This window comes from Alteromonas sp. G5_S2_22_S1 (assembly GCF_054968525.1).
On record NZ_JBQKUJ010000003.1, the window covers coordinates 1 to 115,343 of the forward strand.

The window sequence follows — 115,343 nt, forward strand, 5'->3', positions numbered from 1 at the left end:
GGGCGGTGTCCTAGGCCTCTAGACGAAGGGGACAGAAATTTTGTTCAATGAAGCAAAGCTTCACTAAATTTCTGTAAGTGAGAGGTAAGCTCTGCGAACCGAGCGGCCTTATTCTTACTGAAATTTCTATCCGAAGTTTACTAAACTTCAGCCTATTTAAATCACAACTTAATGTGACTTGGTGGAGCCAGGCGGGATCGAACCGCCGACCTCCTGCATGCCATGCAGGCGCTCTCCCAGCTGAGCTATGGCCCCATCATGGTACCAGTCATTTTGTGTGACTGTTCCGTGACAGCGGGGCGCATTCTAGGCATCCCCCCCTGTCATGTCAACGCTTTTTTTATGAATTTTCTCTGTTTGCTATAAAAGTGAGCGCTTTGTCGATTCTCTCGCCAACTTTCTCTTTTGAAAGAAGGTTCAGCGTAACATCCAAAGACGGAGAATTACCGCCCCCGGTAACTGCTACACGTAGCGGCATACCTACCTTGCCCATACCTACTCCTAATTCTTCAGCGGTACTATTAATAGCGGCCTGAATATTTTCAGGGCTCCTCTCTTCTATCGACATAAGTTTATCTTTAACAAGCTCTAATGGGCCTCGAGCGACCGGACGAAGGTGTTTTTTCGCCGCGTTCGCGTCAAACTCATCATAGTCTTGATAAAAGTACGTAGAAATCTCTGCCAGCTCTTTAAGAGTCTTTACACGATCTGCTTGAATAGCAATTACAGACTCAAGCGCCGGGCCTGCAGTTAAATCAACATTTAATGCATCAAAATGCCATTTTGCATGTGTTGCCACTTCGCTTGCTGGTAAACTTTTAATGTAATGTTGGTTCAACCAGATTAATTTTTCGGTATTAAATGCCGACGCAGATTGACCAATTGCATCTAAGCTAAACTTTTCAATCATCTCATCTACTGAGAAAACTTCCTGGTCACCATGTGACCACCCCAACCTAACAAGGTAATTCAATACCGCTTGTGGCAAGAAGCCGTCGTCTCGGTATTGCATTACGCTTACCGCACCATGGCGTTTAGACAATTTTTTTCCATCGTCGCCTAAAATCATAGATACGTGAGCATAGTCGGGAATAGGCGCACCTAATGCTTCAAGAATATTAATCTGACGTGGCGTATTATTAATGTGATCTTCACCACGAACAACATGGGTTATGCCCATATCCCAATCGTCAACAACAACACAGAAGTTATAAGTAGGCGTGCCGTCAGTACGTTGAATGATCAGATCATCAAGCTCGGTATTACTTATCTCAATTTTCCCGCGTACATGGTCGTTAATAACCACCTTGCCTTCTAACGGGTTTTTGAAGCGAATAACGAAAGGCTGACCTTCTGGGTGATCTGTTCTATCTCTCCATGTCCCAGGGTAACGCGGTTTTTCTCCACGCTCTTTTTGAGCCTCGCGTATTGCATCAAGCTCTTCCGAACTCATAAAGCACTTATATGCTTTCCCTTCGTCCAATAGCTTTTGAATTAACTCTTTGTATCTGTCAAAGCGCTCTGTTTGATAAATAGGACCTGTATCCCACGTTAAACCTAACCACAGCATTCCGTCCAGAATGGCTTGCTTTGCTTCTTCAGTTGAACGCTCGATATCTGTGTCTTCTATACGAAGAACAAATTCACCGCCTTTACTTTTTGCAAGAAGCCAAGAATAAAGCGCAGTTCGTGCGCCACCAACGTGAAGATAGCCTGTTGGGCTGGGTGCAAATCGTGTAACAACCGACATGGTCACTCTCTATAGTTAATGTGTTTCTAAAGTTGAGCGCATTCTACCAGTGTCCGCGCGACTTCAAAAGTAAGTTGAGAATAAGTAGAACAAGAAAACTTATAGAAATGAAAAATGGACAGACACTCACTGCTATTTGTTTGTCGCTAAAAACTCTTGTCGAAGGCGGGCAGAGTATGAGTGTCTGTATTGGACAGTCACTTTTAGTCTCATACTGTTATGCGCCGATTAAGTGTCTATCCGTTTTGACTACATTTTGAATTTGGGGTGAAATGAGTGTCTGTCCCTTTCGATTACTTTTGACTAAATATGTGTCTGTCCCTTTTCGATCTCCCTATTCGATCATAAGTGTCTGTCCTTTTTTAATTTGCTTTTTTAATTCGGGGTTAGTAAAACGCTGTTCTTTTCATCAATTTAGTCAAGATACCGTCAGAGTGACTAAAATTCGGGCACACAGTCATTTTTCTTTAATTTTCTTGTTGACACTAACGGAACCGACTCTATAATACCGCCCCACTTGCTTAGGCAAGGTTTTAAAAATATGGACGCTTAGCTCAGTTGGGAGAGCATCGCCCTTACAAGGCGAGGGTCACTGGTTCAAGCCCAGTAGCGTCCACCACTTCTTCACAGTGGTTAAACAGTGATATCAAAATGCGGACGCTTAGCTCAGTTGGGAGAGCATCGCCCTTACAAGGCGAGGGTCACTGGTTCAAGCCCAGTAGCGTCCACCACTTCCTCACAGTGGTTAAACAGTGATATCAAAATACGGACGCTTAGCTCAGTTGGGAGAGCATCGCCCTTACAAGGCGAGGGTCACTGGTTCAAGCCCAGTAGCGTCCACCATCTCTTTAGAAATATCGGCACCTCTGCTATACAATCAATCGAACAGTTATTCTTTTACTTCTGGCTACCGTATGCTAACTGCTTAGCTGATGTATTCACCGCGCGGTTGTAGCCCCTGCGAAGCCCGCAATATACCGACCTAATACTGGGCCAGATCCACCAGCCACCTAATTATGCGATAGTCTTCATAAAGAACTATACTTAGAAAGCACACGCCGTGATAAGGTAATTAAACTGCTCTTCTAAAGGCTATAACTCAATGAAACTACACTTAGCGAAAAATACTAAGCTGTTAATTGCTGAAGACCAAGTGCTGGCAAAAAGTCATATGCACTATGCGCTTGAGCAGTTGGGTTTTAAGAACATGGACTATGTGGACAGGCCTTCGCAAGCGTTATCAGCTCTAAAAGAGTACGATTACGACGCCATCATTTGCTCGTATAACCTTCGCTCAGAGCAAGGTGGATATTATTTATTAGAGCAATTAAACGATGCCCACTCGTTACCGCTTACCAGCGCATTTATTTTCACCAGCGCAGATACGTCGGCAGAAGTCGTACACGCCATTATTGAATTACAGCCAGACGAATTTATCGCCAAACCTTTTTCAGTCAACGAGTTAGATAGAAGGCTTTCGCGGGTTTTATCCAGAAAGAAAGCACTGAAAAACGTGTATGCATTTATGGACAAAAAGGACTACGAAAAAGCCCTGACTGAAGTTGAGTTCTTTTTGTTACAGCCTGAACATGCTGAACACTTTCCTCTAGCGATGAAAATAAAGGGTGATTTATTTTTGTTAACGCAGAGATACCAAGAAGCGGTCGCTTTTTTTGAATCCATCATTAACGTACAAGATTTCAACTGGGCGAAAATGGGAATTGCAAAAAGCCTTCTTGCGCTCAACGAACTTGATGACGCAGAAAGAGAAATTATTCAACTTGCCACCCGACCTGATTCTGCAATAGAGGCCTTCGACCTTCTCGCTACTCTCCAAATTAAACAAGCTGCTTTTGACGATGCTTTAGAATGCACATCGCTGGCTTGCACTATGTCTCCGCGCAATATTCCTCGCTATCAACAAGCGGTAAGCTTGGCGAGAATAACCCATGATTATGAGACCCAGTTTAACAGCGCAAAGAAAGCGGTACGTTACGCCCAAGGATCAATTCATGACAAGCCCGATATTTACTTAACCGCTGCCCGAGCCGGCGTTGATTTTGCCATGACATCTGAACCAGAACACGTAAATAACATTGTGAAACAAACCAATGAATATCTGCGCCAAATGAAAAAAGCGCATCCAAGAGCTGCGTTAAACGATGAGCTAGCCGTCATCGATGCGAGACTACACTACTTAAAAGATGACACAGCAAGAGCCCAGACGTTACTGTCAGAGTTTCACACCGACCACGCTCAGCTCCATTCAACTGAAGCATTGCTAGATAGGGCAAAAGCCCTGCATGAAGTGGGAATGAAAAAAGAGTCTATTGCTATTTTAGACGCGATTTCGTCGAGAGAAAAAGACTCCCCAGGTGAAGTGAATTTAATGGCCGCGTATTTAAAGCAGGAAAAGGCAGAAAAAGAAGCCATCTCACTAAGCCCAAAAACATTAAACAATACTGCGGTTGCACAATACAAACGCGGCAATTTAGAGCAATCCTATAGCACTTTCGCGCAAGCATTTCGGGTAATGCCGAAAAACCCATCGATTGCCCTTAACTACCTTCAAGCCATTGTAAGAGCAAGGAAATCGAATACACCTATGCCCGCTGACACCCTATCTGAAATAAAGAAATGTCGAGAAACATTAGAAAGTGCAACCCTGTCAGACGAAAAACAATCTCGCTATGACAATGTAAAAAGTATTTTAAAAGGCGAGTAAATACTTAATAAAAATTACGCCACTTCGTCTCTTGTTAGGTAAAAACTAGCTTGAATACACAACTACCGTTTCGTGGAATAGTTTATCTTTGTACTCTTGTTCATGACTAAAGGTCATACCGAGCTTTTTCATTATATTGATAGACGCGTTGTTTTGGGGGTTGGCAATGGCAGAAAACTTCTCTATCCCAATATCGTAAAGCGCTTCTTTTACCGCTTTAGCCGCTTCAGTGGCGTAACCTTTTCCCCATGTATGACGCTTAAAACGCCACCCTAACTCCATGTTGTCACTTTCGGGGTGTTGAGTAAAAAAACCAAAAGGACGAACTAGAATCCACCCAATACTTTCTTTTTCGGCTAACGTTTCAACACGCCATAGTCCCCACCCTAAGGCAGGATTAGAATAGGCTTGAAAACGGGGAACGAAAATATCTCGTATTTCTTCTTTTGAAGACTTTTTGCCACCGTTGATATATTTCATGACGAGCTCGTCTTGATCCAGCTCCCATAAAAAATCAGCGTCTTTTTCGGTGACGTAGTGATAGGAAAGACGCGCACTGTCCATGATATGCATAAACTTCCTTTATAGTTATTATTTTAATTATACTAACACCGCTGAATATAGCTTATTTTTACAACAAACCAAACAAATTCCCCATTTTTTTGTTCGTCTTCATTACCCACTATCGAACAGCGCACTTGGCCTAACCACCTAGCATTGCAAGGTGTTTAGTGGCACCGGTTTTCCCTTCGTGCAAGTAATGTGTTTCGTGTTTTTGCCCCAGTACATTCTGCAGAAAAGTAACAACGTCATCTACATTGCCCTTTGCCAACAAATGTCTCATATCTATGCCGTTTTCGCTAAACAGGCACAGGTGTAATTTGCCCGGTGCTGAAACGCGAAGGCGATTACACGTTTTACAGAAATCCTTGCTGTAAGGCATGATCAAACCAATTTTACCGGCGTAGTCAGGGTGATAAAACTCCTGTGCCGGGCCTGCATCTTTTCTACGCAACAACGGCTGCCACCCCATTTCTAGCAAGGTACTTTTTAATGGAGATCCACTTTGGTGCTGTTGATTGAAAAATTGATTTAAATCACCGGTCTCCATTAATTCGATAAAGCGAAGGGTCACAGGCATATCTTTTAGCCAAGCGAGAAACCGATGTAGACGACTGTCAGAAAAGTCGTTTAGCAATACTGAATTCACCTTTACATCAAGACCTGCATCAATGGCTGAATCTAAACCGCGAAGTACAGCTTTAAGTTTATCTTGCCCAGTTATTGCAGCGAACTGGCGTGGATCTAAACTATCAATACTGACATTCACCTGGTGGAGTCCTGCGTCTTTCCATTGATGAGCAAATTTTTCCATTCGTGCGCCATGAGTGGTCATAGCAACACGTTTTATGCCAGGGGTGTTACTTGTTAAGTGCAGAATATCGAGGAAGTCTCTTCGCAGCGTAGGCTCACCGCCGGTTAAACGCACTTTAGACGTGCCTAATTTGGCAAAAGCGTTAAGCAGAGTATCTATTTCATTGAGCGACATAAACTGGTCGCTTGATGGGCCTTCATACCCATCAGGCAAACAATACTGGCACCGAAAGTTGCACGCTTCGGTCACTGACAAACGCAAATAGTGAAACTGTCTACCGAAACTATCTTCTAACAAACTAACTCCTTAACTTTTATGCGCGCAGCTTTTACCTTGTGCACGTCGTTGCCATCGCTTGAAGGCCGATAAATTATACGGTTCTTACAAGGTAACTAAATTAAACTACCTGTTAGTGTACGCGCCGTAAAACGAAAATTAAACACATTCATCGCTATAAATAAGACCATTTTAATCTCTAGCCTATTTCAAAACGTACACTAAAGACGAGAAATCAAGCTACTATAACTAACTGCACTATATTTAAAGGCTCGATAATTAAGTACCCTAAATTATTGCCGTAGGGTCAAACATTCTACACAGCGTTCTAATCCAATACGCTATCTATGTAACGACTACTCATTGAATTACTATGAATCTAACAATAAAGCACACTTTAAAATGAGAAAAAACCGTTTTCCCACTAATCTCGACGAACCTGTTAAATGGCACGTCCTCTCACAACTTTGGCCCTACTTACTTGAATTTAAACAACGGGTTTTTCTAGCGCTCTTGTGCTTGGTTGCAGCTAAGCTAGCCAGTATCGGCCTGCCCTATGTACTTAAATACACGGTGGATAGTTTAAATGGCGACGTTACCACATTAGCCCTTGCCGTCCCCGTTAGCCTTATCGTTGCCTACGGCACCTTACGGTTACTCAACGTTTTATTAGGCGAAGTACGCGACACCCTATTTGGCCGGGTTACGGAGCGTGCCATGCGCCGGCTCGGCTTGAAAGTATTCAAGCACTTACACAACTTAGATTTGGGCTTTCACTTAAACCGGCGAACTGGAGGTCTCTCTCGTGATATAGAAAGGGGAACTAATGGGGTTAGCTTCCTTATGCGGTTTATGGTGTTCAATATCGTGCCTACCCTTCTAGAAATTGCACTGGTTGTAGGGCTACTTCTATTCCAATTCGGTGTGTCATTTGCGCTCATTATCGTATGCAGTGTCATTGCTTACATTGGCTTTTCAATGAAAGCCACCGACTGGCGAACCCGGTTTGTTACTCAAATGAATGAAGCCGACTCAACCACCAACTCACGGGCAGTCGACAGCCTGCTTAACTTTGAAACCGTTAAGTATTTTAACAACGAGCATTTTGAAGCTAACCGCTACGACACCGACCTCGCTAAATGGGAAAAGACGCGAAGAAAAAACCGTTTATCGTTGTTTGCGCTTAACGGCGGCCAAGCGGCGATCATAGCAATAGCCATGACGTCTATGATGGCAAACGCCGCCTTTGGCGTAATGGACGGCGAAATGACGATAGGCGATTTCGTGCTAATAAACGCATTTACTATGCAAATATTTATGCCGCTGAATTTCTTAGGGTTTGTGTATCGAGAAATTCGCGGAAGCCTTGCTAATATCGATAAGTTATTTGACCTACTCGCTCAAACACCTGCAATTCACGACGATGAAAATGCTATCGAGTTAAAGTGCGCCAACCCCGCACTGCGTTTTAACGATGTACATTTTGCTTACACCGAAAACCGCCCAATACTGAAAGGATTGAGTTTTGATGTGCCGCCAGGTGCCAAAGTAGCCGTGGTAGGAGAAAGCGGCGCAGGCAAATCAACGTTGATGAAACTTCTGTTCCGATTTTATGAGCCTAATAAAGGTAAGATAACTATCGACGGCAAAGATATCACATCGCTAACCCAACAAAGCCTGCGCGGCCACATAGGTATAGTGCCCCAAGACACGGTGCTGTTTAACACCACCTTGCTTGAAAATATTCGTTATGGGAACCCAGACGCTACCGATGATGATATAAACAGTGTGCTAAAACTCGCCCACCTGCAGGCCTTCGTAGAAAGTTTACCTGAAAAGTTAGACACAACCGTTGGTGAGCGCGGGCTAAAATTATCGGGAGGTGAAAAACAGCGGGTAGCGATTGCTCGCGCATTGCTTAAAGGCGCACCTATTATGATTTTTGATGAAGCCACAAGCTCACTCGATAGTACCTCAGAACAAGCCATCCTTTCTGCGCTGCGTGACGCTGCGAAGGGCCACACAAGCTTAGTCATAGCTCATAGACTATCAACCATTGTGGATGCCGATAAAATATTAGTACTAAAAAACGGTACAATAGTAGAGGAAGGGACACACACTTCCTTACTGGAACGACAAGGTGAATACGCGACGCTATGGCAAACTCAACAGCGCGATAGTGAAGACAAAGTCAATGAAAGAACAACGTAGTAGAGGCCAACAGTAGATGGACCCAGCGCTTATAAAAGCAGCCGTTAACCAAGTTATGCCTTTCGGAAAATATGCAGGCAGACGTTTATTCCACTTACCTGAGCCATACTTGGTGTGGTTTCACAAACAAGGTTTTCCAAACAATAAACTTGGCGAGCAGCTCGCTTTAATGTACGAAATAAAGCTGAACGGATTAGAATCGGTTGTAGCGCCACTGTTAGATGATGATTAAAAACCGTCCTGATAACGAAAAAGCATCAAACACTCTATGTACAAACACCGTTAACTTAAAGAAGAGTTATGTTTGCAAGACCAAGAAAACAGCGTCGAAGTGAAGTAAACGAACGTATCAAGAACATTCACAGCGCCATTGCTGACAAGCTGTTGTCACACCCTGAGCTTTTTGACCTGGCTAAACAAACCTTGGAGCAGCGCTATCAAAGTAAAATGATGCGTTACGGCAGCTACCTATTGTGGAAAGGGATTCTTGAAGCTCGCGATGAGCCTGCAGTATTTAAAACGCTATTATTGGCTGACGACGAACGAACCGCCAATTTAAGAAGGGAAACTATCTTCACCGGTATTTTAAGTGAAGAAGAAAGAAGTCACGTAATGAAGAAATAGTTCAGTATATTACTGGTGCTCCGCTATATGTACGCTTAAACGCCACACAGCTTTGCTATTCTTTAACGAAGCGGCACCGCATTGATGCCGCTTTTTTACCATGTCTTATATACTGATATTCGTGCTATGCGTTGCGCAAATGATCAGCAACCAAGAATGCCATTTCAAGCACCTGATCAGCATTTAAGCGCGGGTCACATTGTGTTTTGTACGCTTGCGCTAAATCGTCGTCACTGATTTGATATGCGCCACCGGTACATTCTGTAACGTGTTGACCGGTCATTTCAAGGTGAATACCACCGGCATGCGTGCCTTCCGCTTCATGAGCTTGGAAGAACTGTTTTATTTCGCGCAGAATCGAATCGAAGTTACGCGTTTTATAGCCGCTAGAAGCCGAGAAGGTATTACCGTGCATTGGATCAGAGCTCCATACCACATGGCGTCCTTCCGCTTTCACTTTGCGCAATAAGCGCGGCAGGTTGTCTGCCAAGTTATCAGCCCCCATACGCGTGATAAGCGTTAAGCGACCTGGGTCGTTTAATGGGTTTAGCGCATCAATCAAACGAATCAGTTCGTCTTCTTGCATGCTAGGACCCACTTTCACGCCAATAGGGTTATGGATCCCACGGAAAAATTCAACGTGTGCATGGTCTAGTTGACGGGTACGTTCACCAATCCACACCATGTGAGCCGAGCAGTCGTAAGGCTTACCCGTTAGCGTGTCTACACGCGTTAACGCTTGCTCGTAGTTAAGCAGCAAAGCTTCATGCGATGTAAATAGCGATGTTTCATGTAGCGTCGAGCTTGTCTGCGCATTAATGCCAATCACATCCATAAACTCAAGGGTATCTTGAATGCGGTTAGCCATATCTGAATAGCGATCTTTAAGCGGATTGTTTTCTACAAACGCCATGTTCCAGCGATTCACTTCGTGAAGGTCTGCCAAACCGCCCTGCGCAAACGCACGCAGCAAGTTCAAGGTAGATGCGCTGCGGTGGTACGCTTCTAACAAACGCTCGGGGTCTGGACGGCGAGCCGCTTCGGTGAACTCAAAGTTATTAATGATATCGCCCCGGTAGCTTGGCAACTTAACACCATCACGGGTTTCAAAATCCGATGAGCGAGGTTTGGCATATTGACCCGCCATACGCGCAACTTTAGTAACCGGACAGCGGCCTGCAAACGTAAGCACAATCGCCATTTGCAGAATTACTTTGAAGGTATCGCGAATTTTTGGTGCGTTAAACTCGTCAAACGACTCGGCGCAATCACCGCCTTGCAAAAGAAACCCTTTACCTAAGCTGACTTCACCAAGCTGACGTCTAAGCTCACGGGCTTCGGCAGCGAATACCAGCGGAGGATATGAACTGAGTGTTTGCTCTACTTCTTTTAAACGTACTTTGTCTTCGTACTCTGGTTGTTGAAGAATAGGTTTATTTCTCCAACTGTCTACTTGCCAATTACTCAACGGTGTTCTCCTGATTAAAATAACGTAGGGCAAACGTTTTACTAAAAAAGGTTTATCTATAATAAAAATAGACTGTAACGCACTGAACTAAAAGTTCTACAGCGCGCTTTATTCTTCAGCCTAATGAAAAAATGGAGCTAAATAAATGCTGACAGCACTTTATCACATTTACTAAAGGGAAATAGGTGCGCAAACTTGAATTTCTAGAAAGTTATCGTGCTTGCTTATAGCAAAATGACATTCAAAGACTTTTTCCAGATTGTTTTGTGTGGCTACCGCTCGGGGCTCACCTGCAGCGAACACCTCACCTTTGCGCATAATCCATAAGCTATCGCTATAATTAGCACTCAATGCGATATCATGGGATGTCATTAATATTGTGTTTCCTTTAACGCACAGTGCTTTTACAAGGCTAGCAAGTGCGTACTGGTGTCGAATATCAAGCCCTTGTAAGGGCTCATCTAGCAGTACTATTCCCTCACCGCGCTCTAGCTGCGGCCAAATTTGTAGTAATGCACGACAAATCTCTACGCGCTGACGCTCGCCCCCAGATAGCTGGGTGAGTATCTTATCGAGAAACCCTGATACCTCTAGCGCTTTCTCTAAAAGCGTAGGAACGAATGGGCGTTGCTGAATAACAGTATAAAAGCTCAAATACTCTTTTACCGTTAAATGAAAGCTGCTTTCACTGTGCTGTGCCAATACCGTGCGCACACTAGAAAGGCTCGCTAGCGTCCAATGGCTCATTGGCTTGTTGTAAAGGGAAACCTCACCAGCATCGGGGTTGATTAAACCTGCCAGTGTAAGCAGAAGCGTAGACTTACCCGCCCCGTTTGGACCAATAATATGAATGCATTCGCCTTTACGGGCTTCAAGTTTCTTGACGAAAAGACGTGCAGCCACATTTACATTGGTAACACTTAACACGTGTTCACATCGTTCTTCGGTGCTATTTTTCAACCCATTTTCTGAAAGGTAACTAAAGCCACTAGAATTAGGGCCACTAGCATTAGGGCCACCAGCTTCACTAGCGTTATCGTCGTAAGCGCTGACTTGCGCGCTGTTTCGATCATGTTGGCCTTTGGGCAGCAGGTTTTTTGATGGCGTATTTCGTGTAGTCATCCTCTCACCCTTTAATTTGACCTTTTGCCAACGCCCAAATGAGTAAAGGGCCGCCCAGTGACGCAGTTACCATCGACACTGGTAAGGTTATCGCCCGTGTCATTTCAGAGCTAAATGCAACCAGCATAAGAAGACTTGCGCCACTTAGTGCACTAAGTGGAAGGAGGTAACGATTATTGTGCCCTATAACTAAGCGCAGAATATGAGGTATTAGTAAGCCAACAAACGCTATCGAACCTGCCATTGAAACAGCACTGCCCACTGCAATAGCGCACGCTATTAGGGCGCGCTCGGTAAGCTTTGCTACATCTACGCCACTGCTTTTCGCCGCAAGCTCACCTGCGTAGAGTTTATTAAGGTCGCCCGCGAAATAAAGCTGTAGCCCAACGGAAACAACAATTAACGGGCCGCCTACGCAGAGTATTAGCCAATTGGTTTGATACAAACTGCCCATCAGCCAAAAGGTCAAATTGCGCAGCGCATTCGCATCGCTAAACATGTAGAGCCAGGCAATAATAGCGCCGCTTAAGGTAGATATAGCGATACCAGCCAGAATAACTGCTGTGGAAGACCCTAGTAGTTTTCTGGCTAACCGATAGATGATAAAGGTAGTGAACAGCGCACCAACAAAACACCCCAAAGGTAAAAGGTAGTGTAGGTAGGATGCTGCCCACGCGGGTGTTAACAACAGCAAAAGTGCCGCGACTAAACTGGCACCGCTTGTGATACCAATGATGCCTGGATCGGCAAGAGGGTTTCGAAGCACGACTTGTAGCGTGGCGCCACTTACTGAAAGCGCCGCCCCAACTAAGCCCGCAGTTAAGATAAGCGGTATTTGCAGCTGTATGATGATATGACGTTTAAGTTCAACAGTAGTATCAGACAAGCCCGGCACGCCAATAATACCCGCTACACTAATCACGAGGGCAATAAGTACCGTGCTCAGTACTAATGTGACGGCGGTGCGTCTATTCAACGTATTTCCCGCCCGTTAAGATTGCGTTTGTTTTAAATGGGCAATTAACCCGTCCGACGCTTCTTCAATAAGATCTAGCACCAATTCAAAGCCCCTTTTCCCGCCGTAATAAGGGTCAGGCACTTCTTGCTCTTCTACATCGGCAAAGTCTAGAAAGAGTTTTATTTTATGGTGATACTGGCTTGGCGACATACCGTGTAAATTGGAAAGATTGCTGTTGTCCATCGCTAAAATATAGTCGAACCGTTCGAAATCGATTTCGTCCACGCGGCGGCATTTTAAACCTTTAAAGCTGTAGCCCCGCTCAACACCCGCAGCTTGAGAGCGTTTATCTGCTGGCTTACCGATATGATATCCGTGGGTCCCCGCTGAGTCGATGTGAATATTTAAACCCGACTCGGCAGCTTTTTTTCTAAACACCGCTTCAGCTGAGGGTGAACGGCATATATTCCCTAAGCATACGAATAACACCGATGTAGTTTGTTTCATTCAATGTCCTATTTTAACGCAGTGACGGGGCGCGACTAAACTTTATGGTTAGTTTCACGTATGATACGCCGTCAGAAAAATTGTGGAGTTAGTATGACCGCACATGTACTTATGTTAAGTAGTTCTCGTCAAGGTGACGAGGCCTATCTAGAACACGCTAGAGCGCTTATTTTGGCACACTTAGGCGACGTACGCGACCTTCTATTTGTTCCTTATGCCGCTGTAACACAATCTTACGATGAATATGTAGATGCTGTGTCAAAAGCGCTGCCAGAATGCAATGTTACTGGGTTGCACACAGTAGAAGACCCTGCCACGGCTGTTAATAATGCGAAGAAAAACGGCCAGGCCATTGTTGTGGGTGGGGGCAATACCTTTCATCTGTTGTCGACGCTTTACGCCAACGCCCTGATAGTGCCGTTAAAGCACGCCATAGCAGACTGCACGCCTTATATTGGTTGGAGCGCAGGCTCTAATATTTGTGGCCAATCAATTAGAACCACCAACGATATGCCGATTATCGAACCACCGAGTTTTGATGCACTGGATATTGTGCCGTTTCAATTAAACCCTCACTACACTGATTATCAACCTCCGGGCCACAACGGTGAAACTCGCGATCAGCGCTTAGCTGAATATACCACGCTAAACCCAACGACCCCGGTTGTTGCCATTCGCGAAGGGACAGCGTTACGTCTTACCGACAACCAACTTACCTTAGTTGGCGAAAAAGACGGCTTTGTCTTTGTTGGCAAAGAGAAAAAGCCTATTCACGCGGGCGATGACTTAACCAAGCTGCTCAATAGCGCTGAGTAAAGTACCGGCTTCAATGCCAGTTTGATAGGGAATTTCCGCCAATAGCGGTTCAGGTAACATGGCTTTAAGTGAACGCAAGTTTTCTTGGTATCGTGTCATGTTGCCTGTGATATCGTTTGCTACCCAGCCTTTAATGATTAAGCCGTCGGCACGAATGGCCTCGGCAGTCAAAAGCGCGTGGTTCAAACACCCTAAACGCATACCTACCACCATTATCACGTTCATTTTTAGGGCTTTTACTACATCAGAAAGGTAATGCGTTGGCGTGTTATCGCTTCCTATTGTAAGTGGCAATCGCCAGCCTCCTGCGCCTTCCATCAGAAGAATGTCAGGCCGGTATGCTGCCAATGCATTAAGCCCTTCAGCTATCTTTTCATGGGTTAAAGCAACCCCTTCTTCATGAGCTGTGATATGCGGTGCAATAGGCAGTTTTAATGCAATAGGGTTTATTTCATTAATTGGAAGTGTCTGTCCATTAGCGCATGCACTCGCCTGTTGAATATTGAGCGCGTCTTCATTTACCCACTCGCCATTCACCAACTCGCAGCCTGCGGCAATGGGCTTGTACCCTATGGCGGTAAGCGACGCGTTATTTGCAGCGCGTAGTAATTGACAGGTAACGTAGGTTTTTCCCACTTCAGTGTCTGTCCCGGTAACGAAATATTGCTTCATCGTTTTTCCAACCTGAAATGACTAACGCGGTAGGTAAGCGGTAACTTACTGCCTACCCCAGTAATATTGCTATAGGCCATGGCCAGCTTCTTAATGTCTCGGCGAGTTAACGGGGGCTGCTTTTGCCCGGTTTCACCCGCGCCTACGCCTTTTACCGAATGCAGTAAAGCCATTATGTCGCTATGACTATCGATATAATCCTTGGTAATTACCCGCTGCAAATTCAGGCCTGACTGCTTGAACCCGGTTAACCAATGGGATGTTGTTGGCATAAAGGTGTCCGCTTGCGGGAGTTGCCCCACTTTACGCGCGGTTCTCAGTTCATTAAACGAGCCAGCCACCATAATGGCAAGCTCGGCAACACCGCCTCTTTTAAGCACCCGCGCGATCTCGTTGCCTACAAGACGTGTATCGCTCACCCACTGAAGCGCCATAGACGAAAACACCGTTGAGAACGCACTATCAACAAACGGTAAATCAACGGCACTCCCCTGAACAAAAATGGGGTCAGAGTACATTTTTCGAGCCTGCGCCAACATGCCTTTGGCGATGTCTACGCCGGTTGCCGTTGCACCTTTTTTCACCAACGCCTGTGTATGAATACCCGTCCCACAGCCTATATCGAGGGCCTCGCCCTGCAAGGCCTTTGGCAAGTTTGCCAACGCCTGCTCGGCAATAACACGCTGAATAGATGCAATACTGTTGTACTTGGCTGCTGCTTTTGAGAAGCGATGTGCAACATTCTGCTCATTAATTGCGGGAGTAGTACTAGCCTCTTCGGCTTTGAAAGTGCCTTTAGCGTTAACAGAACCCTCAGCTTGAACTGCAACGCCAGCGTCGGAAGTCCTGTCAGCTACAAAAGCGCCTTCATTATTTAAATGTACTCCTGCTGTAGTACTTAATGCTTTACTTTCAGGTGCTTTGAATGGCTCTGCCAACACAGGCGATTTTTCAGCGGGAATTGCTGGCATCATTACATCTCGCTCTTGTTGACGGAATCTGGGTCGCTTACGGCACTCACTGCGCTTTCCTCTGTTCTCTTTGCAGCTAGCCCACTTAACGCCAGACTATTCAGTGAAAGTTCAAAGGCATCAAGCAATACATTAATATCTTGGGTCGTGTGATTGGCCGTTAAGGTAATCCGCAGTCTGTCTTGGTTTTTCGGTACGGTAGGCTGCCTGATAGCCGTCGCCCAAATACCCCGTTGTTTTAACCCTTCACTTAGCGCAACTGCGCGTTGTGAGCTGCCTACCATGATTGGCTGAATTGCGCTTTGCGACGAGCCCAAAGCAATTTCACTTGATGAGGCGTTTTTCGCGCCTACTTTAAGTGTCTGTCCAAAACGTTTGTGGAACGATTCTCTGAAGTAGGCAATATTATTATTTAGCGTCTGGCGACGAGCGGTATCGCTGGCAATATGAGTGAGTGAATATAAGGTTGCCACAGCTTGTGCTGGCGGCATTGCAGTGGAATACACATAGTGCTTGGAAAAGTTTACCAGATAATCAATCAAGGTTTGGCTTCCCGCAATAAATGCACCAGCCGTACCCACCGCTTTACCGAATGTTCCCATAACGACAGGAACCTGTTGTTGGCTTAAGTTAAGTGCTTCCACAGTACCAAAACCGTTATCGCCCAATACACCCATACCGTGTGCATCATCTAGCATAAACCACGCGTTATATTTAGCGGCGATTTCAGCCATGTCTTTGCAAGGCGCAACGTCACCGTCCATGCTAAACACACCTTCGCTAGCGATAAGAATATCTTGCTGAGTTGATAAGATATTGGCACTCGCAGCAGAATCAGCCCCTTCGTTCTTACTCTCAATGGGGCCTGGTTTATGGCAAACTGTCGATAGCACACTCTCTAAATGACTAAGATCATTATGCTTAAAACGGCGAAGCTTAGCCCTTTCAGATACACACTGCGCCCCTTCTAAAAACGACGCATGCATTAGCTTATCAGCAACGATATGCCCATTTATTACGGCCTTAGGTGAAGGTGAGAGGTGTGGAAAAAGTGCCATACACAAAGCTTGGTTTGCTGCAAATCCAGAGTTGAACAACAACGCCGCTTCCCGCTTCAAACCATCGGCAATATAAGCTTCGAGCGCTAAATGGGCCTGCGTGTGCCCCGTAACTAGAGGCGAGGCACCGCTTCCGCCGCCAAACTGCGCCAAACCCTCAACCCAACTTTGCAATACGCCTTCGTGCTGGCGCATGCCCAAGTAGTCGTTGCTGGAAAAATTCAGATAGTGCTCATTGTTAATACAAATGATGCTGTCTTTTTCGTATTGCTGGCAATGGCGCTGGCGCAGCAAGCCTTGTTGGGCCCGCGCGCTCAGTGAATCTTCTAACCAATTAAAGGCCATTAAGCCTCCGTAGCGTGTTGTTGCTTTGCCGCTACCTTAGGCTTGGTTGCATCAATAAACAAGTCGTTACTGCCTTCGGCCTGCTCTTGTTGTTGAGCAATTTCTTCCTCAAGTACTTGCTGGTGCGCTTCATCAGAGTAATCGCGGGTGCGCTCTGTGTTGATACCAAGTTTTTTAAACAACATTACATCTTCATGGGTGTCGGGGTTAGAGGTGGTTAACAGCTTACAACCATAGAAAATCGAGTTTGCCCCCGCCATAAAACACATTGCCTGCATTTGCTCATTCATCGCCTCGCGCCCTGCTGATAATCGAACATGGGACTTAGGCATCATTATGCGGGCAACCGCAATCGTGCGAATAAACTCAAAATAATCGAGGTCTTCAACGCTGTCTAACGGTGTCCCTTTTACCTTCACCAGCATATTAATGGGTACGCTTTGTGGCTGCTCGGGAAGGTTTCCTAGCTGTACTAACATACTGGCGCGATCGCTGACCGTTTCCCCCATACCCACAATGCCCCCTGAACATACATTCATGCCAGCGGCGCGCACGTTTTCTAAGGTATTTAAGCGGTCTTCGTAGGTGCGGGTTGTGATAATGTCGCCATAGTATTCAGGCGAGGTATCAAGGTTATGATTATAATAATCAAGCCCTGCCTGCTTTAGTGCCACGGCTTGATCTCGGGTTAACATACCTAGCGTCATACAGGTTTCTAGGCCTAAGCTTTTCACCTCTTCCACCATTTTTAAAATATAAGGCATGTCTCTATCGCGAGGGTTTCGCCACGCCGCGCCCATGCAAAAGCGGGTTGAGCCAACTTGCTTTGCTTCTTTTGCGCGCTGAATAACTTTTTCAATTTCCAGCAAGCGCTCTTTTTCAAGGCCCGTATCGTACCGCGCACTTTGCGGGCAATATTTACAGTCTTCTGGGCATGCGCCTGTCTTAATCGATAAAAGCGTGCTTACCTGAACTTCATTCGGGTTAAAATGTTGTCTATGTACCACTTGGGCATTAAACAGCAAGTCATTAAATGGCATAGCAAACAAAGCCTCTACTTCGGCTTTGGTCCAATCGTTTCGAATAGTTGTCGTTTGCGCTGTAGGCGCATAAGCCAGTGTCATTGACTGTCCTTTACTAATGATTATTGCTGGCTTAGTCTATGCCCCAATATCGAGTTGTCAACTCTGACCAACTGTAAACCTTTACCAATGGTTATTTTGTGAACAATATAGAATTTGATAAACAACACATTTGGCACCCTTACACCAGTGCAGTTAACCCCCTTCCCTGCTATGAAGTGGTTGGTGCAGAAGGCGTTGAACTTACTTTAGCGAGCTCTGAAGTACTGATTGACGGCATGTCTAGCTGGTGGGCGGCTATTCACGGTTACAATCACCCCGTATTAAACGACGCGGCGCATAAACAAATAGAGGCATTTTCTCACGTTATGTTCGGCGGCATTACCCACCAGCCGGCGGTAGATCTCTGTAAAACCTTACTTAACATGGTGCCAGCTGGCCTAGAGCGCGTGTTCTTAGCCGACTCGGGCTCAGTGTCGGTAGAAGTTGCCATTAAAATGGCTATTCAGTATTGGGCATGCCAAGGGCGACCTGAAAAATCGCGCATTGTATCGCCGCGCAATGGCTATCACGGCGATACCTTTGCCGCCATGAGCGTTTGCGACCCCGTGAATGGCATGCACAGCTTGTTTGAAGGCGTGCTGAATAAACAAATATTTGCGCCTGCCCCACAAACGCGTTTCGGGCAAACCTTTAGCGAAGATGACATTTTGCCTTTAGAGGATATTTTTGAAAAGCATCATCACACCATGGCAGCCTTGATACTAGAACCTGTTGTGCAAGGTGCAGGCGGCATGCGTATTTACCACCCTGAGTATTTAAAGCGCTGTAGGCAGCTTTGCGATACGTATGATGTACTGTTAATTTGTGATGAAATTGCTACCGGCTTCGGCCGTACCGGCAAGCTCTTCGCTTGTGAGCATGCCGGTATCTCGCCGGATATTTTGTGTTTAGGTAAAGCAATTACCGGCGGGTATATGACGTTAGCCGCGACCTTGTGCACAGAAGATGTTGCGTTAGGCGTTTGCCAAGGCGAGCCTGGCGTATTTATGCACGGTCCTACATATATGGGTAACCCACTAGCCTGTGCAGTAGCCAATGCTAGTCTTTCACTTATTAATGAAAACCATTGGCAGCAACAAATTCCCGCTATTGAGAAACAATTACAAACCGAGTTGGAAAAATGTGCAGACTTGCCGCGAGTTGCTGATGTAAGAGTATTGGGTGCCATTGGCGTTGTTGAAACGGTAAATCCCGTTAACGTTGCCGAAATTCAACGTCACTTCGTGAAGCAGGGTGTTTGGATTAGGCCGTTTGGTAAATTGGTATACATTATGCCTCCCTATGTTATATCCGCGGAGCAGTTAAGCAAGTTAACGCATGCTATCTACACTGCCTTGAAATAGTGAAACAGTTTGCTAGGCTAGGCACGTGCTTATCGTAGCTAAGAGGCGGCTCTGGTAGCACTTGTTTTTATATTAGGCGAAACGAGTGGGTTAATTTAGATAACATAGCGAGTTTTTAATGGTAGTACGTGTTCTTGATAAGGTAGTTTTTGCAGTTTTATTTATTATTACGCTGCAAGTGCCCATATTAGCAGACCACTACCGCCAGTACTTAAACGGTTATTACGACGCATTGAGAGACGAAGTTGCAAGCTCTTCTGAGCTTGCAAAGCAGCATGGCTTCTCTTCAGTAGAAGCTATGCTTGATAGCCTTCAGAAAAACAGCGAACCCGTAGTGCGTGAAAACGCCTCAATGAAAGCCTCGCGCTTTGCGCAAATCACCACCCTTGAACAGGGCATGAGAAAGTTAGAACACGGTCACTACTTTGAACAGCTTGTGTTTATGGCCTCGCCTTCTCAGTATGGCACTCTTAACCGCGTTTTAGATAACTTTAGACCCTCGGTACCGTTAACCCCTTCATCTATTGTGTTTAGCTTGGTCACTGCTATTTTTTTAAATTTATTGATTTGGACACCGCACTTTTGCTATTGCCAAGTTAAGAAAGTTAAAAACAAGCCAAAACGTTACGCTTATAAATAAGCCTATAACACTTACTCTAGATACGTTTAACTATCTCCCCCCAAGCGCTTAAAAACCTGCGTTCTAGTATCACTTTTTTACCTACTGGCTTGATATCGCACCTTTACTTTATATAAGCCAATGAGTGAGCGTTGCTACAACTCTGCGCTTGCGGCCTTCCCTCTTTTTTAAAGTCCAATTTCAACGTCACAGCTAACTTCTTATACCCTACGAATAAGCGAAATACCTAAGAGTTGGCACTGTTGCTGCAACACTAAACACAAGAGAAAGATTTGTAAGTGGTTAAGTTTAATTTCTTATATAGCGAATTACTAATTACTTAAACTATAACAGATACTTACAGAAAAACTGTTATTTAGGAGAAGTTATCATGCCAACAGATGCTCAATTATTAATCGGGAAAGTGTTGCAAATAAAAGACAAAATTACCGCAAAACGCCACTGTATACCGAGTGACCTGAAAGCTGAATGGAATGAACTAGACGCACAGACAGCCTGTTTTGAAAGCGAGGCACTGTATCAAAGCGCAATTAAAGGAAAGGAAATGAATAAGCGCATTGATTATTCAGGCTCTGTAAAAGAATTGTCGCAGCTGGTCACTAAGCTAAAGACGCTTAACAAAAAAGTCAATGTCACACAAATTCAACACTAAGGCTAGCTAGTGACAACCACCTAGCAGCCTTACTGGAAACAAATTATTTTTTATTATTAAGGAGTACTAATGTTCTTACTTTACGCGTGCCATAGCTGGAAAGCCTTAGAAAATCTTCGCGAGCAACCGGAATGTGCTGATACTCAATTGGCTGGCCCTCACTTGCATCAGGGTCGTGCAGATAATAGCAGTGCACATCACAACTCGTGATCGCGACCCAGTGAGGGACCTTCTTTTTATCAAATGCATAGGTACTGATTAAACACAACACTGCGCCGCCAGCTTGCAGTGCTTGGTCAACAATATCTGTATGCCAGTCTGATATCTCAACAGGGATACCCTTTTCCTGCGCTTGCGTTAGGAATTGAGACTCCACTTTTTCGACAATGGCTTTTTTATTTGTATCGCGAACACCGTCAACGAATAACGGTATATTTTGATTAATGATTACTTGAGCAGTGAACCCCTCGCTAACAGCGGCTAACGCCAAACCAATGGGGTGGCAACCGCCATGACCTGCCATCATAAAAATGGTAGTCGCAGTGCGCCACAGCGACAGTTCTTTCTCCTGCGTCATGTTGAAGCGATTATCTAACGCACACATTGCCATCATTAGCGCCGACGGGCCGCAAGTAAAATCAGTGGTTTGCTGATACCAAGGGTAAATATCCGTTTGTGTTGATTTACTCGACGCCAATAGTTTTTGCATACGTATCGCATCGCTGTGATCTTGGTAGTAATCGGTATACATGCCGAACTGGCTAAACCCTAATTTGTTATAAAGAGCAATAGCGCCAGTATTACTCACTGCCACTTCCAGACGCATAAATCGCTTTCCCCGCTGTAGCGCCCGCTCCCCCAAGCCATTTATTAACTTTTCAGCAATGCCCAATCCTCTTGCTTGTGGAAGCACTGCTACAGAGTACAAACGCGTAAGCTGTGTTCCTCTGCGTAGCAGCAATAACCCGTACCCTAAGATGCTGGAAGTAGACAAACTGCTTCCCCGTTCACCTTCGTTTCGCTTATTATTGGCCTTTTCTTCAGTTGACCGCTGCGCCACGATAAGCTCAGCATGCGGTGCATTAATATAAAATTTAAAGCGACTTTTGCTTAACCTATCGGTCGTGAAGCACGTTTTCTCAATATATTGTAAGCAGTCGATATCCTGTACCGTGGCTATTCGCAGCGTTATGTCGGCCTGCAAATCCGGCAAGTTTGTATTTTCGTGCCCCGATATAAGCTCATTAGCTGATTGTGTTACCAACACTCCACCCTCACGACTAAACGCATTGTCCTTTTTCGTCTCATTCACCCGCTCAGCCGGTGTACTCATCGCCCTCTTTGCTCCAACCTGTTTGCAAATTCCTGCATAATAAGTTCATACAGCGCTTTGCCTAAATATTTATCTTCAACGCCTGCGTCAATGCTGGGGTTATCATTCACTTCAATAACGTAAACGGCATTACCTACCTGTTTTATGTCTACGCCATACAAGCCGTCACCTGCTGCTTTCGCTGCTTTTATCGCGGCTTGCAATACAGGTTTAGGCACTTCGAAAGTAGGCATAGTGGTAAAACCGCCAGAAGAAAATCTATCCCCGTGGTGGTTATAAATTTGCCAATGATTGCGTACCATAAAATACTGGCAGGCATAAATAGGCTTTCCACCCAACACGCCTATTCGCCAATCAAACTCTGTAAAAATGTATTCCTGAACCAAAACCAATGCAGACTCAGCCAACATTTGCTTAAGCCGTGTTTTTAACGCGTCTTTAGTTTCTGCCTTATGAACGCCTCGTGAAAACGAGCTTTCCGGTAGCTTTAATACCAAAGGCAAACCAAAGTCAGCAATGAGCTCGTCACATACGTCATCGTTGGCGCTTGCTACAAAGGTTGCTTTTGGTGCCGGTACCTTTTGGTACGCAAAGGCATCTTGTAAATACACTTTGTTACAGCAGCGCAAAATAGATTGCGTGTCATCCATTACTACAATGCCTTCGCGTTCAGCGGCCCGCGCTAGACGATATGTGTGATGATCAATCGCTGTCGTTTCGCGGATAAAAAGTGCATCGTAGTGGCCTAACTCTTCTTGCGATAACCGACTTACCACATCAGCGTGAAACCCTGCTTTTTCAGCGGCTTTTACGAAGTTTTTTATGGCACGTTCATCACTAGGAGGTGTGGTTTCTTCAGGGTTGACAAGAATGGCCATGTCCCAACGGGTTCGTTTACTTGTTTTACCCGTTCTCCACTGAATTTGGGTGTGCGCTTTTAATTGCGTAATAAAACGGGTCTGTTGCGTTATGCTTAAGTCTTTAAACGCTTTAGCTTGGACGCTAGCAAAACCTTCAATTTGCACTTTCCCCGTCGCTTTAGGCGATACTTTGATATCAGTAACCGTCGGAGTTAAAACCAAAGCTGGGTACGGATACTTTTCAAACGCTTGACGAGCTAAACGTTTAAAACGCTGATCCTCCACTTCACCAAATAGTACAAACAAGGGGTCGTGGGTAATTTCAGCCGCATCTTGCTGTACCGACAGTGAAAAAACGATCCTATCAATGCTGTTCTCTTCGGCCATGCGCAAATCGTTAATGGTATTTACCGACGGCAGCACAGAGTGATTACGAGCCTGTGCTAAAAGTGAGCAGTAGTAGCCCTCGCTTAAATAGCGAGTGGTGTCGCAAATATTGATGACACGGATTTTCGGTTCGTTTAGCTTTGGAAACTCAGCAAGGTAATCTTGGAAAGTCAGCACGGTTAAAGCGGTGTTACCAAAAGGCGTAACATCATCGGTAACAATCAATGTATTGTGCATTTATATCGCTTCTAAATAGAGTAGGGTTAGTTACAATTAGATGTGTGTTTGTTCAATTAACATACACCGTTTACGTGGCGCTGAGTTTACGCTTAACTTCTGTTTTGCATAGCATATTCAGCACGGCTTTTTTTCGTCGTTAAGACAACAAAAATTGATGTACAATTAAATCTATTGATAAGGCTTTTGTTTATTAATTTTGCCTATACATAAAGGTAGGCAAGAAGACACAAATGGTTTGAGGAGTACGTATGTTATTAGCCAGCCTGGCTATTTTGATCGGATTACCGGTTCTACTTTGGAGTGCAGGAAAATTTGTAGGTGGTGCCGCATCTGTTGCTAACCATTTCGGCGTTTCTCCCCTTTTAATCGGTATGCTCATTATTGGTTTTGGTACGTCTGCCCCTGAAATCATTGTTTCAATTTTTGCTGCCATTCAAGGTAATTCAGGTATTGCCTTAGGTAATGCCTATGGTTCGAATATTGCCAATATTCTCCTAATACTCGGCTTAACTGCCGTTATAAGTCCTATTGCGGTGAAATCAGAGATTATTAAAAAAGAACTGCCCGTATTGTTAGGCATTACGTTTTTCGCCGTATGGCAAGTGTGGGATTTACAGGTTTCTAAAGATGATGCATTTTCTCTTTTAGGCCTGTTCGTTTTGTTGCTGTCGTGGAGCATTTACCACGGCATGAAGGGTGGTAAAGATGCGCTCGCCGACGAGTACGATGAAGAAATTAACAGCAATGAAGGTACGGTCAAGACACACGTAATGTGGTTAATAGCAGGCTTACTTTTGCTTGTGGCCAGTTCTCGTATGCTGGTATGGGGTGCAGTTGAAGTCGCCACCTTTTTCGGCGTAAGTGACACCATTATCGGGCTTACCGTTATTGCTATCGGTACCTCGCTACCAGAACTAGCGTCTTCCCTCATGGCAGTTAAAAAAGGCGAACACGATTTAGCCATCGGTAATGTTATTGGCTCTAATATGTTTAATACTCTTACCGTTGTAGGTATTGCAGGTACTATTCAGCCTATGACAGTGAGCGCGGAATTTCTTTATCGCGACGCTATGGTGATGTTTGCATCAACGGTGGCGCTGTTTATTTTCTGTATCGGAATTAAACGTCAAGGCCGCTTGAATCGCTTTGAAGGGGGCGCATTTGTGCTCGCTTATGTTGCCTATACCTACTGGCTAGTGCAGGCCGCGTTCATTTAGGCGTATTCGTTTTATCAAAGACACGTATTAGCCCAGTATTTAAGAAATGCCTGTCGAGGCTTGCCTTACCCGCCAAGCCTCGATTATCAAACTCACACACCACGCATGCTTTACACAGTTTGAAGCTATAGCCCTAATGTTGTGGCCAAGGTAATTAAACTTATCGCGGCAATGGCAAACAAGATAATGAGATTAGCGCCAAAGCTATCAGTGCGTCGGCGGTTTCTTCTTGCGCGCATGACAATACTGATTAAGCTAACTATTAAGCATACCTGCAACATAATGGTCATGGCCGACAAATGGCTTTGAGACCAAGATGCATCCCCCTCAATTCCCCAGTACTGCTGAACGCCACTAATAAAGTCTGGCCTCGCGTAATGAAACAGTATTAGCACCACAACCATGCCAACCCAACCAAAGATATTAAGGCCCAGCATGACCTTGTAGAAAGGCGTTTTAGAACGCGGCGTAGAACGACGCTCTGCTAGTTGCTCGTAAGTCATAGCGCGCCCCTCGACATTGCTACTGTCAGAGGAAGGCGAAGCGCGTTGCGCAGTGCTCTGAGTTTGCTGCTGGCTGTCCACTGACGTGCCCAAATCATTTTTATTTCCCATTTGTCACTCTGTTCTCTGGCATCCCGCATAAGGTTGGGTATACTAGCGTGCTATTGGATTGTATTTTATTGTTTATTATTACATCGCCATAGCAGGTAGCGATCGGTAAATCCTTTCATTCACATAGCTGGCGACATGTAATTCGCTTGAAGCGTTTTTTATAAACTTCAACAAGCGGCTTACCGATTGTAAATACTTATCGGCATAACAATCCAAAACATTGACCATAAAGCAAATTCAAGTGCACATTTTCAATCATAGTTTAATGCACTGTGTGGTCGAACTCGATGTTAAACGAGCGACAACATAAGATCAGTAAGACGGAGAAATTAACATGACGCATGCGCCCGTAGTTGACGTACTTAAAGGTAAGTACGCCGTAGGCGAATCGGTAACCGTAAAGGGTTGGGTAAGAACACGCCGCGACTCTAAAGCGGGGTTATCATTTATTGCACTACACGATGGTAGTTGCTTCGATCCTGTACAAGTTATTGCACTAAATTCTCTGTCAAATTATGCCGATATCCAGCGCCTAACTGCAGGTTGTTCATTATCGGTAACCGGTACAGTAAAAGAATCGCAAGGCCAAGGGCAAGCACTAGAAATTGATGCTACCGAGGTAGACATCGTCGGTTTGGTGGAAAATCCAGACACCTATCCAATGGCAGCAAAGCGCCACAGTATTGAATACCTTCGTGAATACGCACATTTGCGCCCTCGCACTAATGTTATCGGTGCGGTTACACGAGTGCGTAACTGTTTATCACAGGCCATTCACCGCTTTTTCCATGAAAAAGGCTACTACTGGATCTCTACCCCAATTCTAACGGCTAGCGATACAGAAGGCGCGGGTGAAATGTTCCGCGTATCAACACTTGATATGATGAACCTTCCGCTAGACGACAAAGGCAACGTTGATTACTCAGAAGATTTCTTCGGTAAAGAAACTTACCTAACAGTATCAGGTCAGCTTAATGTTGAAACATACTGTACGGCTATGTCTAAGGTTTATACCTTTGGGCCAACGTTCCGCGCTGAAAACTCAAATACGTCTCGCCACCTTGCAGAATTCTGGATGATCGAGCCTGAAGTGGCTTTTGCTGAATTGAAAGATGTCGCGCAGCTTGCTGAAGACATGTTGAAGTATGTGTGTAAAGCGGTGCTAGAAGAGTTACCTGATGATATGGCATTCTTCGCCCAGCGCATCAAGAAAGATGCGGTTGAGCGTTTAGAAAAGCTCGTTAGCTCTGACTTTGTTCGCATGGATTACACTGACGCTATTGAAATTCTTCAAAATTGCGGCAAAAAGTTCGAGTTCCCTGTTGAATGGGGTATTGATTTATCTTCTGAACATGAGCGTTACCTTGCCGAAGAGCATGTTGGCGCACCAATCATCATGCAGAACTATCCGAAGGATATTAAAGCCTTCTACATGCGCATTAACGACGACGGCAAAACCGTTGCAGCAATGGACGTGCTAGCGCCAGGTATCGGCGAAATTATCGGTGGTTCACAGCGTGAAGAACGTTTAGATGTATTCGACGCTCGTCTTGATGAAATGGGACTATCGAAAGAAGACTACGCATGGTATCGCGACCTACGCCGCTACGGCACTGTGCCTCACTCAGGTTTCGGTCTAGGTTTCGAACGTCTTGTTGCATACGTAACCGGCATGCAAAACGTACGTGACGTGATCCCATTCCCACGTACACCAGGTAACGCTAGCTTCTAAGCAGTGTTGCTGTACTAATGAAATGAAAGCTCGCTACAGTCTACTGTCGCGAGCTTTTTTATTTCTCTATCGCTTATGTGCTTTAATTCAGAAACTCATACGGTATATAACCAAAGTAAGTTAGCAAAGATGATGTTTGCATACGAGCTTCAAGACAAAGTAAAAGCACATAACAAGCAAGTAAAGGTGTTTGTGTGTTACCCCGGAGCGTCTAACACCACCCTTAAACGAGAAAGTGCTAGCTTCTTAACCCGTATATCGTGGACCTTTATGGTGAAAATTGGCTTAGCCCAGTCTGCTGAACAAGGCGCATACCCCGAAGTCATTTGTGCGACGGGAGAAAACCTTAAGCAGCTTGCCTACTATGGACCAACAGGACTGATGAACTTCGGCGGCCCAGTAGGAGAATGTAAGTTAGAGGACTTTGCTGTAGACAAAAAAGTACTAACAAAGCTTTGGGCCGTGTCAGAAGAAGCAACAGAATTTTCATGGCAGCTTTAAATACAACGGCGGCAGGCGTAAAAGCGTATTGGGTGGTGCACCTTAAATTATCAATATCCATTTGGAACTACGGAAGACGTATTGCTTAAACCAATCGCAGCGGAGCGGCACGGCTCAACCGAGTAAACAAAGCCCTCATCGTTATCTGATGTTTTTTCAATTTGCAAAATTTCATAGTCATTTAACTCAATCACACGCGTCCCCGCAGGGTGCGCGCAACGTGAACGTGAGTCTGCTTCATACTCATAGATAAAGCTGGCTAACGCCTGGCGTTGTGTGGCTTTGTAGCTGATACTTTTTTGCTTTGCGTTGGTTAAAATCGTTGTTAAATCTTTTTCTAACTCAGAAACCTCTTCCGTTTCCTTATTAGGTTGTTGTGCTTCGCCTTCATTAAGGTTAACTGTTTCGGCTTCTTCTATAGTTATTAACGCGTTGGCGCTGTCACTGCTAAATTCAGAAAGTAGCCCCACCTGCCCTGCCAATACGCCAAGTTGCAGCGACACGCCCAGTGTCCATACAAAGCGCGCTACGGCGGTGGATAATACATATCGGTAGTCCTGTTGATGCCACAGCCGCTGCACGCCGAAGGGCTTTAGCAGCAATAAGAAAAACAAGTAAGCAAAAATTAACAGCATCCCGCCAACGAGCGCCATCAACGTGGTAACAAAGAACCAACTGGGCACCATGAGTATAAGCGCGAAATTGTGGCTATAGGGTAAGGCGCTTGCAGAAACGCCAGTTATGCTGTTAACCAGGCCACTAGAAGAGGCAAGCGCAAAGTTCGCGATAATTGCATAGATGAACAAGATCACCGCTTTACCGGGTAAACTGTTCCATAGCGTCATAAACTTTGGCCAGACTTCGCTAATAATGCCTGCAAGGGCAAAACCAAACATAATCGCTTCAAACAGGCTACTTTCGATAGTCAAAAATAGTTGTAACACAAGCATGCTGGTTGCCAAAAAATAGCAACGCTGGGCGAACGTGATGCTCAGCCAAAAGCGCAAAAAACCAATACGTCTTTTCTGAAGTAAGCGCCTTGCGGGTTTCTTTATCTTTTCATACACACTGCGAATCTCGTTAGTTACTTGCATCATTTCATCGTCAATAATTATTGTTATCTTTCTAATATACGACTGGCTTTACTTCCCGACGTGCTCGCAATGCGCTATTCTGTTGATTCCAAAAAATCAACAGGTTATATCTATTGGCTGCTTTTTAGCAAACTAAAAGTAGCGCGCAAAACCTTATGGCTGAATCTAATACGTTATCTATAGTTTGTGAGCAATGCCATACCAAGGTGAACATACCTGCCCTAGCGCACAGGCAACGGGCTGTTTGCCCTGTATGTAACCATACGCTCATATCTCACCGCGACGGCGCCAGTGAAAAGCTATTGGCATTGTCATTCAGCGCATTAATTTTTTTACTTCTTTCACTGCCTTTTAATTTCCTTACCTTTAAAGCAAGTGGGCAAAAACATAGTATCGACTTACCTACTGGCATCACAGTACTGATTGAACACGACTACCTATCGCTTGCGATAATAACTAGCCTAGCTACGCTTTTATTGCCCGGCATGGTATTAGCTGGTTTAGTGCTTTTATGTTTAGCTCAATTGCAAGGACGCCGGCCTTTTTATCTTCCTAGATTGTTTACACTGGTAAAAGCGCTTCTACCATGGAGCATGGCCGAAATCTTTCTGGTAGGCACATTAGTCAGTCTCATTAAAATCACAGAGCTAGCCGATGTTTCTATTGGTCTGTCTTTTTATGCCTTTATTGGCTTTTCTGCATTCACCGCTTTATGTATATCCCAATTTGACCCCACGCGCTATGCAATGTGGTTAAGCCTAGGTGCGCCACCACAACCTAAACCCTTAAGCGAAGTACAGGCAAAAGTGAGCATACAGCGCACGTGGGCACTGCTTATCACGGCCTGTATCTTATATATCCCTGCTAACCTACTTCCCATAATGTATACTGAATTTTTTGGTCGAGAAACACCGAATACGATTATCGGTGGTGTTATCTCGCTGTGGGAGTCTGGCTCATACCCAGTAGCAATTATTATTCTCGTGGCTAGTGTTATTGTACCGGTGGCAAAAATCATAATTCTCGCTTGGCTAAACTTTTCTGTTCAAAGAGAAAAAACCACATCCAAGCAATTGCGTATACGTTACTACCGAATTACAGAGGCAATTGGGCGCTGGTCAATGATTGACGTTTTCGTCGTTGCCGTGCTTGTTTCACTAATTCAGATGGGTAACACCATGTCTATTTATCCAGGCCAAGCGGCACTTGCCTTTTGTGCCGTTGTATTTGTAACAATGATAGCCGCGATGACTTTTGATTCGAGGCTAATTTGGCAGCAGTGGAAGCAATTACCATGACCGCAAATGACCCCAATGTAAACGAAGCGAAGGTCAAACCAACTTCATCTATTTCCCGCATATGGATTATCCCCATCCTTGTAATCGTAATTGGTGGTTGGATGGTGTATTACCAGTGGAAAAATCAAGGCCCCCTTATCACCATTGAACTTCACTCCGCTGCGGGCATAGAGATCAATAAAACGCCGATCAAAGTGCGAGACTTGGATGTGGGGCAAGTTAAAAAAATTACCCTTAAGCCCGATTTAGACGGAGTACTTGTTACCGCCAGAATTGATGCCAGCGCAGCCCATTTGCTTAACGAAAATGCGAAATTTTGGGTCGTCGCTCCGCGAATTAGCTTCTCGGAAGTCTCAGGGCTTAATACGCTGTTATCGGGTAGCTATATTGCGATGTCAGCGAACGATAAGGGAAAGGAGCAACTGCACTTTACCGCCCTTGAGCGCCCGCCTGTAACACCGCCTGGGACACCCGGTCTACACGTTATGCTAAAAAGTGACGACGAGTTTGCCTATAAACCCGGCGACCCCATTATTTATAAAGGCTTTAAGGTAGGCGAATTTGAAGACGCGACCTTCAACGTTGAAGAGCGCGTGGTGTATTACGACGCATTTATTGAAGCCCCTTATCACAAGCTCATTACTAACACGACGCGCTTTTGGGATGTCAGTGGCGTTAAACTGCTGCTTGAGTCTAACGGTGTCAGTGTTGAAACAGGCAGCTTAGAAACCTTATTAGCCAATGGCATTACCTTTGGCATTCCCGAAGGCGTCCCGAAAGGCGAGCAAGTGCTCGATAATGCGTTTTTTACTATTTATGGCGACAGCACTTCAGCGTCTGACGCACGATATAAAGTGGCGGCGGAATACTTACTGCTAATTGACGAAAGTGTTCGCGGCCTTACGGTTGGCGCGCCTGTAGAGTATAGAGGAATTGAGATTGGTAATGTAACGGCAATTAATTCCTTTCCCGCCGTTGAAGGAAATATTCTTGAGCGCGACTACCCTATTCCTGTCCTTATTAACATCTACCCGGGTAAAGCGCGACAACCGGATACGGATGAAGGGCTAAGCGCAATAAAACAAGCCATAAGAAATTGGCTTCACCGAGATCTTAGGGCCTCGTTACGCATGGGTAATATTCTAACTGGTGGTTTGTATGTTGATTTACAACACGTACCCGACGCCGACGGCAGTGGCAAAATTGAAGTCATTAATGGTTATGAAGTTATTCCAACCGTAAGTAATGAGTTTACCCAGCTAACGCAAAAAGCCGACGCCATTCTAGATAAAATAAACCAGCTACCACTTAAAGAAATGGTAGAGAACGTGCAACTAGCCGTTGATGACATGCGCCTTGCGGCTGAATCGGTAGAAACGGCAAGTGACGATTTTGACGTGCTGATTGGTGACATTGACGCTAAAGCATTAAATAGCAACCTTAATCAGGTATTGGTAAGCCTTGATGGTTTACTCAAAAATTACAGCGAAGGTGGCTTTAATCAGTCAGAAATAAAAGAGACCGTAGATGCACTGCAAGAAACCATGCGCAACATGCAGCCGTTACTCTTGAAATTAAATCAGTCGCCTAATAGTTTAATTTTTTCACAGGGCAGCGAGTCAGAAATTCAACCCAAAGCTAAGAATTAAACGCCAGGTACTGCCCGCCAACCTAAATATTACTTGTTTAGGTTGGCGTGAATAATGAATAGCTTTTTTCTACTAATTGAGTATATACGCTATATTTTAGTTTTGAGAAAATCCCACCACGCTGCGAAGTATTATTATTGGAACATCCACGAACAGGGATGAAAGGATCGAATGTTATGATGATGCAGTTTAAGGCTACTTCTTCTTTTACAAAACGTAAAACCATCTACATCAGCACCTTAGCTTTCTTATTTTGTTTTTTATCCGCGTGTAGCAGCGCACCAACGGGGTTAACGTACTACCTTCTTCACGCAACTGGTGATGTGTCGTATATACAGGGGGATGCTAAACAGACTATCGTTTTAGACAAGATAACCCTCCCCGAATATTTGAAGCACAGAGGGTTGGTATACCAAACTAGTGACACTAACCTCCACATATCTACCAGCCACTTATGGGCGGAGCCTGTCGACGAAGGCTTGACCAAGTCGCTAACAGGTGCACTGGCAGTAAAACGTGTTTCGCTTGTTCGCCCCGATCATTACGCCAGCGAAGAGTCTGTTCATATGACGCTGCACATAGACGACTTTGTTAGCACCTATGAAGGTGAAGTTGTATTTTCGGGGCAGTTTGTCATAACGAGCGCATCAGGTGAAAATGCGCCACATTCGTTCGTGTTTACCTCCCCTTTAGCTAACGACGGCTTTTCTTCAAGCGTTAAAGCAATGCGAGATGCTATTGAAAAGCTCGCTGTTGATATATCAAAAGCAGCTGTCTCCGCCGGTTAATTATGCTTGGGCCGATAAAGCAATACGTATTAAGTGGCGTAAACCGCCGCTACAAAGATGAAACCAACCGCCGCATTATGGTTGTTAACCTGTTTGCAGCGGTGGGGATGTCTATTACGTTTTTGCTTGGCTCTCGTGCTTTTATTGACGGCGAGTACTTCCTATCGACTATTCTTTTTAGCGCCAGTGTAATATTTGCTCTTTCGCAGCGTTTACAGGTGCGCGTTGCTACTGCAAAGGCGCGCACCTGGTCTATTACGCTATTAATTTTTTGCCTGATGGCTCTCACGCTTCTACTAGTGATAACTGGGGGCAAAGATAATACGGGCCCGCTTTGGATATACCTTGTCCCCCCTGTCACTATGTTTTTTGCCGGTTTTATTCGAGGGTTGCTCGCGCTTGTCGCCTATACTATCGCGTGCACAATCGTGCTATTTGGGTTCAACGAGGCCGATTTTGTGGCCAGCTATAGCTATGCGTTTAAAACGCGCCTACTCTATTCATTTGCTACAGTTACGTTCCTGTCAGCGTTTTACGAATACAGCAGACAAAAAAGTTACGACACCGCGCTTTACTTAAGTGAGCAGTTTGAACGCCAAGCCAAACACGACCACCTTACTCAACTTTTAAATCGCCGTGGAGCACAGCAGTGTCTTGAACGCGAATATGCCAGAATGCAACGTAATAAGCGTCATTTTTCTATAGCCATTGCTGATATAGACAGATTTAAGAGTATTAATGACTCCCTCGGACACGAGCAAGGTGATGAGGTATTAAGGCAAATATCTAACATTTTCAAAACCCGCTCGCGGGGTCAAGACGTCTTGGCCCGCTGGGGCGGTGAAGAGTTTATGTTCATCTTTAACGATACGGATGAAGCTGGCGCGGTAAAAGCATTAGAACAAATAAGAGCGACCTTAAATAACGCCCCTCTTAATATCAATGGCAATGAAATCTATATTACAAGCAGCTTTGGTGTGTGTGAAGTAACACCGGACATTGATACATCAAGCGCTATCCGCCTCGCCGACAAAGCGTTATATCACGCGAAAGAGCACGGCCGAAACCTTGTTTGCGCCGCCTCTACACTTCCTTGTAGCTAAATCTTTATTAGTTATCAACACGATTAATTTTAACTCTACAAGAAAATGTAATTTACACAAAATTGACTCACGTTTGGTTACATTTGCGCTGTATTACTGAAACACTTTAGCGCTACACTATAAGCAGTTTTCGATATTAAGTAGATTTGGCTATGAAATGGATGAAGTTTGCACTACCTATTGGTGTTTTGATAGTAGGCTATATTGGGATGAAAGGAATCGAAGCCTCTGCCTCTGACTCAGTAATTACCGAAGATGTTGACACTCGCCCCACAGTAACTATTGAGGCGTTAGCCCCTGAAGATGTTCGGGTGCAGTTAACCTCTTACGGTGAAATCACGCCTTTAGAAACCACTAACCTCGCGGCGCAGGTATCAGGAGAAGTTCAACAGTGGAACACCAAATTTGTCAGCGGTGGTTTAGTGAGAAGGGGTGAAACACTTTTTGAAATAGAAGCCGATGCTTATGAAGCCGCGCTATTAATGGCCGAGGCAAACCTTGCCAGCGCTGAAGCGCAGCTTATTCAAGAGCAAGCACAGGCCGACGTTGCGGCGCGAGAAGCGAAAACCATGCCCAATGCTCGCGTCACTGACCTATACCTTCGTAAACCTCAAGTAATGAGTGCGAAAGCAGCGCTAAAGTCGGCACAAGCCCAGCTTAAAATAGCGAAACGGGATTTTGAAAACTGCAAAGTTAAAGCCCCTTATGACGCGTTAGTTGTTTCAAGGGGGATTAGTACCGGTGACTATGTTACTCAAGGTACGCCCGTTGCCGTAATTAATAACATTGAGTACGCAGAAGTAACCTTCCCCGTGGCTGGCTTTGACCGCGTCTTTCTTGCTGACAACACCATTGGCAGTGAAATCGCTATTGAAGTTGATGACATTCAAGGTGCTACGGTTAAAGGCACTATTCACAGAGATACAGGGGTTATAGACAACAATACGCGTATGAGCTATTTCGTCGCGCGAATTGAAGACCCTTATGCCATCAACTCATCTAAGCCAATTATAAAGTTTGGTTCTTACAGCACCATTGCGTTTGAAGGTAAAACGTTAAGTGACGTGTACCGCGTACCTCAAGAGCTAATTACCAATCGTCTTTTATGGACACTGGATGACGAAGATAGGTTAACGTCACAAAAAGTTACCGTGGTTCGTGAAGAAAATGGCGACTTTTTAATTCAGGGAGACTTTAACGCGAATAAGGTTGTGATGAGCCTTCCAGAGTACCCGCAAAACGGGATGCCCGTGAAGGTGATTGAGACCACTACCGACCTTGTGACAGCAAGCGCTAACTAAGGAGCTGTCATGAATAACCAAAACAACACGCAAAGTGGCATCATTGCTTGGTTTGCTCGAAATTCTGTAGCAGCGAACCTTCTCATGATCTTTATTATCATCATGGGTATAGCGAGCTACTTCACTATTCAGCGCCAGATGTTCCCCAACATCGAAATAAACTATATCACTATAGAAGCAACGTACCCGGGCGCCTCGCCACAAGAAATTGAAGAAAGTATTTTCATTAAAGTGGAGGAAGCGGTTAAAGATATTACTGAAATAAAGCGCACAGTCTCTCGTGCATTTAGAGGTGGCGGCGCTGTAACGTTAGAAATCGACACCAAAGCCGAGCTTACTGACGTGCTAGATAAGGTAAAGCTTCGCGTAGACAGCATTGCCACTTTCCCCGCTGGCATGGAGCCAGTAAACGTATCGCAAGTTGAGTTTCAACAGCAAGTTATTGAAATGCCCCTAGTGGGCGACTTACCGCTTTCCGAGTTAAAAGTTCTCGCAAAAGAAGTTGAAGATGAACTTTTACAGTTAGGCTCTATTTCCCTTGTTGAGGCTAATACGCCAGATGATGAGATTGCTGTTGAAGTTAAACCCGATACGCTTAGAAAGTACGGGCTAACGATTGGTGATATTACCCAAGCCATTAACAGCTACTCGGCGAATATCTCGGCGGGTCAATTAAGAACAAACTCGGGCATCGTCTCTGTTCGTGTAGAAAACCAATACTACAGCGGTGATGAGTTTAAGCAAATTCCAATTAAAATTGGTGCTGGCGGTGCAAAGGTTACGTTAGGCGATGTAGCCTACATCAATGATGGTTTTGAAGAGGGTGAGCGCTACTTCAAATACAATGGCATGAACGCTATTTACATCGCAGTGAAAGCCACAAAAACGCAAAATACCATTCCCGTTGCAGAGACGGTAAAAGCCTATATTGATCAGAAAAACGAAACCTTGCCTCAGGGTATAAGTTTACAGGTACTGGTCGATATGACCTACTACCTAAATGCGCGCCTAGACATGATGCTGTCAAACCTCATTCAGGGGTCAATTTTGGTGGCACTTATGCTAACTCTGTTTTTGCGATTCAGATTGGCAGTATGGGTAATGGTCGGCCTCCCAGTCTGCTTCCTAGGTGCAATGATGCTAATGCCCGTCTTCGGCGTCAGCATTAACATTCTATCGCTCTTTGCGTTCATTATGGTGCTGGGTATTGTAGTAGACGACGCTATCGTGATTGGCGAAAGTGCTTATACTGAAATTGAAAGCAAAGGCGGTGGTGTGGATAACGTTGTTCGCGGTGCTAAGCGCGTAGCGACCCCTGCTACATTTGGGGTATTAACCACCATTGCTGTATTCGCCCCATTTACGTTAAGCAGCGGGCCAGAAGGTGCTTTTTTCTATAACATCGCAGTGGTAGTTATCTTGTGCTTGGTATTTAGTTTAATTGAGTCGAAGCTTATCCTGCCCGCTCACCTCGCTCACACTAAATTTTCTCCGGTAAAGCAAGACAGCTGGCGTGCTCGCTTTAATAAACGCTTCTTTGCATTTGTAAACGGCCCTTATAAACGCACCGTTACCAAAGCTATTGAGTGGCGCTGGGCAGTGCTGATGATGTTTGTAGCAATGTTTATGCTAAGCCTCGGGCTTATAGGCGCAAACTATGTACGTATGGTGCCAAATCCCAAAGTGCCTCACGACTTCCCCAGCGTAAAAATAGAGATGAATGAAAACGTTTCAGACATGACTACCATCAACGCACTTAAAATAGTTGAGCAGACCATTTTAGACGTAGAAGAACAAATTATTGATGAGTTTGGCCAAGGTATGATTCGAGACCGCCTTGCGTTTAATGAAGACAGAACCGAAGGGCGTATATTAACGCCGCTAGTTAATGAAGAAGACCGCCCTATTGACACCTTCGAACTAGCGCGTCGCTGGCGCGAAGCCATTCCTGAAATCACCGGCATGAAGTCTTTTACCGTGATTGACGATGTGAACGGCGATGGTGATGATGGTGAGTTTGGCTATCTACTTTTCGGCCCTGATATCGACACCCTTAACGCCGCAGGTCTTAAGTTTATTGAAATGCTTCAGCAGCAAGAAGGCCTGTTCGATGTAAGCTCTACTATCGACCCGCCAAGCAAAGAAGTGCAGATGACATTACTTCCGGTGGCTTACGACTTAGGCCTCACGCTTTCGAATATCGCATCTCAAGTGGGTGCAGGCTTCTACGGTGGCGAAGCACAGCGCGTCATCCGTAATGGCGAAGAAGTGAAAGTAATGGTGCGCTACCCTGAACTTACACGTGAGCGTTTTGCAGACTTAAAATACTCACTTATCACTACGCCAAGCGGACAAGAAGTTATGCTAGGTGACGTGGTAGCCCTAGAAGAAAAACCCGGCATTAGCTACATTCGCCGCGAAGGTGGCTACCGCAGCGTATACATTTGGGGCAACATTGATGAGGAAAAAGTTGAGCCGAATGAAGTGGTGACTGAAATTCAGGATAAACTTCTGCCTCAGCTTAAAGAGTTATTCCCATCGGTAATGACTGAGTTAGGTGGGGATATTGAAGAGCAGCAAGCCCAGCAAAACGAGCAAATTCTGTTTTTCTTAGCCGCGATGATCATGGTGTATATCCTACTCGCCGTGCCGCTCAAAAGTTATGGGCAGCCGTTAATTATTATGTCGGTGATCCCATTTAGCTTTACGGGAGCAGTGTTTGGCCACTTTGTACTAGGGCTAGACTTATCTATGATGTCGAACTTTGGCCTTATTGCTGCTGCGGGTGTTGTGATAAACGACTCGCTGGTAATGACTGATTTTGTAAATCAGCGCCGCGCTCAAGGGTACAGCATTAAAGAAGCGGTTACCGAAGCAGGTACTGCCCGCTTTAGAGCAATCACTCTCACCTCTATCACTACGTTTGTAGGCGTATTGCCAATAATGTTCGAAACCAGCTTACAGGCAGCATTCGTTGTACCCATGGCCGCGGCATTGGGCTTTGCCGTTCTGTATGCCACGTTGGTTACGCTAATTTTGGTGCCTTGCTTATACCTGATTCTGCTAGATTTACATGTTCCATATACGTTTATTAAAAGCAAAATTGTGCGCAAGAGGAAGTCTGATGGCAGCGACAATACTGTCTCCCCCCCTCCTCAGCCAAGTAGTTTAATTGACTAGCCTTTTTGGCTGATGATATAAACGAGTACTGTTACGTAAAAATGAGCCTTTGAAGGCTCATTTTTTTCATGTATTGAAAGGAAAATACAATGAGCAATTCCATTTCTATAAGACCTGCATCGCCCAACGACATATCGCAAATTCGCCAGTTTATTCTAGAACTCGCTATTTATGAAAAAGCCGAACACGAAGTAGAAGCCTCGGAAGAAGCGCTGCTAAAGACATTATTCGGTGAAGGTGCCACCGCTCACTGCGTTATTTGTGAAAACAATGATGCCCCTATTGGCTTCGCCGTTTATTTCTTTAACTACTCTACATGGCAAGGGCGAAACGGGCTTTATCTTGAAGACTTGTACGTATCGCCTACCTCTCGAGGCCTCGGCGCGGGAAAATTACTGCTTCAGCATTTGGCTAAAATAGCAGTGGAAAACGACTGCGGTCGATTTGAGTGGAGCGTTTTAGATTGGAACAAGCCTGCCATTGATTTCTATGAGTCGCTTGGCGCGAAACCCAAAAGTGAGTGGCTAGGCTATCGCATGGATGGACAGACACTTATTGACTTTGCCAAACAAGGTTAACATTGCCAATACAATAATTAACTTACTGACTTGCTGACTTGCTGACTTGCATAGCGTGAAGGACAATCAACAATTGCTGCACGTTTTTTAAGCTCGTTATCGATACTTATTACAATACCCTAAAATGAGAAAGCCATTCGCACACAGGAATGGCTTTCTATAAATATATCAATTGTTGGTGCTTTATTTAGAAAGAACCAATCAACGACAAGCGAGCATTAATTGGCGCACCAACCGTTGCCTGGTGCGTAGATTGCGCATTAGGGAAGTAGAGCGTATCGGTTAAGTTTTCCACGTTTAACTGAAGACGCGTCTTGTCGCTAAGCGTGTAATATGCTGATGCATCAACGCGAGTATAGCTAGGTAGTACAGGTGAGTCTTCGCCTGTTACAACAAAACTTTCGTCTTGATATGTTGCACCAATACCAAAGCCAAATACGTCATTGACTTCATAAGTTGTCCATACCGACATCGTATTTTCAGGAAGCTCTCGAAGCGCAACACCACTGGCATTTTCGCCATCAAGGTTGCTGTAGTTCGCAGTAATATGCCACTTGTCAGTGATATATCCCTGTAGTTGGATTTCAAAACCTGAAATATCTGAATCCACTTCTATAAAGCGTTCGACGTCGTTCGGGTCGTTGTCGAGTGACGTCTGTTCGTTTTCAAAGATAGCCGCGGTAAAGCTCATGCTGTCATTGAAGTCCCACTTGATACCAATTTCTTGGTTAGTGAACGTGTCTGGGTCAAGCGCATCTGCATCGCCATTAATATTTGCATACTGTTCGCCACTGCGCGGCAGGAATGACTCACTGTAGCTCGCATAAATTGAGATATTTTCTTGAGGCTTGTACACAATACCTGCACGTGGAGACACCTGTTCGTCTTTTCTACTCCGCGTCTCAAGTACGTCAGGGTCCGCGTTAAAGACCTCAATATCAAAACTGTCGAAACGCGCACCTACCACAAGATCAAGGTTCTTTGATAACGCAATTTCGTCTTGTACGTAGAATGAGTAAACATCTAGATCTACGCGCGTATCATCGTTTAAATCAGAAAAGTCTGCAGTTACTGTCACGCCATCAACATTTGTACCAGTTAATCCACGGAAACTTAACGGGCGTGAAATGTTAAATGTTTCTCTATCACCGCCAGTAGAGTCAAATACAGTGTTAAAGCGGTCTTGATTCGATTTAGTATTAATCACCTCACCGCCAAAAATAACCGTGTGCTCAATACTACCCGTTGTAAACTCACCGACTAAGTTCGAAGATAAAATTAGGTTCTCGCGTTGGGTATTATCTATGTAGCCATCCAACGTTACTTGGTTAGCATCAGCATTGTAGCCTGCTGCATAAAAGTTTGAGTAAACTTTGTCGTAGTCACCGTAAAACGCGTTAAAGTTACCTTTTAGGTTGTCAGAGAACGTATGTTCAACGTTAGCACGGAACACGTCTGCACCTAAGGTTTGATAATTGTTTTCAGGGTCACCAAATACAATGTCTTCAAACGCTTCAACTGGCTCTCCGTTGGCAGTCGGGACACCCCGGTCAATAAAACGCTCGTGATCGATGTATTCATAAGACAGGTCTACGATGGTGTCGTCGCTCACTTCAAAGCGTGCCGTTGGGTTGAAACCGTAGCGATCGCCATAGAAAAAGTCGCGATGGTTATCTAGACTCTCGTACATGGCGTTAATGCGAAGCGCTGACTTGTCGCCTGTATCAACGTTGGTATCTAACTGAAGATTATACGCACCAAACGTGTTTGCAGATACATTGTAGTTAACGAATTGCTCACCGGTTTTAGCCTTTTTAGATACGCGGTTTAAAATACCACCTGTACCGCCACGCCCGAATAATAGCGCATTTGGCCCGCGAAGAATTTCAACTTGTTCTATGTTGTAGAGCGCACGGTAATACTGCACATCGTCGCGGTTACCGTCTAAGTAGAAGTCGGCCGTTGAACGCACACCACGAAATACCACAGAATCGCGGTGACCTTCACCTTGAGAGGTATTAACACCTGGCGTGTAATCGATAATTTGACCAACGCTGGTAATACCACGAGCTGTAATTTCTTCAGCCGTCATTATCGACAAGCTTTGCGGCACATCTATGATTGGCGTTGGGCTTTTAATTGAATTTGACTGATTTACTGAAAGGTATTTACCTTCAACCGTTAGTCTCTCAATATCTTCCATATCAGCAGCAAACGCAGCAGGGCTCAAAACTATCGCAGTAGCAATACTCGTCAGTTTGAATTTCAAAATTGCTCTCCAAGTGTTCTCTAAAGTGTTGTGTGTTCTTTCTACAACTATATAAACCTTATTATTTACTGAGCATTTATCATCGCTTCTAATTGCGTCTGCAATTGCAAATAATAATAGTTGTCATTTGTGATGAGATGATATAGAAAATTTTCGAAGATGACGAGCCCTAGAACAGAAAAATTTAAAAACTCTTTATAAATTTTCTTAATTTAGACCGTGGAGCGGAGTGTAGGAGATTACAATTTAAACAAAAACGGTGCCTATATGTCTGTTTCACCGTTTTTGAAGTATATTCTGAAGTGAAAGTGACAATGAATAGCCAGTAAGTCTATTCACGCACCTGAAAAATAAAGAAATGAGCCTATTGAAGACATGTAATAACAGAACAAAACACGTAGAAGTCGGCAAATATTGAAAACAGCAAATCTACAATGTTACTTATGTGATAGAGGGTACGATAACGTATCTGGTGACAAGGGCCATTACATTAAATTAGTTACAGTCTCGCATAACGGCTAATAATTAAGTCAACAGTACATTTAGCAACGTTTCGCTTTTGCGAGATACTCAAGGAATCTTCTATTTTGAAAAGCTGGGGCCAAAAGCACTGGCCCTTCACTAGGCTGTCAATTTCATCAACAACACGGCTTAAGTCATCGAAATCAATCTTATTATCTGCTTTTGCTGCTTTTAACCAGCGATGCAATGCAGTCTCTTGCGCTTTTAATTGCGCCACTTCATCTTTAAGTTTTTCAGGTTCGTAGAAGAAATGCCCAATGGCAACCCGTGCAATATCAAGGTGCTCTTCGGTAACAGTAAACTCAATATCTTGAAAAATTAGCTCACACAGCTGTTCGGATAAATCACGGGCTGGGTCGTACACTACCGTTACGCTTAGCTTGGCGTCCTCAAATTGCTTAGTCACCAAATGCATTACCAAGTCTTCTTTCGTAGCAAAATGGTTGTATACCGTGCGCTTAGAAACGTTAGCCAATTCAGCTAGCTTATCCATACTGGTGCCGTTAACCCCGTATTCCTGAAACGCCTGAGTTGCAGCTTGGATAATAGCTTCGCGCTTTGCATCACTTCGCGTACGTGTGTTGCCCGTCATAACATTGTTCTCATATTAATATGCTTCCATTCTACACCGTACAGTTTACTTTTCAATGTAACCGCACTAAAATGCACTCACCAGTTTACTTTAAGTAAAATTCGTCTATTTCTGCCTTTGTGAAGTAACGAAGACTTAATGTACACACGTCTATACATTATTTACCCTGACATTGGATTACACGCACTTATGCCTATAATGCGATTTACTCACCTATTATTTTTAAGCATATTGTCGGTTTCTGCCCTTACGGCTTGTTCTTCTGAAGAGCCAGTAAAGGAGCAATCACAGACCTCTCCTCGCTATGTTAAGTTAGCCACGGTCAGTAATATTCCTGACTACGATGAATTTACCTTTCCCGCTGTGGTATCGGCGGTAAAAACCGTCGACCTGAGTTTTGAAGTATCAGGTAGGCTTATACAAACCGACCTTGTAACAGGCAGTGATATCAGTAAAGGAAAGCTGCTGGCGACAATCGACCGAAAGCCTTTTGAACGCCGTGTAGATGAGTCAAAGACGCGACTGGAACAAGCCAAACGTGAGCTCGACCGAATTGAAAAAATGTTCGCGCAAAAATTGGTGGCACAAAGTTCGTTAGACTCGGCAAAGACGTCCTATGAGCTTGCCGTTATCGACTTAAAAAATGCTGAGCAAGATTTAAGCTACACGCAACTTTACGCGCCTTTCGATGCAAAAGTATCGCAGCGTCTTGTTGAGAACAACAGCTTTGTGGCCGCAGGTACACCCATTGCTCGCCTACAAGACGTGTCAAAGATTTACTTCAATATCAATGTGCCTGAGCGCTTACTTACTGCAAATATTGGTCGTGGTATCAAGCAAGCCAGCGCAACGTTAGCCACTAACCGCAGTCAGTGGTATCCAGTGAATTACGTAGAGCACTCCACGCAACCCGACCCCGTTTCGCAAACCTATGAAGTGGTATTTGCTATGGAGCCTCGTGAAGAACTGCCGCTTACACCCGGCGCCCGTGCTGTGGTTAAAGTAAGCTTACAAGGTAGCTTATACCCTGAAGGCTTAGTTGTTCCGGTAAGGTCACTTGTGGGCAATGCCGATGCGGGTTTCTCGGTTTGGGTATACAACGAAGCGTCTAACTCGGTAACCAAACAAACGGTCGAAGTTAAGCACATTGAAGACGAACTAGCGATCATAGAAAGCAATGGCCAAAGCAACCTGACTCTAGGACAAAAAGTAGTCGCCGCCGGTGCCACACAAATGCGTGCAAATATGAAAGTGCTTCCTTATCAAGGAGAGAAGTAGTTTATGGATATCGCACGCTATTCAATAGACAAACCGGTTAACGTTTGGTTAATGGTCGTCATACTTTTATTAGGCGGCGTATTAGCCATGAGCAAGATTGGCCGCTTAGAAGACCCTGCCTTTACCATTAAACAAGTAAAGGTATACACCAATTACCCAGGGGCAAGTGCTGAGAAAGTAGAGCGTGAAGTAACTGAGCGCTTAGAGATTGCTATTCAACAAATGCCGCAGTTAAAGGAGGTGACTTCTGTCTCTTCTCCGGGATTGTCTGAAATTACGGTTGAAGTGAAAAGCACGTACGATAGTAACCTGCTGCCACAAATTTGGGATGAATTAAGAAAGCGCCTTCGAGACACCGCCAGTTCACTGCCCGCCGGTACACAAGACCCCATAGTGTTCGACGATTTTGGCGATGTATACGGCCTTTATTACGCGCTAAGTGCGCCGGATTTTGACACACGAGAACTTCGCGAGTTTGCCCGCATTATACGCCGTGACCTGCTTACTACAGAGGGCGTAGCTAAGGTTAATGTAACAGGCGTTCAAAAAGAGCAAATTGTGGCGTACATCAACCCCTACCAACTCGCTGGCCTAGGTATTTCTTTTCCTGATCTTGCCGCGCTTTTCGAGGATAACTTGCGCCCCTTTAACGGCGGTCGTATTAAAGTAGACGAAAAAAACGTACGGTTAATTGTAGAGCGCGCCCCTGACAGACTTGAGGAAATATCGAATTTATCAGTGGTTGTTCCGGGCACAAACCGTTCGCTGCGCGTTGCAGACATTGCGACACTAAAACTTGAGCCTGCTGACATTCAGCCAGTTCACGTGCGCTATAACGGTGAAGAAGCCCTTACCCTGTCGGTGTCGGCACTCACCGACGTTAATATTGTAGACGTAGGCGAACGTGTAAACGCGAAAGTAGAAAAGCTGCTGCAAGAGCTGCCCGTCGGTATTACGTTAACCCCAATTTACGATCAAGCCTCGGTAGTTGATGAGTCTGTAACTGGTTTTATTAATAATCTGGTTATGTCTGTGGCGGTTGTTACCCTTACCTTGTGTTTATTTATGGGCTGGCGCTCTGGCGTTGTAGTAGGTGCCGTACTGTTGGTTACCGTACTTGGCACTATTCTCATCATGTGGCTCATGGATATTCAGCTACAACGCATATCCCTTGGGGCTATGGTTATTGCTATGGGGATGTTGGTAGACAACGCTATTGTAGTAGCCGAAGGCATGATGCTTCGCATGGCAACCGGGTCCACCGCAAAAGAATCTGCCAGCTTTATCGTGAAACGCACCCAATGGCCGCTTTTAGGCGCTACGGTAATTGGTATTGCCGCGTTTTCGGGCATTGGTCTCTCTAACGATGCTACCGGTGAATTTCTGTATTCCTTGTTCGCCGTGGTACTGGTATCCCTAATGATTAGTTGGGTACTTGCGGTGACGTTAGTGCCTGTACTTGGTTCATACTTCTACCGTAAAGGCATCAATCAGACAAACAACAATGAGCCCTCGGCCATGCAAAAATGGTTCAAAGGTACGTTGTTAAGTGCGCTGCGGCTACGCTGGATAACCATTGGTGCGTTGTTTGTCATTACTATTGTGGCCTACGGCAGCTTTGGCATGGTTAAGCAAGGGTTCTTCCCGCCGTCTAATGCGCCACTCTTCTTTGTCCATTACTGGGGCCCTCAAGACCGTGATATTCGCGCCACTGAAGAGGTTGCTAAGGAAGCAGAGAAACGCATATTGGAAATGGAAAACGTAACGGCGGTGACCACCTTCATTGGGCAAGGTGCCGATCGTTTTACTCTAACGTATGCGCCTAAAAGTGCTAATGAAAACTACGCATTTTTCATGGTACGGGCTAATGAACTTGAAAATATTCCGGCTATTCAATCGGCGCTTGCAGACAAACTTACCCACCTAGATTTCGATGCAAGCTTTTACATGGAACGCATGCAGTTTGGCCCGGGTTCCGGCGCTAAATTAGAAGCCCGTTTTTCTGGCCCGGATGCCGACGTTCTGCGACAGCTTGCAGAAGAAACAAAAGCCCGGCTTTTTGAAGATGGACAGGTTAAAGATATACGCCATAACTGGCGCGAAAAAGGCTTTGCCATTAATACGCAATACGACAACTACAATGCAGGAATTGCTGGGGTTTCCCATAGCGACTTCAGCCAAACCATTCAGTACGCAAGTAGCGGCGTTCAGCTAGGTACGGTGCAAGACGGCGACTATGCCTATAGCATTGTTGCGAAAATGGGTAAGGCCGAAGACACCGAATTGCAGTCTATCCGCGAATCGCAAGTGTGGAGCACCCAACAGCGCCAGTACGTGCCTTTTACACAGGTTTCGCAAGGTTTAGAGCTGATGACGGAAGAAATGCGCATTCACCGCCGCGACCGCGTTCGCACTATTACTGTTGAGGCGGAGCCTGGCGATGATGAAACCGCAGCCAAAGCGCTAGCTCGCATTCGCCCAGTAATTGAAGATATCGACCTCCCGCAGGGCTATTCACTTGAATGGGGCGGCGAATTTGAAAGCTCAAGCGATGCGCAAAAGGCCCTCGGTGCTAGCCTACCTGCAGGGTTCTTAGTCATGTTTATTATTTCCGTGCTCTTATTCGGACACGCCCGTCAGCCGCTTATTATTTGGCTTGTGGTGCCTATGGCGATAGTGGGTGTGGTTACCGGTTTGCTAGCCACCGATATGCCGTTTGGCTTTATGTCGCTGTTAGGCTTCTTAAGTTTATTTGGTATGTTGATCAAAAACGCCATAGTACTAATTGAAGAAATTGACCTTCAAATAGAAGAAGGCTTAGCGATACGACAAGCCATTGTTGAAGCGACGATAAGTCGAGTACGCCCGGTTTCACTAGCGGCGGTGACAACTATTTTAGGAATGGCGCCGCTATTATTCGACGCCTTCTTTGCTGATATGGCGGTGACGATCATGGGCGGATTAGCGTTTGCTACTGTGCTTACCCTTATCGCGGTCCCCGTGCTTTACAGCTTGCTGTTTAAAGTAAGTTATCGCAAAAGCTAGCGTTTGCACAGAACGGGCCTCTCTGCTGGAATTTCCATAAACTCCGGCAGGGAGGCTGCTACCGTTATAGGGCGTTCCCTATATTTGATTGGCGTGTACTTACCTAGCGCTTAGCCTCTACCCTACTTTGCATAAACTTCATCACATCGCGCCACGACACCATGCCTACCGGGTGACTATCTCCATCGATGATGGGAATACAGGAAATTTTATGATTGTTAAAAAGCGTAATGGCCGCAAACACGGAATCACTTGGGTTAAGCGTTATCACCTCCCGCGTCATTATTTGATGTGCCCGCTTATCTAATGTTGCTCGGTCAAGTAAGCGCTCGCTAAGCGTATCGACAAAAGGGCTAATCGACTTCATCAGGTCTCTATCAGAGATAATACCCTGTAGTTTATTGTCGTGAACTACCACAAGGTGATGAAAACCTGTCGCAGCAAATAGCTCCCTTAGCGACTGTAAACTATCATCCATGTGAACACTGACAACCCGTGTAGACATGATATTCGCTATGCCCATCGATACTCCTTGTTTAGTTGAAACCAATAATATGGTGCGACTTCCACAATGACTACAGGTAGCTCATTCGTGAGCGCTATCTTATTTTTAACCCACGTACAAATATAACCGCATTACTTATATTAGGCCATTATGCATACGGATTTTCGCCCAATGAAACAGCGACGCAAAATAACCTTAAATCCAATTCTAGCTGATGGTAATAGGGTTCCATGTAACAGCAGAGTTTATAGAATGCTTTGTTGTGCTCTTTTTCTTTAAAATGCGCTAATTCGTGAACGACAAGTGCTTTTAGTAATGGCTCGGGCGCACACAACAAGTCACTATTAATGGCTAAATCATGCTTACGCGTTTTGCCCTGCATACGATACGTGTGCGTGCCTAACGCGTTAGTTACCATATCACCTTGCTTTTTAAACGCGGCCCGTCCAAACGGTGGAGCGTTTTTTAAATACCGCTTTTTAACATCGGTGGCATACTGATAAAGCAACTTATCAGTCGTAATAGCATGGGCTTTGGGATATTTTTTCAACAAGTAGCTTTTTAGCCGATTGTCCGAAATTAGTTGTAGGGCTTGTTCTACAATAGTTGAAGGGTAGCCATTAAAATACCGCGCATATTCGTTCACGTTTGTTTCTCCTTTGCACAGAGAATTATAAAGCATTTAGACGTTATGGATAGGGCTCGCTGTTTTAACTGGCACTTTTCAACTGGCGCTTTTCAAATGGGGTTATAAAAGCAAACAGTTTTTAGATTTTATTGATAATTGCGATGAATATAGAACATCTTAAGCTTTTCGTGCGTATTGCTAGCACTGCGAATATCAGCCTTGCTGGGCGAGAGCTCAACATATCTCCTGCCGTGGCAAGTGCCCACATTGGCAAACTTGAAGACACCTTGGGTGTTCGGCTTATTCATCGTACGACGCGAAAAGTATCGCTTACCGACGAAGGCAAACAATTTTTGCCCCACGCACAAGAAGTGCTAGATAGTATTGAAACGGCCCAAGCGGCGGTTGGTAGCGGAGCGCAAACCCCGCAAGGTACGTTGCGGGTAACCGCGCCAGCGTCGTTTGGTCGTATGCATTTAGTGCCTGCCATCAACGAATTTTTAAAACAATACCCAAAACTGAACATCGACTTCCGATTTAGCGATAGCATTTTAGATGTGGTAGAAGGCGGGTTTGATGTGGCGATTCGCGATGCAGAGCTAAAAGACTCGAATTTACATGCAAAGAAACTCGCCGATGACAAGCGTATTATCGTTGCTTCTAAAAGCTATATAGAAGAAAACGGCGCGCCACAAACGCCGGCCGATCTTAAAAATCATAAAATCGTAAATCTTACCGGCTTAGAAGTGTGGGGCTTTAAAGGAAGCCACGGCACTATCTCTATTAAAACACCTAATCACCTGCGAATGGACAATGGAGAAGCCGTACGCGACGCCTGTATTGAGGGCTGCGGTTTAACACTAACCGCCACTTGGTGCAGCTACCCGTATCTAGAAAATGGCGAGCTTGTACAAGTATTACATGACTACCCGCTTGCCACCGACTGTGCCCTGTGGGCTGTTTATCCCACCAACCGTTTGCTTGCTCCAAAGGTACGCGCATTTATTGATTATCTAGCCGAACGCTTTAGTGGCACACCATACTGGGATGAAAAACTCAGTGGAATTGTAGCGTAGAACACGCCACCATTTTAATTGCGTTATTTCATGTATCTCGTCGGTTTTTAAAACAAAAATAGGAAATTTTTAATGTGTTCTTGCGTTTCTTTACTATGCTTGAAATAGCTAAAATTCTTACAACGATGAAATTGTTAGCGATAGTAGAAACAACCATCAAACTGGGAAAAAAGATGATAAATAAGCCGTTCACTTTCATTGCGGCCGCAGTAAGTATACTCGTTGCGCAATGCGTTTCAGCAGATCAAGAAAAGCTGAAAGTTAGCGGGTTTGGTACCCTAGCATCTGCCACTGCCGATACCCGAATTTACCAGTTTCGCAACGACCGTTCACAAGCAGAATATGCAAAAAAAGACGGCTTTGCGTTTAAACCACTAAGTTTAATCGGCGTACAGCTCGATTACAGCGTTTCAGATGACCTAGATTTCGTAGGGCAATTTGTTTATCGAGAGCAAGATGAGCAGAACATAGACTCTATCACTCAAATGGCTTTTTTACGCTACGACATTACTCCATCCTGGCAGGTAAGAGCGGGAAGGCTAGCAGCAGATATCTTCCATTTCAGTGACACCAGAGACGTTTCCATTGCCTACCCTTGGGTAAAAGTCCCGACTGAAGTTTACGGTATTGTTCCAGCGCGAAGTTTTGATGGGGCTGATATAAGCTATTTAAGGCGTTATCGCGATTTTAATCTCTCGGTAAAAGGTTTTTGGGGCGAAGGAGAAAGCGACTTTTCTAGCAATACCTTTGAGCCTATTACTTTTGAGAACCTGCGCTCTCTTGGGATTGAGTTAACGGCGTTTGATTGGAGTGTCGCGTTAAAACACACGCGAACTGAAGCTGAAAGTGACAATTTTGACACCGCCTTTGTGGCAGAAAACGTAGCCCAATTGCAGCCGTTTTGGAGTGGCGCTGTCGATTTTTCAAATTCACTAAAATTGCGCAACGCTACTATTCAATATACCTCACTTTATGCCAATCGCTTTTTGGGTGATTGGGAGGTGTCTGGCGAGCTGTCTCATATTGACTCGGAGTCTATAGCGCTAAGACCCTCTTTTAATGGCTTTCTAAATGTTAGTTATCTTTATGGTGCGCACACCTTTTACGGCCTCTTTTCATTCGCAAAAACAGACGCCTATTTCCTAAGCAAAGAACAGCCTAATTTCCCTATCATCCCTGCTACTGCTGAACTAGCTATTTTTGTTGAAGAGGTGGCAAGCACACTGGCTCACAATCAACAAACCATATCGATCGGCTGGCGCTGGGACTTACGCGAGAATTTAGCGTTCAAAGCCCAAGTCGAACGAACTGATATAGATGCACGGGGGACGGGTCTTAGAGCCAGAAATGGGCTCGTTGTTGATGATGAAGAAGGCATAGCGCACACCCTCTTCCTTGCTTTAAGCTTTAGCTTTTAAGGGGGCATCATGAAATTTTTTAGCCGCTCCCCCTTGATCGTTACAGTAGTGCTTTTATTTACTAGCTTTTCTTGTGCAGCACAGGTATCAGACACAATTGTGGTTGTTACTAATCAAAAGAATGACGTGCAGATATTAGATAAAAAAGGCTTAATTGACCTTTTTATGGGCAAGTATTCAGCGTTTCCTAACGGGAAGCAAGCAACCCCCATTGATGTTGAATTAGATGCAAAGCTAAAAGCTCAATTTTACCAAGCATTAGTTGGGTTACCGCTGGCCCGTGTTAACGCCTATTGGTCTAGATTAAAGTTTTCCGGGCGAGTGAAACCTCCTGCAGTTGAGCAGACACTAGATGATGTTAGACAGCGACTTGAAGCTGATGAGTCGGCCCTAGCCTATGTTTATGAGTCGTCTGTTACCGACAAAATGAAGGTAGTATATCGTTTTGATTAATGTTCAGGGTTTAGGCTTTCGTTTCGCACTTTTTTTGGTGATTGCTGCGATGCTAGTGGTGCTGACCACCGCAGAGTTTTTTTATCGCGCCACCTACAAACATGAAATTAGTGAAGCGAACCAAGATATCAAAGAGCTTTACCGAACTGTTGGTGCAACCGCATCGATAGCGGCTTTCTTAGAAGATGAAGACCTGGCTAAAGAGGCGATTAATGGTTTAGTTAAGAGTGATAAAATTTTAGCGGCCTCTATTAAAAGTGACGCCCTTTATTATCAATTCAACGTTACAGAAGCGATCAACTTAAATTCTGAGCCTCGGGTATTTTTAGTACGGCATCCGTTTATACCTGAAGAAACATTAGCGGAAGTAAACATATACCCAAACTTTGATCATATTATCCGCCAAGCTGAGACAATCAGTACCGACAATAGCTATTCGCTATACGTGGAAGCACTTGTCGTAGGTATTGTTGCGTTAATTATCGCCTACTACATCATAATTTTACCTATGCTCCGCGTTAGCCGCTCCTTGCACGAAATTACCCCCGGCACAACACAGCGCATTGCTGTGCCAGATTATCACGCCCGCAGTGAGATAGGCGTATTAGTCGATGATACCAACCAGCTATTAAGCAAAGTGGAGGAGCAGTTCTCTCAAGAGCGGCAGCTAAGAGAAGAAATCGAATTTTTGGAAAAACGCTTTAGGATGCTGTTCGAAAATGCCAAAACTGCAACCGTTTTAATGACGGAAAACGGGGTTATCGAGCTTAGAAACCAGGCATTCAATGACTTGGTAGAAAAGGTTGGCCTTGGAATTAAGCAAGGCTATGGCGAACTACTCGAAGAGTTATTTGAAAACGCAACGTTGATGAAAGCCTCACTCAAAGAGGCCTTTGCACGAAATGAATTCGCTACCGGCGAGTATAAACTCGTATCTGCGGTTAGCGATAACGTCACGTGGGTGCAATTAATCGCAAGCCCGCTGCTGACCGACGAAGGCGAGCGTTACTACCAGCTTACGTTAAATGACATTTCAAGCCGAAAACAAGAGCTTCAAAAGCTAGCGCTGCAAGCGGACTTCGATGCTTTAACTGGCATTTATAACCGAAATGGTGGTGAAAAGCTTATTGCTAAGTTGATGAGAAAAGAGCATCTCTTTGCGTTAGCGCTTATAGACTTAAACGGGTTCAAAGCGGTTAATGACATTTACGGCCACGACGCAGGCGATGAAGTACTTATTTTCGTTGCTGAACAGTTGAAAGAAAATATACGCAAAAATGACGTAGCAATACGATGGGGTGGCGATGAGTTTGTTCTGTTACTTCAAGCGGAAGATGAGACGTCAGTGCAAAAAGTCATAGAAAAGGTGAACAACGGGGTAAAGCAGCCCTTCTACTTTAATAATGATACCAAGCCTACCGTAATTTCTATGAGCGTGGGCGTTGCTTTCTACCCGCAAACAAGTAGTAACACCCATGCGCTCATAAAACTGGCGGATATTGCTATGTATAAAGCGAAACAAAATAAGATAGCGGCTCCAGAGGACTACCTTATCTTTGCTCATTCAGAAAAACCAAAAGCCGAGTAGATTCAACTCGGCTCTCAGTATTAGCGCATACATAAATGTGCATTAATGCTTTGGGATTTTAGGTTATTGAGTGCTTGGCGTCTAATAGGCCACAGCTGTTCCATCGTCTTGATGCTACAAAGCTTCAACCCAAGTTACACCAACATAGCGCCTACTCGCTAATCGTTTTACCTAACATACGTTTAAGCGTACCATCTTTATCAACAAGATGGTGCTTTAATGCGCCAGCAATGTGTAGCAATAAAGCGACAATCACGGTATAACCTAAGTAAAAGTGGATAGCTGCGCCCGCTTTTGAAAGCTCATAATTTATGGGTAGTGTTTTTTCTGGGTCATCAACACTAAAGTTAGGAGCAAATACCTCTACACCGAAAACAGATAAACCATGACCACCCAATACAGAAGCCATTAGCCCCGAAATTGGCATTAGAAGCGTTGATAAAATCAGTACCCAGTGCACGACGGTAGCAAGCTTGTGCTCTAAGGGTTTGTAGTTCGCCACAGCGGATGGCCAGCCGTTTTTCATACGCCAAACCACGCGGGCTAACGCTACGAACAACAATAAGAAGCCTATGGCTTTATGCCAAGGATAAAGCGTGTATACACCGTTTTCCGCCATATAAATGCCCGTTGCGAGCATTCCAATAATGGTTAGTCCAACTAACCAATGTAAAAATACAGTTGTGGTAGCAAGTTTCGTGTGACTATCGTACTGCATGCTTTCCTCACTTTAACAATTTTTGTTAAGAACTACGTTTTCCGTAAAGCGTATCTCAACAAGTGCTGATTCCCCCACACATTGTGAGGGAAACGGTAAAAGTTAAAAAGCAATTTTTAGGCCGTTTATATAATAAAGTTCGCAAATACTAGAAATGAGACGGCTATCCAACGTTTTATTCTTTTCTATCAAAAATAGAATTGATGAGAGCCGATATTAATGCGCAGAAATGATCGCCTCCATCTCTTCGATAAGCTTAGTTACGTGTGCGGGGTCATTCGCGAAGAGACTGTAACTGAGCAAAAGTATTGTGATCGTTATCAAAATATTCACCAGAAACTTCAGCAAAGCGTTCAGAATAAATGTTTATATTTTGCTTTCACCTCAACAGCAAGTTGCTTTACGTCATCAAACAATGAAAGGTCTGCTTGAACAGCGGCAAATGTACTTGCTGGGTATTGGGCTTCTAGCGCGCCTTTAATGTTGTCTAGCTTCGCTTTACTCCTGCCGTGAATAATAATGTTATGACCTTCTTTACCCAACATCTTCACGGTTTCTAACCCTATTCCATCTGTCGCGCCCGTTATTAATACTGTGTTCGAAACATGGCATGTTGCTCATATACATCAACAGCCTTTTCGTTAGGTTACCAATCAAGCTTCCCTGCGATAATAGTGACTTTAGTTAAAGCAGCTTCAATCAAATCTATATAATACTTACTTTCAATTGCACCGTTTTCAACATGCTTATATCGCCAACAGATTATTTATAAAAAACCATCTAGCCAGCGCGATAAATAACACTTAGACTGCGGGGACAAAAATAAAAACGACAGGTATTACGCCCTCTATTGGTAGCGGCGTTCGCCATTGTTTGGGTGCTGAGCAATTAAAAGTCATTACCATGCTTAAACTGGTGAAGCTGGCTTAATAAGCACGCAAACAATGAGGTACTTTTCAATTTAGTAACAAGGGTTCTCAATTTAATGTCACAACAAAAAGTAGGTTTAGTGGGCTGGCGCGGTATGGTTGGCTCAGTATTAATGCAGCGCATGCAAGAAGAGCAAGATTTCGCGCACATTGAGCCCACCTTTTTCACTACCTCTCAAAAGGGTATTGCAGCACCAAATTTTGCTGGCAAAGATGCAGGTGTTTTAGAAGATGCGCATGATATCGAGGCGCTCTCTAAACAAGATATTATTATTACTTGCCAAGGCGGCGACTATACCAAAGCGGTTTACGACGACTTGCGGGCATCAGGCTGGAAGGGCTACTGGATTGACGCTGCATCAGCACTACGCATGAAAGACGATGCAGTCATTGTACTAGACCCAGTGAACCGCAAAGAAATTGATAGTGGCATTGAAAAGGGCATTCGCACTTATGTAGGCGGTAACTGTACCGTGTCACTTATGCTATTGGCACTAGGCGGCTTATTTGAGCAAGACTTGGTTGAGTGGGCATCGCCAATGACCTACCAAGCGGCGTCGGGCTCTGGTGCTAAACACATGCGTGAATTAATTAGTCAAATGGGGGCCATTCACGCTAATGTAAAAGACAAAGTGGAAGATCCGGCTACCGCTATATTGGATATCGATCAACAAGTATCTGAATTTATTCGAAGCGCAGAATACCCAAGCGAGCAGTTCGGTGTACCACTTGCCGGAAGCTTAATTCCGTATATCGATTCTCAGCTTCCTTCAGGCCAAAGCCGTGAAGAATGGAAAGCCCAAGCAGAAGCCAATAAAATTTTAGGTATCCAAGGCAGTGAAGTACCTATTGATGGTATTTGCGTGCGTGTAGGTGCTATGCGCTGTCACAGCCAGGCAATTACGCTTAAGCTAAAGAAAGACTTACCCGTTAGCGAGATTGAAAGCATTCTTGCAAAGCACAACGATTGGGTAAAAGTTATTCCTGATGACCGTGATGCTACCATGCGGGAACTTACGCCAGCGAAAGTTACCGGTACCCTGTCTATTCCAGTAGGCCGTATTCGTAAGCTCAACATGGGGCCAGAATATATTTCTGCGTTCACCGTGGGCGACCAGCTGTTATGGGGCGCTGCTGAGCCACTTCGCAGAATGCTGCGCATCGTGCTTGAGCAGAACTAGTCGCTAGTTTTCTATTTATTAAAAATTAAAACGCCTTGCGACGTGAATTGAACACAAGCAAGGCGTTTTTGTTGATGACGTTGGACCTTTAGTGGCGTAAGACAGATTCCTGTAAACTAAGCTACGTCGATGAGTCTATTTCGCCGACTCAGACCAAACAGCAAGCTCATTGCCGCCGGGCTCGACAAAGTGAAAGCGACAACCACCAGGGAAATCAAATAGCGGCTTAGTAATTGTACCGCCCGCATTTTCAATATTATGCTGTGCGTCAGAAATGTTAGGAGTATACAGCACAAGCAAAGGCGCCCCGCTTTCCGCTTGCGTCACTTGCTCAGCAGCAAAAATCCCACCATCCAAACCGGCATTGCTAAACGCACTGTATTCACGACCATAATCGGTAAAGCACCAACCGAACGCGGACGTAAAAAACGTTTTAGATGCGGCTAAATTTAATGAAGCAAACTCTACGTAGTTAAGTTTAGTGCTCTCATGCATTTTCTCTTCTCCTTGAAGTGATTTCTTACCTTCAAGTAGTTTAGACTTATTGATTAAGTTATAAACTATCTTAATCTTTTAGTATTGATAGTCTTCTGGCATGGGGGCGCCTAACTTTGAACCGTTTTTTTCATACGACATTTTTATGCGTTTTTGCATTAGGTTTGGGTGCATTTCATGTTCACGCATCGATAGCTGACCGAGTCAACGAGATCAGGCTGCAAGTAGAAACAGCCTCGCCTATGCCGATAGGCGCTGCAATTGATGAATTAGAAACGCTTTTATTATCTGATACGTTAAAAGTGGACGAGAAAAGAGCGGTCGCCGCCTTATATGTTCGCTATCAACTGTTAATACATCAGCGACCGGATGAGAATATTTTACGCGAACTACAAGGTTTAGAAGATAACTCCAAAGACGGGCTCATTATCGCAGCAGGAATAGCGAGAATGTATGGCATAAGTGCAAACTATACCGAAGCTTACAACCGTTTTGACGCTATAATTTCTGCCCCCTCAATACCCGCTGACGTTAAAGCCTACGCCTTAATTTATCAGATTCTTACTTACAGTGAAGGGCAGGTTTTCGCTCCCAATGCAGAGCTTATTAACACCGTCAATGACTTGCTTATCACCCACGATCTTTCTCGCCTAAGGCCCCTCTACGATTCTATCGTGGCAGATTACTATCAGTCAGTTAGCGCTTTCGACCTTGCCTTGCGCTTTCATGAGAAATCCCTTAAAGGCGCACAAGCGGCCAATCAGCGTATTTTAGAAAGCGACAATCTTTATGCTATTGGTATTTTATACCGAAATTTAGGTAACTACGACAAAGCCATTATCTACTTCGAGCGCGCCGTTGAACACGATAAAGAAATAGATATTAATTACTCAGAATTTCTAGCCATCTATGGGATAGCAACGACATATTATCGTGCTGGAGATTTAAAATCTGCGATAGCGCTTTCTGAAAAAGTACTTACCCATACCCTTTCTTCATCTTTTTACAATAGTGAAATCTATCGCTTAAAAGCCGAGGCCCACCTCACTTTAGGTGAGTTAGATGAGGCCTATCAATCGCTAGAACTTGCACGCCAGCTTTACGATGAAAATAGGGAAGATGAACAAACCACGTGGCGCGCGCAGTTAGAAAAAACCGCCGCTTATATCACCGCAGCGAGAGGCAACTATAAATTAGCGTTCGAACAGTTTGAGGTATTTCACGAAGCATATTTACAAGCAAAGAAGTACGAGGATTTAGAACTTATTGAAAGCGCTAACCTGGTTCAACAAATTACCCAAGAGAAAGAACGGGCTAATTTACTCGAAAATGAAAATAAGGCATTCGAAGAAGCCTTACTCCTGAAAAACGAAGCGCAGAGAACTCAAAGACTTTTTTCAACACTCTTGACCATCTTAGTTGCTTTGACAATGGTCACCATTGTCATCATTTTAATACTTTTAAGAAAATCAAAACAGGCAAACGCGCTTTACTTATCGGCCAAAGAAAAGGCCGAGCAACACAGCCGTTTAAAGTCGGAATTCATTTCTAATATCAGCCATGAAATCCGTACACCTTTAAACGCCATTATCGGCTTTGGACAAACGGTAGATAAGCGCTCTTCTGATTTGCAAACGAAAACGCTTACACGAAAAATTGTCACCGCATCAGAAATGCTGCTGCAGCTTATCAACGACCTGCTAGACTTTTCAAAAATAGAGGCCGGTAAATTAACCCTAGCCATTAGACCTCACGATATAAAATCGAGCATTCACACGTTAAGAGATATTTTTTCAGACCAAGCGCAGCGCAAAGGTTTACATCTCGAACTCAATATTGACGAAAACCTTAGCAGTGAATTGATGTTCGATGAGCTTAGGTTTAAGCAAATAATGGCTAACTTAATTAGCAATGCTGTTAAGTTTTCTCAAGAAGGCTCCGTACAAATTGGAATCTCTTTAATTGAAGCATGTGATAGCCACTGTGTTCTTCATTGCTGGGTAAAAGATAATGGCATAGGCATCTCTAAAGAAAACCAGGCAAAGCTATTCACGCCTTTTACACAGGCGGAAAGTTCTATTGCTAGAAAATACGGAGGAACGGGGTTAGGCCTTAATATTACCAATAACTTACTTAAATTAATGGGCTCCTCTTTATCGGTTGAAAGCGAAGTAAATAAGGGAACAACGTTTTCGTTTGATATAACCTTCGCTATTGCCTCTGACGTTGAGCATGTCGCTTCAACGGACTCGTCTGACAAATTGCCATGCACGCTGGCGGGGAAACGTGTTTTGCTCGCAGAAGATAACGACATCAACGTAGAAGTGATCAAAGCTTTGTTAGAAGAATTCAGCCTAGACTTGCATCATGTCTCTAACGGACAGGAGGCAATAAATGCTGTAGCCAATAACCAATTCGACTTAGTCTTAATGGATGTTCAAATGCCTGAAGTCGATGGGTTAAGTGCAACACGGCATATCCGGCAAACGCTAAAGATGCATACTCCCAGTATTGCGTTAACTGCAAATGCAATGCAGCACGATATCGACGAGTGTCTGGCCGCCGGCATGAATGCTCATGTTGGTAAGCCCGTTGACAAAGCCCACTTAGTAGACACTTTACGTCGATACCTCACCGCTGGCTAATACACGAGGCTAAAAGCTCACGTCCCACTGCAACGAATAAATAGTGCTATCGCCAACTTCACTACCAAGTTGCTCAAGCGAGACGCGACTTGCCTGTGCGGTTAATTTATTTTTATGGCCGTTAAAAAACCAATTCAACGCTACGGTTTTTTCATAGAAGCTTTGGTCTTCTTCGCTGGTATTAGGCGAATAGGTAGCAAAGCGCGCTGCAATTTCTAAAGGCTTTGGCCACCAGCTTATTGATGCATTTAAAAAGTAGCCTGCTTGAATATAGTATCCACGCAACGTTGTTTCGATATTATCATTAGCCACATCAACAATGTTTTTCTCGTGGTATTCCGCTTGGGCACTAAAGCCTTTGTAAAAGTAAGCGCCGTCAATCACAAATTGTCGAATATCGTACTGCCCTTCAACCTCACCTTCATCAAAGTTGGTCAAATTACCTGCTCCAGATGAAGAGAAACGCGTGAATTGACTTTTAAACTTAGCCCCTGCGATAGCTATCGCGGCTTTCGGAGTAGATGAACGTGCAATGTCACTATTCTTAAAACCGACTTCTTTACCTAAAAAATTCCACTGCAGACGACCCGAATACATGGCCTCACCATCGTGGTTACTATATTCACCGCGACCTGAACCATTAAACATACCTGCCCAGTAATTGAAATTAGCAGCACCGCCGTTATCGATATGACCGTAAATAGAAGCGCCCATTTGTCTGTCTAGCGTGAATATCCTATTGATTATCGAGCGGTCCATCATTTGTTGACCTCCGCTACTTACGCTTCGTTCTCTTGAGTATTCGACTTTCCATTGACCAAGCTTTGCGCTTAGCGAGTCATACTTTTCAAACGCCACTGTAGCATTCAATGTTCTTTGATCGGCGGCGTCATATTCGATACCGTAAGTGAACCAAGGTTTGCCGATATGGCCGTCTACCTTAATACGCGCTCGGTTAACACCGAATTGATTTCCACCAACGTGGTCGAAATCACTGGGCTGCGTAGGTTGACCAGCCCCTGGATTGGCGTAGCGAAACTGGATACGCCCGCGAACGCGTAAAGAAAACTGCTGGTTGTCACTTTTATAGCTAAGGCCATTGCCTGTATACGCCGAAGGTACAACATCTGAGGTCGCCAACTCTTCAGAGGCTACACCTTTAATCGGTAGACACCACGTGAAGAAAAGCCCTAAAAAAAGAGATAATGAAAATTGAGATTTGAAACGCAAAACATACTGAGAATACGGAAATTTGCGCGCAGGATATAGATTTTAGTATAAGATTCAAGAGCGCTGACACAAAAATGACATAAAAATGTAATATTTAATGTTGAACCGCTAGTTTATTGGCCTAAAAGCGCGTTGGCCGCTAAGTGGGGGCTTCCCGATTTGGCGTGCTCTGACTGTTTTACCAAAGATACTATATGGCGATTAACAGGAGTAAGAATCTTAGTTTTCTCCCCTAGCCTCACAATTTCACCATTCAGATAATCCACTTCAGTTCGTCTTCCTAGCAGTAAATCCTCATACATGGATGAGCGAGCTTCGGGGTCTATCTTGAGCGTCGATGCCGCTACAATGTTGAATAGAAAATTGGGCAATTTCATGATTGTCGGCATTAGTTGAGGGATGACCTTTCCGGTTCTTGCAGGGGTAATGCCTTCAGCGTTAAGTACCTCTAACGCTTCACTTAGTACCTGTGCCATAACCCGCCGGTATTGCCTGTCGCCTAATTGTTTTTTCAAGGGGACGCCCGATAAGGCATTCACCGCGTTATTCAAATTCATAATAAGCTTGCCATATTGCACGGCGACAATATCCTCATAAACCGTTACCGGCAACGATGCGTTTTCTAAACCACTAATTAGCGGTTTGCACAGCCCTTGCGGATCTTCGAGTGCCAAGTTTCCTTCCGTACCGCAATGAAAGTGCCCCTGCCCTTTGTAGAACACATTGAAAGGAACCATGCCTGCAATAACCTCCTGCGATAGATACTTTCGAAGCCGGCTTGGGTTAGAAACTCCGTTTTGCAAGCTAATAACAATCGCACTTGGTTTGGCCCACTGCTTGATCATTTTTGCAGCATGGGCGGTATCTTGGCTTTTTACGCACAGTAAAATGTAGTCAGCGTCTTCTAGGCTTTTATTATCCAAAGCGAAAGTGACGTGTTCAGGGTTTACAATTTGCTTGCGCCCTTGCCAGTCAGTCACTTTAATTCCGTTCTTGGCAATATCTTGCTGTAACCGTTCACGCCCGATAAGCGTTATGCTATTGACGTAACTAGGTACAGCGCCCGACGACAGCAGACATCCAGCAACATAGCAGCCAATACTGCCTGCCCCTAACACAGTTACCTTTGTCATCTTCACTTCCTATAGTCGTCTTTTGTCAAAATAATACGCGCTTTACTGAACCCGCTATGCCTAAGTGCATTTCACTAAGTGCTAATACCTGGATGACACTCGCATCTCATCGAGCTTTTGATAAATTTAGATCACGCTTATGGGATTAGCATGTTGTCTTAGGCCCTCGCGCTAGCTATCACGTAACGTAGCGCGAAGCTGATCGCAATGTAAACAAAAAAGCCACAAATAAATAACAAAAACGCATTCAAATCAGTTATTTCCTATCACACCGATTCGTTCTTTCAATTTTAATAGTCAGGTTGATCTCTCTACAATTAGACCAAGTAGTCAATTAACATATGGTCAAATAGAGGCTTACCATGTTGTGTCAACAACCTGCATCTGAATCTACCTATACTCGTAACGCTCAAGACACTGTAAGTGGCAAAGTTGCCCTGGTAGCGGAAGGTGGCGGCCAACGGGGAATTTTTACGGCAGGGGTACTTGATGCATGGCTAGACGCTGGCCACGACCCTTTCGATATTTTAATTGGCACGTCGGCAGGCTCGCAAAACTTAACAAGCTTTGTAGCCCGTCAGAAGGGCTATGCCAAGCGACTTATTCGAGGATTAACGCGACACAAGCGGTTTTTCCAGATGGGACGCGGCTTAGTGGGCAAGCACATTGTCGATTTAGACTGGTACTTTCAAAAAACCCAAGAAGCGAATCGTTTGCTTGACCTAGATACGGCAAAAAGTAATGTGGCCAACAGAGAAATTCTGTTTACAGCAACTAATGCGCGAGATAGAAAAGCCTACTTTTTGAACCCGATGAAAAGTCAAAATAACTGGGTTGACCTAATCAAAGCGTCAAGTGCTTTACCATTACTTTATAAGCAAGGCGTACCGCTGCATACCGAAATCGAAGCGAAGAAAGCAGCTAACACCGATTTTTACTTAGACGGCGGCCTAGCTGCACCTTTGCCAGTTACCGAAGCCTACCAACGAGGGGCGACTAAAATTGTCGTGATTCGTACGGTAGATGAAGGGTTTCAAGCACAGTCGCCATGGCTACAAAAAATAAGCGCGGTTATGTGCGCAACGGGGACATGCCCGAAGACCATTGATTACCTTCTGCAGCATGAGCACGCCTATCAAAAAGAGTTGGCGTTTATTGAAAATCCACCAGAGGGTGTAGAAGTCATTCAAATTTTTGCACCTAAGAAACTGCAAAGCAAACTTCTTGGCAGCAGTGATGCACAGCTTCGCCACGACTATAAACTTGGCCAGTACGCCGGTGCGGCTTTCTTAGAAGCAGAGGGTAAGGCACAAACGCATTACGAAAGCGTAGCGGCATTTACAAAAGCAAAACTAGCAAAAGAAGCAAACGAGGACAGTATTCGTATTGCAGCAAGGCTTAACAATACGCTAAGTGAAAACGTTCAGGCGAAGCGCTCTGCTTTCACACTGTCCCTACCTGCTCAGGCAAAGGCAGACAAAAACGAAAGCAGAATGTCTGCCTAGCACAATAGCTACCCGCTAAATGTAAGTAGAGTGCTGTAAAAATACAACAAGCACTTAATGGCTATCAAGCGTTAAACCATTAAGTGCCGAAAACGTAATGTATTGATAGTTAAAGCAAAAAAATCAGCCACCTTGACAGCAAATAGAAAAGTATTTATAAAACGCCTTTTCACTATTTCATCAAGTAAAAAATGTCAGAATTATCAACACCTGTAAAACAAACTGAAGCGCACAAACTTATTGAAGGTCTATTGAAATCTAGCGATCCAACTGCTGAGCTAGATAAGATTTCACAAGAGTACAACATTGCGAATTGGGGCCAATCGAACGCGGTTTCAGCAGACCTTTATGACGCAGTACGTGACCTACTTGGCAAAGGCGTAGTAACAGGCAACGACCTTGTTGCAGGTAAAGACACGATGGACCCGATTGTTCATAAGGTACAAGCGGAAACAGAAACGCTTATCGCTAACCCTAGCGAAGCAGACGCTGACCGTGTTCAAACCTTCGTACTTGGTTTCCTACGTACTTTCGTAAGCCAACTACTTCACCCAGGTACAAAGAAAGCGATTTACGCGAAAAAGCTTCCTGACCTAATCAAAGTCCATCAGCAAGTTGCGAAGTAACTTATTTACAGCGCTATTATTACCAAAAGAAACTCACTTCACGTGAGTTTCTTTTTTTTTGCCCTGCGAAGCTGGCACAAAAAAACCGGCGTAAAGCCGGTTCTTTGCATTTGGCGGAGAGAGAGGGATTCGAACCCTCGATACGCTATAAACGTATACACACTTTCCAGGCGTGCGCCTTCAGCCACTCAGCCATCTCTCCAAATTTTGTATCAAGAAGATTTCAACTACGAAAATCCTTGAGCGCGCGTATAGTAGGTAAAGCCGCGCGCTTAATCAAGAACTTGCTGGAAATTATTCAACAAGTGCTTATAAAACGTGCGCTAAAGGCCGCCTTTTGCTTTTAACTCGGCCGAGAAGTTAAGCATGCGATCAAGGGGAATCAATGCACCTTTACGCAACGCATCATCGACGAATATTTCATGGCCATCACTTTCGCCCGTTAAAGACGCCTTAATCGCTTCTAAGCCGTTCATTGCCATCCAAGGACAGTGAGCACAGCTTTTACACGTAGCGCCGTTACCACCCGTTGGAGCCTCTATAAACGTCTTCTCTGGGGTCAGTTGTTGCATCTTATAAAAGATGCCCTTGTCGGTGGCAACAATAAAGGTATCGTTATCCATGGTTTGCGACGCTTTAATCAACTGACTGGTCGAGCCAACCGCATCGGCCATATCTACCACGCTGGCTGGTGATTCTGGGTGAACCAGTACGGCCGCGTTTGGATACAAGGCTTTCATATCAGCAAGCTTCTGCGCAGAGAACTCATCGTGAACGATACACTCGCCCTGCCACATTAACATGTCGGCACCGGTTTGTTTTGCAATGTACGAGCCTAGGTGTCTGTCAGGACCCCAAATGATCTTCTTGCCCTGGCTGTCTAAGTGCTCAACAATTTCCAAGGCTATGCTTGACGTTACTACCCAATCAGCGCGCGCTTTTACCGCCGCCGACGTATTCGCGTAAACCACAACAGTGTGATCAGGGTGTTGATCACAGAACTCACTGAACTCTTTTACCGGGCAACCAATATCAAGGGAACAGGTCGCTTCAAGGGTAGGCATTAGCACGGTTTTTTCAGGGCTAAGAATTTTTGCTGTTTCGCCCATAAAGCGAACGCCAGCAACAATTAATGTTTGCTCTTCTACATCTCTACCAAAGCGGGCCATTTCCAACGAGTCAGCTACGCAGCCGCCAGTCTCTTCAGCGAGTGCTTGAATTTCATGATCGGTGTAATAGTGCGCCACAAGCACAGCGTTACGGGCCTTTAGCAAGGCTTTAATCTCTGCCTTTAACTCAGCTTTGCGTGCTTCTGATAATGGCTGTGGTTTTGCTGGGAACGGGTACTCTACCTGATCCACTCGAAATGCTACTGACATTAACCTACATCTCTGTTGCGACAAGGGTGCGGATTATACCCAACTGTCATAAAAATTACACACTACCTAATCAACATTAGCGTAATTAAATAGTCATATTTGTGCTTACCTGTTCTACTACATGGGGTTGCGTAAACCAGATCAAAGACCAATGAGATGAATTGCAGTACTTAATTAGAAAGCTTTAAAGATAGAAAAGAAACTGATAAGTGATGTGTTGTGAGTGCTTGTTTGAGACTTGATGGTGGGTCGTGCTGGATTCGAACCAGCGACCAATTGATTAAAAGTCAACTGCTCTACCAACTGAGCTAACGACCCATCAAGTGACACATAGATAAGTTTAGCAATTTCAAATGATGGTGGGTCGTGCTGGATTCGAACCAGCGACCAATTGATTAAAAGTCAACTGCTCTACCAACTGAGCTAACGACCCATCATTTGTTGCTAGGAGAGAAAGTGGTGGGTCGTGCTGGATTCGAACCAGCGACCAATTGATTAAAAGTCAACTGCTCTACCAACTGAGCTAACGACCCTTTCTTTCCTGTTGTTGCCTGTGTCTTGGCAACGGCGGCATATAATACTCAGATTTTTATTCGACGCAACCCATAACGTCCTTTTATTTTCATTTTTCTGTCAAAATACGACTAAACGGTCAAAATGAAAACAAATCGCTGGGTATTTATACCAGTAATAAATGAGTTTAGTAGATTTAGTACGAAAGTAAGCATGTTTTAGTGCGGAATAAAAACGCAGTCTAGATGCTTTTTTTCGAAAAAATAAAATGGCTAAAATATAAAAAAGCCTCTTTAAAAGAGGCTTTGTTCATTACAAGTTATTTAATCGAGACTCTGCGAGGCGTTTTGCCGAAGAATCTGGGTATTCATTCACAACTTGTTGGAACAGCTGTTTTGCCGTCGCACTATCACCCGTTCGCTCAGCAATGACCCCTAATTTCAATAATGCATCTGGGCGCTTTGTCGAATCGGTAAAGCGATTAGCTACAATATTGAATTGTTCGCTTGCCTCACTCCACTGCTGTTTATTAAAAAGCAGTTGCCCTAGCCAGTAATGTGCATTTGGCGCATAACCACTGTTAGGGAAGCGTGAAATGAAAGATTGAAACGCAGGAATGGCTTTATCGTACTCACGCGACTTAAGGATCAGATTCACCGCATTTTCATAGGCTTCATCTTCACCCGCTTGAGGCGCTTGCGTAGGCGTAGGTGCGGCTGGAGAGCTCACAGAGCCCGAATCTACCCCCGCGCTAGGCATTGCACTACCTTGTAGTGCCCCGCTTTGCTTGAGTGCTTCTACGCGCTTATCTATTTCCAGATAAAGCTCACGCTGACGCTCTAGAACTTTTTGAAGCTCGTTAGTGTTCACTTCTACCGCACCACGCAGCTGGTCAACTTCCATTTGCATGTTGTCGAGCTGACTTTGCAGTCGATGCTGCATTTCAGTACGGCTTTTTACAATACGCTCTAGCACTGCGATGCGCTGCTCTAATTCACTGCCGCCGTTGGCGTCTACCACAGGTGCTTGCGCAAATGCGGTAGAAACAGCAAGGGCGGCACTTAACGTGACGCCCATTTTTAATGTCTTATTCGCTAGAAAAGTCATTAGCGGTATACAACCACTCCGCGACGGTTTTGAGCAAATGCGTACTCAGTAGAACCCATCACTGCTGGTTTTTCTTCACCGTATGAAACTACTGTTACTTGGCTGCTGCTTACGCCAGCATTAAGTAGGTAAGTTTCAACAGACTGTGCACGACGCTCGCCAAGCGCGATGTTGTACTCTGGCGTACCACGGCTGTCAGTATGACCTTCAATGGTTACCTTCATGCTTGGGTTTTTCACCAAGAACGTCGCGTGCTTGTCTAGAATACGCTGGAACTCTGGCTTGATGCTTGCGCGGTCAAAGTCAAAGTAAACGGTTTGTTCGTTTTTCAGCGCTTCCATTTCTTGCTGAACCATTTCTTCTTGACGCTGCATGCGCTGAGCCGCTTCTGCTTTAACGCGTTGCGCTTCTGCTTCGCGCGCTTCTGCTTCAGCTGCTGCCTGTTCTTGTGCTAGGCGATTACGCTCTGCTGCCAACTCTTCTTCGCTAGGGCCTGAAGAACATGCCATCATTGTCACTACTGGCAATGCGATAATGAAGCTCTTCATCACTTTATTCATTTGCATCCTACTAATCCTTAAATTTTATTGTTTAGTCGTTAAATTGTTAGAACAAAAATGGTGACCAACTTGGCGATTTAACTTGCCCATTGGCTGCTGGTAACCTAGCTTTAAAACGCCCATCAAGAGAAACCAACGACAACACTTGGGTGCCCTCATGAAGGGTGCTGTATATAATCATGCTTCCGTTCGGCGCTACGCTAGGCGATTCATCTAAGTACGTCCGTGTCAGTACTTGTGGTGAACCTCCATCCAAAGACTGCTTAGCAATATGATAGTTCCCATTAGTTTGGTTAACCATAATCATTTGCTTACCGTCTGGGGATAGCGTGCCGCCAAGGTTCTGTTCCCCGACAAAGGTAACTCGCCTTACTTTCCCAGAATTTAAATTTACGCTATATATCTGGGGTTTACCACCCCGTTCCGAGCTAAATATTAAACCGCTGCCATCGGGTAGCCATGCAGGCTCCGTGTCAATCGCTCTATTGCGTGTAATTCGACGAAGGTTTTTCGTCGCTAAGTCCATCACATAGAGTTCAGGGTTTCCATCTTTCGATAAAACCATAGCAAGTTGCTTGCCATCTGGCGAGAATGTAGGGCTACTGTTTATTCCTGGAAAGTCAGTAATGCGCGTACGTTCACTGGTGTATATATCCTGGATGAAAATTTGCGGTCTGCGGTTCTCAAAGCTCACGTAGGCCAGCTTCTCACCATCTGGCGACCACACTGGCGACATGAGCGGCTCAGGCGAAGACAACAGACGGGTTTCGTTTTCACCATCATAGTCGGCAATCACTAATTGATACGGCTTTTCTACCGTATCGCGGTCGCGAACAATAACGTACGCTATTTTGGTAAGAAACGCGCCACGCACGCCAGTAAGCTTTTCGTACACTATGTCGCTAATTCGGTGCGCATACTGGCGAAAATCGCGACCGTTAATCACGGCTTGGCGTGCAGCAAGAACATGGCTGTTACTTGATACTAGGCTTCCGTTTTTAAGCACTTTGGCTTGACCGTTGTCTACTTGGCCTTTAAGCACATCAATAAGTTCGTAAGATACAAGGAAACGATCGCCGCCCTGAGGTTCGATACTACCTACTAATACTGTATCTACACCTAGTGTCGCCCACGCGGTGTAAGACACTTGCTCTGCGGTTTCAGGAAACTGTGGCATCTTGTCGACAGATACCGGGTTAAACTTCCCGCTTCGCATTAAATCGGCCATCACCACTTTTGAAATATCGCCGGGCATACTGCCCTGCCCTTTCCATTTAAATGGCACAACACCGATGGGGCGGGCACTATCAACGCCCTCGGTTATCACAATTTCTAAGGATGCAGACACGTTGGCACTAAATGCCATCGTAATAAGCGCTATCCATAAACCTAGTTTTTTCATACCACTATAGTTCCACTTTTAAAGTAATGTCTTTTAACTGCTCGTAAACGTCTGGCGCGTCAGAAACCGGTAACTTTTCAGCTCTTCGAACTGCGCTTTCAGCTGCTCTGCACAACGCATCGTTACCGCCAAGCACACGAATGCTGGTTACAAACCCCGTTGTCGCTAACCGAATATTCAAGCGACAGGTTTTACCTTTATAGCTGTCGTCAGAATACAGATTGCGTTTAATGGTTTGCTGAATAAGCGCCGTATAGCGTTCTACTTCAGTCAGTACCTGTTTTCGCCTGCGTTCTTGCTGAGCCGCTTGCTCTTGTGCTAGCTGCTCTTGCATGATCCTTTCCATTTCAGCACGTTCGGCCGCTTCTTTCTTCTTACGTTCAGCCTCAGCTTTGGCTTTAGCCTCCCGCTCTTTGCGCGCTTGTTCCTTTTGCGCGGCAAGGCGCTCTAACTCTTTTTGCCTCTTCGCTTCGGCGGCCTTAGCTTCTCGCTTTTCGCGAGCACGCTTGGCTGCTAGCTGTTGTTGACGTTTCTTCTCAGCAGCCGCTTGTGCTTTCCTTTGCTTCTCTCGCTCTTCGGCCCGCGCCTGCGCTTCGGCTTGTGCTTGGGCCTTTTTCTGGTCGGCTATCGCTTGCGCATCAATAAAGGTAGCCTCTATAACAGGTGCATTAGAAGGCGCATTAGGGAGCGGTTCCGGCGAGAAACTGACGCTAATAAGCAACACTGCAGCAATAATTGCATGCAGTCCTAACGACTTATACAAACCAAGTTGCTCAGGGGTTATTTTACTTGCTTTGTTACCTTTGTGTTTCACCCCCGCGCTCCCGTCATCTTTTGAAGACGCCTTTTTAGTCTCAGTGCTGTTCGACACTTCTGGTTTGGTCATATCTATATTACTCAACGGGATCGGTCATTAACCCTACCGAAGGCACGCCCGCTTGCTGTAACAATACCATTAACTGTATTACTTCGTTGTACGCCACTTGCCCATCGCCTTTCACTACCACCGGCGTGTTCGGCTCTTTAGTGAGTTGAGCCTTAACAATTGCACCTAGTTCATCTTGGCTTATGGGCGATTCTTGGTCGTCTCCCACGTTCAGGAAATAGCGACCTTTCACATCGACCGAGGCAATAATAGGTGGGTTATCTTCCTGTTCAATAGGGTTAGCGCTCGCCTTAGGCAAATCAACTTTTACCCCTTGAGAAATAAGCGGCGCCGTTACCATAAAGATGATAAGCAGCACCAACATAACGTCGATGTAAGGTACTACATTTATCTCTGATACCGGTCTGCGGCGTTTTCTTACATACATAACAAGTCCTCCGTTTGGAATGTAAACGCTTAGGCTTGTTGTTGTGCTTGCGCAGCAACCGCTTGGCGGTGAAGAATCGCTGAGAACTCTTCCATAAAGTTGCCATAGCTATTTTCTAGCTTTTCAACTTGGTGACTAAAGCGGTTGTAAGCAATAACCGCTGGAATCGCAGCAAATAAACCTATTGCGGTTGCAATCAATGCCTCTGCAATACCTGGTGCTACCATAGCTAATGTGGCTTGTTGTACTTCACCTAGCGCTATGAACGCGTTCATGATGCCCCACACCGTTCCAAACAACCCGATATATGGACTAATAGAACCAGCAGTAGCCAAAAACGGGAGGCGGCTTTCTAGTTCTTCAACCTGACGAGACATAGAAACACGCATAGCACGGTATGTTCCATCTACAATACCGTTGGTGGCAGTATTTGATTTGCGAAGACGAACAAACTCTTTAAAGCCAGAACAGAAAATACTCCCCATTCCAGTTAGGTTGTTTCGTGCTGATAATTCTTGATAAAGGCGGTTGAGATCCGCGCCTGACCAAAACTTGTCTTCAAACTGACGCATCTCGTTACGTGCAGCTGAGAGCGCCTTGCTGCGTTGAAAGATAAATGTCCATGAGGCTACAGACACGCTTAATAGTAAAAGCATAACCAATTGAACAATAAAGCTCGCTTGTAAAAACAAGCCAATAAAAGTGAGATCAGATGACACGCGAAATTTCCCCTAACAAAGTACGTGGTAATCTTTTCGGCTTCATAACAGCCAAATCGACGCAGGCAACCTTAATATTTCCGGATACTAAAGTAATGCCTTGTTCATTTTTAATAATTTGTTGAAACGTCATACTAGCGCCTTTCAATTCTACAACGCGAGTTTCAATACTCAACAGCTGATTAAACCGTGCTGGCGCATAGTTATGCATTTCAACGTGTTTGACGACGAAAGCGATGGATTGTTCCATTAGTGTATCCTGCTCGTACCCGAGCCCGCGAAGCCACTCAGTTCGGGCTCGCTCCATAAACTTAAGGTAATTCGCATAATACACAATACCGCCTGCGTCGGTATCTTCGTAATACACTCTTACCTGATGTAAATGCATAACTATTCCTTCACCTTAAAATTAAATAATCCAAACGGAGGGTAAACCAACTATTTTGCGCGATAAAATGCAGAACAAAACAGAGCCACACCCCCTATCAAAGCTTACCCTTAATCAAAAGTATACCAATATTAAACACGCAATTAACACATTAGTTTTTCTAATGAAAAACAACAATTTTACTCAATTGTGCTTTTTTCTGTGCTCCCTATAATGCACAGCATCAGTCGTACAGAGCGTGATGGTGCTTAGCACGGTCATGCAAGAGTTTTTCTCCTGTTAGACATGAGTTCCCTGGATTTATTTCCTTCAACACTTGTTGTTTTAGCCCGCTCACTTGAGCGGGCTTTTTTTTTGCTCAGCATTCGTTAAAGAGAACTTCGCTTGCGCTTAACTCTCGATATTCACATCAGTAAACATTCAAAAACAACGCAACCTGAGCAAGGCCATACCAAAAAAAGCCCAGCAATCCAGCTAGGCTTAAAAGATGAACGTCTTCACGTTTAATCTGGGATTAGAAGCTATTCAGACGGTGTGAAACCAAAATGAAGATAGGCGCGCTGAGACACTATGCGACCGCGCGGTGTGCGCTGAAGAAACCCTTGCTGAATAAGGAAAGGTTCTATCACGTCTTCAATCGTTTCTTTTTCTTCACCAATGGCTGCCGCTAAATTATCTAAGCCTACTGGACCCCCATCGAATTTCTCGATAATAGCACTAAGCAATTTGCGGTCCATGTAATCAAATCCTTCTTTGTCTACATCAAGCATGTCTAAGGCTTTAGCTGCAGTTTCAGCGCCCACGGTACCGTCAGATTTTATTTCGGCATAGTCGCGAACACGGCGCAGTAAACGGTTGGCAATACGTGGGGTACCCCGTGAACGACGAGCAACTTCTTGCGCCCCCTCCTCGTTCATTTCTAAGTTTAGATAACTTGCACTTCTTGCAACAATGCTGGTGAGGTCTTTAACATTGTAAAACTCTAAGCGTTGCACAATACCGAAACGGTCGCGCAATGGCGACGTTAACGAGCCTGCGCGCGTGGTTGCCCCCACCAAAGTAAAAGGCGGCAAATCTAATTTAATAGAACGGGCCGCCGGTCCTTCGCCTATCATGATATCAAGCTGATAGTCTTCCATAGCCGGATAGAGTATTTCCTCTACTACCGGGCTTAAACGGTGTATTTCATCAATAAACAATACATCGTTACGTTCGAGGTTGGTAAGCAGCGCTGCAAGGTCGCCCGCTTTTTCGAGCACAGGGCCAGAAGTGGTTTTAATATTCACGCCCATTTCATTAGCTACAATGTTAGCAAGCGTGGTTTTACCTAGGCCCGGCGGTCCAAAGATAAGCAAATGATCGAGGGCATCGTCGCGATTGCGCGCAGCCTGAATAAATATTTCCATTTGCTCACAAACATGAGGCTGGCCCGTGTAGTCTTCCAACATCTTAGGGCGAATGGCGCGATCGATAACTTCATCTTCGGTACTGGCTTCAGGCGTAATCAGTCTGTCGGCTTCAATCATGATAGTTCTACTTTAAACGGTAATTCGAAAGTGACCTTTCTCGATATAGCCACCTTCACTGTGCGCCATTAAATGGCCGCTTTTAGCGCTTCGCGAATAAGGGCTTCGCTTTCCATGCCCTCGCTATAAACGCTTTCAACTAACTTACTTGCCTGCGCGGGCTTATAACCTAACGCGATAAGTGCGCTTTGCGCTTCCTCCCGCGCGTCGTTAACTTCAACAATAGTGTTTGGCGATAACAAGTCGCCACTCGGAGGCGGGACAGCAATACTCTGCGCTTTGCCAAACTTAGCTAATCGGTCTTTAAGTTCTACCACTAAACGCTCGGCCGTTTTCTTACCTATGCCGGGTAAACTCACCAGCGCAGATACATCTTCGTTTTGCACGCTTGCCAAGAACTGACCTGCCGACATGCCGGATAAAATAGCCAAACCAAGTTTTGGACCAACACCGTTTGCTTTGATTAGCTCGCGAAATAAACCTCGCTCCATTTTGTCGGCAAAGCCAAACAGCAGTTGGGCGTCTTCGCGAACCACAAAGTGCGTGTATACCACGACTTCTTCACCCACTGCTGGAAGCTGATAAAAGCTCGTCATAGGCATGTGAATTTCGTAGCCAACACCGGCCACATCTACAAGAATTTCTGGTGGCTGTTTTTCAGCCAACGTACCGCGAATTCGTCCTATCATGAATTATCTCTGTAAAAGCGTTAGCTTTAGGCAGCGTTAACGCAAGCGGCCGCGAACGGTTTTTCGGGCTTGCCCTGCCATGTTTATCAGGCTCTGTTCGGTATGTGCATGACACAAGGCAACGGCCAAGGCATCTGCGGCATCGGCTTGTGGGGTGCCACTTAAATTCAACAGGTGCTTTACCATATGCTGAACTTGTGTTTTATCTGCGCCACCTTTTCCAACTACCGACTGCTTTATTTGCCTTGCGCTGTATTCAGCAACAGGAAGTTGCGCTTGCGTGGCTGCCACAATGGCGGCCCCTCTGGCCTGACCAAGCTTTAGCGCTGAATCAGGGTTTTTCGCCATAAATACTTGCTCAATAGCAAACTGGTCGGGTTTATATTGACGAATAATATCGCCAACACCGGTAAAAATATTTGCAAGGCGAGAAGGCAAATCTGCCGTACCAACGCGAATACAACCGCTAGCCACATACACGAGTTTACCTTGCTTACGCGCAATTAAACCGTAGCCTGTAATCCGAGAACCTGGATCTATACCCAGTATAACCATTAAGGCACACTCGGTACAAACAAAGATACCGCTTCTTTATTGGAGGGGGACCATAAACGCGCTAACGCTTCTTCTTTCGACACCCATTCATATTGCAAATGCTCAGTCAAAATTAAGGGTAGTTCACTGTTTATCTGGAGGGAAAATACGTGTTCTGTGTTATGCACAGTACCTGGCGGGTAGCGATGTAGCCAACGGCTACGAATTTCATATTGATTTTGTTTTTTGTGGTCGTTAAGGACAAACCCGTGTGCTTTGGCATCAATACCAATTTCTTCACACACCTCGCGATAAGCGGTTTCGATGGGTAGCTCACCCTCTTCTAACGCGCCGGTTACCGACTGCCAAAAGGTGGGGTCGTCTTGTCGCTGTAAAAGCAGCACTTGGTAGTGTTGATCAAACAACACTACCAGTGCAGATTCAGGCTTCTTATACGCCATAAATTACGATTGCTTTTTCACCGTAGCGATAGCAAGTTCTTCAAGCTGCTGAGGATTTGCAGGGCTAGGTGCCGACGTTAATGGGCAAGCTGCTGTGGTCGTTTTCGGGAACGCCATTACGTCGCGAATAGAGGTTGCGCCTGTCATAAGCATGACTAGACGGTCTAAACCAAATGCAAGGCCAGCGTGTGGCGGCGCACCAAAGCGTAGTGCGTCAAGCAGGAAGCCAAACTTGTTCTTCGCTTCTTCATCGTCAATGCCTAAGATATTGAATACAGTAGACTGCATATCTTCGTTGTGAATACGTACAGAACCACCGCCTAATTCAACACCGTTTAATACCATGTCGTAGGCGTCAGATAGGGCTTCAGCTGGGTTGGCTTTAAGCTCATCAGGCGTTAGGCCGCGCGGTGCGGTAAACGGGTGGTGAATAGCGTGAAGCTGTCCGTCAAACTCTTCGAACATTGGGAAGTCAACAACCCAAAGCGGCTTCCATTCGCCTTCAAGAAGCTCGAAATCTTCACCCAGCTTAAGGCGAAGTGCGCCCATCGCTTCAGTAACAACCGTGTAGTTATCTGCGCCAAACAATAGAATATCGCCGCTTTGAGCACCGGAGCGTTCAATAATTGCATTGGTAATATCTTCTGTTAAGAATTTAAGAATTGGCGACTGCAGACCGTCAAGCCCTGCTGTAGCGTCGTTAACTTTAATCCACGCTAAGCCTTTCGCGCCGTAAATACCTACAAACTTGGTGTACTCATCAATTTGCTTGCGCGATAGTGAGGCGCCGCCAGGTACGCGGATAGCCGCAACGCGACCTTTCGGGTCGTTTGCTGGGCCACTGAATACTTTAAAGTCAACGTTTGCAAGCAGGTCTGCAACGTCTGTTAGCTCTAACGGGTTACGCAAGTCTGGCTTATCGCTACCAAAGCGCTTCATGGCTTCTGCATAGGTCATGCGCGGGAAGTCGCCAAGGTCAACATCTAGCATTTTGTTGAATAAATCGCGGATCATACGCTCTGTAATAGACATTACGCCATCGGCGTCTAAAAACGTGGTCTCGATATCGATTTGGGTGAACTCTGGCTGACGGTCAGCACGCAAGTCCTCATCTCGGAAACACTTAACGATTTGATAGTAGCGGTCCATACCCGACATCATAAGCAATTGTTTAAATAGCTGGGGCGATTGCGGAAGAGCGAAAAATTCACCTTTGTGGGTACGGCTCGGTACTAGGTAATCACGGGCACCTTCTGGTGTAGCCTTAGTAAGAATAGGTGTTTCGATATCAAGAAACCCTTCTTCTTCTAGGAAACGACGTACTGCGCCGGTTACTTTTGCACGAAACTGCAAACGCTGGCTCATTACCGGGCGACGAAGATCAAGGTAACGATAGCGAAGGCGCTGCTCTTCTGAGTTTTCTTGGTTCCAATCTAACGGCAATACGTCAGCTTTATTGATCACTTCAAGGCCAGTGCCAAGGATCTCAATTTCACCTGTGCGCATATCTTTATTGATTTGTCCTTCAGGACGCGCACGCACCTTACCAGTAAGTTTAACGCAGAACTCGCTGCGCAGGGTATTAGCAACAGATAGCACCTCTGGTAGGTCTGGGTCGAACACCACTTGTACGATACCTTCACGGTCACGTAAGTCGATGAAAATTACACCGCCTAAGTCGCGACGCTTGTTAACCCACCCGCAAAGGGTAACTTCTTGTCCAATGTATGATGAATCGATATTCCCACAGTAATCTGTGCGCATGGTCGTTGACCCCTGATAATTTCTCTTGCTCGGCACGTAGTAAATTCGACGTAATTTTAAACAGAGTTTTGGGCTTATTAGTTTGACTAATTTCGCGTAAACTCTCTGGCCAGTGAGTTGGCCCGTCAGCTACATGCATAATGTAATGATTTAAAGGCCGCATAGTATAAACAAATGCTTGCTAAAGCCCAATGACAAATATGCACAATTCAGCCATATCCCGCGGAAATCTCTACATTGGTTTGCCAATGTGGCAACACAGCCACTGGCCTAATACGTGGTTCGCGAATTATCCGAAGTCAGATAACGCCCTTTCGATTTATGCCCAAGAATGTAATACGGTGGAAGGAAATACCACGTTTTACTCGCTACCTCACCAAGACGCGGTGATACGCTGGGCTAACTCGGTGAACGATGACTTTCGCTTTACCTTTAAATTTCACCAAAATATAACGCATGTGCATCAACTGCAGCACTGTGAGGAAGAAGTTGCCCAACAGCTTTCACTGCTAACCCCTCTTAGAGACAAATTAGGCGTGATGATGCTGCAATTGCCCGCATCGTTTGGCCCAGATAAACTGGGCGTATTGGAACAGTTTCTCGCAGCCCTGCCCAGTGAACTGAATGTAGCGGTCGAGGTACGCCATTTAGCGTTTTTTGCCAAGGGTGATGAAGAAAAAGCGCTAAATCAGGTTTTAATTCGCCATAACGCTAACCGCATAATTATGGATACTCGGGCGCTTTTCACAGGCCCCTGTAATAATGCGCTGCTTGAAGAGGTAAGAGACAAGAAGCCTAGGGTGCCAGTTAATGTGATTGCCACCGGCAGTACGCCTGTAGTTCGGTTCGTTGGAAACGATGTAGACGATGATAACCTTCGCTGCTTAACGCCGTGGGTAAAGAAAGTCCATCAGTGGCTAAATGACGGGAAAGACGTGTATTTCTTTTGCCATCGCCCCGATAACAAAGACGCCCCTTGGCTTGCCCAGCAATTTATTGATTTATATAACTATCAAGCATCGTCACGTGCTTTTAATAACCTCTCGATAAAACACCAGCCTGAGCAAAACCCTTTATTCTAAATGCATAGTATTATTCTAATTAAACTGTAAACTAGTGGGTCTAGCTTTTCATATTTAGATTACCGCGATAGACTTTCAATGAACCATGAGTATGAAAAGGCGCGTCTTGCCGCGCTTGAATCGTTAGATATTTTAGACACGTCCCCCAGCGAACAGCTCGATGCATTAACGAAACAAGTACAAACAGAATTTAAATGTAAAACCTTTCTAGTTAGCCTTGTGGCAGAAGACCGCCAATGGTTTAAATCTCGACAGTGTATGGATGCAACAGAAACGCCACGTAATATCTCTTTTTGTACTTACGCGATTGCTGAAGAAGAGTATTTGATAGTCCCTGATGCCAAGGCCGACAAAATATTTGCGAATAACCCCTTAGTTACGGGTGAGCCCTACATTAGAGCGTATGCCGGATTTATATTGCGTAACAAGGATGGCTATGAATTAGGTACGCTTTGTTTACTTTATGACGAGCCTAAAGCGTTTTCTAGTGACAACATAGACACATTAAAACAGTACGCACGTATTACTGAAAACATTATCTTTTCAGAGCATTTGCAATAGTTTAGTGTTAGTCAACGCAATAAAAACATTACGTTTTGTGGTATTTGATTAGCCATAGATAACACGCTTATATTGGCTTGTTGCATTATTGAAAACCGCGTTTCTTCGGACGTAACGTTGGCATAGTCCGACTGTGTAACTTGCGCGTTCGCTCGTTCAACGTTTACGCTTGTATTAGAACGGCCTAATTTAGACCTAATATTTGATTACTAAGGCGCGTTGAAATTTGTAAGCCAGCGGCATCATCACTAGCGTTATTGATGCGAAGCCCTGAAGTAAGTTGCTCGAAAGAACGACTAAGCCCTTTATTGACGCCAAATAAGGTATTAGTGGCCTGCTGCGCTGCCACGTTGGTATGCAAAAACATAGTTGATCACCATATACATAACACCTTATATAAAGATAGTCGATTACGGCTGGCGATCAGCGTGGCAGGTCAAAAAACATACTAAAGAACAATTAAGAAAAACTAACGGCGGTATTTAAGCTATCTGGCGCGCCGTTAGTTTTTAAAGAATTAAAAGTTAACTACCTGAAATCGGCCGCATTTAACTCATGTTTTTTCATAAGCTTATGCATATCTGTGCGGTTTCTACCAGCCAGTTCAGCGGCCCGCGTTACGTTACCGTCAGTCATTTTTAATAACTTATGTAGGTACTGCTGCTCGAAGGCATCTCTCGCTTCGGTTAGTGTTGGCCAGCTTTGCTTGGTAGCAGACAGTGCCTGCTCAACAAGATGAAGCGGGATCACCGGCGTTTGCGTTAATGCTACACACTGCTCTACAACATTGACTAATTGACGTACGTTACCCGGCCAAGATGAAGTTACCAGCTGCTGCATAGCGTCATCAGAAAACTGACTAACGTTAACACCGTGGCGCTGCGCACTTTGCTGTAATAAAGAACGCGCCAACAGCGGAATGTCTTCGCTACGAGATTTTAGAGACGGAAGTTTTAAATTCACCACGTTTAAGCGGTAATACAAGTCTTCTCTAAACGTGCTTTCTTCCATTTCCTTGTGCAGGTCTTTGTGGGTGGCTGAAATGATACGCACATCGATGTCGACATGTTTACTACTGCCCACTGGGCGTATTTGACGTTCTTGGAGCGCTCTTAACAACTTCACTTGAAGCGTCATGGGCATATCGCCAATTTCGTCTAAAAATAAAGTGCCGCCGTCGGCTTCCCTAAATAACCCTGGATGAGCGGCAACGGCTCCAGTGAACGCGCCTTTTGCGTGACCGAATAATTCTGATTCAAGAAGGTTTTCTGGCAATGCGCCACAGTTAATGGCAACAAATGGTTTATCGCTTCTATTGCTAGCCTTGTGAATAGCATTGGCTAACAGCTCTTTTCCCGTGCCGCTAGCTCCGCTTATGAGCACTGACACTTCCCGTTTAGCTATACGAAAAGCTTGGTCTAACACATTGAGCATTTCTGGAGAACGAGTAATGATATCTTTCGCCCAGTCTCCCGGCTGCGCAGCTTGAGACTGGCTTAACGCTTTTTGAAGTAAAGTGCGTAGTTCGTCGTGATCCACAGGCTTAGGTAAGAAACCAAAAACGCCGCGCTGCGTTGCCGCCACTGCATCGGCAATGGTGCCGTGAGCTGTCATTAGAATAACGGGGATATCTTTCCTAATTCCCATTATTTCTTCAAACAGGCTTAACCCATCAAGACCCGGCATACGCAGGTCGCTTAACACGACATCAAAGCTGTCATTTTGCAGTTTGCGTAGGGCAGACTGGCCATCTTCGACTGCCGTGACGTCATAACCTTCGCCTTCTAAGCGAATGGTTAATAAGCGCAATAAGCTTTTATCATCATCAACCAACAATAAGTTAGGGTTACTACTCGCCTTTTCGCTCACTGTTGTGTACTCCTGTTTTTATCCATCAGTGTTGCTTCAATTTGCAACAATTCTTCTAATTTTTTGCGCAAGTTTATTGCTTCTTTGTTTAGCGCTTCTAGCTGCTCGCCACGAGATGTATTTTCTTGCTCTAATACTACCATTGCTGATTCGAGCTGCATGACTTGGTTATTCTGTGCCCCCGCAACAACATTAATTAACTCTTGCGCAGCCGGCGTAAACCCACCCGCAATGTTATTCACCGCTAGTTGAGCCCTTAGCCTGTCTTGATACGGCGTGTCGTTCGGTAGCGTCAGAATATAAGCGTGCAAAGTGTCATATACCGAATCACTGAGTGACTTCAACGTATGCTTGCGCTTAAGCCAAGGTTGGTTCGCTGCGTCTATCCATTTGTTTAACCAATAGGTTGCATCGCAATTGTGTTCAAAGGTTTGTGGCGGTTCATCAAACAAACAAAAACCGCGCTCTACTTTTGCTACCGGCGAGACCTTTTCGGCCTCGTTGGTGTTGTCGTTATTTCTGGTTAAACTCTGACATCCTGTCAGTACCAGTAAGGCGACAATTAAACCACTTATTCTCATTTTTACTTTTCCTGCTGCGGAATGGTCACTCTAAAGCAAACATCGGCATAGTCTACATCTACCACGCGTACATCACCATGCATTAGTCGAGCGCAATCGGCAACAATAGATAAACCTAACCCAGTCCCAATAACATTATCGTTTCTCGGTTCCGTTCCTCGAATGAAAGGTTCAAATAAGGTGTGTACTGACTCTGGAGCAATGCGTTTACCGCGATTAGCCACGTCTAGTACAAGATTATCATTATCGTTATAAAGATGTATGTTTATAGGTCTACCCACTGCACCATGTGCAACAGCATTAGACACCAAGTTATCAAGAACTCTTCTAAATAATTCCTCGTCTATTTTAACCTCGGGTGAGGTAATATTCACATCAACCTCTCTATCTTGAATAGCCAATGCATAGTCTTCTAAACATGCCGAAACTAGCTTGTTGGCATCGCTTAATACCATCTTAGGCTGCGCTTGCTGTAACAGAAGGTTATAGTCGAGTAGCTTTTCAACAAGCGTGTTCAAGCGTTGAGTACTTGCTGTAAGTAGCGAGAGAACCTCTCGCTGCCCTTTGTTCAGCTCGCCTACTACGTTTTCAGAAAGTAAGCTGCACCCTTCTTTTATGCTTGCTAAAGGGGTTTTTAGTTCGTGGGCGGCGTGCCGTAACAGTGCTGTTCTTATGTGCTCAAGCTGCTGAAGTCTGTCATAAAGCCAATGTAAGTCTTTTTCGACATCAATCAACTCTCTGGGTGCCTGACGCGACAACGGCGGTAACTGGCCATCACTTCGCGCCATTATCCTTATAATTTTTTTGAGATTATTAACGGGGTTAACTATAAGTTGACTACCTAACAGTATAAGAAGCAACGATACGCTGACCAGCATGGCGGTAGACCACGCTTGCTTCGCTTGCATTGCGTTTAGGTCGTCTTGTTGAAGCTTAACCCGTTCGTTAATTGTCGCTTCAACATCGTCACGTAGTAGTTCGACGCTGTCGCCAACTGACGCTAAATAGGCATTCAACAGCAGTTGATCTTCAATAGTTCGGTATTCAGCTAATTGGGATAGCTGCTCAGAAAGTCGAGAGCAGGTCGTGGGTATCGACAACGCCTGACAAAGATTATCTGCGGCTACGGCAAATTGCTCTATTGCATTGTCGGAAAGAGATGCTACTTGTTCGTTTCTCAAAACGGCAAATTGGCGAACGCTTCTTTCAACGTCAACAACGGCATTATCAAGGCGCTGCATATCGCTAACAACATCTACCACAAAACGGGTTTCTAGTGTTGTCATTTTGCCCACTTTAGCCAAGTCGCTTTGACTTTGCCAAAGTAAGGCAATAAGGGGAATGAGGGCAAGTAAAAAACTACCTAGCGTTAACTGCCTCAGCGAACCCAGCTGTACTAAGCGCTCGCTCAACGAAACCTTGTTTATCAGAACCTTACCCTCATTAGTTTGTCATGTTTTATCTACTCACTTGCTGTGAGCTTTTTATTACCCGGCGTTAACTCACTTTTCACCAATTCGGCTTCAGAAAGCTTGCCATCTTCGTTATCGTCTATTAACCCAAAATTACGCAACAGCCCAGTATGGCGCACTGACTCTTTCAGAGAAATAAGACCGTCTTTGTTTGTGTCTAACTGCTGCAATAACGTGCGCGCGGGGTTTGCGTGCGCATCCGCTACGGATATGGCTTGTACTGCAGCTACAGCACAAAGTGCTATGAAAACTTTTTCGAGACGTTTCATCATGAATCCTCCGCAAAATGCTTATAAAATCCTTCTCTTTCGCTCTTAACTAGCTTCAAATCATTAACAATAAGAAGAGAGAAAAAGGCTGCTAGATACTATCACTAGTCTTCAATTAACCACTATCATAATTGCATTGAATTTTATTATGCCATTTTCAGACCAACAGTTAAAATAGTTTATAAATCAATGACTTTTGTAAAATTAGATATTCACAATGAAAGGAACAAAGAAATTGTGTTGCAATAAAGAAACACTACTGTGAAACCATAACAATAGCTGTTAAAGGTTCACAGTAGGCGGTGCTCGGCCATCGCGGAGGCATCGTAACGGCAGGGAGAACGCACGAGCGCAGAAAGAGGGATAGGCTTGCTAAACAGGAAGCCTTGAACATTGTCACACCCGTGTTCTCTGAGGTAATCCCACTGTTCATGGTTTTCTATACCTTCAGCACAAACAGAAAGAGAAAGGCGCTTTGCAAGATCGATAATTGCACCGGTAACCAGTCGGCTGCGCTCGGAAGTTTGAAGTTCCGTAACGAATTGCCGGTCTACTTTCAATGTATCGATATTAATTTGAGTGAGGTAACTTAACGACGAATACCCTGTACCAAAGTCATCTAGGGCGATAGCACACCCCATATTCGATATTCGTCTGAAAAACTTATTGGATAAAGCAAAATTTTCAAGATAAGCGCTTTCGGTAACCTCAAACTCAACGTTTTCTGGATTTATGTCATATAAATTGAAAGTATTGTAGATATAGTCAAAAAGTTGATTACTCCTCAGGTCGTGCCCCGATAAGTTAATCGACGCTCTGAATGGTGTTAAAGCCCATTGCTTTAAATCTGGCATATCAATACAAACTTGCTTGATGATCCAGCGGGTTATGGCCGTTATTTTGCCCCCTTGCTCTGCAATGGGTATAAACTCATTGGGCATAACCAGCCCAAACTCGGGGTGTTCCCAACGGATTAATGCTTCAACGCCAACTACCTCACCTTCATTACTCACTTTAACTTGGTAGTAAACAACAAACTCATCGTTTAAGAGTCCTTGTTCAATGCCGTTTGCCAAATGAAGCTTACGCTTATGAGACTCGACCATATCTGGCGTAAACAACGTGTAACTGCCTCTTCCCCTGGCCTTCGACCGGTACATGGCCAAATCTGCATTGCTCATAAGCTCACTTAGGTCATAGCCTGCATCTGACGCTGTAGCTATACCCACGCTCAGACCTACGGTCAATGACAGCCCACGAAGCTCAAAAGGCTCATCAAAAGCGGTGATTAATCGGGTAGCCAGACGTTGCGCTTGTTCGGTGGAAGCATCTCTATCAGGAAGCACTAAAAACTCATCGCCCCCTAAACGAGCAAACAGGTCGCCATCACGCAATAAACACTGCACCCTATCTGCCACTTCGATAAGAATAAGGTCGCCAGTTTCATGGCCTAACGAGTCATTAATACCCTTAAAGCCATCTAAATCAAAAAATAGAAGCAATAAGTCTTCGTCATTTCTTTTCGCTCTTGCTAACTCTAAACGCAAGTTATCAAGTACGAACTGTCGGTTAGGCAATCCGGTTAAGCTATCAAAATTAGCCAGCCTCGACATGGTCTCTTGCTGGTCCACCAAGGTTTGCTTTTGTTCAAAGTTAACCAGCAGCTCCACTTCAATAGCATCCAGCAAGCTATTGATGTTACGGGCAAGCTGACCGACTTCGTTAGAAGACTCTATCGAGTTTCTAAGCGCGTAATCTTTTGATTCATAAACCTCTTGGGTAAATTTCCCCAACGATGCTAAAGGTGAGAGAAGACGGTAGAAAATAAAGAAACATGTTCCCGTACACAATAGCCAGAATGCTAAAATAAATGGCACTTGCTTAATAAGTTGGCGAGTTGAGTTTGAAGCCTTAACTTCATTGGTATCAACGTAAATAACCAGGTGCCCCATTGGGTAAAGGCTACTGCCAATGATTTGATGTGCGGTGATCACGTCTTCATACTGTGCAATACCAAAAGGTACATTCTCTGGAGAGGTAGGTACTGCCTCATCGTCAAATTTTAATGATTGCTTGGGTTGTACTGTCGAGATAACCCTATAATCATTATCGTAAAGGGTTGCACTAAGAAGATATGGGTGTTCTTTAACCGGTTGGAATACAGAAGAAAGTAACGCATTATTACCTGGATTTTTTTGCATTAAAATCGAAAGCTGTAACGCAAGTGAGTTACTTAGCGCGGCCGTATTATCCGCGACAACAGTCATCACTGACTCACTGTGTTCTAACTTATTTACAATAGCTATTGATGTGGCCAAAATAGCCATAGAAACGGATATGACTAACCCGACAGAAATTTTTAAGGTTTTAAACACGTTTGTGCCTTACTGAACTACTTCGCCTTTGCCAAGCTGGCGATATGCAATAGGTAAAAAGAACCATTACGCAGTATCGATTTCGTTATTATTATGCGCTCAATAGTACGGCACGAGATAAGAAAATAAAACGGATTTTTAAATACCTATGGCGCGCTTGTTAAAACCCAAGTGTTACTGAGTGTTTTCAACAACGTCCAGCTTCGTTTTAATGTACTGACTGTGAGGGACGTATAATAAATCAGCAATTTGCCTGATTGTGCTTTCTTCAAGCGGGGCGAGGGATTCATCAGCATAAGCGATTGACCATAAGCTTTTTACAACACGCACTCTTTCATCAGCATTGCAATGCTTGTTCAGCACTTGCGTAAAATGTACAAGGTCTATGGCATCATCTGCGGTTTCTTGGCCTCTTTTAAGAAGCAGCGCCATCGCATCATCATCAACGTTAACGTGTTTTCTTAGCTGCTTCTCGTATTCTTCCCGTTCAGTCTCAGTAACTTGATTATCAGCACTAACGATTTCACTGAGCAAAGCTGCAGTCGCTAATTCCACAGTATAGGCAGGTTCGTTCTGTTTATGAGAGTCTTCAAAAAGTTTAAGGAATGATTTCAGCATAAATCCTCAGAGTTTGGGTGGCCTTTGTGCGCGTTGGTGTACGCAGATACGAGTATTTCTATTATGTTTACTAAGAAAAAGAGAAATTCGATTAATTGCTTAATAGGTTGGATAGTTTAGGCACTTTTAGCCTGTGCAATAGATTGCATGGCGATGACCTAACTTTGCGTGTCGATAAGACAAACGACTTTACTGCCTCCTTTTTCAAACCATATTCGTTCACACAATGCATGTATCAGCGGCAAGCCACGCCCGTAACTTTCTTCCTGAGTATTGCAAGCAGTAGAGAACTTGCGCCCCCCGCCCCACTCAAACCCATCACCGCTATCCTCTACTGAGATAAGGACTTTGCCGTCTGATGGTACAGATTCAACCCGAATATTTATTCGCCCTTGATTTAGTACCTGCAAAGAGGCCTCGCGATTTTCGTAGTATTGTTGAAAACCAGAGCTATCAGCTTTGAGTTTAGAGTCTAGTTTTAAGATACCGTGTTCAAGGGCATTATTAAAAAGCTCAGACAATACGGTATAAATTATTGAACGAATACTTTGTATGCCCTCACACTGACCTGCCAATTGCAACACTCGCTGTAAAATATCTGGTTGCTTTAAATGCTTCGCATCTAGGGCAATGTCGTGAACGGACGGTAGCCCGTCATCGAATTTCTGTGAACCAGGAATATTGATAGGTTTGGCAGTAAATACGACTAAGGTGACATCGTCGTGGAATGACGCTGCACCACAATGTGCTTTCGCTCTAAGAAAAAGGGAGTCGGCTTCAATTTTTTCATGGGTCTGCATTTGATCTTTAATGATATCAATCAACCCTTCTTCAAGCAGCATCTCACCTTTATCATTGGCAATTTCAATCAAACCATCACTACAGATTATGAGTTGTTCGTTAGGCCCTAAACGAATGGCGTCGCAATCGGTATTGAGTTCGTGTTCGTCAACTATACCTAACGCCATGTGTCTTGATGTTATGGTTCTCAAGGACATATCTGTTTTTGCGGGAATAATGACAGCTGGCATACCGCCTTGCCAAAGGTTCACGCGATTGCCTTCAGCGTTGATCTCGCCTACTACCGCTGCCATAAACATGTCACTTGGAAGAAACGTAATGAGGATGCGATTTAACTCACAGATTATTTCAGCAATGGATACCCCTTGGTGACTGAGTTCCTGAAAAGCCTGTGTCACCGGTAACGCGCCTATAGCCGAGGCAAGGCCGTGACCTGTGAAATCTCCAACTACAAAGTACACCCCTCCACTTGGGCTAGCTTCACATAGAAACAAATCGCCATTGAACGTTTCAGCTGGTTTTAAAAAGCAGTCAAAATGCGACAACACCTCTGGCCGATTTACGATGGCATGGCTAAAAATGTGCTCAACGATAGCGTGCTCTCGGGCAACCCGCTGGTTAAACAACCTAAGCCTCTGGTTTTGCTGCTCTACGTGCTCACTTAACGCCCGTATTTTTAAGTGCGCTTTAATCTTGGCAGTTAGAATGTGACGGTCGAAGGGTTTAGTCGCAAAGTCATTTCCGCCAACTTCAAGACAGCGAACTAAACTTTCGTTATCTTCTAAAGCGGTAATAAAAAGAATAGGTAAGTAAGGACCTTTTGCAAGTTGGCGGATTTGCACGGCAACGTCAAAGCCTGAAAGACCCGGCATAACCACATCAAGCAAAACTAAATCAGGCTGCTCTTCGATAAAATGCTGTATCGCCTCTTCACCATTTACCGCTTCAATACAGTGTTTATAACCAGCGCTGTAAAGCATATTGGTCAATAATGTACGATTGATGGCTTCGTCATCAACAATAAGGATTTTCACAGCCGTCACTTCGCCGTTACTTAATGTCAAATTTCTTATCGAAACGAGATATTTTTAAAATTTTCGCAACCTGAGGACGGGCGTTTTCGATGCTGTATGACAATTCCTTGTTAGCTAAAGATTTTTGCATATTAAGCAGCATGCCCAATGCAGAACTGTCCATATATTCGGTTTGCGATAGATCAACGGCGATGTGCGAAACATCATCGTCAATTTTATCGTAGGCGTTTCTGAAGTCTTCTACTTTACTGAAATCAAATTTTGTTCCCACATCAATAATCAAGGTTTGTCCCTGATTTTGATAGCTCGACCTTATTTCCATATGCGTTCCCTAACGTTGTGCGCAGAAATGCTTCATCAGATGCTTTTATCTTTGCTATTCTTATCTTAGTTGAACTTTTCTACATCGCCATCAGTGAAATCTAAAACTTTCGTATAATTATGTTTTAGATAAGGTCATTAAGATGGAAAGACAAAACGTATTGAGGTATTTATGCAAGATTGGCAAGACGCTCTTTTGGTCTACAGTACAGAGAGTGGCAAAATAAAGCCTGAGCAAAAAGCAGATGAGCGCTCGGTTTCTTCGGATGGCATTGTTCGCATTCACAGAGAAACCAAAGGTCGAAAGGGTAAAGGCGTGTCTCTAATTAAAGGTTTAGACCTACCTTCTGACGATCTAAAGAAACTAGGCTCAGAACTTAAAAAGAAATGTGGGTGCGGCGGTGCAGTTAAAGACGGTGTTATCGAGGTACAAACCGATGACAGAGAAAAACTTAGAGCACTGCTTACCGACAAAGGTTACAAAGTTAAGCTTGCTGGTGGTTAACTAAACGCACCAGCGCACAAGCTCCCTTTTTCATAAACATATAGCAAAAAGAGTCTGAAATGGAAAAGCTGTCAATTTCTGATTTACATATTATTTTGGTTGAACCATCTGATACGCAACGCAAAATCATTACTACGTTGCTATTAAAAGAAAACGTTAAGGAAATTGACCCTGTCAGTACCCTTTCAGAGGCCCGTTCTGCTGTAAAAGCGCACGGCGCCGACCTTATCGTGAGCGCCATGTACTACGAGGATGGAACCGCTTTAGAACTGCTAAAATTCATAAAAGAAGATGAAGCGTTTAAAAGTATTCCTTTCATGCTTGTGTCCAGTGAAAATAGACTCAGCAAATTAGAAGAGTTTAAACAGGCAGGAGTGGCGGCCATTCTACCTAAACCCTTCGAACCTCTCCATCTGTCTCGCGCGCTTAATGCAAGCTTAGATTTAATTAATCACGACGAACTTGAGCTGGATTTATTCGACGTTCACGACGTCCGCGTATTGCTAGTTGATGACAGTAAGTTGGCAAGAAATCATATACGTCGAGTTCTTGAAGGCATGGGGCTACAGCGTATTCGAGAAGCTGAAAATGGTGCCGCTGCACTTACGCTCATTAAAGACGAGCCTTTTGACTTAGTAGTTACCGATTACAACATGCCCGAAATGGACGGCCGCGAGCTGTCTGAGTTTATACGCTTTAACCCCGAAACCACCCATATCCCTATTATTATGGTGACCTCAGAGGCAGCTGATAGTGCGCATATGGCAAATATCCAGCAGACCGGTGTTAATGCACTATGTGACAAGCCATTTGAGCCAAATGAAGTAAGACAAATGCTATCTGCCCTACTCGGGAATTAATGACTTCCTCATACACCCCTTAAACGTTCGCCGTAGAAGATTAATCTCATAAAATCTACGGCGAGCTTATTTTTATCACTTTTTCAAGTGCACCATAACAAAAACAATAACACTTATTGTAAAAATGGGTTGACACCAACAGGTGTTCAACATACATTCAAAGGCATGAAACAGAATATAAAGCACGTAGCCATTTTCTTTTTTGCGTTTACATCCTTTTATTAGGGAGGCGCAGCTACATGCATGAAAACCTCCCACCCGGGAGGTTTTTTTTTAGCAGAATTTTCTTACAAGATACGCACGGGAATGATATGTCAGACAATGCACTAGATACTGTTAGAGAGCGAATTACCGCACTAGACAGTGAGTTACTTACCTTACTTTCAGAACGCAGAAAGCTAACTAATGAAGTCGCTGAGACAAAAATTAGACATCACATTCCTGTGAGAGATCAAAAGCGCGAAGAGCAGCTCTTAGTACGACTGATAAAAGAAGGTCAAGATATTGGACTAGACCCCCATTACGTGACTCAAATTTTCCATGTCATTATTGAAGACTCGGTGTTAAACCAACAGGCAATGCTTGCTGAACGCGCAAATCCTGGTAGCACGCTTCCGTTAAACCGTGTGGCGTTTTTGGGTGACAAAGGCTCGTACTCTTACCTTGCAACACAGAAGTACTTCTCACGTCGCCCTGGCGAGCTGTTAGAAATTGGCTGTCAGAGTTTCGCCGAAATCATTCATAAAGTGGAAAGCACAGAAGCTGACTATGCGGTACTACCAATTGAAAATACGACTTCTGGCAGTATCAACGAAGTATACGACCAGCTTCAGCACACCCAATTAAGTATTATTGGCGAGCTCACTCACCCCATCCGTCATACTCTTTTAGTGGGAAGTGATACCAGCATAGATAAAATTAAAACGCTGTACGCCCACCCTCAAGTTTTTACTCAGTGCAGCCATTTCCTTGCGGAGCTAGGCAATGTAGAAGTAAAAACTATGGACAGCACGTCATCTGCCATGTTGACCGTGAGCGAGCTCAAACGGGACGATGTGGCAGCAATAGGCAGTGAAGCTGGCGGTAACTTATATGGCTTGATGGCAATTAAGAGTAATTTAGCTAATCAAAAAGAAAACCACAGTCGCTTTATTGTCGTTGCGCGCAACCCTGTTGTGGTGCCACTTCAAGTGCCGGCCAAGACCACCCTTGTGATGTCGACCATTCAAAAACCTGGGGCGCTGGTTGAAGCACTGCTAGTGCTAAGAGAAAACAGTATTAACATGACTAAGCTAGAGTCACGCCCTATTCCGGGTAACCCATGGGAAGAAATGTTTTATATTGATGTTGAGGGCAACGTAGAGGACGGCCCCGTTCAAAATGCGCTAGACTCACTACGTGGCATAACGCGCTACATCAAAGTACTTGGATGCTACCCAAGTGAAGAAATTAGCCCGACTAAAGTAGCTGCGGCAAGTGCATTAGCTGACTAGTACAAAAAGGCGAGCTTTAAGCTCGCCTTTCGTTTTACCTATGTCGCTGATACCGAATACTTATTTATCCCGTAATAGTTGGCCATCATCCGCTTTTAACAACATTTGTTTGCTGTCTACCAGGCATTTTTTCGCGTAGTCACCAAACCATGCCCCCACCTTCATAAACTGCTCTACAAACCCTTTTTTATCTCCGCTTTCAAGCAACGACAACGCAAGGCCAAATCGCTCATAAAAACGTCTAAGAAGGGCAAAGTTGTCGGGATTATTAAAGATAATATCTGCGTAGAGCTGAGGTGATTGAGCAAATAACCGACCCACCATTGCAAGCTCTAGCCGATAGATTGGTGAGCTAAACATGGTCAACGATTCCAAGTTAGGATCTTCACCTTTTAAGTGTTGTCCATACACAAAGGTGTTAAAGTGGCGCATAACCTGTATATAGGCCATGGCCTGGTCGTGCTCTTGCGCAGTAGAGTCATGTATGGTCGCTCCCCAAATGCGCATTTGCTCGATTAACCAAGCATATTTGTCGCGGCTTCGTCCCTCACACACCACAACAACCTGCTTGATCATACCCGGGGCGTCTGGGCCGAACATAGGGTGTAACCCCACCACTGGGCCTTTGTGCACCGTAAGCATTGCCTCTAACGGCTTTGCTTTGATACTGGTAATATCCGCTAGTACGCAATCGTCCGGCAACATGGTGAGCTTTTCGATAACGGCTTCGGTCAAGTTGATGGGTACGGCCACAACAACTAAAGATGCAACGCTTAGCCGCGCTGTCGCTTTTCCGCTCTCCCAGTCCTCTTTTTCAACAATTGAAACCTGGTAATTACTGCGTTCAAACAAACTCACAAATACTCGGCCAAGGGCACCTGCCCCGCCGATCACAACCACGTTATCCACATCAGGTTTAACGCAGCGATAATTGTTATTTTGAGTATGGTAAGACTCTCGCATTACGCGACGTAACAGGTCTTCGGTTAAGTCAGGCGATACACCCAATGCTTCGGCCTGCGCACGGCGTGAGGCGATAAGCGCCTTTTCACGCTCAGGTACGTATACAGGCATACCAGCTTCGGCTTTTATTTGCCCGACTTGAGTGGTTATTTGATTGCGTTTTGCGAGTAACTCGACGAGCTGAGAGTCCAGCTCGTCGATACCTTCACGCAGCGTATCAAGCTTTTTTAACTGCTGCGAAAATTCGGCCATTGTGTCTTGTCCTTGAATCAAACGGCACGTAGGCTAATAGGCTTAAGCCACCGTGCGCTTATTTTGACGTAAGGGTAGCACAGTTATTAATTTATCTCTGGTTTGAGTAATTAAGTTTTCTGTGGTTTGCCAGTCGATACAACCATCTGTAATCGAAACCCCGTATTCTAGTTCTTCAGGCTTTTTGCCTTCTGCTTTTTGATTACCAGGCTTTAAGTGGCTTTCTAGCATAACGCCAATGATAGACTGATTGCCTTCAAGAATTTGGTTCACCACGTTTTGCGCAACTAACGGCTGACGGCGATAATCTTTAGACGAGTTAGCATGGCTGCAATCAACAACCAAGCCCGCGGTTAGGCCCGCATCTTGTAGTTCAATTTCGCACTCAGACACGCACACAGAGTCATAGTTAGGCTGCTTACCACCACGAAGGATAATATGGCCGTCTGGGTTACCGCTGGTCCCAATAATGCTTACCTGACCTTGCTTATTAATACCCATAAAGCGATGGCCAGATGCGGCCGATTTAAGGGCATTAATCGCAATATCTAAACTTCCATCTGTACCATTTTTGAAACCCACTGGCATAGAAAGACCACTTGCCATTTCACGGTGAGTTTGAGATTCAGATGTACGCGCTCCGATAGCCGCCCAGCTAAATAACTCTGCCAGATACTGTGGGCTAATTGGGTCTAGCGCCTCGGTTGCAACAGGCAGCTCTAGCTCTGCTAGCCAAATCAGTAGTTCTCTTGCTTTACGTAAGCCCGTTTCAATATCAAACGTACCGTCGATGTGGGGGTCATTTATTAGGCCTTTCCAACCTGTAGTAGTGCGCGGTTTTTCAAAATAAACGCGCATTACAATAAAGAGTGTATCTTTGCATGACTCGTGAAGTTCTTTCAGCTTAAGCGCGTATTCTTTCGCAGCTTCTACATCGTGAATGGAGCATGGACCACACACAACTAGCATTCTATGGTCGCGGCGATGAATAATATCTGAAACGATTTTTCTAGAATCAGAAATGGCGGCGAGCGCTTTGTCTGAAACAGGCAGTTCAGCGCTTAACGCTTCTGGGGTAATAAGTACATCTTCTGTACTTACGTGAACATTATTTACGGTGTCCTTGATCATGGGAGCTCTCTTACTCTCTTAACTTCAAATAAAAAACGGAAAACTAAAACGCTAAAAGAGTGTGCAATCGGCATGTAAACTTTATTGTACAACCAGCTTTTTCTATATTTCTTTAACGTCATTGACTTTTTAACAACTTAAGCGTAATAGCGCAAGCAATAACGAATAATACTTTATTCTAAGCTAGATTCGTAGCAAAACAGCGTGACTTATTGGCAAGCATCGATAGCATTCGATTAAATAATGACCGGCAGTTAGGATTCGGTCATTTAACCGCTGCTAGAATAATTAACCAACATAAATAAGCTAAATTTCTCATTCCTCTTAAGGATTTTGTATTATTGCAACAACGCAATAATAACGAGAAAACAATGCATAATTTAGTTATCACCTACACAGACCACGTTGCCACGTTAACCATGAAAAATGGTGAAAACCGCCACAACCCGCTTTTTGCCAAAGAGATGCTGTCTGCATTAGATACCATCAAAAGCAATGAAGATTGCAAAGCACTGGTGATCACGTCAAACGACGAAAAATGTTTTAGCTTAGGCATTGATACTGACTGGCTGATGCCGGCGATGAAAGCTGCTCGTACTGAAGAGATCAAGCAGTTCATGTATGACATGGACGACGTGTTTAAAACACTCCTGCTTTACCCACTTCCTGTGATAGCGGCAATTAACGGTCACGCTTTTGGCAATGGTGCTATATTGGCGTGCGCATGTGATTTCCGGTTTATGCGCGCAGATAAAGGTTTCTTCTGTTTTCCAGAAGTTGACCTATCTATTCCTTTTCTTCCGGGAATGATTGAGTTTGTCAAAAAGGCAATGCCTTACTACCGCTTTAACGAAATGAAGTTATCTGGCAGACGTGTTTCTGGTAAAGAGTTAGAAGACGACCATGTTGTAGAAAAAGCATATAACTCACAGGCGTCTTTGATAGAAGGCGCAGTAAACTATGCAAAAACCTTCGACAAAAAGCGTAGTATTTTTGCCGAGCATAAAAAGCGCCTGCATAAGCATATTATCCACACCATTAATATAGAGAATAAACCCATGATTGAAGCGCTTACCCTTATGGTTTAAATAACGTTTTTCTCATGCAAGCTGTGTAACGCGAGCGTTTTACACAGCCTTGTATAGCGCTGACACTAGTGGCTATTCAGTGCTACTCTCTTTTTTCTGTTGTCTAGGCGTTCGCTTTCTGAACAGGTCAACATTGACGCCCCAGTGAAGTGATGCAATCCGCAATAGCACCGTAACGCCAATAGAGCCTAAAATACACCATATGTAAGGTATATCGAGCGCAAATAGCGCAGCATAAGTAAGGCCCCCGGCGAAGCAAGCGCTGGCATAAACATCACCACGCATAACATAGGGAACCTCTCGGCAAACAACGTCCCTCATCAAACCGCCAAAGATGCCTGTCGTCATCCCCATGGTTAATGCGACAATCATTCCTGTTCCGCTAATCAATGCCTTTTCTATGCCTATCACGTTGAATATGGCAAGCCCTACTGTATCAATCAAGATGAAATAAAAATTTGAAGGTGATGGGAAGTAGCGTATGAATAATACGGTAACAAATATTGCGCTGTAGGTTGCTAAAAGGTATTCAGAACTATCTACCCAGAAAATAGGTTTACCTAACAATAGGTCCCTTAAGGTTCCGCCGCCTAATGCCGTCATTACGCCAACAACCACTATACCGAAACCATTAATATTCTTTTCGTGTCCCAACAGTGCGCCTGATATAGCGAAGAAGGCAACACCGATAATGCCTAGCACGATAAAATATTCGGAAGTCATTCTGCTCTCTATTAAAAAACCTTAATGTAGGTAATGGATAAAACAGAAAAAAGATCGGATTTTAAGCACAAAAAAACCCGCTTGAAGCGGGTTTTTTCGAAGTTAACAATAACGCAAGGATTAGTAATCTTAGTTAAGCTTCTCTTTGATACGTGCAGATTTACCTGAACGCTCACGTAGATAGTAAAGCTTAGCACGACGAACCGCACCGCGACGTTTAACTTCAATTGAAGAAACTGCCGGGCTGTGTGTTTGGAACACACGCTCAACGCCTTCGCCGCTAGAAATTTTACGCACGGTAAAAGACGAGTGCAGACCACGGTTACGCTTAGCGATAACAACACCTTCATAAGCCTGAAGACGCTCTTTGTCACCTTCGGTAACGCGAACTTTTACAACTACTGTGTCACCTGGACCAAACGCAGGAACATCAGTTTTTAGCTGTGCTTCTTCGATTTTTTTGATGATATCTTGACTGACTTTGCTCATCATATCCTCTCGTCCTAGTTAACTGTCATCTTGCCGCAACAGTGCTTGATATTGATCAAGCAAACGTTGTTGCTCCTCAGTCAGAGCTAGGTGATTTAACAAATCAGGGCGACGCTGCAAGGTTCTACCTAAAGACTGCATCAATCGCCACTGCCTAATTTTTTCATGATCACCACTTAACAACACCTCAGGCACCTTTTGACCATCAAGTATTTCGGGCCGCGTATAGTGCGGACAATCCAAAAGACCGTCAGTGAAAGAATCTTCAACTGCCGAGGCTTTATGCCCCAACACGCCAGGAACTAACCGTGCAACCGCGTCCATAAGGACCATTGCTGGCAGTTCACCGCCGCTTAGCACGTAATCACCAATAGAGACTTCTTCATCTACATGGCTTTCGATTACTCGCTCGTCGATGCCTTCATATCGGCCGCAAATTAAAATTGTGCGGTCAATGTTAGCAAGGCGCTGTACGCCTGCTTGGTCAAGGGGTTTCCCTTGTGGTGATAAGTAGATCACCTTACTTTTTTCGCCGCCCACTTTCTTGGCGGCTTGTATTGCGTCGGTTAGCGGTTTTACCATCATCAGCATACCGGGTCCGCCTCCGTAGGGGCGATCGTCTACTGTACGATGGCGATCATGTGTAAAGTCACGGGGGTTGAAGGTGTCAACCGATACAGTTCCAGACTTAACAGCTCGTCCTATCACACCCTGTTGGGTAAAAGGGGCAAACATATCTGGAAACAGGCTAACAACGCCAAACCACTTTTCCGGTGTCACTTAAAACCCCGGGTCCCAGTCAACTTTAATGACCTTCGCTTCCTTATCCACCTCTTGTACGACTTCGTCGAACACAAAAGGTAATAGTCTTTCTTTTTGACCAAAAGCATCGCCTACATTCGCTTTAACGTGAATCACGTCGTTAGCACCTGTATTAAACACTTCTTTCACCACACCCAAGTCGTAACCTTGCGTTGTTACTACTTTCATGCCGGTGAGCTCACGCCAATAAACCCCTTCGTCGCCTAAATCAGGCAGCTGTGAAGCATTTATGTTGATATCCAAGTTTTTGATGCGCTCGGCATCGTCTCGACTATCAACGCCCACAATTTTTGCAACGAGGCTTTTACCGTGCGGTCGCCATTGGTCAATTTGGTATTCTTTTTCTTCGCCAAGAAACCATGGCGCGTAATCAAAAATACCTTCTGGCGTTTCTGTATAGCTGTTGATTTTGACCCAACCTTTAACACCGTACGGTGCGCCAATTTTGCCAACAATCACTTTGTCAGACGCTAGACTCATCTATACCACCAGTTAATAACAGCTTACGCTGCAGATTTTTTCGCTTCTTTTACCAAGCTAGATACGCGATCTGATAAGCTCGCGCCTACGCCAACCCAGTAATCAACACGCTCTAGATCTACGCGAAGACGCTCCGCTTGACCTTGTGCAGTTGGGTTGAAGAAACCGATGTTTTCAATGAAACGACCGTTTCTTGCACGGCTGCTATCAGCAACCACTAGTTGATAAAATGGACGCTTTTTCGCGCCACCACGCTGTAAACGAATAGTAACCATAAATGCCTCAAACTCGTTGTAGCGTTACCGTTAACTTAAGCCTTCATTTAACGTCTAAAAATTAGACGCCAATTGGAAGGCCGCCGAATTATACGGATATCACCGTTCAATGCAAGTAAAAACCTGATTTATCCTTTGTTTAGTTCAATATCGCTCCCGTAAGTAGGCGATGGCCTAAGAACGCAAATACACATGCATGATCTTTCGCAAATTTCTTTAAAATATCATCTGGTGGTGTATTGTTAACGTAGCACTAGGATTTAGTGTGGATAAAAAACTTAAGCCATATGCAGTTTAAAGGATGGCAGTTAACTGGGTTTTAGTTTTTCTCTGGCGCATTTGTTAATCAAAGGCTTCAGTAAATGGATCACGAAGAAGGATTATTCGAATGAAATTATCATCACTCATACTCGCTACATCAATTGCTCCACTTTTCGCGTGTTCATCCGCTACAGATATGGTCACACAACAAGCAGAAGTCCAACCCAATGAAGCTCGTATAGACTTTTTCGCTAACCGCGGAGAAGCCTTTGACAATAAGCGAGAGTACGTAAAGTTGATGTGTTTTAACCAACGCCCTAACGGTGCGTTAGTTCTTCGGGATGTTGAGCCGGGAGAGCATGTTCTATTTGTTCAAGCCAGTGTCGTAAACACTGACCTGCCTGATGGTACCACTCGCGAGGCGATAGTTAGGCTAGATGTAAACTTAGAAGGCGGCAAGCGTTACTCGCTCAACCAATCTCGTGACCATCACGATATGAAAGTATGGCTCCAAGAAACGGATTCTGGCGTCCCTGTTTCTGACATCGTTACAACCCGTGTTGAATACCCAAAATCGGTGGGAGATTTACGCCTTGAACAATGCAAGGAAGGCACAGTTTAAAAGTGCGCGCTTTTTTCAATAACGGTTACAGACGACGTAGGGTTACACTTGCGTCATTATAATCGTAAGGTATGTTTTGCCACTGAGCGTTTTTAAGCGCTCGTGATTTTGTCTCTTCTGCCTTGGCAAGTTTGTTTGATTTGAGTATTAAGCTGGGAGAGCCCTGGGCGCCTATACTACGCGCCATATGCATTTCTTCATTTAATTGCTCAATTGTACTTTCACTGTTGAGATCCAATTCGAAACTCTCGACATCAAGCCCTATTTCTTCAGCAAACGCACAGCATCAGCTGCACATGAATAGTCCCCTCTATTTTCATCCCAGCGTATATACTGCCATTGTAATCGCATTGCTGACGTCTAATGTACCTACTTTGCCGTATAATCCAAACATCAATATTAAATGGTGTTGTAAACACACCGCTATCAAGAAGTAATGCGCACAACGAGGTAATTTTGACAACACCGCTAGCTGATGTATCGACAAAACAAGTATTACAGTGGATTGGCTCACATTTACTTCACTACAAGTCACGCGTTGTAGGGGCGGTTATTGCTCTTTTCACCGCGGCTATTGCGTGGCTACTTTTAGGGCAAGGAATAAAGTATGCCATCGACAGTGGCTTTATTGAAAACGCGGCAGATACATTAAATAAAGCAACTGTAATGGTACTTGCTATTACGATTGTTGCCTGCCTGGCGACTTACGCTCGATTTTACCTTATGACCTGGTTAGGCGAGCGAGTAAGCGCTGATATTAGAAATCAAGTTTACTCACATTTATTGTCTCTCCCCCCTTCGTTTTTTGCAGAGCTTAGAACCGGAGAAGTCATTTCTCGATTTACCAGTGACACTACGATTATTCAGACTGTTGTCGGTATGAGTCTATCTATGACTTTACGTTCTGTGGTTACCTTTGTCGGCGCTTTAATACTAATGACCTTTTCAAGTCCATTACTAACGTTTTGCGTGATTGTCGCAGTTCCAGCTGTTTTAGTACCAATAAAGGTATTAGCACCACAGGTACGCCGATACGCGAAAGAAAGCCAAGATAAAGTAGCTGATTTAGGCGCCCGTATCGATGAAAGTCTTCACGAAATAATGACCGTACAGGCCTATACCGCCGAAAATGCAGAACGCTTGCACTTCTCTAAAAAAGTAGAGCTTGCTATGGATGTGGCTAAAAAGCGTATTCACTATCGCTCTTTGCTTATTGGCTGCATTATGTGCATTAGCATGACAGCCATTATCTTTATCGCGTGGGTGGGTGCGCGCCAAGTGCTAGACGGCACAATGACAGTAGGTGAACTTTCCGCTTTTCTTTTCTACGCCGTGATGGCAGGGGGTAGTGTAGCCACCATTAGCGAAGTAATTGGTGAAGTGCAAAGAGGTGTCGGTGCCAGTGAGCGTTTGTACGAATTATTTACCACTGAACCTGCGATTAAAAGTGCTAACACCCATGCCGGAATACCGGTGAAATCTGCCGCCACTAACATCGACATATCAAAAGCGGCCCCTAGAATTCAGCTAGAAAATGTCAGCTTTGCCTACCCCAATAGTAAACCTCTTTTCGATAACCTAAACATTGATATTCGTGAAGGGGAACGACTTGCCCTCGTGGGCGCTAGCGGGGCGGGTAAAACTACCCTGTTTCAATTATTAATGCGTTTTTACGATCCCACCTCCGGGCAAATTTTATTTAATGGCTCGCCCATCGATACAATGCCAGTAGAGCACCTGCGTCACCACATTGCGGTGGTCACGCAAGAACCCGTGGTCTTTGCAGATACCGTGCTAGAAAACATTCGTTACGGCAATCCAGAAGCTAGCGATGAGGCAGTAATTAGCGCAGCCAAAAAAGCCTTTGCCCATGAGTTTATCGATAACTTAGATGAGCGCTATAACACGCAACTAGGTGAGAGAGGCGTTAAACTCTCTGGCGGTCAGAAGCAGAGGATTGCCATCGCCCGTGCCATTCTAGCTGACCGCCCTATTCTACTGCTTGATGAAGCCACCAGCGCTCTAGATGCCATGAGTGAACGTATGGTTCAGCAAGCTATTGACCGTTTGATGGTAGGGAAAACGAGCATTGTGATTGCTCACCGACTATCAACAGTACAGCACGCAGATCGCATTTTAGTGATGGACCAAGGCCAAGTTGTAGGTAGCGGCGATCACGCTTCTCTTATGAAAAGCGATACCTTGTACAGGGAATACGCTGAACTGCAATTGCTTAGCTGAACCGCCTGTGGTGCTATACGGTACAAACAACGAGGTTAACCAATCGCCTAATTAATGGTCGCTTTGGTAAAACAATAAAACGAGGCCGCTGTAAAAATGTACAACAACGTTCGACAGGCCTTAATAACGCTACGGGTTTAAAATGAAAAATTCAGTCTATGATGCGATGAAGACATGGACACGTCTTTGTGCTCTTTTTTTAGTGATGATACCCACTGCCAACGCGCAGTTTATGGGCGACCGACAAGCTAAGCTGGTGGTTACCAAGCCCATTGAGTTTATGAACGAAACGCGCAAAGTTGAAGCGGTGGGCAGTGCAGAAGCGGTACGCTCTATCGTGCTCTACCCTGCCGTTTCTGACGAAGTTACTGAAATCAACTTTGTTCCTGGCCAATCAGTAGAAAAAGGAAAAGTGCTAGTACGTCTTGACGACAGACGCCAGCAAACAGCGCTTAAACGCGCGAAGCTTACCTTAGAAGATGCACAGCGTACGGTAGAACGCTTGGCTTCTAGCTATAAACAAGGCGCAGTGCCCGTTAGCGAACTTGACCTTGCTCGCACGCAACGTGATCTTGCCGAAGTTGCGCTTGAAGAAGCGCAAGCCGATTTAGAAGATAGACACATTATCGCGCCATTCGATGGCGTAGTCGGGCTTACTGAGGTTGAAGTTGGCGACCGAATTAACGAGCAAACCGTTATCACTACGCTAGACAACAGAAGTAAACTTTTCATCAACTTTAAGGCGCCCGAAGCCGCGTTACCCGTGTTACTTAATGCGCCGAATGTTACGCTTGAGCCGTGGAGCGACAAAGAGAAGCGTGTAAAAGCAGAAATTGCACAAGTAGACTCTCGCATCAATGAAGCAGACCGAACCCTTCGCGCCCGAGCACTGCTTGACAACTCATCGGATCAATTTCGTCCGGGCATGAGTTTCCGCGTTAATTTAAGTATTGAAGGCGACCGATTTGCAGCCATTCCAGAAGCAGCATTATTGTGGGGAGCAACCGGAGCCTACATTTGGTTAGCTGAAGATGGCAAAGCGAAAAAAGTCGATGTAAGCGTTCACCAACGCCTAAGAGGAACAATTTTAGTTTCTGGTGATATTGAAGAAGGTGACACGCTAATTTCAGAAGGTGTTCAGCGTTTACGTTCCGGGCAAGAAATTACCACCGAGTTGGCCGGAGGGCCTCAAGGTGAGTGATTCAAACCTATCTTCTTCGGTAAGTGATTTACCCTCTCTGTCGATACGACGTCCGGTTCTTATCGTTGTACTTAACTTGCTTATTGCTATTGCCGGGCTTGCCGCACTTAGTGGCCTAGAAGTTCGTGAACTTCCTGATGTAGACACCCCGCGAGTAACGGTAACTGCGCAATTTCCTGGCGCGTCACCGGAAACCGTCGACGCCGAGGTAACCGGACGCCTTGAAGGTGCCGTTGCGCGAGTAAGCGGTGTTAAGAACATATACGCACAAAGTGAAGAAAACTCTGCCCGAGTAAGGGTTGAATTTCGACCTGGCGTGAATTTAGAAGACGCGGCAAACGAGGTTCGCGAATCGGTTAGCCGTGTTCAACGCCAGCTTCCCGAAGACGTTGAACAAGTAGCGATTATTCGCGCTGACAGTGACGCACAAGCGGTGGTAAGTTTGGCCATATCTAGCGATACGTTAGATATGGAGACCCTAACCGAACGTGTTGATACCGATGTCGCGCCTTTGTTTTTAAGTATTCCAGGTGTTGCCGACGTAACGCTAAATGGTGACCGAGAGCGCGTTTTACGTGTATCTGTTGACCCTCTTCGTTTAACCAGTTTTGGTTTGTCGATGAGTGACATTGGCGATGCTCTCGCCCTTGCGCCATTTGATGTTCCTGCAGGTAGTATTCAATCGGCCGAGCAAGCCTTAATTGTGCGGGCCGATGCCACCTCCGTATCTGCTGAAGATGTAGGTAATATTGTTGTAACCGGTGATATTCGTATTAACGATGTGGCCAGCGTTTACTTTGGCCCAGCGGACACCACCAGCGTGGTCCGTTTGGACGGCACGCCTGTTATTGGTGTAGGCGTAATACGCCAGGCCAGTTCAAATACTATTGAAATATCAGATGAAGTGTTGGCAATGGTCGAAGACCTTGATAAACGCTTTGCTGATATGAATATTGTGGTTACCGCTGACGATGCTGAATTCATTCGAGATTCAGTTAAAGAAGTGGTCGTATCCCTTAGCCTGACCATAGCCCTTGTTGTGGTTACCCTTCTTGTATTTATTGGCTCGTGGCGTGCCACCATTGTTCCAGCGCTTTCTATACCCGTATCGCTTGCCGGTGCACTTGCTATTATTTGGGGAATGGGCTTTTCCATAAATATACTCACTTTGCTCGCTTTGGTGCTTGCCACCGGAATGATAGTTGACGACGCCATTGTCGTTTCTGAAAACATTCAGCGCCGCAGAAGCATGGGACTAGGTGCGCGCGCTGCAGCCGTAGTAGGCACTCGAGAAGTTTTCTTTGCTGTGGTTGCCACCACAGCCGTACTTGCCTCTGTATTTATTCCTATCGCGTTTTTGCCTTCGACCGCAGGGCGTTTGTTTAGAGAATTTGGTGGCGTATTAGCGGGTGCAGTGGTTATCTCCTCTTTTGTAGCGTTGTCTCTTGTACCTGCATTAACGGCCCGTTTGAAGGTAAAACAAACCAGTAAAACCGGCCTATTTAGCAAAACGTTCGGCCGATTTGGCCACGCGTGTTTAAGGGTTTACCAAGCGTCGCTACTCAAAGCGCTTAAATATGGCTGGGTTGTGGGCATATTGAGCTTAGCCGCGGGCGGCGGTGCCTACATTCTGGCGCAAAACATCGATAATGAGCTATTGCCAAGCGAAGACAGGGGCACCATACGCATATTTGCCCGTGGGCCTGACGGCGCAGGACTTAACTTTATGGACAGACAAGCAGAGAAAATGGAAGAGCTGCTGCTGCCTTATGTAGAAAACGGCACCATCGACTCGATTTATACGGTGGTTGGATCATGGGATCCTAATATCGTCTTTATCACGGCACCGCTCAAACATTGGGATGAACGAGACACGTCGCTGCAAGACGTCGTTAACGAGATTCGCCCTAAACTACAGCAAATTCCTGGCGCGCCGGGCAACGCATTTGGCGGTAACAGCCTTAACCTTCGCGGGCAAGGTGGAGGTCTTGAAATCGCCCTTACCGGTGACACGTACGAGAATATATTTAAGGCTGCACAGCGCTTTTCCCGGCAATTAGAAGACACCCTGCCTGAGCTTGGCAGGCCTCGTATTAGTTACGACCCTACCCAGCCTCAAATGCGGGTAAACATCGACAGACGCCGCGCCGAAGAACTCGGCGTCCCGCTTACCGATATTGCCAGCACACTCCGGGCTGCGGTAAACGGCGATGACATTGCCGACTTGAACGTAGGCGATCAAGCCATTCCTATTATGTTGCAGACCAATAATCGCAGCACGCTTGACCCATCAGAACTTACGAGCCTTTATGTGAAAAGTACTGACGGTAATTTGGTACCACTTTCTAGTGTGGCTTATATAACTGAAGAAGGGGTAGCAGCAGAGCTTGAGCGTCAAGCGCAGCGCCGCGCAATAAAAGTAGAAATGGAATTACCAGAGGACGTGGCACTTAGTGAAGTGGTGCAACAAATTCGCACGCTTGCCCTCGATACACTACCTGATGGTATTGGCCTTGTATTTTTAGGCGAAGCGCAAACTTTTGAAGAAACATCCAAACAAGTCGCGCTAACTTACGTCCTGGCTTTTATTATTGTGTTATTAGTACTCGCAGCGCAGTTTGAAAGCGTTAACAGCGCTGTTGTGGTCATGCTCACCGTACCTTTCGGTATTGCTGCCGCGGTCTACGCATTATTTTTAACGGGTACGAGTATTAATATTTATTCTCAGATTGGGTTGGTGATGTTAATTGGTCTTTTGGCCAAAAACGCCATTCTTCTAATAGAATTTGCTGACCAATTGCGCGATAAGGGCTTTGATATTTATGACGCCATTGTTGAAGCGGGTAAAGTGCGACTTCGCCCCATTATGATGACACTTGTTTCGACTATACTCGGTGGCCTGCCGCTTATATTGTCAACGGGAGCAGGCGCTGAAGCCCGTAATGCTATAGGTTGGGTGGTCTTTGGCGGCTTGGGGATTGCCGTTGTGTTTACCCTTTATCTCACGCCGGTACTTTATTTAGCGTTAGCGCGATTCACAAAACCCAGAGCTGATGAAAGCGCTAAGCTAGAAAAAGAAATGGAAGATGCTCAAGCACAGCATTCCTAACTATAGCCAGTAAGGCTAAAAAGCCCTATGCAGAAAAACCTAAATCCATGTTTAACTATTTGCTCGTTATAAATAGATGAAACCAGGGTTTAGGTTTTTTATGGCTTTAATTTGACGTACAAAGCCTGTTTGCTTTTGACTTGCCTGTAAACGCGAGTAGCTGCTCTACCATAGTGTCAAAGTACGGATTATAAGTAAGCCTTGCGTATACATTGCCTACTTCCTCTTCTTCAGCCTCGTATCCCCACGGGCCATACCATACCTCTTCGCCGGCATTGCAACGCGCTTCTTCATCGCTACCCTGCCCGTTGTCACAAATGCGAAAACGGCTTTGCGTGCCATATAAAGAATTTTTATCGGAAAACAGTGTACTCATATGCGAAGCGGCACTGATTCGCTGCTGCGGCAACTTCATAGTTTGTTGAACAATAAGCTTTGAAGGTAGCGCAGGGGAATGCTCTCCTTGCCAAATCAGGCACTTTTTCGCATGAGTAAAATTATCACGGAACTGCTCGGCAATCTTTTGAGTGTCGACCACACTGTCTTTTTCCGCAACGACCATGAAAACCGGTACCTTTAGGGTACGCGCTTCTTCGTTGCTTTGTGAAAACAAATCTTGTAGCACATTTACGCTTTCCTGATAGGCAGCAAAGCCTGGCATGGCCGTAGAATTATAGCGGCTTGGATTGTCTTCTTCTTCCACATTAGGCCAAGGGAATAGCTGGTCAATATAGGGGGCCAATCGAGAAACAAAGAAGCGCGATTTAAACGCGGGGGAAAAGTGAATTAACCCTTTAACATCGTATTTTTCCGCCATTGAGAAACTAGCGATTGTGGTGAGGTTCGCCCCCGTTGAAAATCCACCGATATACATATTCTCTACTTCACGTGAGAAAAGGCGAATATGATGATTCGTCTCATTTTGCCATTGCTCGTAACTTACGCTTAGCATATCGCCGGGTTTTGAACCGTGGCCAGGTAATAAGATAGTTCGTACCCGAATACCTTCATTACAAAGTGCCTGCGCCACGTCGCGAAAGAAATAGGGAGAGTCGCCTAAGCCGTGCACTAAAAGTATACCGGTATCACTTACCTGTGACGCGCACTCAAAGGGCATATTCATTGTTATTTCCTGCGCTTTATTGTTACCAATAAAAACGCGCTGGGCGTACAGGTATGCCTCAACATCCCTTAAATAGTTGCTATATGAATCTACGCTTGTAGGAAAGCGCTGGTTACTGTCAGAGAACTGTGTGCTGTGCGACACGCTACAGCCATTAAGGGAAATTAGGGCAACAGTAGCGGCACACAAACGTGCCGCATAAAAACTAAATATAGACATTTTGACCGCTGAAGTTAAAAGCTAAGAAAGGCCTTACTGCAGCGTATCGTTACTTGAAACCAACGCTTTTGCTAGCAGTTTATGCGTAAGAAGAGACAATAACTCCGTTTCTTCATCACTTCTTTCACCGTCTACTCCGGTAATAGCCATAGCAACTTCCATGGTCTTTTCTGCATCGAAAGCGAGATCGTTTTTTAAACTGCGTAAGAAGGTAATGGCATCACCCGTATCTATGGCCTTTCGCGTTTGGTAAATCGTATCGTTTAAAAACGCTTCTGGACATATTGGGCTTTGCCAGTCTAATGAGTCGACCATCGCATTTAGGTAGTCTTGTTCTGATAAAGTGACCATACCGTCCACCTGATAGAGCAATACTGATAATTTGATTAGGGCTTGATTGAAACTTTGTTGTTCTGATAATTGCATAACACTCTTCCTCTTCGTACTGTACGCGGCAGTACCACAACCTATTCTGCATCCTGCAGAAACTTACAGTAAGACCGACTTTCGTGGGCCAGACCTAGTGTTCACCGCACGTTTGTAAGCATAGTCCGTGCAATTGACAGACATATTACGCTGCCATGAATCTTTAAGTTCACTATGTTAAATAAGTGTAAACACCTATTGTATTATAGGTACTTTTCGGCGTGTTCCAAGTATCTAAATTGGTTTTTATGGTAGAGAAAACAAAATAGTTTCGCCCAGTGTCATTACATATAAAACCGCTGGGCGTGATAAACATTTGATAAGTTGAAGATCTTCTTCGTTATCGCAGACCTAGAGTAATATCACTTATGTAGAAGTTGCCGGTATAGACTTTATCGTTCTTACCGTGGGGTTCTAATGCAAAAAACTGCTTATCCTGCTCATCTAAGGCTTGATAGCCGCCAATCACTTGGTAAATCCATACTTCCGGGTCAAACTCCAACGCATGCTGCTCAAAATAATCGAGTGCGGTTTTCGGTTGGCCCGAATCGATGACATCGCAGAAGTAGTCTTCTACCGCTTTTTGTAGCGGGTCTTTTTCCAGCGATACGGTGGATTGTGCAGTAACGTCTATATCAGCGGGTTTAGTGTCTTCGTGTTTCGACTGACGCTTATGGATGTGAGACAACGCCGCGACAATATGTTGGTAATCCGCTTCATGCTCTACATTGTTAACATCAGGCGCTGCCGTTGCGATAATAGATGCTGACTGATTAAACAATACAGGTACATTGGTTAGGTTAGCATAGTTGCCCGGTGCGAAATCTGGCTGCTGCTCCATATGCAGCAAAAAGCCTTTAAGCAAACGTGTACGCCCTTGAAACTCTCTGAAACGACCAAGCAAGTCTAGTAAGCGCGCTTGAACTACCGACAATTCCTGCGCCGCTTTTGCAAAGCGCTGTTGTAGTGATACCACCAGCAGATGACGTAATTCACGGTTAGATCCCGCCAGTTCGCTTAACTCATCAAAGCGGAAACACTCAAGCTGCGCCAGTAAATCCGTTACCTGCCCTTGAGCTAGCTCGTTTTCACGAATTTTTGCTTCAACCGACGACACGTAACCAAACTCATTATTTATGCGGCCAAACATCACGCGAACACTATTGCTTAGCGATTCAGAGAGCTGATAAACATGTTCCGTCAAATCACTCATGTGGGCAGCCGCTTCATTATATTTGTTGTAATGAAGCGCTTCTTTATAATGTTCAGTAAGGGTTTTAAGGCTAGCTAATGACGCGCCAATATTCGCATTAATAGTGCGGTTACGATCGTCTTGCAAGCTCCCTTCTAAAAGCGTACGCACTGCGCTTTTAAGGCGCAGTTCACTTTGCGCTTCGGGACGCCACAGTACACCTAGCTGCACAAGTTGCTCTAGTACCTTAGGGCTGTAATCCCGCTCTTTTACCGATCCGTTAACATACGCCTGCATTATCAGGTCGCTGTGCCGCCCTAATGCATTTAATAGCTTAGTACCGGCCTGAATTAATACCTGACTCATATCAAGCTACCTTGCGAAATAGCGGCCTCCGCCTGCTCAGATAAACTCAACGCTTCGGTTTCATCGATAAAACGCAGCATTTCATAAAGGTGCTCAACCTTTCCCGTTCCCAAGTAAATCTGCTTATCTGGGTTTGGTTTTATTAAATAGCCCATGTCGGTTAAGCGTTTAAATACCTGCTTTAGCTGTCCGTCTAGGTTGACACTGGTTGAGCCAAACATGCGGTAGCGCGAAATTTTTTCTAGTTGCTCAGCATAAGCCGGTGTGTCTTCAATGGTCGTTTGCAATTCGTTTAAACGGATAGCGCTGCCCATAGTAATAGGCATATCAGACTCATTCGCCTGTTGCACCAATAGCAGCCACTCAACGAGCGGCACTAAGTTAGATGCCGTATCTTGAAACTGCTGCGTTAACACCTTGCGTTCGCTCTCACCTATGGTGAGGTAGCTTGCAAAAAACACATCCCCTTCAGCGGTAGTTGAAAGCGTGCGGTTCAGCAAAGCTAGGTGAGGCTCTAGTTGCGCGGCATTATCCCTACTTTTCAGAAAGCGCCACGCTTCCTCATCGGTGATCTGACAAATAAACGCGCCTTGTAAAAGTGCACTTAGTACACGGCCTTGTTCTGTCATCATGCTGATGTCTCCTCACCTGCTGCTTCACTGTCTTTTCTTGCCTTAATGCGTGCTGCTATCGAACTCGCTTTGGGCTGAACCACCTGTAGTTGACGCGTCACCTTATCGATAAGATAACGGTTTTCAAATAGCGTAAGTACTTCCGATTCAGGGTTAGGGAAAGCGCCGACTACGCTAATGTTATTATTTTGACAGGCATCAAAAATCTTCTTCACGTTACTTTGGTGAAGCGTGCCGAGCTCATCAATAGGCCAATGCACAGTCGCATCGGCATCGCCGCGCAACAGGCGAGTGAACGCGAGTAAGAACTTACATAAAATGAGGTAAGCCATGCCGTGGCTTGATGACTCGTTTAGCTGGCGGTCGGTACGGATAACAAGGTCGCTATTACCTTCACGCAGATGCAACTCGATATCAAGAAGCTTGCTAATACCGCCGGTAAGCGCAGCGCGACCTAGGATATCAAGAACACGGCGCATGCTTAAACCGTACTCTTCTTCCGGTAATTCGTTAGCCCCCTCTTCCATCCAGTGCTCATAAAGTTTTCTGAACTGCTCTAACTCAGGCCAAAACTCAAGTTCACTAATGCGTGAGCGAATTTTAACTGCAGAGTCAGACACGCCATCTAGGAATAGCTCACCATCAACTTCTTGGGTGATACGACGGCTTTGTGACACGATACGCTTGTCGATGTCGGCTAATACAAAATAGTATTGTGAAAGATCGGCACCGAAAATACGCCCTTGCTCACGAAGCCCCTGAAGTTTTTGAGGCACAATAACGTTCAGAAGCTGAGCGAGGTGCGACACCATACGGCGGTGGTCAAAGCTTTTCACGCCATGTGCATTAAGCGTGGCACACTCCTCACGAGCCCGCTCCCAAGTATCAGACAGGCCTGTACCAGCTTGCGCGGCAATTAACTGATCGAACCTTTCTACGTAGGCGCGAATATCGCTTAGCAAGTTTTCTCGCTCTTGAAGCTGACTTTGCACTTCTGAGATACGCTGGCTGATACTCACGTCATCGTGTTTAATCTCGGCAGTTTCATCCCCTGCATGCAGCGTTAGCTTAACTAACGATTTACTTAAGGTTTTCACCTGCTCTAAATGGTCGCTAGCAGTTTTAAGGGTTGCTTCTAACTGAGCGTGTTGCTCTTGAAGCTGTTCACGAGTAGCTTTATACGTGGCCTGCTTGCTCGCTAAATTACGCTCTGACTCACCCAACAGCTTACGCGACTTAGATAAGCCCTCTTGCCATACCACTTTTTGCTTATTAAACACATTGGTGTACCAACGTTCGTAGTCGGCCACTTTATGACGGTGGGTTTCGGTGCGCGTAATGTCTTCTTTAAGCTTATTAATTTGCTTTTTAAGCTGGCCGATTTCATCAACGTCGACACCGCGGTTATTTAACTCGCTTTCCAGCCAGTCTTGCATGTCTTTTCTATCTTGAGCCGCGTTATCTTTTGCCTTACGCATATCGCTATCGGCTTTTGAAATACGCGCTTCGCTATCGGAAATAAGCTGCTGCCAGTGGAACTTGTGTTCGGTTTCGGCTTCGCGCTGCTGATCCTTTATTTCGTCTCGGCTAAGCTCAAATTGTGCTTTTGCTTGTTTTTGTGACTGTTGGTTAGCCTCAAGTTTCGTTTTGGCTTTTTGTTTTCGTGCAGAGAGTGCCTGCTGATATTCACTTAGTACGGTATCGCGGTCTTGTTGCGCACGCTTGCGCGTCGCCTCTGCACTTTTAACGGCGTTGTCTTTTTGTGTTACCACCAATTCTGCGTTACGCACTTCTTCATTAGCTTTTGCTAATCGCTGCTCACATTCGTTTTGGGCGGCATGCGCTGCCGCCTGACGCAACTCTGCTTCTTGCAGTTTCTGCTTGAGCGTTTGCTCAGTAAAGGCGTAATCTGGGGTATCGAGTTCAGTAAGCGCTAACTTAACGCCCATAAAGCTGCTGCTGTCGCTCGGCGCATCGGTAGTCATTTCTGGTGCTAAATCTGAGCGTTCAAGCAACTCTGGACGAATCACTTTACCTAATGACAGCTCCCAATCATCAACATTAGCGCGCAAGAACTCAAGCAGCGAACCTTCACCGGGGTAAAGTAGCCCGTTAATTTTATTAACGGCCTTCTCTTCTTGTTGGAAAGCAGCGCGCGCTTTATCGAGCGCATTTGAACACTCTTTTCGGAACTCTACCGACTTACTATGCGCTTGCTGCGCTTGTCTTAATTCACCTCGCGCTGCATCTTCATTAATTGACGCCTCTTTAATGGCCGCATCTAAGATATCAAGTTGAGACTGCTCGAATTCATTGTAACCTGCATTGGTAAGCGAAGACTTCAGCTCAGCTTCTGCTACTTTCAGCTCATTTAAACTATTTTGGTAGTCGTTCTGCAAAGCCATTAACTGACCGTTATAGTCATCGCGAATTCGACTTAGTGCTTCTCGTTCGCTCTGCTGCTGCTCGGCTTTATTTTCTGCTGCTTCTTGGCGAGCAGCAGACATTTCTTCCAGCGTAATAGACAGCTTTTCGCCTAGCTCGGCTAAACGTTTATTGTAAGCAGACTCAATATCTTGGTGTTTTTCGGTTAGCAAAACATAGCGACTGTCGGCCATGGCTTTTTCATTTTGCCATTGGGCTAGATTTGCTACGTCTTCTTTAAGCTGTTCAATGTTCTCGTCTTGCCATTTGTCGAACTCACGCTCTACCGTATCAAGCTCGCTAGTGAACTTCTCGACATCAGCACGGGCGGAGGAAATAACCTGGTTTAAGTGATCCCTTGTATCACCCCATTCACTATCAGTTTGCTTGCGCTGAAAGCTGTTTTCATCAAGCTCATTTTTTGTGGTTTCAACACGTGCAGCCAAATAAGTTTTATCAAGTTCAAAGCTATGTTTCAGGTTAGCAAGCACTTGCTCTGTGCTCGTTAAAGCCATGTCAGCCTGTTCGAGCTTTGAAAACTCTGGGCGAATTTTATCGAACTGCTTAATTAAGTGACACTCTTTGATCCAGTCATCTACGCGGTGGCGACTTAAGCCCGAAGTCGGTGGTGTAACGCCATCCTCTTCCAAGATAGCCGCTATCATGGCTTTGATAGTTTCCATCTTGCCTTCTTTGGAGTGAACCGCCTTTGCCAACTTCTCGATGTGGCGCATGTGCTTTGACGGCTCGCACAGACTAAAAATTTTGGCGTAACCTAATAGTTCCCGAGCGTTGTTGCTTTGGTTTAGCACGCCATGATCGTTTTGAATAATTGCGCGAAAGTCTTTGGTATTAAGCAAGCTGGTGACCATGACGTTATTGCGCTTCATTGCACGAGCAAGCTCGGCGCTGCTAACGCTTGCGTGTTTACCGCTCTTTTGCTCTATCAGATAGTCGTTAATATCAAACGGCTTTCCAATTAAGCGGTAGTTTACGCCAGTACCGTTAGAACTTAATACAGCTTGACACAGATCACCTTCGGCGCGGGTGTATTCGTAAATAATAAAGCTAGACAGGCGAGGTAGATACCAACGTTCAAAACTGTCTCTGGTGGCGGGTACAACGCGACTAGGATATTCACCATAAAAAACGGGGATCAGTCGCTGTAGCGTAGTTTTACCCGACGCATTGGTACCACAAATATTGGTGTGTCCATCAAGCTTTAGTTCGACCACGCCTGGTAAATGCGTGTCGATAAGAATAATACGTTTTAAGCCTGCCATAGTGTTCCTGTATCAATAACTCTGCCGCGCGAAACGCCACGCTGCACTAAACGGTACTCGCTTGCGTATGCCAATAAGGGCTCAAACTACGTGTTTTTATTTAAGCAAGTACACGCGCACGATGTAGCCCGTCAGTGTATTATGAATTCGCTAATTTGCACAGACGCAGGTTGATTTGTTGGTTATAAAGCGCGCTATTGTAATGAAGTTTCTTAAACACTTCCCATAGTCATTCGATTCCCCGTATTTCAAGTCATTTTTCTCGAGCCGCTATTTTTATAGAAAATATTGATATCCCCCTCTTGCTGGTTAACCAATTTTAGAACATCTTTTTAACCAATTTAATACAATCGGCATACACAATGTCTTCTAATAACAAAAAAGAACCCCCCTTAGTAGAAGTACTTAAAGTGCTTTTTTACTTTTTACTCATCGCGTTAATCATCAGCGCGTTATCTGCCTGCGGCGGCGGTGCTAACGCAACAGCGCATATTACTGAAGAAATTGACAACACCTTAGGCCCACATATTGTGTTCCTTGCACACCGAGACGAAGACTTTAATAAAGGCGTTTAATATGACCGCCAGCGCAATGAAATTAAGACTTACGATAAAAGCAAATGCGCGGTATTGGGTTTCGAAGGTGAAACCATGCAGTTTGAACGGTATTTCTATGTATCTAGCGATATGTGGCGGGGCGTGTCGGGTGAAGACTTTATTCGCCCTAAATGGGGTATTTACCGTTCTGTTGCTGAGCTAGACAAATTACGGGGGCAAGAGGAACGCGTGAAGTTTGCGGATTTTGTAATACGTAAAGGAACGCCTTGACGCCCTAAAATAAAAGTTAATATTAAAAAGCGGCACGCCTTTTACTAGAGAAAGCTTACCGCTCTTATTATGCTTATCGGTTTACCTCAGTAAGGATTGCGGTAGAAACGTTGGCTAAACGGCCTCTACCAGCATGACTTACTTTTTTTCACTTTACTTTACTGGTAACACCTGTACCGATTCAGGTGCAGGGTACATCATGCTAAACGTAGGGTCGATATCACCCGAGCTAGCGTTCAAAATATTATCAAAGCGAAGGATCATACCGTTTGATTTTTCAGCGACATAAACGTGTCCATTGCTCAGCATAAGGTCTACCGGGTTTCCTAACCTGGAATTAGGACCTGCAATATTAACCGACACATTAGCGAGCCCATCAGCACTGCCTGCGCCTGATATCACGTAAAGCTTTCCGTCGGTGGCATCGGCGGCACTACCTACATCAGAAATCACCAGACTATCGCTTTGGCTATCGTAATCGATACCGTGAATATTCGTTGGTGCGGCAAACGCTGTGCCGCCGCTCGCCGGAACAATCAGTCTATCTTCACCGGTTATTACCGTTTGGCCACTTTCCATCTTGCGTACGACTTCTTCAAATACCGCAACGGTGCCATTGGTTAACGCTAAGTAAGCGCTATCAGTAGACGGGTCATAATCTACGTCCCATGGTCGCGCTCCGTTAGCAGCCTCTAAGGTGAGTAAAGGCGCTACATTACCTGAAGCACACGGTGAAAATACCCTAACCGCAGGTGTAGTCTCGTTCACATCGGCAACAAATACCATGCCGTTGTCAGACGATATATCTAAGCCTTTAGGCGCGATAAGCCCTGTTTCACTACCCACAATCATATGATCATAGCTATCGCTATACATCATACCGTCACGCATCGTTTTAAGACGATTAACCACGATAAGGCCGCCGGTAGATGTATCGGGGTTATCAAACGTGATGACACCATCACCGCTTGCTGTGTAAGCCGCACTTTCAATGCTCACCCCACTGTCAAATGTGCTTAGTTCACTTGATAAAACCGCGCTGTACTGGGCCACCTGCCCCGTGGTCTCGCTGTCTGTTGAAGGATTGCTTGAAACAGAAAGACCCCTAATTGGCGTTGTTGTGATACCGTCGTCAGAGGCATCTACCATGGTCTCAAGGTCTGTAAACTCGGCAAGTGATTCTGGTTTTACTGAAGGCGTAGACAACGTTGGCGCTACATCACCACTTTCGCCGTTAAAAATATTCGAGAAAACCAAGATTGCATCATTTGACTTCTCTGCCACGCGCAAATCCGACCCTGTAAGGATAATATCCACCGGATTTCCAAGCTGCGTCGTTGCGCCACCAATTACTCTGGTAGGCACTGTTGCTCCGTCTGCAGTCGACACATTATCTAAAACAAAAATTTGGCCGTCGTCAGCGACCGCGGCATCACCAACATCTGATAACACAATACGGTTGGACATAGGCTCATAAACGATACCGTGCAGATTTATCGGTAGCTGATTTCCATCAGCATCAGAGGGTACCACAGAGCGCATAACTGACGGGGCAAAATCAGAACTTGCCACATCGTCATAGACTGCTAGCGTGCCGTCGGTCAGCGCAACATACAGTCTGTCACTTTCTTCGTCATAGGCAAGGTCCCATGGCTTTGCCGACGTCATAATTTCCGCAATAGGCGCTACGTCGCCCGCCGCTTGGCCGCCGAATACACTTATTTTCTGACCGTTAAAGTCTGCGACCATGATAAGGCCCGCCTCTTCAGCAAACGCGATCCCTTTCGGATTAACTAGGCCTGTGGCAGCACCGGTGAGTTCGTGCCCTCTATTCATCACATAGTTAGACTGAGCATCGAAACCACAAAAACTTCTTACTAACGGTAAGTCACTATCGCCTGCCTGAACTAACGCGCCGCTTTGCGTAAAGACGATGCCTTCATTCGCGCCTGTCGTTACCGTGCTTAGCGCATTGGCGTTTTGATCAATTGCGGTTACCGTATTTCGGTTGTCATCACCATTATTGGCAACAAGGAAAGTGGCCGCAGCAAAGCCAGGGGTGCCATCTTGCCCTGGTGCTCCATTTTGGCCTGGCGCGCCGTCGACGCCATCTATACCGTTAGTGCCGTCGTCACCATCACAGGCGCTTAAGGCGAAAACCATAGCCGTCGCTAATAGTGACAATTTTATTTTTTGCTGCGATGTTTTATTAAGTTCCATCATCATCTCCATACTTGTTTTATTTGAAGAGACGCTGTCAACCGCAAATGTGTGCGATAAGTACTGCTCACGTCCTGTTCAACAAGCCAAACGACCAACGTTTGAAATTGGATGCAACAAAAATAAAAAAACCTCAACGCATTGCTGCTGTTGAGGTTTTTATTATGAGTAACCGTGGTTATTTAGCGAGGAGGGAAACCACCGCCTCCGCCGAAGCCGCCTCCGCCAAAACCACCAGGGCCGCCTGGCCCGCCTGGCCCACCGAAACCGCCACCGGGTGGCACCATGCCTTTCATCTGGCGCATCATTTTCTTCATGCCGCCGCCAGACATCTTTTTCATCATTTTTTGCATTTGTGTAAACTGCTTAAGCAAGCGGTTTACATCTTGAATTTGCGTACCTGAACCCGCTGCGATACGACGCTTGCGCGAGCCTTTGATAATATCAGGGCGAGCGCGCTCAGCTGGTGTCATTGAATTAATGATGGCTTCCATTTGATTGAACTGCTTGTCGTTTGCCTGATCTTTAATCTTATCAGACATACCACCCATGCCAGGCAGCTTATCTAGCATGCCCATCATGCCGCCCATGTTCTTCATTTGCTCAAGCTGATCTTTAAAGTCTTGAAGATCAAAGCCCTTGCCTTTTTGAACTTTTTTCGCCAGCTTTTCGGCTTTTGATTTGTCGACCTTGCGCTCAACTTCTTCGATAAGGCTTAGTACGTCGCCCATCCCCAAGATACGAGAAGCAATACGCTCAGGGTGGAATGGCTCAAGCGCATCCACTTTTTCGCCCATACCGATGAACTTAATGGGCTTACCTGTTATGTGACGTACAGATAATGCCGCACCGCCGCGGGCGTCACCGTCGGCCTTAGTAAGAATAACACCGGTCAGTGGTAGCGCGTCGTTAAACGCTTTTGCTGTATTAGCGGCATCTTGACCTGTCATGGCATCAACTACGAATAGGGTCTCAATGGGCTTAACCGCAGCGTGTAACTCTGTAATTTCGTTCATCATGTCGTTATCGACGTGCAAACGGCCTGCTGTATCTACAAGCAGAACATCAAAGAAGTTTTTCTTCGCTTCAGCGATGGCATCGTTAACGATATCAATGGGCTTTTGTAAGATAGTAGATGGGTGAAACGCAACCTTCACTTCATCAGCTAGGGTTTCAAGCTGCTTGATAGCGGCTGGACGATAAACGTCAGCACTGACTACCATCACTTTCTTTTTCTCACGTTCAGTCAGGTACTTAGCAAGTTTACCTACAGAGGTGGTTTTACCCGCACCTTGTAAACCAGCCATAAGCACTACAGCAGGAGGCTGAGTGGCTAGGTTAAGCTTTTCATTCGCCTCCCCCATTACCGACTCGAGTTCAGACTGAACGATTTTTATGAATACTTGGCCTGGCTTTAAGCTTTTAGTAACTTCTGTACCAACCGCACGCTCTTTTACCTGAGCAACAAACGCTTTGACCACTGGCAGCGCTACGTCGGCTTCAAGCAGCGCCATGCGCACTTCACGTAGCGTCTCTTTAATATTGTCTTCAGTAAGACGCCCTTTACCACTTACATTTCGTAATGTTTGGCCTAAGCGTTCTGATAAATTCTCAAACATAGTATGAAACTTCTTTTTATTTCAGACGTAATGCGTGCATTGTAACGTAAAAGCGCACCGTAACGTACCCACAATTACGGTTAAATTTTTACCCAATTGCACCAGAAGGTACCTATATACCCACACTAAAAGTGGGTGTGAAACAAACAAAATCAAGGAGATGGTTGAATTTACTTGCAAGTTGCAGTATCAATACCGACTCAGTCGGTGAACACATCACCCACGTATTACAGGACGCATCATGAACACCCTTTTCGCCATCTCTGCTGCCCTACTCTATGCTCTCGCTGCTGCAGTGCTTATTGGCAAATTCGTACATCAAGACGGCCCCAATAAGCGTTTAGGGTTGTCACTTGCAAGTCTAGGCGCAATAGCGCATATCGCATTTCTAACCAATGTTATTATTGTGGCCCCTGGCCAAGACATGAGCGTTACTAACGTACTGTCACTGGTTTCTTGGATAATAACCATATCCATGTTGGTATTTGCACGGGCTATTCCAAACCTTATTTTGCTTCCCGTTGTTTTTGGTTTTGCAAGTTTGACGGTGTTGGCATCACAGTTCATTCCCGTGTCTTACATTATGCACATTGAGCTGCAGCCCGGGTTAGTTATCCATATTAGTTTGTCGCTTTTTGCTTACTGTACTTTGGTGATTGCATTTCTTTATGCCCTGCAAATGTCTTACATCACTTACAGGTTAAAGCAAAAAGGCGCAGCCCTATTACACTCTTCGTTGCCGCCATTAATGCTGGTAGAAAACATCCTATTTAAACTTCTACTTGCCGGA

At 45.0% G+C, this 115,343-nt stretch carries 103 protein-coding genes and 8 tRNA genes (1 of these 111 running past the window's edge); 44 read left to right on the forward strand and 67 right to left on the reverse strand.

Annotated elements, in window-relative coordinates; translation table 11 throughout:
* Positions 1 to 179 precede the first annotated feature (179 nt).
* Together ACTRWF_RS04315 and gltX are read right to left on the reverse strand one after the other, a co-directional pair.
* Positions 180 to 255 (reverse strand) — tRNA-Ala (locus tag ACTRWF_RS04315).
* 85 nt (positions 256 to 340) lie between these two features.
* Entirely contained in the window at positions 341 to 1,750 is a 1,410-nt protein-coding gene (gltX, locus tag ACTRWF_RS04320; protein ID WP_462835156.1) for a glutamate--tRNA ligase, read from the reverse strand.
* A gap of 543 nt (positions 1,751 to 2,293) precedes the next feature.
* On the opposite strand from gltX, the gene ACTRWF_RS04325 reads away from it, so the two are divergent.
* The 4 genes from ACTRWF_RS04325 to ACTRWF_RS04340 all read left to right on the forward strand — a co-directional run bounded on the left by ACTRWF_RS04325 (position 2,294) and on the right by ACTRWF_RS04340 (position 4,475).
* Positions 2,294 to 2,369 (forward strand) — tRNA-Val (locus ACTRWF_RS04325).
* A 36-nt stretch (positions 2,370 to 2,405) separates the two neighbouring features.
* Positions 2,406 to 2,481 (forward strand) — tRNA-Val (locus ACTRWF_RS04330).
* Positions 2,482 to 2,517: 36 nt separating this feature from the next.
* Positions 2,518 to 2,593: transfer RNA gene (locus ACTRWF_RS04335), tRNA-Val, on the forward strand.
* 259 nt (positions 2,594 to 2,852) lie between these two features.
* Entirely contained in the window at positions 2,853 to 4,475 is a 1,623-nt protein-coding gene (locus tag ACTRWF_RS04340; RefSeq protein WP_015066749.1) for a response regulator, read from the forward strand.
* A gap of 45 nt (positions 4,476 to 4,520) precedes the next feature.
* Here the strand turns inward: ACTRWF_RS04340 and ACTRWF_RS04345 are convergent, their stop codons facing one another.
* Together ACTRWF_RS04345 and moaA are read right to left on the reverse strand one after the other, a co-directional pair.
* Entirely contained in the window at positions 4,521 to 5,048 is a 528-nt protein-coding gene (locus tag ACTRWF_RS04345) for a GNAT family N-acetyltransferase (protein WP_020744717.1), read from the reverse strand.
* Between the two features lie 130 nt (positions 5,049 to 5,178).
* Entirely contained in the window at positions 5,179 to 6,147 is a 969-nt protein-coding gene (moaA, locus tag ACTRWF_RS04350; RefSeq protein ID WP_071958889.1) for a GTP 3',8-cyclase MoaA, read from the reverse strand.
* Between the two features lie 381 nt (positions 6,148 to 6,528).
* On the opposite strand from moaA, the gene ACTRWF_RS04355 reads away from it, so the two are divergent.
* The 3 genes from ACTRWF_RS04355 to ACTRWF_RS04365 all read left to right on the forward strand — a co-directional run bounded on the left by ACTRWF_RS04355 (position 6,529) and on the right by ACTRWF_RS04365 (position 8,961).
* Positions 6,529 to 8,337 carry an ABCB family ABC transporter ATP-binding protein/permease gene (locus ACTRWF_RS04355; protein ID WP_015066747.1) on the forward strand — a complete coding sequence of 603 codons (1,809 nt, stop codon included), beginning with the start codon at positions 6,529 to 6,531 and terminating at the stop codon, positions 8,335 to 8,337.
* A gap of 16 nt (positions 8,338 to 8,353) precedes the next feature.
* On the forward strand, positions 8,354 to 8,569 hold the full coding sequence (locus ACTRWF_RS04360; protein WP_012517945.1) for a DUF3820 family protein: 216 nt from the start codon (positions 8,354 to 8,356) through the stop codon (positions 8,567 to 8,569).
* A gap of 68 nt (positions 8,570 to 8,637) precedes the next feature.
* Positions 8,638 to 8,961, forward strand: a complete 324-nt coding sequence (locus ACTRWF_RS04365; protein ID WP_015066746.1) for a hypothetical protein — start codon at positions 8,638 to 8,640, stop codon at positions 8,959 to 8,961.
* 124 nt (positions 8,962 to 9,085) lie between these two features.
* Here ACTRWF_RS04365 and ACTRWF_RS04370 read toward each other — a convergent pair whose 3' ends face one another.
* From ACTRWF_RS04370 to ACTRWF_RS04385, 4 genes are all read right to left on the reverse strand, one after another.
* A complete protein-coding gene (locus ACTRWF_RS04370; RefSeq protein ID WP_015066745.1) occupies positions 9,086 to 10,429 on the reverse strand; it encodes a class II 3-deoxy-7-phosphoheptulonate synthase in 1,344 nt (447 codons plus the stop codon).
* Between the two features lie 171 nt (positions 10,430 to 10,600).
* Positions 10,601 to 11,551, reverse strand: a complete 951-nt coding sequence (locus ACTRWF_RS04375; protein ID WP_015066744.1) for an ABC transporter ATP-binding protein — start codon at positions 11,549 to 11,551, stop codon at positions 10,601 to 10,603.
* Between the two features lie 4 nt (positions 11,552 to 11,555).
* Positions 11,556 to 12,527 carry a FecCD family ABC transporter permease gene (locus ACTRWF_RS04380; RefSeq protein ID WP_015066743.1) on the reverse strand — a complete coding sequence of 324 codons (972 nt, stop codon included), beginning with the start codon at positions 12,525 to 12,527 and terminating at the stop codon, positions 11,556 to 11,558.
* Positions 12,528 to 12,542: 15 nt separating this feature from the next.
* On the reverse strand, positions 12,543 to 13,016 hold the full coding sequence (locus ACTRWF_RS04385) for a low molecular weight protein-tyrosine-phosphatase (RefSeq protein WP_015066742.1): 474 nt from the start codon (positions 13,014 to 13,016) through the stop codon (positions 12,543 to 12,545).
* 93 nt (positions 13,017 to 13,109) lie between these two features.
* On the opposite strand from ACTRWF_RS04385, the gene pepE reads away from it, so the two are divergent.
* Positions 13,110 to 13,832 carry a dipeptidase PepE gene (pepE, locus tag ACTRWF_RS04390; protein ID WP_015066741.1) on the forward strand — a complete coding sequence of 241 codons (723 nt, stop codon included), beginning with the start codon at positions 13,110 to 13,112 and terminating at the stop codon, positions 13,830 to 13,832.
* On the opposite strand, the gene bioD is transcribed toward pepE, so the two are convergent.
* From bioD to bioB, 4 genes are read right to left on the reverse strand one after another with little or no spacing between them, the layout of a single operon-like run.
* On the reverse strand, positions 13,803 to 14,504 hold the full coding sequence (gene bioD / locus ACTRWF_RS04395; RefSeq protein WP_015066740.1) for a dethiobiotin synthase: 702 nt from the start codon (positions 14,502 to 14,504) through the stop codon (positions 13,803 to 13,805). The genes pepE and bioD overlap by 30 nt on opposite strands.
* On the reverse strand, positions 14,501 to 15,478 hold the full coding sequence (locus tag ACTRWF_RS04400; protein WP_462835157.1) for a methyltransferase domain-containing protein: 978 nt from the start codon (positions 15,476 to 15,478) through the stop codon (positions 14,501 to 14,503). The genes bioD and ACTRWF_RS04400 overlap by 4 nt, the downstream gene beginning before the upstream one ends.
* The gene (locus tag ACTRWF_RS04405) at positions 15,478 to 16,878 is read right to left on the reverse strand and encodes an aminotransferase class I/II-fold pyridoxal phosphate-dependent enzyme (protein WP_462835158.1); all 1,401 of its coding nucleotides are present in this window, start codon (positions 16,876 to 16,878) and stop codon (positions 15,478 to 15,480) included. The genes ACTRWF_RS04400 and ACTRWF_RS04405 overlap by 1 nt, the downstream gene beginning before the upstream one ends.
* Positions 16,878 to 18,002: a biotin synthase BioB gene (gene bioB / locus ACTRWF_RS04410; protein ID WP_462835159.1), complete on the reverse strand. Its 1,125-nt coding sequence runs from the start codon at positions 18,000 to 18,002 to the stop codon at positions 16,878 to 16,880. Before bioB ends, ACTRWF_RS04405 begins: the two co-directional genes overlap by 1 nt.
* Positions 18,003 to 18,100: 98 nt before the next feature.
* Between bioB and bioA the strand changes: the two genes are divergently transcribed.
* The 3 genes from bioA (at position 18,101) to ACTRWF_RS04425 (ending at position 20,658) form a co-directional block, all read left to right on the forward strand.
* Positions 18,101 to 19,366, forward strand: coding sequence for an adenosylmethionine--8-amino-7-oxononanoate transaminase (gene bioA, locus ACTRWF_RS04415; protein WP_041703136.1), 1,266 nt, complete (start codon positions 18,101 to 18,103; stop codon positions 19,364 to 19,366).
* 118 nt (positions 19,367 to 19,484) lie between these two features.
* Complete coding sequence (locus ACTRWF_RS04420; RefSeq protein ID WP_012517933.1) at positions 19,485 to 20,006, forward strand: DUF2937 family protein; 522 nt, start codon at positions 19,485 to 19,487, stop codon at positions 20,004 to 20,006.
* Between the two features lie 370 nt (positions 20,007 to 20,376).
* Positions 20,377 to 20,658, forward strand: coding sequence for a hypothetical protein (locus tag ACTRWF_RS04425; RefSeq protein ID WP_015066735.1), 282 nt, complete (start codon positions 20,377 to 20,379; stop codon positions 20,656 to 20,658).
* A 43-nt stretch (positions 20,659 to 20,701) separates the two neighbouring features.
* Here ACTRWF_RS04425 and ACTRWF_RS04430 read toward each other — a convergent pair whose 3' ends face one another.
* Positions 20,702 to 21,991 carry a peptidase C39 family protein gene (locus ACTRWF_RS04430; protein WP_462835160.1) on the reverse strand — a complete coding sequence of 430 codons (1,290 nt, stop codon included), beginning with the start codon at positions 21,989 to 21,991 and terminating at the stop codon, positions 20,702 to 20,704.
* A complete protein-coding gene (locus tag ACTRWF_RS04435) occupies positions 21,988 to 23,475 on the reverse strand; it encodes a RimK-like ATPgrasp N-terminal domain-containing protein (protein WP_462835161.1) in 1,488 nt (495 codons plus the stop codon). Before ACTRWF_RS04435 ends, ACTRWF_RS04430 begins: the two co-directional genes overlap by 4 nt.
* Before the next feature lie 251 nt (positions 23,476 to 23,726).
* On the opposite strand from ACTRWF_RS04435, the gene ACTRWF_RS04440 reads away from it, so the two are divergent.
* A complete protein-coding gene (locus ACTRWF_RS04440; RefSeq protein ID WP_020745651.1) occupies positions 23,727 to 24,695 on the forward strand; it encodes a calcium/sodium antiporter in 969 nt (322 codons plus the stop codon).
* Positions 24,696 to 24,820: 125 nt separating this feature from the next.
* Here the strand turns inward: ACTRWF_RS04440 and ACTRWF_RS04445 are convergent, their stop codons facing one another.
* Positions 24,821 to 25,309 carry a hypothetical protein gene (locus tag ACTRWF_RS04445; RefSeq protein WP_462835162.1) on the reverse strand — a complete coding sequence of 163 codons (489 nt, stop codon included), beginning with the start codon at positions 25,307 to 25,309 and terminating at the stop codon, positions 24,821 to 24,823.
* Between the two features lie 334 nt (positions 25,310 to 25,643).
* Between ACTRWF_RS04445 and asnS the strand changes: the two genes are divergently transcribed.
* Both asnS and ACTRWF_RS04455 read left to right on the forward strand, forming a co-directional pair.
* On the forward strand, positions 25,644 to 27,041 hold the full coding sequence (gene asnS, locus ACTRWF_RS04450) for an asparagine--tRNA ligase (RefSeq protein ID WP_071951139.1): 1,398 nt from the start codon (positions 25,644 to 25,646) through the stop codon (positions 27,039 to 27,041).
* A 129-nt stretch (positions 27,042 to 27,170) separates the two neighbouring features.
* On the forward strand, positions 27,171 to 27,542 hold the full coding sequence (locus tag ACTRWF_RS04455) for an SDR family NAD(P)-dependent oxidoreductase (RefSeq protein WP_462835163.1): 372 nt from the start codon (positions 27,171 to 27,173) through the stop codon (positions 27,540 to 27,542).
* Positions 27,543 to 27,592: 50 nt separating this feature from the next.
* Here ACTRWF_RS04455 and ACTRWF_RS04460 read toward each other — a convergent pair whose 3' ends face one another.
* Complete coding sequence (locus ACTRWF_RS04460) at positions 27,593 to 28,492, reverse strand: hypothetical protein (protein WP_462835164.1); 900 nt, start codon at positions 28,490 to 28,492, stop codon at positions 27,593 to 27,595.
* A 299-nt stretch (positions 28,493 to 28,791) separates the two neighbouring features.
* Between ACTRWF_RS04460 and ACTRWF_RS04465 the strand changes: the two genes are divergently transcribed.
* The 7 genes from ACTRWF_RS04465 to ACTRWF_RS04495 all read left to right on the forward strand — a co-directional run bounded on the left by ACTRWF_RS04465 (position 28,792) and on the right by ACTRWF_RS04495 (position 38,533).
* Positions 28,792 to 29,934 (forward strand): paraquat-inducible protein A, encoded by a 1,143-nt coding sequence (locus ACTRWF_RS04465; protein WP_020743207.1) that lies wholly within the window; start codon positions 28,792 to 28,794, stop codon positions 29,932 to 29,934.
* Positions 29,931 to 31,583, forward strand: a complete 1,653-nt coding sequence (gene pqiB / locus ACTRWF_RS04470) for an intermembrane transport protein PqiB (RefSeq protein WP_278385257.1) — start codon at positions 29,931 to 29,933, stop codon at positions 31,581 to 31,583. Before ACTRWF_RS04465 ends, pqiB begins: the two co-directional genes overlap by 4 nt.
* 176 nt (positions 31,584 to 31,759) lie before the next feature.
* The gene (locus ACTRWF_RS04475; protein ID WP_024016012.1) at positions 31,760 to 32,371 is read left to right on the forward strand and encodes a PqiC family protein; all 612 of its coding nucleotides are present in this window, start codon (positions 31,760 to 31,762) and stop codon (positions 32,369 to 32,371) included.
* Positions 32,372 to 32,373: 2 nt separating this feature from the next.
* A complete protein-coding gene (locus ACTRWF_RS04480) occupies positions 32,374 to 33,474 on the forward strand; it encodes a diguanylate cyclase (RefSeq protein WP_462835165.1) in 1,101 nt (366 codons plus the stop codon).
* Positions 33,475 to 33,626: 152 nt separating this feature from the next.
* Positions 33,627 to 34,775: an efflux RND transporter periplasmic adaptor subunit gene (locus ACTRWF_RS04485; protein WP_462835166.1), complete on the forward strand. Its 1,149-nt coding sequence runs from the start codon at positions 33,627 to 33,629 to the stop codon at positions 34,773 to 34,775.
* Between the two features lie 9 nt (positions 34,776 to 34,784).
* On the forward strand, positions 34,785 to 37,955 hold the full coding sequence (locus tag ACTRWF_RS04490) for an efflux RND transporter permease subunit (RefSeq protein ID WP_462835167.1): 3,171 nt from the start codon (positions 34,785 to 34,787) through the stop codon (positions 37,953 to 37,955).
* Between the two features lie 89 nt (positions 37,956 to 38,044).
* Complete coding sequence (locus ACTRWF_RS04495) at positions 38,045 to 38,533, forward strand: GNAT family N-acetyltransferase (protein WP_020743202.1); 489 nt, start codon at positions 38,045 to 38,047, stop codon at positions 38,531 to 38,533.
* A 187-nt stretch (positions 38,534 to 38,720) separates the two neighbouring features.
* Here ACTRWF_RS04495 and ACTRWF_RS04500 read toward each other — a convergent pair whose 3' ends face one another.
* Both ACTRWF_RS04500 and ACTRWF_RS04505 read right to left on the reverse strand, forming a co-directional pair.
* Complete coding sequence (locus ACTRWF_RS04500) at positions 38,721 to 40,802, reverse strand: TonB-dependent receptor (RefSeq protein ID WP_015066720.1); 2,082 nt, start codon at positions 40,800 to 40,802, stop codon at positions 38,721 to 38,723.
* 499 nt (positions 40,803 to 41,301) lie between these two features.
* Positions 41,302 to 41,916 (reverse strand): TetR/AcrR family transcriptional regulator, encoded by a 615-nt coding sequence (locus ACTRWF_RS04505; protein ID WP_015066719.1) that lies wholly within the window; start codon positions 41,914 to 41,916, stop codon positions 41,302 to 41,304.
* Positions 41,917 to 42,054: 138 nt separating this feature from the next.
* On the opposite strand from ACTRWF_RS04505, the gene ACTRWF_RS04510 reads away from it, so the two are divergent.
* Both ACTRWF_RS04510 and ACTRWF_RS04515 read left to right on the forward strand, forming a co-directional pair.
* On the forward strand, positions 42,055 to 43,194 hold the full coding sequence (locus ACTRWF_RS04510; protein ID WP_015066718.1) for an efflux RND transporter periplasmic adaptor subunit: 1,140 nt from the start codon (positions 42,055 to 42,057) through the stop codon (positions 43,192 to 43,194).
* Positions 43,195 to 43,197: 3 nt separating this feature from the next.
* The gene (locus ACTRWF_RS04515; RefSeq protein WP_020743201.1) at positions 43,198 to 46,239 is read left to right on the forward strand and encodes an efflux RND transporter permease subunit; all 3,042 of its coding nucleotides are present in this window, start codon (positions 43,198 to 43,200) and stop codon (positions 46,237 to 46,239) included.
* A 103-nt stretch (positions 46,240 to 46,342) separates the two neighbouring features.
* On the opposite strand, the gene ACTRWF_RS04520 is transcribed toward ACTRWF_RS04515, so the two are convergent.
* Complete coding sequence (locus ACTRWF_RS04520) at positions 46,343 to 46,762, reverse strand: CBS domain-containing protein (RefSeq protein ID WP_015066716.1); 420 nt, start codon at positions 46,760 to 46,762, stop codon at positions 46,343 to 46,345.
* Positions 46,763 to 46,892: 130 nt separating this feature from the next.
* Positions 46,893 to 47,390, reverse strand: coding sequence for a YgjP-like metallopeptidase domain-containing protein (locus ACTRWF_RS04525; RefSeq protein WP_462835168.1), 498 nt, complete (start codon positions 47,388 to 47,390; stop codon positions 46,893 to 46,895).
* Positions 47,391 to 47,533: 143 nt separating this feature from the next.
* Here ACTRWF_RS04525 and ACTRWF_RS04530 point away from each other — a divergent pair, with 143 nt between their 5' ends.
* From ACTRWF_RS04530 to ACTRWF_RS04545, 4 genes are all read left to right on the forward strand, one after another.
* A complete protein-coding gene (locus ACTRWF_RS04530) occupies positions 47,534 to 48,448 on the forward strand; it encodes a LysR substrate-binding domain-containing protein (RefSeq protein ID WP_462835169.1) in 915 nt (304 codons plus the stop codon).
* A 173-nt stretch (positions 48,449 to 48,621) separates the two neighbouring features.
* Positions 48,622 to 49,866 (forward strand): hypothetical protein, encoded by a 1,245-nt coding sequence (locus ACTRWF_RS04535; RefSeq protein ID WP_462835170.1) that lies wholly within the window; start codon positions 48,622 to 48,624, stop codon positions 49,864 to 49,866.
* A gap of 9 nt (positions 49,867 to 49,875) precedes the next feature.
* Complete coding sequence (locus ACTRWF_RS04540; RefSeq protein ID WP_015066712.1) at positions 49,876 to 50,319, forward strand: type 2 periplasmic-binding domain-containing protein; 444 nt, start codon at positions 49,876 to 49,878, stop codon at positions 50,317 to 50,319.
* Entirely contained in the window at positions 50,312 to 51,907 is a 1,596-nt protein-coding gene (locus ACTRWF_RS04545; RefSeq protein ID WP_462835171.1) for a diguanylate cyclase domain-containing protein, read from the forward strand. The genes ACTRWF_RS04540 and ACTRWF_RS04545 overlap by 8 nt, the downstream gene beginning before the upstream one ends.
* A gap of 151 nt (positions 51,908 to 52,058) precedes the next feature.
* Here ACTRWF_RS04545 and ACTRWF_RS04550 read toward each other — a convergent pair whose 3' ends face one another.
* A complete protein-coding gene (locus tag ACTRWF_RS04550; RefSeq protein ID WP_020743197.1) occupies positions 52,059 to 52,625 on the reverse strand; it encodes a cytochrome b in 567 nt (188 codons plus the stop codon).
* 353 nt (positions 52,626 to 52,978) lie between these two features.
* Positions 52,979 to 53,212 carry an SDR family NAD(P)-dependent oxidoreductase gene (locus ACTRWF_RS04555; protein WP_462835236.1) on the reverse strand — a complete coding sequence of 78 codons (234 nt, stop codon included), beginning with the start codon at positions 53,210 to 53,212 and terminating at the stop codon, positions 52,979 to 52,981.
* 398 nt (positions 53,213 to 53,610) lie between these two features.
* Between ACTRWF_RS04555 and asd the strand changes: the two genes are divergently transcribed.
* Entirely contained in the window at positions 53,611 to 54,735 is a 1,125-nt protein-coding gene (asd, locus tag ACTRWF_RS04560) for an aspartate-semialdehyde dehydrogenase (protein WP_020743195.1), read from the forward strand.
* A 135-nt stretch (positions 54,736 to 54,870) separates the two neighbouring features.
* On the opposite strand, the gene ACTRWF_RS04565 is transcribed toward asd, so the two are convergent.
* Positions 54,871 to 55,230, reverse strand: a complete 360-nt coding sequence (locus ACTRWF_RS04565) for a VOC family protein (protein WP_462835172.1) — start codon at positions 55,228 to 55,230, stop codon at positions 54,871 to 54,873.
* Positions 55,231 to 55,346: 116 nt separating this feature from the next.
* On the opposite strand from ACTRWF_RS04565, the gene ACTRWF_RS04570 reads away from it, so the two are divergent.
* The gene (locus tag ACTRWF_RS04570; RefSeq protein ID WP_462835173.1) at positions 55,347 to 57,875 is read left to right on the forward strand and encodes an ATP-binding protein; all 2,529 of its coding nucleotides are present in this window, start codon (positions 55,347 to 55,349) and stop codon (positions 57,873 to 57,875) included.
* A gap of 9 nt (positions 57,876 to 57,884) precedes the next feature.
* Here the strand turns inward: ACTRWF_RS04570 and ACTRWF_RS04575 are convergent, their stop codons facing one another.
* Both ACTRWF_RS04575 and ACTRWF_RS04580 read right to left on the reverse strand, forming a co-directional pair.
* Positions 57,885 to 59,105, reverse strand: coding sequence for a porin (locus tag ACTRWF_RS04575; protein ID WP_462835174.1), 1,221 nt, complete (start codon positions 59,103 to 59,105; stop codon positions 57,885 to 57,887).
* A 113-nt stretch (positions 59,106 to 59,218) separates the two neighbouring features.
* Positions 59,219 to 60,238, reverse strand: coding sequence for a 2-dehydropantoate 2-reductase (locus ACTRWF_RS04580; protein ID WP_462835175.1), 1,020 nt, complete (start codon positions 60,236 to 60,238; stop codon positions 59,219 to 59,221).
* Positions 60,239 to 60,600: 362 nt separating this feature from the next.
* On the opposite strand from ACTRWF_RS04580, the gene ACTRWF_RS04585 reads away from it, so the two are divergent.
* Both ACTRWF_RS04585 and ACTRWF_RS04590 read left to right on the forward strand, forming a co-directional pair.
* Complete coding sequence (locus tag ACTRWF_RS04585; RefSeq protein ID WP_024016001.1) at positions 60,601 to 61,743, forward strand: patatin-like phospholipase family protein; 1,143 nt, start codon at positions 60,601 to 60,603, stop codon at positions 61,741 to 61,743.
* Positions 61,744 to 61,934: 191 nt separating this feature from the next.
* A complete protein-coding gene (locus ACTRWF_RS04590) occupies positions 61,935 to 62,369 on the forward strand; it encodes a hypothetical protein (RefSeq protein WP_015066702.1) in 435 nt (144 codons plus the stop codon).
* Between the two features lie 111 nt (positions 62,370 to 62,480).
* Here the strand turns inward: ACTRWF_RS04590 and ACTRWF_RS04595 are convergent.
* From ACTRWF_RS04595 to aspS, 17 genes are all read right to left on the reverse strand, one after another.
* A tRNA-Ser gene (locus ACTRWF_RS04595) sits at positions 62,481 to 62,571 on the reverse strand.
* A gap of 121 nt (positions 62,572 to 62,692) precedes the next feature.
* Positions 62,693 to 63,748 carry a quinolinate synthase NadA gene (nadA, locus tag ACTRWF_RS04600; protein WP_015066697.1) on the reverse strand — a complete coding sequence of 352 codons (1,056 nt, stop codon included), beginning with the start codon at positions 63,746 to 63,748 and terminating at the stop codon, positions 62,693 to 62,695.
* A gap of 242 nt (positions 63,749 to 63,990) precedes the next feature.
* Positions 63,991 to 64,066 (reverse strand) — tRNA-Lys (locus ACTRWF_RS04605).
* A gap of 39 nt (positions 64,067 to 64,105) precedes the next feature.
* A tRNA-Lys gene (locus ACTRWF_RS04610) sits at positions 64,106 to 64,181 on the reverse strand.
* A gap of 24 nt (positions 64,182 to 64,205) precedes the next feature.
* Positions 64,206 to 64,281, reverse strand: a tRNA-Lys gene (locus ACTRWF_RS04615).
* A gap of 292 nt (positions 64,282 to 64,573) precedes the next feature.
* The gene (gene ybgF, locus ACTRWF_RS04620; RefSeq protein ID WP_071958851.1) at positions 64,574 to 65,368 is read right to left on the reverse strand and encodes a tol-pal system protein YbgF; all 795 of its coding nucleotides are present in this window, start codon (positions 65,366 to 65,368) and stop codon (positions 64,574 to 64,576) included.
* Positions 65,368 to 65,934 (reverse strand): peptidoglycan-associated lipoprotein Pal, encoded by a 567-nt coding sequence (gene pal / locus ACTRWF_RS04625; protein WP_250245390.1) that lies wholly within the window; start codon positions 65,932 to 65,934, stop codon positions 65,368 to 65,370. Before pal ends, ybgF begins: the two co-directional genes overlap by 1 nt.
* A gap of 40 nt (positions 65,935 to 65,974) precedes the next feature.
* Positions 65,975 to 67,330, reverse strand: coding sequence for a Tol-Pal system beta propeller repeat protein TolB (gene tolB / locus ACTRWF_RS04630; RefSeq protein ID WP_462835176.1), 1,356 nt, complete (start codon positions 67,328 to 67,330; stop codon positions 65,975 to 65,977).
* Positions 67,331 to 67,334: 4 nt separating this feature from the next.
* The gene (tolA, locus tag ACTRWF_RS04635; RefSeq protein ID WP_023559587.1) at positions 67,335 to 68,216 is read right to left on the reverse strand and encodes a cell envelope integrity protein TolA; all 882 of its coding nucleotides are present in this window, start codon (positions 68,214 to 68,216) and stop codon (positions 67,335 to 67,337) included.
* A 7-nt stretch (positions 68,217 to 68,223) separates the two neighbouring features.
* A complete protein-coding gene (gene tolR, locus ACTRWF_RS04640; protein WP_020743189.1) occupies positions 68,224 to 68,643 on the reverse strand; it encodes a protein TolR in 420 nt (139 codons plus the stop codon).
* Positions 68,644 to 68,672: 29 nt separating this feature from the next.
* Positions 68,673 to 69,362 carry a protein TolQ gene (gene tolQ / locus ACTRWF_RS04645; protein ID WP_015066690.1) on the reverse strand — a complete coding sequence of 230 codons (690 nt, stop codon included), beginning with the start codon at positions 69,360 to 69,362 and terminating at the stop codon, positions 68,673 to 68,675.
* Entirely contained in the window at positions 69,352 to 69,750 is a 399-nt protein-coding gene (gene ybgC, locus ACTRWF_RS04650; protein WP_015066689.1) for a tol-pal system-associated acyl-CoA thioesterase, read from the reverse strand. Before ybgC ends, tolQ begins: the two co-directional genes overlap by 11 nt.
* A 521-nt stretch (positions 69,751 to 70,271) precedes the next feature.
* Entirely contained in the window at positions 70,272 to 71,276 is a 1,005-nt protein-coding gene (ruvB, locus tag ACTRWF_RS04655; RefSeq protein ID WP_020745632.1) for a Holliday junction branch migration DNA helicase RuvB, read from the reverse strand.
* 68 nt (positions 71,277 to 71,344) lie between these two features.
* The gene (gene ruvA / locus ACTRWF_RS04660) at positions 71,345 to 71,965 is read right to left on the reverse strand and encodes a Holliday junction branch migration protein RuvA (protein WP_015066687.1); all 621 of its coding nucleotides are present in this window, start codon (positions 71,963 to 71,965) and stop codon (positions 71,345 to 71,347) included.
* Positions 71,966 to 72,001: 36 nt separating this feature from the next.
* Entirely contained in the window at positions 72,002 to 72,520 is a 519-nt protein-coding gene (ruvC, locus tag ACTRWF_RS04665; protein WP_014948862.1) for a crossover junction endodeoxyribonuclease RuvC, read from the reverse strand.
* The gene (nudB, locus tag ACTRWF_RS04670) at positions 72,520 to 72,960 is read right to left on the reverse strand and encodes a dihydroneopterin triphosphate diphosphatase (RefSeq protein WP_015066686.1); all 441 of its coding nucleotides are present in this window, start codon (positions 72,958 to 72,960) and stop codon (positions 72,520 to 72,522) included. The genes ruvC and nudB overlap by 1 nt, the downstream gene beginning before the upstream one ends.
* Before the next feature lie 3 nt (positions 72,961 to 72,963).
* Positions 72,964 to 74,724: an aspartate--tRNA ligase gene (aspS, locus tag ACTRWF_RS04675; protein WP_015066685.1), complete on the reverse strand. Its 1,761-nt coding sequence runs from the start codon at positions 74,722 to 74,724 to the stop codon at positions 72,964 to 72,966.
* 248 nt (positions 74,725 to 74,972) lie between these two features.
* On the opposite strand from aspS, the gene ACTRWF_RS04680 reads away from it, so the two are divergent.
* Both ACTRWF_RS04680 and ACTRWF_RS04685 read left to right on the forward strand, forming a co-directional pair.
* On the forward strand, positions 74,973 to 75,806 hold the full coding sequence (locus tag ACTRWF_RS04680) for a DUF72 domain-containing protein (protein WP_462835177.1): 834 nt from the start codon (positions 74,973 to 74,975) through the stop codon (positions 75,804 to 75,806).
* 78 nt (positions 75,807 to 75,884) lie between these two features.
* Complete coding sequence (locus tag ACTRWF_RS04685; protein ID WP_462835178.1) at positions 75,885 to 76,367, forward strand: GAF domain-containing protein; 483 nt, start codon at positions 75,885 to 75,887, stop codon at positions 76,365 to 76,367.
* An 11-nt stretch (positions 76,368 to 76,378) separates the two neighbouring features.
* On the opposite strand, the gene ACTRWF_RS04690 is transcribed toward ACTRWF_RS04685, so the two are convergent.
* From ACTRWF_RS04690 to ACTRWF_RS04735, 10 genes are all read right to left on the reverse strand, one after another.
* On the reverse strand, positions 76,379 to 76,567 hold the full coding sequence (locus tag ACTRWF_RS04690) for a flagellin (protein WP_462835237.1): 189 nt from the start codon (positions 76,565 to 76,567) through the stop codon (positions 76,379 to 76,381).
* Positions 76,552 to 76,734: a flagellin N-terminal helical domain-containing protein gene (locus ACTRWF_RS04695; RefSeq protein WP_015066681.1), complete on the reverse strand. Its 183-nt coding sequence runs from the start codon at positions 76,732 to 76,734 to the stop codon at positions 76,552 to 76,554. Before ACTRWF_RS04695 ends, ACTRWF_RS04690 begins: the two co-directional genes overlap by 16 nt.
* 161 nt (positions 76,735 to 76,895) lie before the next feature.
* Positions 76,896 to 78,236, reverse strand: a complete 1,341-nt coding sequence (locus ACTRWF_RS04700) for a sigma 54-interacting transcriptional regulator (protein ID WP_462835179.1) — start codon at positions 78,234 to 78,236, stop codon at positions 76,896 to 76,898.
* The gene (locus ACTRWF_RS04705; protein ID WP_287149350.1) at positions 78,233 to 78,817 is read right to left on the reverse strand and encodes a hypothetical protein; all 585 of its coding nucleotides are present in this window, start codon (positions 78,815 to 78,817) and stop codon (positions 78,233 to 78,235) included. Before ACTRWF_RS04705 ends, ACTRWF_RS04700 begins: the two co-directional genes overlap by 4 nt.
* Positions 78,818 to 78,819: 2 nt before the next feature.
* Entirely contained in the window at positions 78,820 to 80,229 is a 1,410-nt protein-coding gene (locus ACTRWF_RS04710; RefSeq protein WP_015066678.1) for a sensor histidine kinase, read from the reverse strand.
* A 50-nt stretch (positions 80,230 to 80,279) separates the two neighbouring features.
* A complete protein-coding gene (locus ACTRWF_RS04715; RefSeq protein WP_023559576.1) occupies positions 80,280 to 80,561 on the reverse strand; it encodes an EF-hand domain-containing protein in 282 nt (93 codons plus the stop codon).
* 287 nt (positions 80,562 to 80,848) lie between these two features.
* Positions 80,849 to 82,933, reverse strand: coding sequence for a putative bifunctional diguanylate cyclase/phosphodiesterase (locus tag ACTRWF_RS04720; RefSeq protein WP_024015991.1), 2,085 nt, complete (start codon positions 82,931 to 82,933; stop codon positions 80,849 to 80,851).
* A 174-nt stretch (positions 82,934 to 83,107) separates the two neighbouring features.
* The gene (locus ACTRWF_RS04725) at positions 83,108 to 83,551 is read right to left on the reverse strand and encodes a tellurite resistance TerB family protein (protein WP_024015990.1); all 444 of its coding nucleotides are present in this window, start codon (positions 83,549 to 83,551) and stop codon (positions 83,108 to 83,110) included.
* A gap of 158 nt (positions 83,552 to 83,709) precedes the next feature.
* A complete protein-coding gene (locus ACTRWF_RS04730; protein WP_462835180.1) occupies positions 83,710 to 85,386 on the reverse strand; it encodes a SpoIIE family protein phosphatase in 1,677 nt (558 codons plus the stop codon).
* 16 nt (positions 85,387 to 85,402) lie between these two features.
* Entirely contained in the window at positions 85,403 to 85,708 is a 306-nt protein-coding gene (locus ACTRWF_RS04735; RefSeq protein WP_015066673.1) for an STAS domain-containing protein, read from the reverse strand.
* Between the two features lie 171 nt (positions 85,709 to 85,879).
* Here ACTRWF_RS04735 and yciH point away from each other — a divergent pair, with 171 nt between their 5' ends.
* The 3 genes from yciH to pheA all read left to right on the forward strand — a co-directional run bounded on the left by yciH (position 85,880) and on the right by pheA (position 88,565).
* A complete protein-coding gene (gene yciH / locus ACTRWF_RS04740) occupies positions 85,880 to 86,212 on the forward strand; it encodes a stress response translation initiation inhibitor YciH (protein ID WP_015066672.1) in 333 nt (110 codons plus the stop codon).
* A gap of 59 nt (positions 86,213 to 86,271) precedes the next feature.
* On the forward strand, positions 86,272 to 87,072 hold the full coding sequence (locus ACTRWF_RS04745; protein WP_020743180.1) for a response regulator: 801 nt from the start codon (positions 86,272 to 86,274) through the stop codon (positions 87,070 to 87,072).
* A gap of 239 nt (positions 87,073 to 87,311) precedes the next feature.
* Positions 87,312 to 88,565, forward strand: a complete 1,254-nt coding sequence (pheA, locus tag ACTRWF_RS04750) for a prephenate dehydratase (RefSeq protein WP_015066670.1) — start codon at positions 87,312 to 87,314, stop codon at positions 88,563 to 88,565.
* 60 nt (positions 88,566 to 88,625) lie between these two features.
* Here pheA and tyrA read toward each other — a convergent pair whose 3' ends face one another.
* Both tyrA and ACTRWF_RS04760 read right to left on the reverse strand, forming a co-directional pair.
* The gene (tyrA, locus tag ACTRWF_RS04755; RefSeq protein WP_015066669.1) at positions 88,626 to 89,780 is read right to left on the reverse strand and encodes a bifunctional chorismate mutase/prephenate dehydrogenase; all 1,155 of its coding nucleotides are present in this window, start codon (positions 89,778 to 89,780) and stop codon (positions 88,626 to 88,628) included.
* A gap of 42 nt (positions 89,781 to 89,822) precedes the next feature.
* Positions 89,823 to 90,911: a 3-deoxy-7-phosphoheptulonate synthase gene (locus ACTRWF_RS04760; protein WP_020745623.1), complete on the reverse strand. Its 1,089-nt coding sequence runs from the start codon at positions 90,909 to 90,911 to the stop codon at positions 89,823 to 89,825.
* 371 nt (positions 90,912 to 91,282) lie between these two features.
* Here ACTRWF_RS04760 and ACTRWF_RS04765 point away from each other — a divergent pair, with 371 nt between their 5' ends.
* Positions 91,283 to 91,999 carry an enoyl-CoA hydratase/isomerase family protein gene (locus ACTRWF_RS04765; protein ID WP_151281271.1) on the forward strand — a complete coding sequence of 239 codons (717 nt, stop codon included), beginning with the start codon at positions 91,283 to 91,285 and terminating at the stop codon, positions 91,997 to 91,999.
* A 72-nt stretch (positions 92,000 to 92,071) separates the two neighbouring features.
* Here the strand turns inward: ACTRWF_RS04765 and ACTRWF_RS04770 are convergent, their stop codons facing one another.
* From ACTRWF_RS04770 to rpsP, 5 genes are all read right to left on the reverse strand, one after another.
* On the reverse strand, positions 92,072 to 92,722 hold the full coding sequence (locus tag ACTRWF_RS04770; protein WP_015066666.1) for a trimeric intracellular cation channel family protein: 651 nt from the start codon (positions 92,720 to 92,722) through the stop codon (positions 92,072 to 92,074).
* 129 nt (positions 92,723 to 92,851) lie between these two features.
* On the reverse strand, positions 92,852 to 93,211 hold the full coding sequence (gene rplS / locus ACTRWF_RS04775) for a 50S ribosomal protein L19 (RefSeq protein ID WP_024015986.1): 360 nt from the start codon (positions 93,209 to 93,211) through the stop codon (positions 92,852 to 92,854).
* Between the two features lie 18 nt (positions 93,212 to 93,229).
* Positions 93,230 to 93,991 (reverse strand): tRNA (guanosine(37)-N1)-methyltransferase TrmD, encoded by a 762-nt coding sequence (gene trmD, locus ACTRWF_RS04780; protein WP_020745621.1) that lies wholly within the window; start codon positions 93,989 to 93,991, stop codon positions 93,230 to 93,232.
* Positions 93,992 to 94,513 carry a ribosome maturation factor RimM gene (gene rimM, locus ACTRWF_RS04785; RefSeq protein WP_020745620.1) on the reverse strand — a complete coding sequence of 174 codons (522 nt, stop codon included), beginning with the start codon at positions 94,511 to 94,513 and terminating at the stop codon, positions 93,992 to 93,994. It lies immediately after the preceding gene.
* A 23-nt stretch (positions 94,514 to 94,536) separates the two neighbouring features.
* Complete coding sequence (gene rpsP, locus ACTRWF_RS04790) at positions 94,537 to 94,788, reverse strand: 30S ribosomal protein S16 (protein WP_015066663.1); 252 nt, start codon at positions 94,786 to 94,788, stop codon at positions 94,537 to 94,539.
* A gap of 388 nt (positions 94,789 to 95,176) precedes the next feature.
* Between rpsP and ACTRWF_RS04795 the strand changes: the two genes are divergently transcribed.
* The gene (locus tag ACTRWF_RS04795; protein WP_014948831.1) at positions 95,177 to 95,671 is read left to right on the forward strand and encodes a hypothetical protein; all 495 of its coding nucleotides are present in this window, start codon (positions 95,177 to 95,179) and stop codon (positions 95,669 to 95,671) included.
* Between the two features lie 25 nt (positions 95,672 to 95,696).
* Here ACTRWF_RS04795 and ACTRWF_RS04800 read toward each other — a convergent pair whose 3' ends face one another.
* Positions 95,697 to 95,936, reverse strand: a complete 240-nt coding sequence (locus ACTRWF_RS04800; protein WP_462835238.1) for a hypothetical protein — start codon at positions 95,934 to 95,936, stop codon at positions 95,697 to 95,699.
* A 191-nt stretch (positions 95,937 to 96,127) separates the two neighbouring features.
* Between ACTRWF_RS04800 and ACTRWF_RS04805 the strand changes: the two genes are divergently transcribed.
* From ACTRWF_RS04805 to ACTRWF_RS04815, 3 genes are all read left to right on the forward strand, one after another.
* A complete protein-coding gene (locus tag ACTRWF_RS04805; RefSeq protein ID WP_020745004.1) occupies positions 96,128 to 97,912 on the forward strand; it encodes an ABC transporter transmembrane domain-containing protein in 1,785 nt (594 codons plus the stop codon).
* Positions 97,913 to 98,054: 142 nt separating this feature from the next.
* Positions 98,055 to 99,113, forward strand: coding sequence for an efflux RND transporter periplasmic adaptor subunit (locus tag ACTRWF_RS04810; RefSeq protein ID WP_041702655.1), 1,059 nt, complete (start codon positions 98,055 to 98,057; stop codon positions 99,111 to 99,113).
* Complete coding sequence (locus ACTRWF_RS04815; RefSeq protein WP_020743174.1) at positions 99,106 to 102,222, forward strand: efflux RND transporter permease subunit; 3,117 nt, start codon at positions 99,106 to 99,108, stop codon at positions 102,220 to 102,222. The genes ACTRWF_RS04810 and ACTRWF_RS04815 overlap by 8 nt, the downstream gene beginning before the upstream one ends.
* Positions 102,223 to 102,328: 106 nt before the next feature.
* Here ACTRWF_RS04815 and ACTRWF_RS04820 read toward each other — a convergent pair whose 3' ends face one another.
* From ACTRWF_RS04820 to ACTRWF_RS04840, 5 genes are all read right to left on the reverse strand, one after another.
* On the reverse strand, positions 102,329 to 103,564 hold the full coding sequence (locus ACTRWF_RS04820; protein WP_462835181.1) for an alpha/beta fold hydrolase: 1,236 nt from the start codon (positions 103,562 to 103,564) through the stop codon (positions 102,329 to 102,331).
* Between the two features lie 33 nt (positions 103,565 to 103,597).
* Positions 103,598 to 103,990 (reverse strand): TerB family tellurite resistance protein, encoded by a 393-nt coding sequence (locus tag ACTRWF_RS04825; protein ID WP_015066656.1) that lies wholly within the window; start codon positions 103,988 to 103,990, stop codon positions 103,598 to 103,600.
* A gap of 340 nt (positions 103,991 to 104,330) precedes the next feature.
* A complete protein-coding gene (locus ACTRWF_RS04830) occupies positions 104,331 to 105,548 on the reverse strand; it encodes a hypothetical protein (protein ID WP_015066655.1) in 1,218 nt (405 codons plus the stop codon).
* Positions 105,545 to 106,180, reverse strand: coding sequence for a condensin complex protein MksE (locus ACTRWF_RS04835; RefSeq protein WP_015066654.1), 636 nt, complete (start codon positions 106,178 to 106,180; stop codon positions 105,545 to 105,547). Before ACTRWF_RS04835 ends, ACTRWF_RS04830 begins: the two co-directional genes overlap by 4 nt.
* Positions 106,177 to 109,887, reverse strand: coding sequence for an ATP-binding protein (locus ACTRWF_RS04840; RefSeq protein WP_462835182.1), 3,711 nt, complete (start codon positions 109,885 to 109,887; stop codon positions 106,177 to 106,179). Before ACTRWF_RS04840 ends, ACTRWF_RS04835 begins: the two co-directional genes overlap by 4 nt.
* A gap of 362 nt (positions 109,888 to 110,249) precedes the next feature.
* On the opposite strand from ACTRWF_RS04840, the gene ACTRWF_RS04845 reads away from it, so the two are divergent.
* Together ACTRWF_RS04845 and ACTRWF_RS04850 are read left to right on the forward strand one after the other, a co-directional pair.
* Positions 110,250 to 110,462, forward strand: coding sequence for a hypothetical protein (locus ACTRWF_RS04845; protein ID WP_462835183.1), 213 nt, complete (start codon positions 110,250 to 110,252; stop codon positions 110,460 to 110,462).
* A 75-nt stretch (positions 110,463 to 110,537) separates the two neighbouring features.
* Positions 110,538 to 110,714 (forward strand): hypothetical protein, encoded by a 177-nt coding sequence (locus ACTRWF_RS04850; protein ID WP_462835184.1) that lies wholly within the window; start codon positions 110,538 to 110,540, stop codon positions 110,712 to 110,714.
* 153 nt (positions 110,715 to 110,867) lie between these two features.
* Here the strand turns inward: ACTRWF_RS04850 and ACTRWF_RS04855 are convergent, their stop codons facing one another.
* Together ACTRWF_RS04855 and ffh are read right to left on the reverse strand one after the other, a co-directional pair.
* Positions 110,868 to 112,934 (reverse strand): hypothetical protein, encoded by a 2,067-nt coding sequence (locus tag ACTRWF_RS04855; RefSeq protein ID WP_462835185.1) that lies wholly within the window; start codon positions 112,932 to 112,934, stop codon positions 110,868 to 110,870.
* A 182-nt stretch (positions 112,935 to 113,116) separates the two neighbouring features.
* Complete coding sequence (gene ffh / locus ACTRWF_RS04860; protein WP_015066650.1) at positions 113,117 to 114,553, reverse strand: signal recognition particle protein; 1,437 nt, start codon at positions 114,551 to 114,553, stop codon at positions 113,117 to 113,119.
* A 241-nt stretch (positions 114,554 to 114,794) separates the two neighbouring features.
* On the opposite strand from ffh, the gene ACTRWF_RS04865 reads away from it, so the two are divergent.
* A protein-coding gene (locus ACTRWF_RS04865) for a cytochrome C assembly family protein (RefSeq protein ID WP_020743169.1) crosses the window boundary here: on the forward strand, positions 114,795 to 115,343 show its 5' portion. The gene runs 249 nt beyond the window's last position; 549 of the gene's 798 nt are visible here — the first part of the coding sequence; the start codon lies at positions 114,795 to 114,797; its stop codon lies off the right edge, out of view.

Bases quoted from the DNA above. Each gene is read 5' to 3' on its own strand.
- gltX (WP_462835156.1), bottom strand. From the start codon at position 1,750: ATGTCGGTTGTTACACGATTTGCACCCAGCCCAACAGGCTATCTTCAC.
- ACTRWF_RS04340 (WP_015066749.1), top strand. From the start codon at position 2,853: ATGAAACTACACTTAGCGAAAAATACTAAGCTGTTAATTGCTGAAGAC.
- ACTRWF_RS04345 (WP_020744717.1), bottom strand. From the start codon at position 5,048: ATGCATATCATGGACAGTGCGCGTCTTTCCTATCACTACGTCACCGAA.
- ACTRWF_RS04355 (WP_015066747.1), top strand. From the start codon at position 6,529: ATGAGAAAAAACCGTTTTCCCACTAATCTCGACGAACCTGTTAAATGG.
- ACTRWF_RS04360 (WP_012517945.1), top strand. From the start codon at position 8,354: ATGGACCCAGCGCTTATAAAAGCAGCCGTTAACCAAGTTATGCCTTTC.
- ACTRWF_RS04365 (WP_015066746.1), top strand. From the start codon at position 8,638: ATGTTTGCAAGACCAAGAAAACAGCGTCGAAGTGAAGTAAACGAACGT.
- ACTRWF_RS04375 (WP_015066744.1), bottom strand. From the start codon at position 11,551: ATGACTACACGAAATACGCCATCAAAAAACCTGCTGCCCAAAGGCCAA.
- ACTRWF_RS04385 (WP_015066742.1), bottom strand. From the start codon at position 13,016: ATGAAACAAACTACATCGGTGTTATTCGTATGCTTAGGGAATATATGC.
- pepE (WP_015066741.1), top strand. From the start codon at position 13,110: ATGACCGCACATGTACTTATGTTAAGTAGTTCTCGTCAAGGTGACGAG.
- bioD (WP_015066740.1), bottom strand. From the start codon at position 14,504: ATGAAGCAATATTTCGTTACCGGGACAGACACTGAAGTGGGAAAAACC.
- ACTRWF_RS04400 (WP_462835157.1), bottom strand. From the start codon at position 15,478: ATGATGCCAGCAATTCCCGCTGAAAAATCGCCTGTGTTGGCAGAGCCA.
- ACTRWF_RS04405 (WP_462835158.1), bottom strand. From the start codon at position 16,878: ATGGCCTTTAATTGGTTAGAAGATTCACTGAGCGCGCGGGCCCAACAA.
- bioB (WP_462835159.1), bottom strand. From the start codon at position 18,002: ATGACACTGGCTTATGCGCCTACAGCGCAAACGACAACTATTCGAAAC.
- ACTRWF_RS04420 (WP_012517933.1), top strand. From the start codon at position 19,485: ATGGTAGTACGTGTTCTTGATAAGGTAGTTTTTGCAGTTTTATTTATT.
- ACTRWF_RS04425 (WP_015066735.1), top strand. From the start codon at position 20,377: ATGCCAACAGATGCTCAATTATTAATCGGGAAAGTGTTGCAAATAAAA.
- ACTRWF_RS04430 (WP_462835160.1), bottom strand. From the start codon at position 21,991: ATGAGTACACCGGCTGAGCGGGTGAATGAGACGAAAAAGGACAATGCG.
- ACTRWF_RS04435 (WP_462835161.1), bottom strand. From the start codon at position 23,475: ATGCACAATACATTGATTGTTACCGATGATGTTACGCCTTTTGGTAAC.
- ACTRWF_RS04440 (WP_020745651.1), top strand. From the start codon at position 23,727: ATGTTATTAGCCAGCCTGGCTATTTTGATCGGATTACCGGTTCTACTT.
- ACTRWF_RS04445 (WP_462835162.1), bottom strand. From the start codon at position 25,309: ATGGGAAATAAAAATGATTTGGGCACGTCAGTGGACAGCCAGCAGCAA.
- asnS (WP_071951139.1), top strand. From the start codon at position 25,644: ATGACGCATGCGCCCGTAGTTGACGTACTTAAAGGTAAGTACGCCGTA.
- ACTRWF_RS04455 (WP_462835163.1), top strand. From the start codon at position 27,171: ATGATGTTTGCATACGAGCTTCAAGACAAAGTAAAAGCACATAACAAG.
- ACTRWF_RS04460 (WP_462835164.1), bottom strand. From the start codon at position 28,492: ATGCTTGTGTTACAACTATTTTTGACTATCGAAAGTAGCCTGTTTGAA.
- ACTRWF_RS04465 (WP_020743207.1), top strand. From the start codon at position 28,792: ATGGCTGAATCTAATACGTTATCTATAGTTTGTGAGCAATGCCATACC.
- pqiB (WP_278385257.1), top strand. From the start codon at position 29,931: ATGACCGCAAATGACCCCAATGTAAACGAAGCGAAGGTCAAACCAACT.
- ACTRWF_RS04475 (WP_024016012.1), top strand. From the start codon at position 31,760: ATGATGATGCAGTTTAAGGCTACTTCTTCTTTTACAAAACGTAAAACC.
- ACTRWF_RS04480 (WP_462835165.1), top strand. From the start codon at position 32,374: ATGCTTGGGCCGATAAAGCAATACGTATTAAGTGGCGTAAACCGCCGC.
- ACTRWF_RS04485 (WP_462835166.1), top strand. From the start codon at position 33,627: ATGAAATGGATGAAGTTTGCACTACCTATTGGTGTTTTGATAGTAGGC.
- ACTRWF_RS04490 (WP_462835167.1), top strand. From the start codon at position 34,785: ATGAATAACCAAAACAACACGCAAAGTGGCATCATTGCTTGGTTTGCT.
- ACTRWF_RS04495 (WP_020743202.1), top strand. From the start codon at position 38,045: ATGAGCAATTCCATTTCTATAAGACCTGCATCGCCCAACGACATATCG.
- ACTRWF_RS04505 (WP_015066719.1), bottom strand. From the start codon at position 41,916: ATGACGGGCAACACACGTACGCGAAGTGATGCAAAGCGCGAAGCTATT.
- ACTRWF_RS04510 (WP_015066718.1), top strand. From the start codon at position 42,055: ATGTACACACGTCTATACATTATTTACCCTGACATTGGATTACACGCA.
- ACTRWF_RS04515 (WP_020743201.1), top strand. From the start codon at position 43,198: ATGGATATCGCACGCTATTCAATAGACAAACCGGTTAACGTTTGGTTA.
- ACTRWF_RS04520 (WP_015066716.1), bottom strand. From the start codon at position 46,762: ATGGGCATAGCGAATATCATGTCTACACGGGTTGTCAGTGTTCACATG.
- ACTRWF_RS04530 (WP_462835169.1), top strand. From the start codon at position 47,534: ATGAATATAGAACATCTTAAGCTTTTCGTGCGTATTGCTAGCACTGCG.
- ACTRWF_RS04535 (WP_462835170.1), top strand. From the start codon at position 48,622: ATGATAAATAAGCCGTTCACTTTCATTGCGGCCGCAGTAAGTATACTC.
- ACTRWF_RS04540 (WP_015066712.1), top strand. From the start codon at position 49,876: ATGAAATTTTTTAGCCGCTCCCCCTTGATCGTTACAGTAGTGCTTTTA.
- ACTRWF_RS04550 (WP_020743197.1), bottom strand. From the start codon at position 52,625: ATGCAGTACGATAGTCACACGAAACTTGCTACCACAACTGTATTTTTA.
- asd (WP_020743195.1), top strand. From the start codon at position 53,611: ATGTCACAACAAAAAGTAGGTTTAGTGGGCTGGCGCGGTATGGTTGGC.
- ACTRWF_RS04565 (WP_462835172.1), bottom strand. From the start codon at position 55,230: ATGCATGAGAGCACTAAACTTAACTACGTAGAGTTTGCTTCATTAAAT.
- ACTRWF_RS04580 (WP_462835175.1), bottom strand. From the start codon at position 60,238: ATGACAAAGGTAACTGTGTTAGGGGCAGGCAGTATTGGCTGCTATGTT.
- ACTRWF_RS04585 (WP_024016001.1), top strand. From the start codon at position 60,601: ATGTTGTGTCAACAACCTGCATCTGAATCTACCTATACTCGTAACGCT.
- ACTRWF_RS04590 (WP_015066702.1), top strand. From the start codon at position 61,935: ATGTCAGAATTATCAACACCTGTAAAACAAACTGAAGCGCACAAACTT.
- nadA (WP_015066697.1), bottom strand. From the start codon at position 63,748: ATGTCAGTAGCATTTCGAGTGGATCAGGTAGAGTACCCGTTCCCAGCA.
- ybgF (WP_071958851.1), bottom strand. From the start codon at position 65,368: ATGACTTTTCTAGCGAATAAGACATTAAAAATGGGCGTCACGTTAAGT.
- pal (WP_250245390.1), bottom strand. From the start codon at position 65,934: ATGCAAATGAATAAAGTGATGAAGAGCTTCATTATCGCATTGCCAGTA.
- tolB (WP_462835176.1), bottom strand. From the start codon at position 67,330: ATGAAAAAACTAGGTTTATGGATAGCGCTTATTACGATGGCATTTAGT.
- tolA (WP_023559587.1), bottom strand. From the start codon at position 68,216: ATGACCAAACCAGAAGTGTCGAACAGCACTGAGACTAAAAAGGCGTCT.
- tolR (WP_020743189.1), bottom strand. From the start codon at position 68,643: ATGTATGTAAGAAAACGCCGCAGACCGGTATCAGAGATAAATGTAGTA.
- ybgC (WP_015066689.1), bottom strand. From the start codon at position 69,750: ATGCATTTACATCAGGTAAGAGTGTATTACGAAGATACCGACGCAGGC.
- ruvB (WP_020745632.1), bottom strand. From the start codon at position 71,276: ATGATTGAAGCCGACAGACTGATTACGCCTGAAGCCAGTACCGAAGAT.
- ruvA (WP_015066687.1), bottom strand. From the start codon at position 71,965: ATGATAGGACGAATTCGCGGTACGTTGGCTGAAAAACAGCCACCAGAA.
- ruvC (WP_014948862.1), bottom strand. From the start codon at position 72,520: ATGGTTATACTGGGTATAGATCCAGGTTCTCGGATTACAGGCTACGGT.
- nudB (WP_015066686.1), bottom strand. From the start codon at position 72,960: ATGGCGTATAAGAAGCCTGAATCTGCACTGGTAGTGTTGTTTGATCAA.
- aspS (WP_015066685.1), bottom strand. From the start codon at position 74,724: ATGCGCACAGATTACTGTGGGAATATCGATTCATCATACATTGGACAA.
- ACTRWF_RS04680 (WP_462835177.1), top strand. From the start codon at position 74,973: ATGTGGCAACACAGCCACTGGCCTAATACGTGGTTCGCGAATTATCCG.
- ACTRWF_RS04685 (WP_462835178.1), top strand. From the start codon at position 75,885: ATGAACCATGAGTATGAAAAGGCGCGTCTTGCCGCGCTTGAATCGTTA.
- ACTRWF_RS04695 (WP_015066681.1), bottom strand. From the start codon at position 76,734: ATGTTTTTGCATACCAACGTGGCAGCGCAGCAGGCCACTAATACCTTA.
- ACTRWF_RS04705 (WP_287149350.1), bottom strand. From the start codon at position 78,817: ATGAGAATAAGTGGTTTAATTGTCGCCTTACTGGTACTGACAGGATGT.
- ACTRWF_RS04715 (WP_023559576.1), bottom strand. From the start codon at position 80,561: ATGATGAAACGTCTCGAAAAAGTTTTCATAGCACTTTGTGCTGTAGCT.
- ACTRWF_RS04725 (WP_024015990.1), bottom strand. From the start codon at position 83,551: ATGCTGAAATCATTCCTTAAACTTTTTGAAGACTCTCATAAACAGAAC.
- ACTRWF_RS04735 (WP_015066673.1), bottom strand. From the start codon at position 85,708: ATGGAAATAAGGTCGAGCTATCAAAATCAGGGACAAACCTTGATTATT.
- yciH (WP_015066672.1), top strand. From the start codon at position 85,880: ATGCAAGATTGGCAAGACGCTCTTTTGGTCTACAGTACAGAGAGTGGC.
- ACTRWF_RS04745 (WP_020743180.1), top strand. From the start codon at position 86,272: ATGGAAAAGCTGTCAATTTCTGATTTACATATTATTTTGGTTGAACCA.
- pheA (WP_015066670.1), top strand. From the start codon at position 87,312: ATGCATGAAAACCTCCCACCCGGGAGGTTTTTTTTTAGCAGAATTTTC.
- tyrA (WP_015066669.1), bottom strand. From the start codon at position 89,780: ATGGCCGAATTTTCGCAGCAGTTAAAAAAGCTTGATACGCTGCGTGAA.
- ACTRWF_RS04760 (WP_020745623.1), bottom strand. From the start codon at position 90,911: ATGATCAAGGACACCGTAAATAATGTTCACGTAAGTACAGAAGATGTA.
- ACTRWF_RS04765 (WP_151281271.1), top strand. From the start codon at position 91,283: ATGCATAATTTAGTTATCACCTACACAGACCACGTTGCCACGTTAACC.
- ACTRWF_RS04770 (WP_015066666.1), bottom strand. From the start codon at position 92,722: ATGACTTCCGAATATTTTATCGTGCTAGGCATTATCGGTGTTGCCTTC.
- rplS (WP_024015986.1), bottom strand. From the start codon at position 93,211: ATGAGCAAAGTCAGTCAAGATATCATCAAAAAAATCGAAGAAGCACAG.
- rimM (WP_020745620.1), bottom strand. From the start codon at position 94,513: ATGAGTCTAGCGTCTGACAAAGTGATTGTTGGCAAAATTGGCGCACCG.
- rpsP (WP_015066663.1), bottom strand. From the start codon at position 94,788: ATGGTTACTATTCGTTTACAGCGTGGTGGCGCGAAAAAGCGTCCATTT.
- ACTRWF_RS04795 (WP_014948831.1), top strand. From the start codon at position 95,177: ATGAAATTATCATCACTCATACTCGCTACATCAATTGCTCCACTTTTC.
- ACTRWF_RS04810 (WP_041702655.1), top strand. From the start codon at position 98,055: ATGAAAAATTCAGTCTATGATGCGATGAAGACATGGACACGTCTTTGT.
- ACTRWF_RS04820 (WP_462835181.1), bottom strand. From the start codon at position 103,564: ATGTCTATATTTAGTTTTTATGCGGCACGTTTGTGTGCCGCTACTGTT.
- ACTRWF_RS04825 (WP_015066656.1), bottom strand. From the start codon at position 103,990: ATGCAATTATCAGAACAACAAAGTTTCAATCAAGCCCTAATCAAATTA.
- ACTRWF_RS04830 (WP_015066655.1), bottom strand. From the start codon at position 105,548: ATGAGTCAGGTATTAATTCAGGCCGGTACTAAGCTATTAAATGCATTA.
- ACTRWF_RS04835 (WP_015066654.1), bottom strand. From the start codon at position 106,180: ATGATGACAGAACAAGGCCGTGTACTAAGTGCACTTTTACAAGGCGCG.
- ACTRWF_RS04840 (WP_462835182.1), bottom strand. From the start codon at position 109,887: ATGGCAGGCTTAAAACGTATTATTCTTATCGACACGCATTTACCAGGC.
- ACTRWF_RS04845 (WP_462835183.1), top strand. From the start codon at position 110,250: ATGTCTTCTAATAACAAAAAAGAACCCCCCTTAGTAGAAGTACTTAAA.
- ACTRWF_RS04850 (WP_462835184.1), top strand. From the start codon at position 110,538: ATGCAGTTTGAACGGTATTTCTATGTATCTAGCGATATGTGGCGGGGC.
- ACTRWF_RS04855 (WP_462835185.1), bottom strand. From the start codon at position 112,934: ATGGAACTTAATAAAACATCGCAGCAAAAAATAAAATTGTCACTATTA.
- ffh (WP_015066650.1), bottom strand. From the start codon at position 114,553: ATGTTTGAGAATTTATCAGAACGCTTAGGCCAAACATTACGAAATGTA.